Origin of the sequence: Planococcus sp. APC 3900 (assembly GCF_030407735.1) — a bacterium.
Lineage (GTDB): Bacteria > Bacillota > Bacilli > Bacillales_A > Planococcaceae > Planococcus > Planococcus notacanthi.
This window is the reverse complement of the sequence record NZ_JASDCT010000005.1, coordinates 56,597-168,716: the sequence shown is the minus strand read 5'-3', so window position 1 is coordinate 168,716 and position 112,120 is coordinate 56,597. Positions and strand designations below refer to the sequence as shown.

The following is a 112,120-nucleotide window of genomic DNA, read 5'->3' as shown; positions in this document are numbered from 1 at the left end:
TCCTTATCCCCATGTTCGGTGACTGGGTAACGGGTGTACTGATGGTCACGTACAATCTCCATCAAATCGTCATGGCTCATCTCAAGCGAAATGGTCTCCATTTGTGTCCGCGGCAGCATGATGTCTTTTGCCAGCCGTTCGTCGAATGAGAAGATGTTCTGCATATACGATAATTCCGTTTGATTGATTTCACCGCTTTGGTAACTTTGCGTCATGATGATCTTCAGCTCTTCTTCCGAATGGGCCTGTTCATGCTCTGCCGGCTCAATGCCGAAAGCACGCAGCAACAAACGGGCAGAACCGTTCATCAGCCAGATGAACGGGGACAGGATGATGCCGAACAGAAAGAGCGGGCGGGCGAAGATAAAGGCCATTTTCTCAGCGTATTGAATCGCCAGAGTTTTCGGAGCCAATTCACCGATCACCACATGCAAAAAAGTAATAACGGTAAACGCGATGATAAAGGAAAAGATCGACGCAGTGGGCTCTTCGATTCCAAAGTTTTCAAAAACCGGATGCAGGATCCGTTCGACAGTCGGCTCACCCAACCAACCAAGGCCGAGTGCCGTCACTGTAATTCCCAATTGGCAAGCGGATAAATAATAATCCAGGTTGCTGGTGATTTTCTTCGTCAAGATGGCGTTTTTATTGCCTTCTGATACAAGTTGATCGATGCGGGACATCCTGACGCGAATAATTGAAAACTCCGATCCAACAAATAAAGCGGTCAGCCCGATTAAAAGAGCGACCAAAAACAAATTGAGAATGAGTATACTGTCCAATTCGTCCCTCCGACTGGGAGGGTTCACCTCTGCTTTCTATAAGTAAAAACAGTATACCATAAATGAAAGGCATCATGCTTTACGGAAAGTTGAGTGAAAAATTCAAATCAAACGTATTGAATGCCGAGGCGAATAAACTTATGATGGGAAGAGAGAAAAGGAGTGGTTAGATGAAAGTGCTATGGCATGGGGGAACGATTTATACAATGGAAGATGAAGGCGCTACTGCAGAAGCGGTATTAGTGTCTGATGATCGCATAGAGAAAATTGGTACATACAAGGAATTGAAGCAATTTGCAGAACGGGAAGTCGATTTGGGCGAGAAGGTTATGTACCCTGGATTTGCCGATAGCCACATGCATATGATCGGACACGGAGAAAAACTAATGCGTGTCGACTTGTCGAAGATCGAAAGTTCGGAGGAAATGCGTGAACAATTGATCGAATCCACAAAAGGCTTAGGAAAAGATGAGTGGTTTATTGGAGAAGGCTGGAATGAAAATAATTTTGCTGACCGCAAAATTTTCCATCGCTCTGAGCTTGATGAAATCAGTGAATCGCCGATGCTGCTGAAGCGGGTTTGCCGCCATGCCATCCTGGCCAATTCCAGTGCGTTGGCTCTTGCAGGCATCACCAAAGACAGTCAGGATCCAGAAGGCGGTGTGATCGTCCGTGATGCAGACGGCGAACCGACGGGTTACTTGCTGGATGCAGCTCAGGACCTTGTCGCCAACCAGGTGCCGGAAGTCAGCGTCGAATACTTGACGCGTGCCCTGCAAACATCAGTTGACAATTTGCTGTCGCTTGGCTTAACAGGTGCTCATACAGAAGACATGGGGTATTACGGCCATTATTCACGTCCATTGCAGGCCTTTAAAAATGTCATCGGCAACGAAGTGAAATTCCGTGCGCATCTGCTTAGAGCCCATAGTGCTTTTGAAGAGATGATGGAAAACGCCACATACGCAGAGCCGTTTGTCGACCCAGGCCCAATGAAAATCTTTTCGGATGGTTCGATCGGCGGCCGTACGGCATTGTTGAGCAAGCCGTATAATGATGATCCATCAACGGTCGGTGTTGCAATCCAGTCGGATGAAGAGTTCAAACGCTTGGTGTCGATTGCGCGGAAACACGGTGAAGCGGTAGCCATTCATGTTATCGGAGACCTGGGCCTGGAAATGGCATTGGATGCCATCGAAGCGCATCCGGTGCCTGCAGGCAAGCGAGATCGCCTGATCCATGCAATGGTGGTGCGAGAAGATCTAGTGGAGCGCATGAAGAAAATCAATGTGGCTTTGGATCTTCAGCCAAGCTTTGTGACATCCGACTTCCCTTGGGTCGTGGAGCGTCTTGGTGAAAGCCGTTTGGAATGGGCTTATGCGTGGAAAAAGCTTCTCAATCAAGGCTTGATTTGTGCTGGTGGATCAGATGCGCCGATTGAAGAAGTGGATCCGTGTCTGGGCATCTATGCGGCAGTTACGCGCAGAAAGCCTTACGATTTGCATGAAGGCTATCAGCCGGAAGAAAAACTGTCACGTTTTGAAGCCATTCAGCTTTATACAAGCGGCAGTGCGGCAGCGATTTACAAAGAAGACGTGCGCGGAATCATCCGGGAAGGCTTCGACGCCGATTTCACCGTTTTCGATCGAGACCTGTTCTTAGGAAATGAAGAACAGATTCTGGAGGCTCAGGCAGTCATGACTGTCGTTGCAGGAGAAATCATGTTCCAAAAGGGTGAAGAGAAATAATGGCAAAAGAAGCCTATATCATTACTGGTGCATCTAAAGGAATCGGTTTTGAATGGAGCCGCCAGCTCAATGCTGCGGGTCATGTAGTTATTGGAATTGCACGCACTGAGCCGGACAATTGGCCGGGAGGACATTTTTTGCCGTTTGACCTGACAAGGCTGGACGCGATCGAAGAAATTATTGCGCAAGCGTTGAACTTGATTCCTGGAGAAACGGAAACCATTGTCTTGGTGAATAACGCTGGAACGATTGAACCGATTGGGCTCGCACATACTAACGATGCCACTCAGGTCAGCCAAAGCATCGTCCTTAATTTGACAGCGCCAATGCTGCTATGCGGTGCTTTTATCAGGCAGCTGAAAAGCAATTCAGCTGATAAGAAAATTGTCAACACGTCTTCAGGAGCGGGGCGTAAAGTCTATGAAGGCTGGAGTGCTTATTGTGCCGGAAAAGCTGGACTCGATCATTTCAGTTCTTGTCTGGATGCGGAAAATGATGATGTAAAAGTGGTGTCGGTGGCACCGGGAATCATCGATACTGCCATGCAACAGACCATTCGCCAAAGTGAAGCTGCCGACTTTCCATTGATTGACAAGTTTCTTGACTACAAGGAAAGCGGACTGCTCAGCAGTCCGGAAGAAACGGCGCGTCTCTTGATGGAAATGACCCGCCGTCCAGATTTCAACGAATTGCCGACCATTTTGGACATCCGCAATCTACCGCAACCAGGAAAGGGGAGCTTGAATTGAGCAAAACACCGGAACACATCCTGATGAAGCTGGCTGATGCCAACCAAGCGGGAATTGATATGGACAGCCCGAAAGCCGTTGTTACGTTCTTGCTGGCACAAGGGGAAAAAGAATCCATTCTCTTTTTCTACAAACCGAACAGCGTCGAATTCGATTTCGACAAATACAAGGCAGCCGTAACGGAAATGAATGACTGCAAAAATTAAACTCCTGATCTAGGGTTCTTATAGTAGAAATTAACCGGGTGCTTGCAACGTGACAAAACATGTTGCAGGCATATTTTTATGGAGCGAAATAATTGTGGGGCTCTTGAAAAGCAGTCTTTTTGAATCGCATGGATGTTGCATCATTGCTTAAGTTACAATAGACAAAAAGAAAAAAGAAATAGGGCATTAGGATGAGAGGAGATTTAAAACGATGAAAACCACACAATCATTTCCGAATACAATCCAGACGATAGAAGAACTTCGCGAAATTACGGGAAACCCGAGTGAACTGGTGAACAATAAAGTGATTTCATACTTGGATGAACATTGCAGAGATTTTATCACGAAGTCACCTTTTTTGACGATTTCAACGGCTGATGAATTTGGTTCTTGCGACGTCTCTCCAAGAGGAGACGCAGCCGGTTTTGTCTATGTGTTAAATGAAAAGCAATTGATCATTCCTGAAAGGCCCGGCAATAAGCGGATGGATTCGATGCGGAATATCTTGTCGAATCCGAATATCGGTTTGCTGTTTCTCATACCGGGACTCGGCGAAACTTTGCGCATCAATGGAAAAGCCAGTGTGATCCATGATGAAGAATTGTTAGAAAAAATGGTAGTAAACGGAAAAAGACCGCTTCTTGGAATCGGCGTCGATGTGGAAGAATGCTTTATTCATTGCGCCAAGGCGTTCAGGCGCTCAGAATTATGGAGCCCTGATACATGGAGGAACAAAGGAGAGCTGCCAAAAGGCGCGAAAATATTGGCGGCTCACGCGAAGTTGCCGAATGCGGATGAAGAGGCGATTGGAAAAATTCTGGATAAGAGCTACCGGGAAACATTGTATTAGATTTGATATGAAGAGGGATTTACCTGAAAAAGATAAATAAAACACCAAAGGAGCGTCGGAATGAGCAGAGAAAAATGTCGTTGCTGCGGAAGTCCTACATTAGAGGCGAGAGGCGATTATGAGATATGCCTGCTTTGTGATTGGGAAGATGACAATCAAAACGATTTTCAAGAAAAAGAAGTCTGGGGCGGACCCAATGGAGATTACTCTTTAGAGGAAGCCAGAATTAATTTTGCACAGAACTTAATCATGTATAGAGGGAAAAATGAAATAGATTCTCTGAGCACAAAGGTAAAGAAAACAAAGTTGCTGAAAGCTTATCAGGAATTAGAGGCAAGCAATGAAACGACTAAGAAGTGGCTGGACATTCTACTATTGGAACAGGAACTTTATATGTCTAAATAGCCGATTGGTATTCAGCTTATCTTCAGACGGCAACTCGCCAAACAGCTATTCACCAGGTTTTTCATGAGGAAGGCAGTTTAGCCAATCTCTTAACAGTTGGTTAAATTCATGCGCTTTTTGCACCGGCCAAGCATGTTGGGCGCCAGGAATCAAACGCCCTACGGAATTTGGGACTAATTCAGGAGCTAGACTTACAGCTTCCAAAATACCGGGAGATTCCTGGTCCCCTGCTGTGAACAAGCAGGGAACAGCAATATTTCCATACGACTGATCCAGCTGGAACTGCATAATTTCCTTCCAAATGGTTTCATAAGTTTTGCGTGTCAGCAGCTGATAATTCGCGCGAAATTCAGCTGCTTTATCGGGAGGCAAATGATAATAGTCACGGGCGACTCTATTGAGATAACGTTCATTTTGGATTTCTCTTTGGACGATTCGGGATTGCATTTTAAGGAGAAATTGAAAGCGCATGGGTGTGGCGGTAATGCCACTGATAAAGGCGCTGAGAATTTTGTCGGGATGCCGTTTCGCCAATTCCAAGGCGACATGGCCACCCAATGATATCCCGACTACATGAACGGTCCGGTTTTTTATGACTTCTTTTGCGATCATATCAGTAGTATCCATTAAGCTGATCCATGGGACAGAAACGCTTTTTCCATGCCCTGGCAAATCCACCAGGATGATCGGGTAATCCGAGAATGCTTTTTCTTGCTGCCACCACATCCACCGGCCCGCACCAATTCCATGGATAAAGAGAATGGGCTCGTTTTCATTAATCTCTGTTTCCGAAAAATGGAGCATTGTAATCAACTCCTCTCGTTTTCTCCAATCAAAGATCCTCTCTAACCAATGAATTAAAATCCAAAATTAACCATATATAACAAACTTTTTGACCTTTAATTGAAATAAAATGGTAGAATAATGAGAAAGTCACTAAAATGAGTAGACTTCATTTCTATAATGTCATTCATGATGATAAAAATATACCTAATAGCTCTGATGCATATCTAGGAAAAGACGGAGGATCTTCAAATGCAAAAAGAACAAACTAGATATTCTCGGTTAGCTCATATAACAAAATTAATAAATTCCAAGTTCGAATTGCGGCCTTTGATGGAGCATGTCATCACGGCGATATCGGAAGAAATTGTCCAATGTGATTCTGTCGGTATTTATTTGCCTCAAGAAGATGGTAATTTCAGAGGATATGTTGGTAAACCTGAAGTAATAAACGGAATGACCTTGGATATGCACTTGATTGATACGAAATTTGATTTATTGGCACAAGAAGTAATTGAAACTCAAAAAACAATTTACATACCTGACACAGCTAAAGACCGTCGCCCGGACCCAAGAGCAGTGGCAGGATTCGGAATAAAATCTTTGTTGGCACTTCCTATTTCCTATGAAGGAGAATTGTATGGGCTCGTTTTTTTATTTGACTATGGGATCCCAATGAATCTGTCACCTGATGAAATACAAACGGTTGAAGCCTATGTCAATATGGCAGGTGTTGCCATCCGCAACACGAACAATTTAGCGCGCAAAGAAAATCTCATTTCCGAAAAACAATTGCTGTTGGACCTGACTCGGGATTTATCTATGAGTGCCTCGATTGCGGCTGTTATGGATAAATGTTTCCATTATATCAGCGTTGTTTTAAAAAACGATAATATTGGCGTTCATTTACTGGATCCTTTGGCTGGTGCAAAAATCAAACCTACTAATTTAAGTGAAAAAAGTGATTGGGATAAAGAAGAATGGCTGGAGAAACATGATGAGCTGCGCTTTGACCCTTCAAATGACCCGGTTTTCGACGAAGTGATCCGAACGAAAAAGCCATTGCTGATTGCAGATGTGACAAAAGACGAAAGACCGAATCAGGAAGTATGCCGCTCTTTCGGTATTGAAGGGATGCTTATGATTCCTTTTGTAGCTATGGGAGAAGTTTTGGGTGCATTGGCTCTCGTGCAGTTTGAAAAGAACGCATCGGCTTATAGTGAATCAGATATACAATTGGCACAATCTATAGCCGATGCCACTGCCTCTACACTATCTAATCTGCTGTACATGGATAAACAAGAAGTAATTATTGAAGAAAGAACTTCAGAAATCCAGACAAAAAATAATGAATTAGAAAAAGTTGTTGCTGAATTGGGAAGCTTGAGCCGGGAAAAGGAATTGATATTAAATTCAGTTGGTGAAGGTATTTTGGGTTTGATCTGGAAGGAAAAATCACTTTCTGTAATGCGGCAACCGACTCTATCCTGGGTTATGAAAAAGGTGAACTGATCGGACATTCTTATAAATCAGTTTTTGACAAAGCTCAGCTATCCATGAAAAGTTCATCTTCGATAAAAGAAGGTGTAAAATTCCGTAAAAAAGACAGCACTTCTTTTTCGGTTGAATATGTACTTTCGGCAATAAAAGAAAATGGTGAAATCATAGGAGAAGTCGTTACGTTCAGGGATATAACGGAAAGAATGCGATTAGAAGAAGAAATTCGATATTTAGCTTATTATGATAAACTTACTGATTTGCCGAACCGGATTCTTTTGGAGGATCTCTTGATACAGGAAATAAGCAGAGCAGCAAAATCAAAAGGCAATATAGCAGTTTTTTATTTGGATTTAGATCGGTTCAAAATGATTAATGACAGTTTGGGCCACAGCTATGGAGATCTTCTCTTAAGGGATGTCGCAAACCGATTAAGACGTACTGTTCCTGATGAGGCTATTGTTTCTCGGCAAGGGGGAGACGAATTCACCATTCTATTGCCGGAATTCCAATACCATAACGAAGTTTTGAACCTAGTGGAACGAATAGTGAATTCTTTTGCTGAGCCTTTTTCGTTAAAAGGAAGTGATGTCTACATTAAAACCAGTATCGGAATTAGTTTGTACCCTCAAGATGGTCAGTCAGCTGAAACCTTGATTAAAAATGCAGATGCTGCCATGTACAAATCCAAGGAAAAGTCTGGAACCTACCATCATTTCTTTAGAAGTGAAATGAGCGACAGAAGCCTCGAAAATATAATGCTGGAGAATGCGTTGTACAAAGCTTTGGAAAATGAAGAGCTAGAGATTTATTATCAGCCTCAAATTGATAGTAGAAACAATCAGATTATGGGTGCAGAAGCATTGCTAAGATGGAACCATCCGATTAAAGGAATGATTTCTCCCCTTGATTTTATTCCGATAGCTGAAGAGTCAGGGTTGATTGTTCCAATTGGAAGATGGGTGTTGTTGAATGCATGCAAACAGTTGAAAATATGGCATGAGCAGGGACATACAGATATGACTGTATCTGTAAATCTATCAGGACGCCAGTTTGAAGAAGACGACTTGCTAACGATGATTGAATCCATCTTATCTGAAACAGGTTTAGCTCCTGATTTTTTGCATATCGAATTAACGGAAAATCAGATTTTTAAAAATACCCATTTTACGATAGATAAAATGAAAGAGCTGAAAATGCTTGGCGTCAAAATAGCATTGGATGATTTTGGAACAGGCTATTCATCTTTAGGCTATTTGAAGAATTTTCCGATTGATACATTAAAGGTGGATCGATCCTTTATGGCGGATATCACAAAAGACAAAGACAATGCAGCCATCACCAGCACGATTATTGCATTAGCTCAAAATCTCGGGTTGGATATCATAGCTGAAGGCGTAGAAACCGAAGAACAATTGGTTTTTCTTACGGCTAAAGATTGTTTCACTATACAAGGCTATTACTTCAGTAAACCGTTAAAAGCCGATGCGCTGACTGAAAAATATATGTGAAATCAATTATTTGCCCGCAAATAAAGCTTATTCACAGAACAAATTCTCGGAATAGACTCTGCACATGTGTCTCCCAAGATGGCTTTTATTTCCCCTTGAACTGTAAGTTGATCTCCGGTTAGAGGGGTTTCTTGGAAGTCGGTAATGACCGTTTTATCATTCACTCGAATCCACATTACGGTTTCATTTGCTGAAATTTGTTGCGATAATTCCACCAAAACTTTATCACCCTCTATTTCAGTAATGGTTCCACTGATTTCAGTTTCCGCTTGATACTGAGTGTCTTCAGAATTTTCATCTGGGCTGGCGGAGATTTGGGGTGTTGCGTCACCTTGGCAAGCGCTCAATAAAAAGACCAGCGCTAAAAACCAAATTGCCTTCATCGGATTCACTCCTTCAACTTCTAAACTATTTCAGCCCTGTAGTGTTAGACGGAAAGAACACCTTATAGTTTCAATCAAAAAAGAGCAGTGAAAGCCGCTCTTTTATTTGTTCTTTCTCCAGCCTTGAAATTCTGGAGCCTTGAAATTGTAGACGGGCTTCAGTACAGACTGAATCTCAATGGTTTCTTTCGTATTATCGATGATCTCCTGCATCGTTTTGTATGCAAAAGGCGACTCATCGATTGTATCTTGGCTGACACTTGTGGTGTAGACGTCTTTCATCGTATCCGTGAAATCGTTTAGTTCCAGCAGCTGTATCTCTGGAGAAGTTCGCCAAAACACGGTCCAGCTCTACATGCTTGATAAAGTCATGAGCGGCAGTTCGGATGGATTGGCCAGAAGGAACGAATGCCTTTACGGCTGCATCCAACTTGGCGAAATCAACATCCGGTTTCTGAACTTCCACGCATAGCATGCCGCAGCCAATGTCCACGCCGACCAGATTCGGGACCACACGATCGATTACTTTCATGGTAGTCCCGATGACGGCACCTTTTCCGGCGTGGCAATCCCGCATGATGCGGACCTGTGCATTTGCTGTCAATTCTTCATTCAAGGACCCCTCAATTTGCGACACCGTCACATCATCAATGTTGTCTGTAAATACTTTTGCTTCACTGTACTTGCCTCTTATAACTTTCAATGTCATCCCTCTTCATTCTGTTTAAGTGAAAATATGTTCACAATATATCTCTATATTATAAATTTTATTTCTATTTGTGTAAGAAATTGGATATACATTTTGGATTTTAGTGAATATACTGAAAGTGGAGGCAGGAAGATGTAAATACTATGTCTTAGTCGGGATAATGAGCCAGTCAGAAGTATATGCATTAATTACGACGCTTACCTGGAAATATGAAAGCTGTTGAAAGGAGAGACTAAATGATGGATTTCGAAACAGTAATGCAGGAACTTGAAGCGCTGGGCAAAGAGCGGATGAAGAAAATGTACGTATCCAATGGGGCACACGAGCCCGTTTTTGGTGTGGCTACGGGGGCGATGAAACCGATAGTGAAGCAAATCAAAAGAGACCAGCAATTAGCAGACCAGCTTTACGCGACCGGCAACTACGATGCCATGTATTTTGCAGGCATTATCGCGGATCCGAAAATCATGACCGCAGCAGATTTTGAGCGGTGGATCGATGGCGCATATTTTTACATGCTGTCGGATTATGTTGTAGCCGTAACGTTGTCGGAATCGGATATTGCACAGGAAGTAGCCGACAAATGGATAGACAGCGGCGAAGAGCTGAAGATGTCTGCAGGTTGGAGCTGTTACTGCTGGCTTCTGGGGAGCCGGAAGGACCAGGAATTTTCCGAAAGCAAAATCGCCTCAATGTTGGATCGAGTTAAACATACGATACACGATTCGCCTGAACGAACGAAATCTGCAATGAATAATTTTTTATACACGGTTGGTATCTCTTATAGACCGCTTACTGAAAAAGCGGTTGAAGTTTCAAAAGAAGTGGGAGTAATCGAAATGAAGAGGGACAATAAAAAGAGCAGTTTTTTGAATGCCAATGAAAGCATTCAAAAGGATCTGGATAAAGGCAGAATCGGATTTAAACGGAGATATGTAAGATGTTAATAGAAAAGGACAATCTTCTGTGGATTGTCCTTTTTGAGTTGTTTCGGACTTTCTTTATTCCTCACGCAGTTTTTTGGATGCATAGCCAATATACAAGAATGCCAATCCATTAACCAATGTAGCAACAGCAAAAATAAAGCCGAAAAAGCTGACACCGATTCCGGCCTGTACGATAGGCGCGATGACTCCCATAAAAATGGCGTAAACCAAAAAAGGGAGCAGGAAAGCTGTCATGTATCCGGAATGAATCCATCGGTGCCGCTTGTTTCCGGCAAACTTGCTTACCGAAAAGCTTAACAGAGCAATGTATATAGCCAAAATAAGGATCATCTCCAGACCTCCAATTCATTTGATTTTAAGTGAAAGATAACACACAAGTATTTCAACTATATCCACGTACTGGTAAGATAAGGGAAAGTGTTGATGTATGTAAAAGGTAATCCTAAGCAGGCAATGAATCATCTTTCACCTAGTAGTGGATATAAACCAGTAAAGGAGCATTTCAATGAACGCTAAAGACATACTGAATAAATTCGGATTCCATGCGGAAGATGAGCCGATCAGCATTTATGCTTTTTCTCCTGTGTACCGGGTCACTCAACCTGGAGGAGAATATATCATCAAAAAAACCCAAAGTCCGATGCTTAAAGCAAATCGTCTGATGGCCTACACCACAAGTTTGAAAGTGTCGGGAATTGACGTAGTCGTACCTGTTTCCATGACCACGGATAATCCGATGGCTATTGATGGCGCAATATATGTCGTGTATCCGTTTATTGAGGGAAGTACTTATTCAGGACTGGACAGTGAAATCCAGGAAGCTGGTAAACTATTCGGCCGGATCCACGCTCTTTCTTCCAATGAAAATGAATTTAATTTAAGTCCCTATGATGCATATGATTTTAATGAACAAGAAGCAGAAGAAGGCATTCAAAAAATCACCCAGAATTCATCAGCATACGATATCGAAATATCTCCCAAGCTGGAAGACCGGCTTATGCAAGCGGTCCACAATCAAGAAGACTTAAATCAAGCTGGATTGCCCCACGTTGCCACGCCTTATGATTTTAAAGCGAACAACCTGATCTATACTCCCGACCCTTATTTGATTGATCCGGATAATGCAGGTTGGGTCCCACGGATTTTCGATTTGGCGTTGGTTCTTTTACTGTTTCACAATGAACTGGAAACTGCACCAGATCAGCCATTTACTTCGCGCCAATGGAAATTGTTTTTAACAGGCTATGAAGAATCGGTGGTCCTGTCACCGAAAGAAAAATCCTATTGGCCGAAAGCCATTGAACATGTATTTCTTGATGAAGTGATGTGGCTGATGGCCGATACCCCGGAAGATTGGCACAATTCTGCGCAGCGAAAATTGTTCGAGAAGCTTGTCCAATTGCTGATGAATGTTGAAGAGTATGATTTTATATAACCCGATCAAGAAAGTATATTGAGTGCTTTGAATTAAGTAGAGGAGTTATCACTTATAATTTTCCAATAAGGAGCGTTTTTATGAAAGATCGAATCATTTTAGCAATCATCTTATTTTGTGTACTCGGAGCAGCCGCAGTGAGCAACATAGATTTTTTAAGCCAAACTGCCAAGTCCGCTTTTTATATCGTCAGCATGGGCATCCTTCTTATAATAGGGATTGTCAGTCTGTTTGCTTTAATAAAAAAAGGCAGAAATAAAGAAGGGATGTAACCTTGATGCATTCTTTGGACACTCTATTGTTTCAATGACATCACTAGCTCTTTAAAATGAACGGATACATAAGCAGGGTTGGTAATCGGTAAAAGGTGATGGCTTTTCGGGATAACCTTGATGATCGCCTCTGACTGTGAAAGACGGAAGGCCACTTTTTTCTCTGCTTCAGACTCGTCTTTTTCCTTATCAGCCAGCAACAACAAAAGAGGAACGTCAGATTCTTCCTTTAGACAATAGTTAGTTTTGGTAACGGCTTTAGACAGTGCATTCACTGCAACTGCATCGCTATGATGGACATATATTCCATCTCTGTTTACAAAGTTGCCGAGCAGATACACAGTAAATTTCTCTTTCATAAAAGATGGCATATCCATTGCCTCGACTTGTTCCTGGATGGCTTGTTGTAAATCTTCGAGCTTTTCAACGGCAGGAAGTTCAATTTCTTCATCTTCACCGCCGCTATAATCGCCTATAAAATAATGACCTCCATCCAACAAAGTGATGCTGAGGACTATTTCAGGAAATTTTTTATAGAAATGTTGGATGATCCAAGCTCCGATTGAATTGCCGATAAGATGGACTTCGGAAATTGATAATTCGGCTAAAAGTCTCTTAAGCTCTTCTATATAGGTTTCAATTGAAAAGTTTTTGCTTGCCTCATTATTATGGCCAGGCAGATCGATAGCCAACAACTGGAATTCCTTCAGATTTTCAGCTAAGGATTCATAGATTTCCTTCCGTTCTCCAAGTGCTGGGATTGCGACGATTGTGGGTTTATTGTTTCCTTGATTGTATAAAATAGACTGTGACATTCAAGTGCCTCCCAAATATTCCTAGATAAAGTACTATTTCGTTAACCACAAAATAATACCTGCAAATTCATTCGTTTTAATCGAAAAGGGGACAGGAAATGACAAAGTTAACTGCGTGGGTGATCGGCAGTTTTGTGTCGGCTACAATCTTATGTGTTTTCGGGCAAGGGATCGCATATTTTTTGAACGAGAATGTTGTTGATATCGCGCCAATTTACTACTTGACGGCTTTAACTGTTAGTGGCATTTCACTGTATGCACTAGCTGCAATCTTAATTTTTTTTCTGTTCAAAAAGAAAGAATTTGTTTCTGAAAATTGGGAAATCTATTTGATGATCTTGTGCATAACGGCTCCAAGTGCATCTGTCTGGGCATTTTTTGTTACGGTAATGTGGTGGGGATAGAAGCAAAGTTTCACAGAAAAGCGCGCTTTAAAGGATCTGATAGCTTTTGATTTCATAAGAATAGAAACAAATTTTATATTTATAGGACAGCACGTGCTATAATATAGAACTTAGGGCAAAACCAGCTTTTGCCGTAATTGAACGGATGCCAAAAAGCCTCCGCTTCCCGAAAGAATATGGAGGTGTAAGAAAATGAATAAACGATGGACCTTTAAAGAAATTAAAGCATTTGTTGAAAAAAACTCAGACAGCAAATTATTGTCTACAGAATATCATGGGTTTTCTCAGAAGCTGCTGTTTAAATGTGCATGCGGCAATAATTTCGAGAAAACATTTACAAAATTCAATACGAAAAACCAGCGTAAATGTGACGTGTGCCAGCCGCCGAAAGCGCCGCGTGGCCAAGAATAAATAGCAAAAGAACTGATTTCTGAATACAGAAATCAGTTCTTTTTTATGCTCAATACGAAAGATAATCCATCTCTTCGTTGCCCATAGGCAATTATTTGTTTCGAATGCTGATCTGGTATTGCGTGTTGGTGATGGCCAAAATACCAACAATGATGAAAATGCTGAACAGTTGTGATGAATCTGATGCAATCGAGTAGAACAGAAGCAGGACAATCGCTCCCAGCAACAGAGAATTCATGGTGATATGTGTTTTGTACAAACCGCCAAGTATGACGTGCTTTTCGCCATCATCCGAAACATTCAGCAATTTTTCAGCATATTTTTTATCACTGATGGAAGGCAATTCCCGTTCTGGATACATACTCTTCATTAGTCCTGGCAGAATGCTGGAAATGATAAAACTGAAGACAATCAGCACAAGACCGAAAATCAGCAGCCAAAGCGGCTGGGTCGTCAAAAGGCTTAAGCTCATTGATGCCAAACTGAACAAGATCGCCAACGTGGAAGCAAGGCTTGCGTCCGCATATTGTCTGTACATTCGCCCTTCAGCTGCATCTTCTTCGTCTCCGGTTAAATCCTGTTTGGCTAGATAGCGGATACTGACATAACGGTAAGCGGAAAAGACAACTAACACTGCAGCGGCTGCGAGAATGATCAAGTTTCCAGGGTAGGCGTAAGGCAATAAGTCTATACGGAAATCTCCATCCAAGACAACGAGCATACCGAAAAATCCAATCAATGCACCGATCACCAACTGACCAATTAAACTTCCGTATTTTTTCATTCCAGTTCCTCCTCTTCAAATTGAAAGATCTCTTCGACGGGTTCTTCAAAGACATGTGCGATTTTCGTGGCGATCAGCAGAGAAGGCATAAATTCTCCTCGTTCAATCAAACTTACCGTTTGCCGGGAAATCTTTGCCCGTTTTGCTAATTCTGTTTGATTGATTCCCAATCGAGCCCGTAATTCCTTTAATCTAGTTTTCATGTCTTCACCTCACTATAGTTAAAGTGTAAATGATTTGTTTCAAAATGACAAGTATATTGGTCAAATTGAAAAAGATTATTGTCTTATTACAATTAATTTTGAGGATAAAGATTAATATAAATTGACTCAGTATTGCAGTGGTGTTATATTTTATTTAATTAGAGACAACAAGAGTCTGTAATATCTATAAAAGGAATGGGAGGTCATTATGAAATATTCAAACGCGACGAACTATGCTTTGCACACGATGGTCCATCTTATCCGATTGCCGCAAAACAGTACGATAGGTGTTCAGGAACTGGCGGAATTTCAAAAACTGTCGCCAACTTATCTGTCGAAAATATTAACCAAGCTTACTAAAGCTGGCCTGATTGAATCGACTCCCGGTGCCAAAGGCGGGTACAAAATTTCCAAGTCTCCAAATGAAATTTCATTTCTGGATGTCATCATTGCCATTGAAGGAGACAGCAACCTATTCAATTGCTCGCTTCATCACAATGAAGGCTGTCTGATTGAAAAAGTCATGCGACAATCTGAAGAAAATATGAAATCTGAACTTGAAAGCCAATTGTTGATTGATATCGTGAAGAAGATGGAAAGCGGAGCCGAAAAAACCACCGGCAACTAAATTTATATAGAAGGAAGATGATGAAATGATAATGGATTGCGCAGTAATCGGCGGAGGGCCTGCCGGATTAAATGCTTCACTGGTTTTGGGCAGGGCAAGAAAGAAAACGGTTTTGTTTGATGACAATAAACCAAGGAATGCTGTCACATCAGAAGCCCATGGATTTATTACACGCGACGGGATAGATCCTCAGGAATTGAAACGAATTGCCCAAGACGAACTGGCTGAATATCCGAATATCCAAATTGAAAAACAGCGGGTGCAAAGCATAGTAAAAGAACAAGAGCTGTTCCATATTGAAACCGAGCAAGGTCATCACTTCAAAGCCCGAAAAGTGATTTTAGCGACGGGCTTTAAAGAAGTTCTTCCGGCTATCGACCGCTTGAACGAATTTTATGGAAAGAGCCTTTTCAGTTGTCCATTTTGTGATGGATGGGAGCTCAGAGACCATCCGCTCGTTGTCCTTGCAGAAATCCCAGGTGCTTTTCATATGGCCAAAGTGGCTTCCAATTGGACGGATGATTTAATTGTCTGTACGAATGGAAAACCGGTACTTTCCCTAGAAGAAAAAGAGATTTTGGAAAAGAACAGCATCAAAGTCAACGAGAAAAAGGTCAGCTCATTGAGTGGGACAAACGGTAAGTTGGAAGCCATTGAGTTTGAGGATGGCGAACGCCTTTTCCGTACAGGTGGGTTTGTAGCATCTGAATGGGTTCAGGCTTCTGGGTTTGGGACATCACTCGGCTGTGCGTTGAATGAACGAGGCGGAGTGGAGGCCGATCGTTTTCAACGGACCAATGTTGAGGGAGTCTTTGCTTGTGGAGATACGGTGATGGATGGGCCATCCCAATTGATCATCGCTGCTGCAGAAGGCAGTATGGCGGGCATTGGCGTAAATGGAGAGTTGCTTGAAGAAAAATTTAAAAACAAGGAAAGTTTGAAAACGATTCAAAATTAAAGAGAGGAGAAGTGTAAATGCCGAATAAACACCGCGAGCCGCAGGGAACAACACATGGCCATCACCACGGGAAAATCTCTTATCTGGAACACCCGGAAAGAAGAAAGGCATTTTCTCCCGAAACCTTGTTGAAAAGAATTCCATTGAAAAACACTGACTCTGTTTTAGACTTTGGTGCTGGCACCGGCTATTTCACGATTCCAGCAGCTAAACAAGTCGATGGTGTTGTCTATGCAATAGATACTGATTTGAGTATGCTGGAAATGATCAAAACAAAAGCCGCGAAAGAAGAGCTTACTAATATTGTGCCAATCCAAGGCGGTGAAGGAGAGCTTTCAATACCGAAAGAATCCATCGATGTGGTCATTGCATCATTAGTTTTACATGAAATTGATCCTTTGACAGAAACGTTAATGAAGATGAAAGAGTGGCTCAAAGCAGGTGGCCATTTGGCCGTCGTTGAGCTTGAGCCTAAGATACAGCCGGCGCAAAAAGCACCGAGAATTTCGTTGATCGGCATGGAAAAGGCAATAGAGGACGCGGGGTTGCGGATTACCGATAAGTTCTTTCCGGCTGACTCCTTGTATGTTCTCATTGCCCGGAAGCATGAATGGGCGCAAGGGGAGTGATGATTGATATATAGAAAGAGAATCCCTATGTGAGCAATCTGGTAAAAAAGAAAGTCAAAATCACAGAAGATCGGTGTTTATGAACTGCAAGTTAGTTGCAGAAATGGGAGATGGACCATGAAGTTCAAATTAGGGGCGGCTATTATAGCCATAGGGATTATCGTGTTTTTAATTCTTCAAGCGACAGTGTTTTGCGAAGCATGCGGCAGTGAAAGGGCAGATATGAAGCAAGATGCTACAAATGCGGTTTATGAGTTAGATGTTCAGATGAGTGAAGACGGGAGCTTTCAAGTTGGAGCTACAATTGAAGTGACGAATGATTCATTGGATTCCTGGTCTGAAATCGGCTTTTATCTGGTGCCGAATGCCATGAATTCGGAAGAAACAGCGAACTACGAAGATGAAGACCTTGAGATTGAAGTGTCTTCAGTCTCCATTGACGGTGTGGAAACCGACTACAAACTGGACAACAACGAACTGATGGTAGAACTGGAAGACAAGCTGGAGCCCGATTCCCAAGCAATAGTGGCCGTCGAGTATGCGATGGTTTTGCCGGAAGGCGGCATGCGATTATCCCAAGTGGATGATAATTATTACCTGGCCCATTGGTATCCGATGCTCGGCATTTACAAAGATGGCTGGGACATTATCGATTATGATTCAAAAGGGGAATCCTACGATACGGATTACGGCGACTATACCGTCAGCTACGAGTTGCCCAAAGAATACCTGGTGGCCAGTTCAGGTGAAGATGGACCAATTGAGGCAACACAGAACGGTCTGGTGAAAGGTCAAAACATCAAAGATTTTTACCTGGCAATCATGGACCCGGATGGGTGGGAAACCCGAACCGTCCAAGCCAACGACACTGAACTGCGGGTGTTCACGCCCGTTTCGGCAAACATGCTGGAGGAAACCTCGGAATTGGCTGCTGAAGCTTATGTCTATTTTGAAGAAAATATTGGAGACAATCCCTTTGGTGAGTTGGATATCATCGGGAACGACGGTTATATGGAATACCCGAACATCATAGAAGTAGCCGCAGATGAGGAATCGCAGGAGTCGGTTTTGGTACATGAAATCGCCCATCAATGGTTTTATTACTTGGTGACGAATGATCCGTATCAGGAAGCGTGGCTTGACGAAGGCTTGACGGAATTCGCGAGTTCCATTTTCATCAGCGAACGCTATGGCGATGAAGAATATGGATTTTGGAGCGCTGCAGCAGCTGAAGATTATTATCCGACAGAAACTTATGTGAACATCCCGCTCGATAAATTTGTGGATGAATCGTATTACTCAACCATTTATGGCAAGGTTCCAATGTTGCTCAAAGAATATGTTGACAGCCTGGATGGAAATGAAACAGCGCTGGAGTTCCTCGCTGCCTATTACGCAGAATTTCAATTCAAGCAAGTCGGCACCGAAGAGTTTAAAGCATTTTTTGAAATGTATTTTGAAGGGGATCAAAGCGAATTCCTGGATAGCTGGTTAAAGTAGAAAAGGATTGGGAGAAGGGGAAGGGGAACTGCAACACTACTCTTTCTTTTCCTTCTTTCAATGTAAAGCAGCAGACAAAACTCGATAAGCTGAAGCGCCAGTCTGACTCTACATCTAAAGTCTTAGTCTTAAGCACCCCTGAGCCCGATGGTTTAAATGGTAAAGCCGGTTATGCTGGTATTATTAAAGATTTACCAAAATTCAGGAGGTGCTTTATGCAGTTGAATCAAAAATTGGTTTTATCATCTATTCTTTTATTGGTTGCTCTATTGGCCGGCTCTGGATTATTCCTGAATTCATTGGAAAGGAATCAATGGGTCCACGAAACCTTGATCGAAGTGTTTCAAAACGATGCGAAAGTAAAACAGGATATGAGCAGAGGAGAAGTCACGGTTTCCGCAGATGAATTTGCGGATAATATGGTTATTTTTGTAGAAGACGTCCTAATGTATCCTTTTTACATGTTGGTCTTTGCCGTATTCCTAGGCTTGTTCGGATTTCTGATGATGGCGACCCATCCTTCGATTGCGTCAGCTTTTCTTGCGCTGGCCGGTGTATTATCCCTGTTCACTTTAGTTCCACCTGTTTTATTGTTTTTTGCTGCAAACAGTTTAGTGAAGTCGGGTGGGACTTTAACGGCGGTACCCCACAGGAACGCATTTTGATCACTGGGTAAATCGGCAGAAAAGGAGCTTTAAAAAGGCTTCTTTTTTTATGCGTATATGGCTAAAGCATAAGGGAAAAGAAGGAGTTTTCAATGAAATGGAGAATATAACCAACTAGCTTGAAATGGTGCATTCGTGAGGGAGGGACAATATGTACAAATTGCTTATGTTGTTGTATTGGCTTTCTGCATTCCTTACGCTTGCTGGTTTCTATGGAATGAATAGTTTGAGTGAACCGGTAAAAAATGATGATTTCGGAGGAGGAAATGGCAACCCGACTCTGGTTATTCCATTTTTCCTCATGCCGTTCATTTTGTATTTCTTATATGGAACGATTGAATTATCGATGAGAGCAACCAGCAGGTGGTACAGTCCTAAAGGCATTTGGACTGGAATTGCAATCAGTTTCATTTATGTGGCTGTATCCTCTGCTTATACATTGAAAAAAGCAAAAGACTTTCGGATCTATATCGTTGAGACAAAAGATGCTTTTGACAACCCCTAAGACTTTTCCTTATTCACTATTTTTTCCAATCATATTTTCTTTAACCCACTGACTTTTGGCCTGCTGGTGGTGGGGTGTTTTCTGATAGGATCGGTTTGGAGTTTAATTAGACAAGCACCTGAGAAATAAAGAGAAGATATATATTGCCGTTCGCATAAGAAAGGACATACAAGGCATGTTAACTTACGGGTATTACGTTGTATTGCTGGTTTTAATTCTGCTAGCGGCATGGAGTACGTGGGGGGAAACCCATAAAACGATCATGTATGGAATTGCCATAGCCGGACTTTTAGGTTTAGTCGTCCTAAAAGTATTAGAAAAAAGCCGATGTAAAAACTGAAAAGACTAACAACTATGTTAAACTTAACCAATAAATACTGGAGGTGTTATAGATGTCCAATGAAGTACTTGGAATCATTGCTTTGTTGTCCATAATCATCTGGATCGCGGTTTCCAAAGAAGCGGTAAAACCGACGAAAGAGATCCAATGGCCGAAGATGTTAACTTTGCTGTCTGCAGGAACTGCATCAGCATTCGTCATCACTTTGTCGCTTTTTCAAAGCCTGCCGTTCTAAAACAGACTCAGTGAGTTGAGTCTGTTTTTTTCTTTCTGTACTGAAAACGCCAAGCATAATAAACAATCCAGGCCCTTAAAAGAACCAATGAGGAAAGATATTGGTAAGCATAGTCTGCAAAAATCAGAATGGAAAATCCGATAATCGCTGTAGGGATCATGATATAAAGAGAAACTTCAATCAGTGGGGGGTTCTACATCCCCCGCTGATTGTTAGTTGATCCAATCGGACTTTTACGGTCAGTGGATCTCCCGCTTATAAAAGCGGGAGTCTTACTGCCCGTTAAAGCGGGATATATCCACATTCTTACTTCTTTGTTTTTCAAACTCAATTCGAATCGATTCGTCATGGGCATCTCCTCGTTTCTGACAAGTTAATAAACAATAGATTTGTTTAATCATACCTTTTTTTGGCAACAGGAACAAAAAAACCTTTTGTTTTCAAAATCTTTTGACTCTGCAAGCATTGTAAGCTATGATATTCCAAAACTATACAAAAATTCTGCGACGAAGAGAGTAGTTGCATATGGATACGTCAGCGAGCCGGGGACAGTGAAAGCCTAGTGATGTCTACTGCAATGAACCGCACTTCCGAGAAACTGCCTGAACCTTCCAGTAGGGCATGTCGGTGAAACCCGTTATCATGTTTAAGTTGGTCTGTTTAATTATGGACAATGAGAGTGGTACCGCGGGAAAGCCCGTCTCTGTATGAATGCATACAGAGACGGGCTTTTTTATTTTTAGTTAAAAGAGGAGGACTATGGAATGGAATTAAAACAAACGTATGCTGAGGAAATTGCTTTAGAGCTGAATGGGCTTGTGGAGCTTGATGAAATCGTGAATTTAATTGAACAGCCGAAATTCGACACACAAGGAGATCTGGCTTTTCCTTGCTTCATATTGGCCAAAGCATTAAAGAAGTCACCTGTTGAAATTGCGAAAGAGCTGGCACAGGCAATTGCCCACCCGTATTTTGAAAAGGTGGTAGCGGAAGGGCCTTATGTGAATTGTTTTTACGACAAGCTGGACGTCAGCTTAATGGTCATGAAAGAAATTTTGCATAAGCAGGAAAATTACGGCTCTTCAGAGCTTGGGCAAACCAAAACGGTAACGCTGGATTTTTCATCTCCAAACATTGCGAAGCCGTTTTCCATGGGACATCTGCGTTCAACAGTTATCGGCAATTCTTTGGCGAACATCTCTGAGAAATGTGGCTATAAAACCATTCGGATCAACCATCTTGGCGACTGGGGAACACAATTCGGCAAATTGATCACCGCTTATAAATTGTGGGGGAATGAGCAGCAAGTGAAAGAGGCCCCCATCAGTGAATTGCTGAAGCTTTATGTAAAATTCCACGATGAAGCTGAAAAGAATGCGGAATTGGCGAACGAAGCCAGATTGTGGTTCAAGAAACTTGAAGATGGAAATGAAGAAGCCCAGCACTTATGGAAATGGTTCCGTGAAGAGTCGCTCCAGGAGTTCGCCAAAATCTATCAACTATTGGATGTGGAATTTGATTCTTATAACGGAGAAGCTTTTTATAACGACAAGATGGATGAAGTGGTGGAGCTTCTGGTAGAAAAACATTTGCTGATCAAGTCGGAAGGGGCGGATGTCGTTGATTTGAGTGATTATAGCCTGCCGCCCCTATTGATCAGAAAATCGGATGGCGCCACGTTATACGGCACGCGCGATTTGGCGGCAGCTTTGTTCAGAAAAAGAAGTTACCAATTTGATCAATCATTTTACGTCGTGGGGCAAGAACAAACGCTTCATTTTAAGCAATTGTTTTTGGTGTTGGAAAAGATGGGATATGAATGGCCAAAAGATATGGTCCATGTGCCGTTCGGCTTTATCTTGAAAGACGGCAAAAAGATGTCGACTCGTAAAGGCGGCGTGATTTTGCTGGAACAAGTCATCAAAGAAGCGATCGCTCTTGCGGAAAATAACATTGCAGAAAAAAATCCAGCGTTGCCGGATAAAGAAGAAGTAGCCAAAATGGTGGGCGTAGGGGCGATCATTTTCCATGATTTAAAAAATGACCGCCAAAGCAATATAGAATTCTCCCTTTCGGACATGCTGAAGTTTGAAGGCGCTACAGGTCCTTACGTCCAGTATACCCATGCGAGAGCCCGTTCCATTTTATCGAAGTCTGCAATCGATCTTACACTGCTCAATCCGGCAGGACTGAATGATCCTTACAGTTGGCCGATTATAAAAAGATTGCTGGCGTTCCCAGAAGTGATTTCCAAAAGTTTTGATTATGCAGAGCCGTCTCAAATTGCCAAATACCTGATTTCGTTGGCTCAGGAATTCAATACCTATTATGCGCACGTGAAAATATTGAGCGAAGATATCGAACTGGAATGAAGACTAGCCCTGGTTCAGTCCGTGTCGATCGTATTAAAGGAAGGATTAAGGTTACTTGGAATCAAAGCGCCTGAAAGAATGTAAAGAAATTTTGGATACCATGCAAGCCTAAACCAGGATAGAAAATAGCCAGATTCACAGATCTTTAACATATTCAAACTGAAATTTTCGACTAATTATTACTTATTATGGAATATTATAATGCTATACTTTAAATATATCGGAGAAGATATAATAATCTGTCAGTTAGTATGGATGGTTCTAAGTTAAGGAGGATTTGTGGTGAAACAGCATTTGAACGAATGGAAAACGCCTTCCATCCTGCTTGGTTCTTTGGGCATCGCCAGTCTGGGAGATTTCATCTACCTGGTGGCGATCAACATCATCGTATACCAAATGACCGGTTCGGCAGCTGCTGTGGCAGGGCTTTGGGTGATCGGTCCGTTGACCAATATCGTGACGAAATTCTGGACAGGCAGCTTTATTGATTACCGAAGCAAGAAGAACATCGTGATGGTGACTTTGGTCGCACGGGCATTGTTTATCGCTTTCATCCCTTTGGCGCCGAATCTTCTGGCGGTGTACGCGATTCTCGTTGTTCTCAGCATTGCCAAGTCCTTTTTCGGTCCCGCTTCAATGACTTATATCACCATGCTGGTATCTCCGCATAAGAGAAAGCGATTTAACTCGCTTCGGTCATTCAGCTCATCGAGTGCATTCATCATTGGTCCAGCTATTGGTGGAACGCTTATCCTCACAACCAATATTTCGGTCACTTTGTGGCTGACGGCTGTGTTCTATCTGCTGGCCTCGTTGTTGCTGGCTCTGTTGACTGAAACCGAAAAAATCGAACCAACAGAAATTCCTGCTCTGACGTTTGCTCAAGTCGCAAGAGATTTTACAGTCGTCTATGCTTTTATGACTGAAAGAAAATATGTATCTGCGATTTACCTGGGTTTTCTTGCGGTGATGTTGTTTTCTTTTGCCATGGATGCCCAGGAAGTGGTCTTTACCCAGCAGGTGATTGGTCTGACGGAAGTGGAGTACAGCCTCCTGATCAGCATCACGGGCATCGGTTCAGTGAGCGGGGCGATGTTGCTGTCCATCTTTTCGAATAAAGTATCTATCCGTTATATGATTGTCATCGGTTTGCTGATGATGACTTTCGGCTATGTCATATACGCATTTTCCTGGTCTTTTGCATCGGTTACTGTCGGCTTTATCATACTTGGATTCTTTAATGTCTTTTTGAATGCGGGAATTGCGACTTTTTATCAAAACAATGTACCGGTGTCTGTCATGGGGAGAGTGACAAGCATCTTCCAATTGATCCAAAGTGTATTTCAAATCTTTTTCATTTTAGGTATTGGTTTACTGGCCGATCTAGTTTCACTAAAGCTGACGATTGGGGCTCTTGCAGTGATTATGTTAGTGGCCGCTTTCTTGTATGCAATAGCGGTGCTGAATCCGAAGTATTCCGGCTGGTATGAGGAAGCGGAAGAAGAACTGGAAGAAGAGCTGGCTTAAAAAATATAAATGCCAGACAGACGGGAGTAAATATAGATGTTGATCGACCAGAAAAACTTTTCTTCAAGTAATGTAATTTTTAGCATACGGACGGCATCTGAAGAAGATGCCAGTCATTTATCTGAACTAAGGCTGAAAATAGATGGCGAAACCGAAAACTTAGACAGGGAAAAAGGAGAAGCCTACATAGATGAAGCCGGGTTCAGAAAAATAATTGAAGAAGATAAACTTAGTGGAAATAGCTTGTTTCTAGTAGCCGAAACAAATGGAAAACTTGTAGCATTTTCAAGGTGTGCAGGGAATGGACTGAAAAGAACTTATCACCAGACAGAATTTGGTATCGGCGTCTTGCGTGAGTATTGGGGATATGGCATTGGGAAAAACATGCTGAATGAATCAATCCAATGGGCAGACGCGAATGGCATCCAAAAACTAACCTTAAAAGTGTTGGAAACCAATAGCAAGGCCATTGCTTTGTATAAGAAATTTGATTTTGAAGTAGAAGGCATATTAAGGAAAGACAAACTTCTTTCGGATGGGGATTATTATAATACGGTCTTGATGGGCAGGTTCAACATACATGATTAATTTAACGCAGAAACACCCTCGCACGAGACATCATGTCTTGTCTTATGCGGGGGTATTTGTGTGAATGGATTCTGTGCAACTTCAGGATTTGTATGATACCACCCTTTTGGCACTGCAAAAGGAGATCCGGAAACGAGATCTTTGATTACGACGCAGTCAAGGTCAAAATGGCTTTGGCCGATGGACTGTTGTCACCTCGAATGGCGGTCTTTCAGTTCGAATAAAACGATTAAAATCAATAAACTCAAATGATCAGACTGATCATCATCACTTAGTAAAATTATTGGTTATTTTAGTGCGATTTCAACAAATACTTTTGGACTTTTTTCAGTTCTCTGTTATGCATATATATAAAAAGGTGAAAACATGTATTTTTTTTGTAAAGAATTAACGAGATAAGCTTGCGTAATTTAACTAAAGTTAGGAGAATTAATAATTGCGTTCGTTATTACTGCAGAGAAGGCAGATTACCTTTTTCAAACCTATTCTGGCTTCTAATGATTACGGACATATCCGGCAAGGTATTTATAAGCTTTTATGCAGTTCAACAGATCTAAATTGGCACTTTAAACGTTAATTCAATAAAGCAGCTGCATGCAAAAGAAAAGAGGAAGTTCAATTGAAAGACAATAGAGAGAAAGGGGATTCCGATAAAATCCCCAAAAAGACGCTAGGCAGAAATACATATAAAACAATATGGAGATGGCATTTGTATGCAGGTGTTCTTTTTGCACCGCTCCTTTTACTTTTAGCAGTAACAGGCTCTGTTTATTTGTTTAAAAGTGAAATTGAAAGTGTACTTTACCAGGAATATTATCAAGTTGATCCACAGAAAGAAAAAGTGGCTGTTTCTGAACAGCTGGAAGAAGTGAAACGGTTATATCCCGAAGCCATAGTCACGCAATATCGGCCAGGTGAAGACAATGAGCGTTCGAGTGAAGTAACCATAAGTACAAACGAAGAATCTCTGACGCTTTTTATAGATCCTTATACAGGGAAGTCCGTTGGAGAACTGAATAATGAAGATCGGATTATGGATAAAATTGAAGAAATACACGGCGAACTTATGGCTGGAACGCTGGGTGATCGGATTGTCGAATTGGCTGCTTGCTGGGCCATTGTACTATTGGTGACGGGTTTCTTTTTATGGTTTCCCAAGAAACCAAAAGGTATGGGAGGGGTTTTGTTTCCCCGATTGAAAAAAGGCGGAAAGATTTTAAGGCGCGATTTGCACGCAGTTCCTGCTTTTTGGGTTTCTGGAGGGTTATTATTTTTAATCCTGACAGGTTTGCCGTGGTCAGGATTGTGGGGAGCAAATTTTCAAGCAATCACAACAAATACTGGGGAAGGTTATCCGCCTTCGGTATGGATAGGTGAGGCACCTGTTTCAGGAGTTGAAACACAGGATATTGCAGAAGTTCCCTGGGCTGCTGAAACCTTGGATGTTCCCATATCGAGTTTGCAGGGTCTGGTACCGCAAACACTGGATCAAGTGGTTAAAATTGCAGAGCAAACAGGCATTTACCCAACCTACTCCATTATCATTCCTCAGGAACCGGAAGGCGTCTATACACTTTCCGTGTTCCCGCCTAAAGCCCAGGATGAAGCGACTATTCATATTGATCAATATTCGGGTGCGGTTCTGGCGGATTACCGTTACGATAATTACGGAATAATCGGTAAGGTGGTAGCGTGGGGGATTACGTTGCACAAAGGAACTCAATTTGGTTTGGCCAACCAACTTGCTAGCCTGATCATTTGCTTAGGCGTTATATTGACAGCGATAAGCGGCGTTTATTTATGGTGGAAGCGAAAACCAAAAAAAGGGATGGGTGGACCAACTGCACCAGCTCTTTTTAAAACGAAAATGTTTCTTTGGCTGATGATCGGATTGGGGATTCTATTTCCACTGGTCGGTTTGTCGATATTGGTTGTCTGGTTATTTGATTGGCTGATCATCCAGCGCATCCCAGTTGTTAAGCGGTGGTTTAACGCCTAAACGAAGAAAGGCGGACAGAAAAATGAAAAGGAAATATTTATTGGTTCTATTCATCGGTGGTATGCTTCTCCTTAGCGCTTGCTCCCTTCGAAACGATGCGGCGGATTTGTACAAGAAAGAGAACGCTCTTGAAGTTAAAGTAGCTGTCCCCGATGTTATTGCTGCTGATGAGCCATTTAAAGTGCAAGCAATTTTGTCGCGAGATGGTGAGAAGCTTGAAAAAGCTGATTTTGTTCATTTTGAAATTTTAAAACATGACGGTTCGTTTCGTTTGCCGATGGAAGAAGCAGCATTCATAAAAGAGGGGCTGTATGAAATGGAGCTTTATCTTGAAGAAGATGGACTTTATTATTTGGATGTCCACGCCGGATTTAAAGGTTCCATCGTCAATCCCCGCCAGCAATTCATCGTCGGTGAGCTGTCAGAGGCAGAGTTGGATGCGCTAAAAAAAGGGAAAGTTGCAGATCAAGAAATGCCTAGTAAACACCATTAGTATTTAGTAAATGAATAGGAGCAACGAAAATGAAAAGCGAAACTGCACGATTAATACTGCTTCCATGTGACAGCCAGTCAGCTCAAGTCATAGAAGCTCAACACTATGAGAACGGTCCTCAAATCGCCGATCACGTCAAAGAATTGAAAAACGATCCGGCATTGTATGGTTGGGGAAGCTGGCTGGTGCTGCGGAAATCCGATGGGTTGATCATTGGTGATGCGGGATTTAAAGGGAAACCGGATGCCAATCAACAAGTGGAAGTGGGATATGGTTTTCTCGAATCTGAGTGGGGCAAAGGATATGCTACAGAAGCTGTCGAATGCCTTTTGGATTGGGCGTTTCATAAAAAGGATGTTATAAAAGTAATCGCAGAAACGGATTTGGACAATATCGGATCAATCCGCGTCCTCGAAAAGCTGGGGATGAAGAGAACTCAGGCCACATACGATATGATTTACTGGGAAAAGAATAAAGAAAACATCTAGAACGATAAAGTTGGAGACCAAAATCTTTTGGCTTTAGTTTTTAATCAGTTTTTCAAGCACGACGTCTACATGGTCCCACTCATAGATCAATTCATTTAAAACGGTCCCGGATATTTTTATCTCTACAGACTTTGTAAGCCTAGCCCCGTAGTATTCATAAAAATACCGGGTTTTATTCTCCTCGAGTACTTCCACAAATACGCTTTTGTAACCCGATTGCTTGAAATGAAGAAACAATTCCGCCAGCAGTAATTTTCCGATTCCTTGCGATTGATAGTCCTTCAGCAAATAGATGGACGTCAAATCAGCCGCCCCTTCAACGGTGTTGGTTCTTCTTTTCGCTGCAGTACCGAAGCCGATGATGGTGCCATCAGCATTCTCAGCTACCACGATATAATTTGTTTGATCTGAAATATTGCAATCCCATAATGTTGTTCGCTGCTCATAGGATAAGTTTTTCAGAAATTCATCTGGCAGTATGTTCTTGTACGTCGTTCTCCAGCTGTCTACATGCACTTTTGCGATGCCGGCTGCATCTTTTGCTTGTGCTTGCCTGATCTGCATTATTATCCCCCTTCTATTATGTCATTGTAGTATGAAAGCTATTCGTCTAAACAAACATAACATAGCCAAAGACGATTCTGTACTACATACAGCAGGCATTGCTTGATTTTAAAAATTGCTAACTGCCAATTGGATGAAAGCGGAAGGTCATCAAAAGCAAAGCGAGTCCGCTTTGGAAATTCGAGGGGAGATTTCTTTACGCAACTCAAGAATGGCAATAAACTTTAAGTAATGAGGAAGCTGATATTAAAATTCAAGCTATAAGGGACAAGTATTTTAGACCATAGAGCTGGCAAAAACGCCAAAATGAATGCGTTATTCTTTTGGCGTTACTTTGTGGATAAATGAAGTTTGAGTCCTTTCAAAAAAATGTAAAATGAAAAAGCAGGCTTACTTGAATAAATCAAGTAGGCCTGCCTTGTGTTTCTTTATATATTCTTTTCTTCCATTCACGGCACCACACGGCATCAAGAAATTTCAACGGGTTTGCTGGTTTCTTTTCCTTGTCCCAGCGAAGGGCTTTTCCATACATACGTTAAGGCGATGCCGACTCCAAGTACGATGGTCGCAAAATAGAACGGGTAGTTCAAATCGATATCGAACAGGATCCCGCCGATAATCGGACCAAAAATATTGCCGATGCTCGTAAACATCGAGTTCATTCCCCCAGCAAATCCTTGCTCGTTTCCGGCAATCCGGGACAGATATGTAGTGACGGCAGGGCGCATCAGGTCAAAACCGACAAACACCACCATCGTCACCAGCAGGATTGACCAATAGCTGTTGACGAAAGTCATAATGAACACCAAGATGGTCGACACCAATAGGCTGTAGCGGATCAACCGGATTTCGCCGAGCCATTGAGTCAGCCGATTGAACAAGCCAACCTGGAAAACTACGCCGACTATAGCGCCGAGTGAAATGATGATGGCGATGTCCATCGCGGTAAAGCCGAACTTATGGTCGACAAACAGCGCAAACAGCGATTCGAATGCGGCCAGACCAAATGACGAAATGAGGATGACCATGAACGCAATGAAGTACATGGGTGAAAAGATCTTTTTAAATCCTGATTTCGGAATCGCCTGATGTTTTTCCTCCACTTCGTATATCCGTTCCGGCTCTTTTAATGTAATCAACGATAGAATGGTCGCAAATAAACCGAAGCCAGCTGCAAAGAAGAAAGGAAGCCGTGTACTGATATCAGCCAGGAAGCCGCCGATCCCCGGGCCGATGATGAAGCCGGTGGAAATGGCCGCAGACATATAGCCTAAAGCTTTCGGGCGCGTACTGCTGGTAGTGATGTCTGCAATGAAGGCGGTCACAGCCGGCATGATGAATGCGGCACTGACGCCTCCGAGAATCCGGGAAAGAAACAGGACTTCAACTGTTTCACCGATGCCGAACAGAAATTCCGAAATGCTGAAGATAAGCAATCCGATAATAATCATGGGCTTGCGTCCGATATTATCGACCCATCGTCCAGCGATCGGCGAAACAATCAGCTGGGCTAAAGCAAAAGCAGAAACCATGTAACCGACGACGGTTCCTGAAATGTCCAATTCGTTCATAATGGTCGGTGTAACCGGGATGACCAGGCCAATTCCTAAAAATGCGATAAATAGATTAAGCAATAATGTGGATAAAACTAATTTATTTGTTTTCATGTGGTGATCTCCTTAGTATATTCGTGCCTGATGAGTCGTAATGGTTTGGATTAGAAGGAAACCACTCAGTTTAATGAATGAAAGATTCAAATCAAGAGTCTGCATGACGAGAATCTGGTGATTTACTTGCGCAAGCCGCGCCAAAAGATCGGCCAAACAGCCTGTAGGCGGCTTTCATAGCGGTCCATGCCGCTATAGACCAATTCAGTCATCGTTCCTTCTGTTACCGTCAAATAGGCTAATGCCGCATTTGAAAAATCCTCTGAATGTAAAACTTTTTCTTGTCGGTCCCGCTCACGCAATAGACGGGTTAAGTGGCGATGCATGCTGTCAAAGAAAGGGTTGAAAAATTCGCCAACTTCTTTTTCCAGTCTGAGTGGCGGGAAATAAGCAACTCGCAAGATGAAGTTCATTCGTTCGTTGTCCTGGCTTTCTTTGGCGAACCAATTGAAATAACCATAAAGGATGGATTCCAACGGTTCATCTCTTACGGAATTAAAATAGGCTGCCAAGTGGCTTTTTTGTGTATTTAACGAATACTGAAGTGCAGAAAGGAATAAATCGTCTTTTCCTTTGTAATGAGCATAAATCGATGGCTTCTTGATGCCAACTTCCTCGGCAATTTTGCTGAGCGAAGCGCCTTCAAAGCCTTCTTTTGCAAAATGGCCGACGGCAGTTTGAAGAATATGGTCAGCTTTCATTTTTTCACCTTCCTAACGGTCGTTAGGATATAATCTCATGTGCTCTTTCTTTTGTCAAACCTTCTTTCTTGGCACTTTTATGTCCATTCCATCTTCCTTGAGAAGCTTGATGGGGGTCAAGGCGAAGAAACTGCCCTAGAGCTATGCTGAAGGGAGAGGTGAGTTTATGAAAAAGATACTGTGCTTGGTGTTTCTTCTGGCAATGATGACAGCCTGTGGCAGAGAACCGTTGATGAAGACATTGGCCGATCCGTCTCCTGATCAACTGCTGCATTCGAGTGAGGCGGGATTATCCATGCATCTTGAAAAGGCGCGATACCAAAAATCGTCCATTGTTATTGGAATGGAACTCGAAAACGACAGTGGACAGGATTTTGGGTATGGTGACTATGTATATATCGAGTTGAAACAGCAGGACGGCTGGCATCTCCTGACCCATTCAGACGCTGTATTCATCAACAATCCCGACTTCAATGATTTTGGCCATGTACTGCAGGCGGGAACTAAAACGGAGATGGAATTTTCGATAGAAGGATTGGGGATTGAACTGGCTCCTGGTGAGTACCGGATCGTTAAAACGTTCTTATCGCAAGATGTACCTTATTTCGAGATTTCCCTGGCGTCACCATTTCGTGTCGAATAGTTCCTCGCAATAAAACGTCTATTCAGCGCCTGCAAAGGCATAGAATAGACGTTTTCTATGATGTGCTGCGACCGAACACCGTGTCATCAATACAGAAGATGGCCTGTTCCTGCATTGCCGCCTTTGGTGATGTCATGCGGCCGTAGATGTGTTTTTTCAGAATGCCGATAAAAACTAGTGTCGACGGCAGCTTTGACTTTCCAAATCATCCAGATTCCGAACAGTACCTGCAGAATGACCAGTACCAGGTAAAGCGGATTGGATAAGGTTTCTGTGATGACAAAGAAGAGGGCCAGCAGGACAGCCTGAGCAATAACGAATCTTCCCGCCCTTAACACCACCGAGACAAAGAGGATCAGAAGCCCGATAATCAAAATTGCTTGATGTTCCTGCATTAGAGAGCTGAAGGTGAAGTCTGTAGAGAAAGGTGAAATCCACTGAACTGCATTCATTTTATGTCTCCTCCTTGTTCGGATATTTCAACTGGCTGGACTGAAGGGGTGGGCTGGTATTTTTCTTTCAGCTTCAGATGAGCTTGCGTATACTTTGGATCGACTGTGCCTCCGCTTAATCCTTCGTCAATCATACGATCTATTTCCTGGATGCAATCACAATTTACGGGGTGTTGAGTTTTCATTTTTACTTCCTCCTCATATTATCTAAATTGACTTTCCTTAAGTAGTTCCATAAATCAAAAATTCCCGGCTTTTCTGGTTGCGGCGGAATTTGTTGTCAGATCCTGAAACTCCTCAGCCAGTTTTTTGATGGATTGCAGATCTTCTTCATCGGGTGACAGGTCCACTTTGACGGAATGCTGGATGACCCGGGCGTTCTGCTGTTTAAATTCCGCTTTCATCAAGTCAACCGCTGCACAGAATTCGTCATAAGCCGTATCTCCTGAACCGAAAACCCCAACGACTTTCCCGGTAAGGTCGACAGTCCGCAGAGTATCGCAAAAGATATCCGTTTCAAAGGGAAGGTCCCCGTCATCATACGTATAGGTGCCGAAAAGAATGCCGTCATACTGAAGAAGGCGCTGGGGATCCATGTCTCCCATTTCGATATTTTCCATGGTCGTTTCACAGACTGTCGGGTCCAGGTACTTTTCTATTAAATCGGCTATTTCTTCTGTATTCCCGGTAGAACTAGCATAAAGGATAAGAACTTGAATCATAGCGAACACTCCTGTTCTTAACTTTCTTTCTACATTCAGCTTACCGGAAAACCCGATAAAAAAACTTGATGCACATCAAGTCGATTGATTTGTCTGGCGTTTTTTTCAAAAATCAACCAAATAAAAAAGCCAAGAAAAATGATTGCTGTTTCTTGGCTTTTGTTCTGCTGTTTCTTAGTGAAGGATGAAGAAAACTCTATAGGTGGATGCGTCTCTTTAACGGAATGCCAGCTGTTAAGCGACAACTGGGTAGCCTAGTTTCTCAATGACTGCCTTCAAGTCTTCCGGTGCTACTTTGTCTTCGTCATAAACGGCTTTTACTTTACTGGAATTGAACAACACCTTCACTTCCTCAACGCCATTTATTTTCCCTACTTTTCCTTCGATTTTTTTGATGCAGGAAGGGCAAGTCAGCGGTTCTAATTGGAATTTAACTGTGGTCATTTCAATCACTCCTTTGTTTTTCTAATTTCAGTATAATGTCTCCAGTCAGTTCATTCCTTGACCTGCATCAAGATGTGAAATGAAAAACGGGTTAAAGAGCCGTTGAGAATAATAGGTGGAAAAGCCCTTGTTCGAATCGTTGCAGTCTATTCTCTATTGAATGTGATTTCATTTACCAAACCCCATTTCTATAGAAGATCCACTCACCAAATGTATGAGAAAACAAAAAAGGCATTAATTTTCAATCGTAAACTGCAATTGCTTGACGGGGGTCAAGTACTAAAAAAATAATCCGGTTTATTATAGAAGTATAAAGAAAAGCATCACGCACGAGGAATATATTTGTAATTTCGAAACTAATGAAAGAGGAGTTGAAGAGCGATGTTTGCATTTATTCACAAGCACAAAAAAACGATGACATTCGGAGCCGGTTTCTTGCTGATGCTCGCCTTGGCTTTGAATAGTGGAGGTTTTCATGAGTTGCGCCAGCTCACATTGATCCTCGCGACGGTCATTGCGGGAATTCCAATTGCCATCAAAGCGTTTCAGGCATTAAGGATGAAAGCCTTCAGCATCGAGCTGCTGGTGACAATCGCTGTTATCGGGGCGTTGTTTATCGGGGAATACGTGGAATCCGCAGTTGTGACATTCCTGTTCCTGTTCGGAGATTATCTGGAAGCCCGTACATTGGAAAAAACGCGGTCTTCTTTAAAAGGTTTAGTGGATATGGCACCACAGGAAGCGAATATCATCCGGAATGGCGTCAATGTAACTGTGCCGGTAGAAGAAGTGGCCAAAGGAGATCATGTCATCATCCGGACCGGCGGCAAAGTGCCGGTGGACGGCAAAATCCTCACTGGACATGCGTTATTGAATGAAGCGGCCATTACAGGAGAATCAGTCCCGGCATCCAAAAAAATAGGGGACAAAGTGTTCAGCAGTACAGTCATCGATACTGGCTACATCGAAATTATCGCCGAAAAAGTGGGAGATGACACCACATTCGCGAAAATCATCGAATTGGTGGAAGAAGCGCAGGAATCAAAATCGAAAACCGAAAAATTCCTGAACAAATTTGCGAATATCTATACACCTGCAGTAGTGCTGTTATCGATAGTTGTTTATATACTGACCAGAGATCTTCATCTCGCCATTACGTTTCTCGTCATTGCCTGTCCCGGTGCATTGATCATCGGCGCACCGGTCTCCAGTGTAGCGGGCATCGGCAACGGAGCGAAGAACGGTGTTTTGGTCAAAGGCGGGGAAGTGATGGATCGGTTTTCAAAAGTTGATGCACTGGTCTTCGATAAAACCGGTACATTGACGAAAGGGAAACCGGAAGTGACAGAGATCAAAGTCTTTCATTCTTATAATGAACAGGAATTGCTTCAATGGGTGGCGCAGGCGGAAATGGTGTCTGAACACCATCTTGGCCAAACAATTGTCAAAGAAGCGAAAGCACGGAATATGGACCTTGGCCAAGAACCGGAAAACGTAGAAGTCATCAAAGGCAACGGGTTGGTGGCTAAAGTAGGAGAGCGGGTTTTGGCGATTGGGAACCGGAAACTGATGAAAGCGAAAAACATCTCCATCCCGGCGGAAACAGAAAGTTATGCGGTAGGGCGTGAAAAATCCGGAAATACTGCCATCTTTGCAGCAGTAGATGGGAAAGTGGCCGGCATCTTTTCGATCGCCGACCAAATCCGCGAAGACGCAGCGCCAGCGCTCGCTCAAATGAGAAAAAACGGCGTCAAGAAAATCGTCATGCTGACGGGTGATAATCAGCATACGGCCGAGCTGGTCGCCACAGCTTTAGGGCTGGATGAATTCCATGCCGAGTTGCTTCCGGAAGACAAAGTGGCTTTCGTAAACCAATTAAAAAAACAAGGTTATGTAGTCGCAATGGCAGGAGATGGGGTCAACGATGCCCCGGCGATCGCTACAGCGGATATCGGACTGGCGATGGGAGAAGGCGGCACCGATATTTCAATGGAAACCGCGGATGTCGTGTTGATGGCTGACAAACTGATGCAGTTCTCGCATGCCTATTCATTGTCAAAAGCAACGATCCGCAACATGAAACAAAATACTTTCTTTGCAGTCGGCATTGTGGCGGTCCTGTTGGCCGGTGTGCTGACGGGATCCATCCACTTGGCTTCCGGCATGTTCATCCATGAAGCGAGCGTTCTCATCGTCATCTTGAACGCCATGAGACTGATGGGCTTTAACTACAAAAAAATAAAAACTGGGAAATATTTGAAACCGGCCAATGCCGGGATTTAAAACACAGATTCACCGGTAGGAAAGCCTATGGCAAATTGAATTTTAGACAGGAAAAAGCCGACTGTTTTCAATTGGACAGTCGGCTTTGAATTAGTATGATTATCTTCCGCCCAACAAATCGAACAACCCGCCTGCAGCACTGCCTTCACCTTGCGAGCGGCCGGCAGGATTTTGAGGAGCGGCTGCGAATACGCGGCTGGCCAAACGGCTGAATGGCATCGATTGGATCCAGACGCTGCCCGGTCCGCGAAGCGTAGCGAAGAACAAACCTTCGCCGCCGAACAAAGCAGTTTTGATGCCGGGAACGGTTTCGATATTATAGTCGACGTCGCCCGTCATCGCGACCAGGCAGCCGGTATCGACGCGCAGCACTTCGCCTTTTTGGAGATTTTTTCGGTAAATGGTGCCGCCTGCATGGACGAACGCTAAGCCGTCGCCTTCAAGTTTTTGCATGATGAATCCTTCTCCGCCAAAAAAGCCGGCACCGAGTTTGCGCTGAAATTCAACGCCGATGGACACGCCTTTTGCCGCTGCCAGGAAGGAATCTTTTTGGCAGATGATTTTGCCGTTCAGTACGCTCAAGTCCATCGGAATGATTTTGCCGGGATAAGGGGCCGCAAAAGACACATGGCGTTTTCCGGTCCCGTTATTGGTGAAGGCCGTCATAAAAAGGCTCTCACCGGTGATGATGCGTTTTCCTGCACCCATCAGTTTGCCCATCAAGCCGCTGCCGCCGGAACTTTTGGAGCCGTCCCCAAAAATCGTTTCCATGGCGATACCATCTTCCATCATCATCAAGGCACCCGCTTCTGCAATGACGGTTTCGGATGGATCCAGTTCCACTTCTACGAACTGCATATCGTCCCCATGAAGCTTAAAATCGATTTCATGATTATTCATTTTTTATTCCTCCTCGGTTTATTATATAAGTTGAACTAAGAATCATCGCCTGCTGATATTCCTCAAACCAGCTCCGCTTTCCTACGGGCTTGCGCCGAACTAACTCGGGCTAAACGCCCGAGTGGATTTCGGCACTTCGCTATCCCGCGGGAGTCTCCGCTGGTTTGCTCCACACCTTTTATGTATACAGTGGTAATTTGAAAGCTGGTTTCTATCGTTCAACTTATATGGATATGTTATATAATGAATACGTCTAAAGAGCTGGAAAGTTTCATTAATTTGGGGCAGGAAAAAATAATAAGGAATGGAGCTGGATATGATGAATGCAGAGGATTGGATCACCCATTTGGATATGGCTGCGCACCCGGAGGGCGGATATTTCAAACAGTCTTTCGTCTCGCCTGAAAAAATCAGCCTGGATACGCATCCCGCCGAACGGAATTTGTATACCAGCATTTACTTTCTGCTAAGGTCGCAGGATGTTTCCCATTTCCACCGGCTGAAGTCTGATGAACTGTGGTATTTCCACGCGGGGCAGACCACTACGGTGCATATTCTCGATGTTCAAGGGAATTACCGGGCAGAAAAATTAGGCTTGGATATAGCAGCGGGGGAACGGCCGCAGGTTTTAGTCGAGAAGGGCAGTATTTTCGGTTCGACTGTGGAGGCGGATGAGGCTTTTTCACTGGTAGGCTGCATGGTTTCGCCTGGATTTGACTTTGCGGACTTTGAATTGTTGCTGCAGGCGGAGCTGCTTGAACAGTTTCCGGATCAGGAACCCATCATCCGGAAATTGGCATATAAAAAATTGCCAGACACTCTATCAGGTCGGTAGGATAAATGCTAGACTTGTGGAAGACAAAGCAAAAGGGTGAGGGAGAACAATGGGGAGTAGTTTATTGATTTTAATTATTGCAGTGGCGATTTTTGTGGGCATCGCCTCCAAGAAATTCTATGACCGGCCGTATATTGTGAACTTCGGCATCGCGGTCATGATGGCACTTCTGGTCATCCAGACTTTCCAAATGACACCGATCGGCGGGCTTGGCTATGCCGCGATCATTCTCTGTTCGATCGCGTTTGTGTTCCAGCTGGTAATGGGGATTAAGAATTTAAAAACAGTCTCGCAATAGCAAAAAATACGTGTGTAATTAATTGGTTTAGTTTGGAGTCGCTAAATACGAAATGTCTTTTGAATGTATATTATTGAGCACCGCTTTTAGCGGTGTTTTTTTGATGCTATCTATTAGGGATTCACGGTGTACTGTAAACTGGCTGAAGTAATAAGGTCCTGAAATAAATTTGATATGTAACTTTTGGGATTAATAGCCGACTAAATGATATAGAGATAGTCAGTTATGCAATTGAAGTCGAGACTAAGTCTTTCTCCCATTAAATCTGTTGTTTATAGTTGACTGTCTAGGTACTGAAAAAAGGAGGGATTCTTTGAAGAAATTAATCTTTATTCTATTTATTATCTCTCTAATCTTAATGCCTAAACCCGGTTTTACTTTATCGTGTGTGGAGCCTTCTCCGCCAGATATTGCTTTCGATGAATACGATGCAGTGATAATAGGAATAGTAGTAAACATCAAAGAGAACCACAATGAAAAAATTTTAACAATAGCTGTTGATACAAGCTTTAAAGGTGTAGACGAAAACTTTATTACAGTAAAAGAAGATATCACTTGGGGGTCAAGTAAACTGAATAAAGGTTACTTGTATTATCTTAATAAAGAAGGAGAGAACTGGATACATCCACTTTGTTCTCCGACAACAGATCATACCTATATAGCAGAGGAATTTTTTGCTGATAAAGAAACAATCACTTTACAGAATGTCGAGGTTGACGAAAATGGGTCGGAATATGGGATCTTTGTTGCTCTTTTGGCAGTAATAGTTGTGATTGTATTAACACTTCTTTTGATAAAAAAAAGAAAAAAGAAATAATTTATTGAGTTGCTGCTTTAATTGGAAACCAGAATTTTGATTTCTAAATAAGAAAGAGAAATACAGAAAAAGCTAATTTATAAATAGAGATGCACAATCAAAAGTTTGATTGTGCATCTCTTTCAGGGTGACACTGCGTTTTTGTAAACCAAAAGCAAATGATTATGAATGTGTTATTCAAATGGTTCTTCATTAGAGAAAGGGTAACTCATAACCGGTTTAATGCATCCTCGATGTCCTGCTCTCCAGAAATGATTTCAAATGTTTTATTGTAAGTATGTTCATTCGCCAAAGCATGCAAGAGGACACTGGCGACATCTTCCCGGGGAATTTCACCGGAATCCAAGTTCTCAGTCGCTAGAATTTTGCCGGTTCCCGGATCGTTTGTCAAAAGGCCGGGACGGATGATGGTATAGACCAACCCGCTGGCGCGCAGAATGTTATCCGCGTGGTGTTTGGCTACATAATAATGGGCCATATCTTCTTTCCACATTTCCCGTTTATCAGCATTGATGGCGCTGATCATCAGAAATCGCTCTGTGCCTGTTTGTTCAGCAGCTTCAATTGTTTTTGCAGCGCCGTCCAAATCGATCAGCAAAGTTTTGTCCGCGCCGGTTCCGCCGCCGCTGCCGGCAGTGAATACGACAGCGTCGCAATCTTTCATAGCGTCTGCAATCTCCTCAACACTGCCTTCTAAGCTCGTTAATACGGATTCAACACCGAGACTATTGAAAAAACTGATTTGCTCTTCTTTGCGGATCATTGCTTTGGGCGTGTGTTCTTCACTGTCCGCCAGCATTTTTACAAAATGCCTACCGATTTGTCCGTTTGCCCCGACTACCAACACTTTCATCCTGATCAACCCCTCTGCAATTTTCGTGTCTTTTCTATCATATATACCCTGGCAGATCTATTTCAAGCAAATGGGGCTCTTGTTAAGTCTGAAAAATGCCAATATGAAGAAAAGGGGACTTTCTTCTCAAGTTAAGTTTAGTATAATGGGAGATATCTCAATGATTTTACTGCTACTGATTTTAGGAGGAAGACAATGAACCCGACCACAGAATCAAAGACGATAAAGATGAAGGAGACTGCTCGCAAAAGAGAAACACCACCGGATTTCTCCCAGTTTAAAGGGGAGAGATTGGACAAAGAACCGAGCCGTTTTCTCGAAATAATGGGACATGCGGTATGGTTTTGCGTAGGTGCTGCTGTTTTAATGGCAATGATTTTTTCCTTGTTTTATTTCGTTTAACTTGAAAAGGGGGACTATTGGATGATTCGTTATCCTGCTACTACTTTCAAAACAATCGGCATTACAGCACCATCATCAGGGGTGGGGAAAGAACAGCATCATCTGCTGGAGCAGGCCATTGCCCGCCAACAACAAAATGGCTTCGATATAAAAACCGGGAAGACGGCCTGGACACAAGAGTTTGCCAAATCGGCTCCTGCCAAAAAGCGGGCGGCTGAATTCATGGACATGATGAATGATCCGGGAATCGATTTCATTTTCCCGCCATGGGGCGGTGAATTGCTGATTGAAATGCTGGAGTATGTAGACTTCTCCCAAATCCAGCCGAAATGGGTGCTCGGGTACTCGGATCTCAGTGTCTTGCTGCTGGCCATTACTTTAAAAACGGGAATAGCCACAGCGCACGGAACGAACATCGTGGATCTGCGGGGCGAAAAAAGTGACGAAACGACGCGGCAGTGGCTGACAGTTCTTCAAACCGAGGCGGGGAAATCCGTTTCTCAGCATTCTTCGGCGCTTTATCAGAAGGAATGGAATCATTCGAATCCATCGCCAGTCGTCTATCACCTGACGGAACCGACCGAATGGAAAACGGTTTCCGGCAACGAGGAAAACTTTGCAGGCCGCCTGTTGGGCGGGTGTATCGATGTCGTCCGGCACATCATCGGCACGCCATACGGGGGAGTACAAGCTTTTCGGGAACAGCATATTCCGGGAGAACAGGTTGTCTGGTTCCTGGAGAATTGTGAAATGTCCGTTGCGGACTTGAAACGTTCGCTGACACAAATGAAATATGCCGGCTGGTTCGACAATTGTGCGGGCATTTTATTTGGAAGAAGTGCAGCGAATGAGCGGGTCGAAGGCTATACCGCCGAAAAAATGTACCAGGATCTTGCAGAAGGCCTCAATCTGCCGATTGCCTATGATATCGATTTAGGCCATATGCCCCCGCAAATCACTTTTGTTAACGGCGCTTATGCAGAAATCCGAGTCGCCGACGGCAAAGGAACAGTGGAGCAGGAATTCAGGTGAAAAGGATGTCTGTACATGGAGATAAGAAAGCTCAATGCCAATGACGCACAACTTTATTACGATTTACGGATTGAAGCATTAACAAACAGCCCGGATGTTTTCGCTACTAGGCTGGAAGATGCTGTCAAGAGGCCGGTGGCACAAACGGCGGAAAGCTTGGCCTTGGCGCATGCCGTCACTTTTGGTGCATTTGCAGATGGGGATTTATGCGGTAACGTCACTTTGCTGCGCCATACCACACCTAAGATGAGCCACCGGGCATCGGTCGTGGCGGTCTATGTAACGCCTTCAGCAAGAGGCAAAGGCATAGCGCGGCGATTGATGCAGCAACTCCTTGATTATGCGGCTGGTTGGCAAGGGCTGGAGCGGCTGGACCTGATGGTTGCTAGTGAAAATCTGCAGGCGATCGAATTGTACGAAAGGCTTGGCTTTGAAAAATACGGAACAGAAATCCGTGCCATGAAAATCGGCGAGAAGTACATCGATGAAGACATGATGGTTAAGTTTATCTGATTTTGTGATAAATCCAGCTGTATTTAAAGAATCCATTCGAAATAGAGCTGCTGGACGCAAATCAGCACCGCCATTAAGTTCTGGAGAGATGAAAAAAAGGGTATCGGCACAACGCCGATACCCTTCTTGCTATTCATTCAATTTATAAAGCTTGTCATCGCCGTCTGCCGGTGTGCCGCGTCCGTCGGTGTTATTGGAAATGAAATAAAGCGAGTCTCCGTCCGAATAGACATCCCGCACACGCCCGAAGCCTTCAATCGAATCTGTCACTTCGGCACTTTCCGGATCCAACACTTTAATGGCGGTTCCGCGGAGGGCTGCTACATACAGAGAGCCGTTGTGGATATCCATGCCGCTCGGAGCCCATGTCTCATCGGAACCGGTTGTGAAGAACGGCGACACCATGCCTTCTTCAGACTCGTCGCCTTCAATGGTCGGCCATCCGTAATTCAGGCCTTCTTCAATGATATTGATTTCATCATTCGCTGATTGGCCATGTTCAGAAGCATACATGGTATCTCCGTCCCAAGTGATTCCCTGCGGATTGCGATGGCCGTGCGAATAAATCTCGAATTCATCAGAGTTGTTCAATTTTAATAATTTGCCGTTGACAGAAGCAAGGTCCTGGGCCAGTTCTGGCGTGGAAGCATCACCGACCGTTGCGAAAAGAGTGCCTTTTTCATCCAGCTCAAGTCTGCCGCCGTGATGGACATTGCCTGTCGGAATTCCTTCCAAAAGCACTTCGTTTTCCCGCCACTGTCCATTGTCCAACTGCATGGAGACGATTTTATTGTAGTCATTGCCATCGCGTTCATAGACATAATAACCGTACGCTTCTTGGCTTTCATCAAAGTCCTGTTTTAACACAAAGCCCAGAAATCCGGCTTCGGCTGCGCTGGAAAGAGAGTCCGAAAAGCTGACTTTCTGCCGTGTAAGTGCGCCTTCTTCATCTATATAGGCAACAGTGCCTGCACGTTCTGAAATATAAAATTCATCACCGGTTTTATTGATTGCCCAAGGTGCCTCAAGTCCTGTCGCTATTTCATCGAAAGGAGCTGTCGCTTCTTCCGGATTGGGTGCAGCATTGTTGCAGCCTGCCAGCAGCAAGAGGATAATTGAGGGAGCCCATATTTTTTTCACAAAGAAAACCTCCTTTCTTTCATCATAATTGAATAGCGAACTGATAGGAAATAATTAAGCAAAGAAGGTGAGTCCATGCCGTTGTTGAAAGACGTCAAAGAACAAGAAGAAATCCGAAAGAAACAAAACCTGATCCGCATCATCACCTGGGTCATCGTCGCCATCGTTTTGGTGCTGGTCTGGTATTTCACGAAATAGTTTTCCACCATAACAAATCAAGCGTATTTCTAAAGATTTTTTAAACAAAAAACCTTAAACAGCTTAAGGCTGTTCAAGGTCAGTGCCAGCTTAGGCTGGCTTTTTTTTCGTCTGCAGCAATTCGATGATCACCAATCCGAGTGCAACACCCAATAGGATGTTGATGATTAACGGATCCAAATACTGGTCACGGAAAATCGTTGCCACAGTCAGTATGTAAAAAGCCGCTTGTGTGATTTTGGCAATGGGTGGAATGGCATCTTTCGGATAGCGGATGCGCGCCAGTTGGAACACAAGAAATGCCACCAGCAGCACCAAATAATACGGCCACGATAAGATTTCAACCACGTTGTTGATCACCGCGAAAATCAGCAGCGGAATAAAATAAAACAAAACCGATTTCACCATTCAAGCCTCTTTTCCACTTATTTTTTCGTGTTGTCCTGTTGTTTGCGTGCCACAAGCAAGTACAGGTTGTAGATGGAGAATATCACGGCAACCGTGACGATCAACACCGAAATCATCGGATAGACAGAGACTCCGTTTTGCATCATTTCAATGATTCGTGTATAGACGATCCATGGACCGATGACCAAAATGAAAATATCGAGTGCAGTGCCAAGTTTAGTTCTCATAAAGTTCCTCCAATAAAAGATGATAGGTTAATCTTATCAGACTTTGCCGGCTGAGTATGCATAGAAACCAAAGCAGCCGCCCTCAAAAATGAGAACGGCCGCCACAAGATGGACAGATTATTTATGAGCGCGAAGTTCCGTACGGGCAAGGGCGTCCGCTGCCCGGTTCTGTGAGTCCGGAATCCACTTGATAAAGCAGAAATCGAAGTAGTCGCCGATTTCCAATGCTTGTGCCAACAAAGGCTTGAACTTCGGATTTTTGATCGAGCCTCTTTCAAAAGCATCCACCGTCACCTGCGAGTCGGACTTGATGGAGACCATGCCCGAAGTCAGGCCCTTCGCCAGTTCCAATCCTTTTACCAGTGCAGTGAATTCTGCCGTATGATTGTCCATTTCACCCACATATTCGCTCCAGTGGATCAAATGGCCTTCACCTCTAATGAAAACACCAACTGCGCTGACTTGCGGAGAACCTGCAGTCGCCGCATCCACAAAAACTTCCAGCATAGAATCACCTACTTTTCATCAATGGGTTTGATTGCTTTCGCAAGGTAGCCGAACGGCGTTGACATAATAGAGACGACAAATTTAAGGACGTACGTCGAAATGAAAATTTGAAGCCAGACATCGAACGGGAACACGCCCCAGAAAGCAATGGAAGTGAAAATTAAGGTATCCAGCAACTGACTGGTCAAAGTCGATCCATTGTTGCGGATCCAAAATTGGCTGTCTTTCGGGAACATTCTGCGCAGCGCGCTGAAAATGATGACATCCAAATGCTGGCTGGTGAGATAGGCCACCATGCTGCCGATGGCAATTTGCGGAATCAGTCCGAATACGGTTTCCAGTGAACCTTGTGCAAAATCACTTTCAGCCGGTATGAACTTGATGCCGAATTGCATGACAAGCACCATGATAAGCAGGGAAGAAAAGCCGAGCCACACTGCTTTTTTGGCTTCTTTCTTGCCGTACTTTTCGTTCAGGATATCGGTTGCCAGGAAAGTCGAAGCATACAAGCTGTTGCCCAATGTAGCCGTCAAACCGATGATTTCAATGGTTTTGGTCACTTGGATATTGGCCAGCACCGTGGAAATAGCCACCCAGGCGAACAATCCTGTCTTTCCGAAAAATTTATACATGATCAATAAAAGTACAAAGTTGAACAAGGCAAAGCCCAGTCCCCAAAATTCATTAAACAAAAAAACTTCCTCCTTAGTTTTGGTAAAGCGGGAATTTGCGAACCGCTTGGTACCGTAAAAAATGTCCTCAGTCAGTATAACTATTGTTGGAATAAAAGACAAATGCGTAGTAGAATGAGGAAATGACGATTTTCTAAGAGGTGACAAAGTGAAAAAAGTTTCGATTATCAATGAAATTGACGAAATGCTGACTACATATTGTGAAGGCTGCTTTGTGAAAACCCAACTTCGCAAAGATGAAGGGAAGACTGCTGCCCACCGTTTTTGCATCAGCAATTGCACGGTCGGAACGCAGCTGCAGTTTCTCGGAAACGAACTCAACAAAGTCGGTACCGGCGATAAATAAAAATAGGGGATTCGATTCTTTCCCAAAAATAAAAAGCAGGGACGGAATTTTCCGTCCCTGCTTTTGTTTATTTTTATTCTGATTCGATTTGAATAACATTTGCAGCCTGTGGTCCGCGGTTGCCGTCAATAATTTCAAATGACACGGGCTTGCCTTCCGTCAATGTCCGAAACCCATCGCCCTGAATGCCTGTAAAATGGACAAATACATCATCACCATCATTATACTCAATAAAACCGTAACCTTTTTCTGAGTTAAACCATTTCACTGTACCCTGGTGCATGCGAGTTCCCCCTATTATTGAGTATGCCATGGACCCATAGACGCCATGTTATGGATGGCTATACTATACATGAAGCCTATGGAAACGTCAATAATCGTTGGGAATACAGGCATTTTGAGGAGCTTTCAGGTTATAATAGAAGAAACAAGCGATTGGAGCGGAAGCATGGAACTGGAAAAAATAGAGCGATGCCAGAACGAAGTAAAGAAAATCTATGATTTGTTTGATGCGAGCCATGACTGGCAGCATATTGAGCGCGTCATGAAAAACGCCAAAACGATTCTGGAACAGGAGTCAGCAGATGCCTTCATTGTTGAACTGGCAGTGCTGCTGCACGATGTATCGGATCCGAAATACAAAAAACCTGAGGAAGATTTGGAAAGTGATATCCTGGATCGTCTGGAACTTCGGGACGATCAGCGCCATCACATTCAGGAAGTGATCGGTTCGGTGTCCTTTAAAGGCGGCAACGGCAAGCCGGCATCGAGCATTGAAGCGAAAATCGTCCAGGATGCGGACCGTTTGGATGCCATTGGGGCAATCGGCATTGCGCGTGCGTTTGCCTACGGCGGCGCAAAAGGACGGAAGTTGTACGATTGGCACGAAAAAGCACGCACCGAAATGACGGAACAGGAATACCGGAATGCACCAACCAGCAGCGTCACGCATTTCTATGAAAAGCTATTGCTGCTGAAAGATCAAATGACTACGGAAACTGGTAAGCAGATGGCTGAAGAACGCCATGAATTTATGCTATCCTTTTTAAAGCAACTTCAAACAGAAACGGATGGGAATAAATGAGCCACTTAAATATTTCGAAATTAACCAAAACAGTAGGAGCCAAAACATTATTCAAGGACGTCGAATTTTCATTGTATCCAGGAGAACGTGCCGGCTTGATCGGCGTCAACGGAACAGGGAAATCGACTTTGATGTCCATTTTGGCAGGAACGATGGATGCCGATAACGTTGTCATGGACCATCCGAAAAAATACCGGATCACGTATTTGATGCAGGAGCCTGAATTCGATGAGTCGTTGACGGTACTCGAAACAGTGTTCTCGGGCGATTCGCCGTTATTGGCGTTAAACCGCGCTTATGAGAATGCCTTGAAAAATATGATGATTGATTCAAGTTCTACGCAATTGCAGGATGAATTGATGGAGATCCAGGAAAAAATGGAACAGGACAACGCATGGGATATCAACGCCTTGGCAAAAACAGCCTTGTCGAAACTGGGGATCGACATGTACGACCAAGTCGTCAGCGAACTGTCAGGCGGACAGCGGAAACGTGTAGCGCTTGCTAAAGCGTTGATCGAACCGGCTGACTTGATCCTGCTGGACGAGCCGACCAACCATTTGGACGCCGTTTCAACGGAATGGCTGCAGGAAACATTGCTGCGCATGGATTCAGCGATGCTTTTCGTTACGCATGACCGCTACTTCCTGGATGCAGTCTCGACCCATATATTCGAGATTGCTGACCAAACTATGTATACACATAAAGGGAACTACGGCGATTACCTGGAAAACAAAGCCATACGCGACGAAATGAACGCATCGTCCCAGCAAAAACTCGAAAACCGTTTCCGTTCAGAATTGAAATGGATTCGCCGCGGAGCGAAAGCGCGTTCCACCAAGCAAAAGGCGCGTATTCAGCGTTTTGATGAAATCAAAGAAAGCGTCCAAAAAGAAAACGACAATACGTCTCTTGAACTGTCGATGCAAAGCCAACGCCTCGGCAAGAAAATCATTGAAGGCAAGAATATGGGCGTCGCTTATGGCGACAAGCAGATTTTCAGCGGCTTTGATTTCCTTCTGCAGGGTGGAGACCGCATCGGAATCGTCGGGCCAAACGGCGCCGGCAAATCCACTTTGATGAAAATGCTGGCTGGAGAATTGGAACCGACTACTGGCCAGATGGAATACGGCAGCACCGTTAAAATTGCTCACTTTACGCAGCATTTGCCTGAAATGGACGAATCGCAGCGGATGATTGAATACATTCAGGAGACATCAAGTGATTTTGAAGCGGAAAAAGGAGTCCGCCTGTCCGCAACTCAAATGCTTGAACGCTTCTTGTTCCCGTCGAACGGCCATGGCACGCAAATCGGCAAATTGTCCGGGGGCGAGCGCAAACGCTTGTACTTATTGAAGCTATTGATGGAACAACCAAATATCCTGTTCCTCGATGAGCCGACTAACGACCTGGACATCCAGACGCTTTCTGTTCTGGAAGATTTCCTCGAAAACTTCCCGGGTGTCGTCATCACCATTTCGCATGATCGCTTTTTCCTTGACCGCATTGCGCGGAAACTATGGACGACTGGCACTGGCCAAATAGAAGAATACCAAGGTTTGTATTCCGAATTCATTAAAGAAAAAAACAATCCGGTGGCTCTGGCTGAGCAGGAGCTTGTTGAAAAGATTGCGGCTGACCCTGTAGAGCCGGCGAAGCCGAAAAAGAAGATGAGCTACAAAGAACAACAGGAGTACGATGGCATCCTGGACAAGATAGCAGAAGCGGAAGAAAAAATCGAAAAACGCGAAGAAGAAATGGCGGCGGCAGGAGCAGATTACGACAAATTGGCGAAACTGACTCAGGAAGTCAATGAACTGACAGCCGAATGCGACACATTGATTGAACGCTGGACCTATCTTCAGGAAATTGCGGAAGCATGATCTACTAATTGCAGGAGGGATTTTTTGTGAAAATCATTACCATTGAACCGACACCAAGCCCGAATACGATGAAAGTGATCATCGATCAGGAATTGCCGTTTGGCAAAAGCCATAATTACCATAAAGACAATCTGGAAGGCGCTCCAAAAGAAGTTCAGGAGCTGCTGAAGATTGATGGGGTAAAAGGCGTTTATCACGTGGCCGACTTTTTGGCAGTCGAACGCATTTCAAAGTTTGACTGGGAATCGATTTTGGCACAAGTCCGCAATGTCTTCGGTGAAGATCGAGAACATTCGAGCGAAGAAATCGAGTTGGATGAGCATTACGGCGAGGTTTATGTACATGTTCAGGAATTCAAAGGAATTCCCCTTCAAGTAAAAGTCTTTGATAACAGCTCTGAAGAACGCTTTGGCATGCCTGAGCGCTTTATCACTGGGATGAAGCTGGTTATGGACCCCACAGAGGAAAATTACCTGCTGCAGCGCAAATGGGCTGATTACGGCGTCCGTTACGGCGATAAAGGCGAAATCGGCAAAAGCATGGTCGAAGAAATCGAAGCTGCTTATCCACAAGAACGTTTGGATGCACTCACTGCAAAAGAAGACACCGAACAGGCCGACTCGGCACCGCGTGGACGGAGAATTACAGTTGACGAATTCAATGCACCTGACTGGGAGACCCGTTTCCAGCTGCTTGATCAGATGATTGAAGCGGATATCGACGACCTGCCATTGCTGTCTTTGGCATTGGATGATGAAAAAATGTCCATTCGCCGCCAGGCTGCCATCTTCCTTGGCGATATCGATGATAAAGCTGTAGTGCCTTACGTTGAACGCGCCATGAAAGACAAGAGCTGGGCTGTCCGCAGAACGGCCGGCGACACCATCAGTGATCTGGGCTTTGAGGAATTTGAGCCGATCATGATGGAAACATTAGGCGATAAAAACAAATTGGTTCGTTGGAGAGCTGCCATGTTCCTTTACGAAACCGGCACAGAAGCCGCGTTGCCGGCCCTGAAACAGGCAGAGGACGACCCTGAGTTTGAAGTGAAGCTTCAGATCAAGATGGCCATTGCACGAATCGAACAAGGCGAAGATGCCAAAGGTTCAGTTTGGAAACAAATGACTGAAGCCAGACAGGCAATGAAAGAAGAATAAAGTGAATGGCCGGTGACTGAAAAGTCGCCGGCCTTTTTTTGATTTTCAGCTTGCTGGATAAAATTAATGTTTCCAAGAGTCCATTAAGAGGTAAAGTGCTGTTAACCGACAGAAAAAAGGGAGTCATCATTTACTAGGAGGAATTGAAAATGGAAAACAGCGTCTATTCAATGGAGATTTTATATAGCGGAAAGTATGAATCGTGGGAGTTTGAAGACCGCCATAAACGCGATGAATTTTATCGGAAAGTGGTCAAGCAATTCGATGGCCAGAAAGTGAAAGGACAGGAAGAGGATGTGGAAGATACGCAAATTGTCCAGTTGTCTTCCAACAACGTGGAAATCAAAGAAGATGGAAAATACGATCAGGATACATCCTATGAATGGTTTGAGTACGATATCTTCAGCCAGATGCTTGATTTCATCAATAAGGAATATGACAAGCTAGATAAGTTGAAGAAATAATGCAATATAGTCGATATTCCGCAAAACAGCTGCGCTTGCCGGGGGCTCGCGCTGAACTAACTCGGGCTAAATGCCCGAGTGGATTTCAGCACTTCGCTTGATCCCCAAGGCGTCTTCGCTGTTTTGCTCCATATTTTTAGAGATTTCTCTCCAGGCAGGCGCGGCTCCTGAATGGACGGGAGCTTTGTTCATAGTGCCAGAGATTTTATATGCTATCTCTCTAGTTCGACTTATATAGGATAAATTTTAAAAAAGAGGGAAGGTGGAAGAGCATGAGACTGAACAAAGAACAACTGGAAATAATTGCGAAAACATTAAATGACAAAGGTGTCAGCAAGGTTTGTTCTGCTTGCGGAACAAAAGATCCGGTCATCGTCGATGAATTGCTGTTTCTGGGTAAATCAACGTCCGGAAAATTTCCGGTGATCGTCACAGGATGCGGCCATTGCGGAATGACGCAGAACTTCGCAGTCAATAGGTTGGTGCCAGAGCTATTCAACAATATTCTTCCTGAACAGCAAAATTGAACAGGAAACTGAATGCTGCCTGAGAAGGCAGTATTTTTATGTTAAGCACACCTCATATAGGTGTCTTGACTATTATTCTCTTACTTGTTAATGGGCATTTAAAACTACTTTCTATGACTTAATAGATAAAATCGGTACTTTAAGCAAAAAATATTAATAAATATTAGGTCCATGTATACGTTTAATGATGATAAGTTTATGATATCTTTTAAGTATACATAGGAGGGTTTCAGTTGAATCTTACAGTCAATGGCATTGTATTAAATGAAAAAAGAAGCTCGTTGATCATTAAAGAGCTTTTGCGAGAGACGAGTGCAGAGCATCCGGAGGATGTGGAAGAATATTTAAAAGAATATACGGTAGAAGAAAACGGGACTACCCTTACTCTTCGCCCACCAACTGCTGAAGGCATTCAAATCTCATTATTCAAGTCATCCTGAGGGATGGCTCTTTAATTTGACCAATATAGAGTAAATAGAAAATAAAGGAACCGCCGTTTTAAAGGTTCTTTTCAAAGTTTCTGAAATGCTGTATATTGATTAGAGAAAAGAGTGATGATATGGGCAGTGCAGTATTTCCAGCGAAAAAGAAAAAAATAGAAGCGATGATAAAAAAATATGGTGAAGACATGACGTGGCATGTGTTCAAAACGAATTTTAAAGAAGATTATCCAGAAGATTGGGCACTGATTAATGCCGCTTTTGAAAGCTACCAAAAAAACACCAAACGTGGCAAGAACCACCCCATGCCGCATCCGGATAAATACTTGAAGAATTTGTATACCAGTTTTTCAACCAAATAATGTCTCAAAAGAGCGTCCTTATGGGCGCTCTTTTTCTTTTAAAAAGGAGTTGGTGAGGTGAGAAAAAATGGTATAGTTGGGGTAATAAGTAACGGAGTCAGGAGGAGAACTGGTAGGCAAATGAAACGATATCAAATCTGGGAGGATTAGCCATGGCCATCAACGCTGCTGAATCAAAAACACAACGATTTTTGAAAGATTGGAGTTTATTCGAAAAGAGTTGGCTCCTCATTTTCACTGCCATTAATATCTATTTGTTTTTTGCTTGGGACGACACGCTCCTCGGCCTTATCAGTTCTCTAAGCGGCATGTTATGCGTCTTGCTGGTTGCAAAAGGGAAAATCAGCAACTATTACTTTGGAATTATCCAGACCTCTACCTACGCGTACATTTCTTTCACTTACGGATTATACGGGGAAGCGATGCTCAACGGACTTTTCTATTTCCCGATCCAATTTATCGGGCTCTATTTATGGCATCGCAACACCATCAGGAACAAAGACAGTGTGCAGGGTGAAGACGTCATCGTCAAAACCATGAAAATGAGTTCTTGGCTTTATACCGTAATTGCCATCATCATAGGAACAGTTTTATATGCAATTTTACTCCAGACAATCGGCGGACGGTCTGTCGGATTGGATTCTGCAACGAATGTGTTGTCTGTTACAGCGCAGATTCTGATGCTGAAACGATTTGCTGAGCAATGGCTGTTCTGGATTTTGGTCAATATTCTTTCCATCGCGCTGTGGGTCATTACGCTTGATTCAACAGGAGGCAACGATTATACATTGGTGGTAATGTGGACTGCCTTCTTGTTTAATTCCATGTACGGCTATTACAATTGGAGAAAGATGGCCAAAAAGCAAGGGCTGGAAGAAGGAGCTGTTTAACAAATGATAGGAAAAGTTGGAATGTATGGCGGCAAGTTTTTGATTATCCATCAAGGGCATGTCAGTGCCATGATCCGTGCCAGTACGATGGTCGAGGAATTGCATATCATCCTGACGCATGACGAGAACTATGAGCGGGAATTTTATTTCAAGGGGACGACCATGGAGCCCATTCCCTTTCATCAGCGGCTTCGCTGGTGGAACGAACTCACAAAAGACCTGCCGCATGTTAAAGTGCATGCTGTTGCAGAAAAACAGACAGGCGAATTCTACGACTGGGAGAAGGGTGCTGTCGGCATCAAAGCGGCAATTGGAAAAGAAATCGATGTGGTCTTTAGTTCTGAACATGCCTATGGCGACCATTTCGAAAAGCTTTATCCAAGTGCGAAGCACGTCGTCCTGGATGCGGAGCGCCGGACCTATCCGATCTCGGCCACGCAAATACGCGAAGAAGGCGCCATGAAACATTGGGCGATTATTCCTCACGTAGTCCAGCCTTACTTTGTCCGGACCGTTGTCGTGGTGGGAACCGAAAGCGCCGGGAAGTCGACCTTGGTCAAGAACCTGGCAAACCTGTACAATACCAGCTATGTGGAAGAATACGGGCGCAAATTCTATGACCATATCGGTGCCGAAATCGCGATAGAATCCGATTTCCCGAAAATCGCCTTCGAGCATAAATACCATGAAACAGAACAGGCCAAACGCGCCAACAAGCTGCTCTTTATCGACACAGAAGCGAACGTCACCCAGTATTTCTCCTGGGCCTATCTGGGCTATGAGCAACCGGTCTTAGACCAAATCGCAGCCCTGCAGAACTATGACCTGTGGCTTTTCCTTGAACCGGATGTGAAATGGGTGGATGACGGCACCCGGTTGTTCGGCGAACAGACGATTCGGGAGCGCAACAACGATTATTTGAAAGCCATACTGGACCGCCAGAACATCACCTACCATTCCATTAGCGGGAATTATCACGAACGTCTCGAACAGGCGATCGAGCTGGTTGATGAAATTTTGGAGGAGAAGCTTTATGGGGAAACAAATGAATAAAGTCTATTGGATACAGGTTGAAGGTGAGAGCTCTTGGCTTGTGTCTTTTTTTGTGGAGAGGGATATGGAGGCCATACAAAAGATATATAAGAAAAAAAGGCCAAAATAGTTCAACGTGTATGAAGTTGAGCTGAAAATCATTATTTAGGTAAACTCAAATACTGGTGTACATACGATAAATTCATCTTGGTATGGCCATCAAAGTATTCCATATTGCTAGAAATGCAGCTTCAACAATAATTAGAAGGCCAATTTCCTTAACCAAGCCTATAAAGCAATTTTCTTTTCTCTGCTTTTTCATCTCATAATCGACCTCTTATTCTTAAGGATTTTTTAAGTAGAGTTTCCAAACTTTTTTTAAAAAAAGAAAACAAAAAACCTCCCGATTAAGAGAAGTCAATTATCATCAAGCACATGAATTTTTTCATTAATAAATTCAGCTGCTTCGTCAATGGAGGTAAAGTGCTTTGTTATTTCCTGTTCATTGGAAGTGATTTCAAGAATGAATGTTTCTTGAATGCAGATAACTGTTAGCGTCTCATCGCTTCCTTTAACTGCAAAGGTATGAGTGATGTTGGAGTTGTTGAAATTACAAATGATCTGCAACAGTTCTTTGATGTTTTCTAACTTCATGAAAATCAGGCTCTTCCTTTTCAGACGTAGTTTTAGACGGAGGAAATGAATCTCGTTGCCCGGGTCCACTTCTTGGTATGCCCAATACTGAGCAAAAGAAAACCCCTGAAAAAATCAGGAGCTGACTGGAAGTAGGTTAGCACTAAGATAGTTGTCGATAAACAAAGCAGTCTCGTCCATAGATGCATTTTCCCACAATTGATTTGTTGCAGCATCGGTAACAGAAAACATTTGAATTGCTGCTATGAATTGAACTGATAAGCTTCTTGTTTTGTCCTCAGAAGCAAAAGTCTGAGTGATATTAACCGATGAATAGTCGTGCATCGTTTGTAGAAAACTTTTGATGCTATTGAGTCTCAAATAGACCACGCCTTTCCTAATGGAAAGTGACTAAGAAAAGTCTTAAGAATCCATAAAATCATACAAGTAACTATAACACAGGATGGAAACTTACGTCCTTGATGTTCAATGCTGTTGTTGTATTGCTTTGGATTACCATTCCTATTTTATTTCTGAGCGGCTACCGTGTTTTTTGAAAAAGAAACGCGTACAGGCTTCTGGAGTTGTGCGGAAGTTCAATACAATGCAGAAAACAAAATTTGGATAGGCCATATATCTAACAAACGTGCACAATTGACGAGCGCCGCTATAAATTTGAATCCATGCAGGCCGGCAGTGATAGAAAAAGTCCGAAATCGAAAAACTAAATTGCGATGATGACGAAGGTCCAATCTGATCATGGTCGATAGGTCGGTCGCTGAGGGTAATTATCCTGAAAGAAGTCGATCCTCATTTCAAGGATTTTTTGTTCGGCTAAAATCAAAATTTTCAGTTCCTGGTAGGTGGTTGCGGCAACTCGAAAAGAATCCAGATTAAATCTCGAAACTTCACGGCATAAAAGCCTGGTTTTCTTATTAAGAAAACTCAGGTGAGTCTACAAAAAAAACCTCCAAAACCCCACACTATGAAATCCCAAGCCATCTGGGTTACACTAAAGATATAATCCAAATGAAATGAGGCGAAAGCATGAACGCATATGATGAGTACATGAAAGGCATAGTTGTGCCTATGCGCCAGGAATTGACGGGTGCAGGATTTAAAGAGTTACTGACAGCAGAAGAGGTAAACGAACACATGAGCAGTTCTGAAGGAACAAGTCTTGTTGTGATCAACTCGGTTTGTGGTTGTGCAGCAGGATTGGCGCGTCCAGCGGTTCTGGAAGCATTGAATACGGCAGAAGCGAAACCGGATCACTTGGTGACGGTATTTGCCGGACAGGATAAGGAAGCAACTGCGCAAATGCGCAATTATTTCGAGGAAGTTCCTCCGTCATCTCCATCGATTGCGGTGCTGAAAGACGGCCAATTGGCATATTTCATTCCGCGTGAACAGATTGAGGGTTATCCAATGGAACAGATCCGCGACCATTTGGCGCAGGTTCTTGAACAGGTGGCTGCCCAGTGAAGACGGTAGTCACAACCGCGTACCGGCCGACCACAGCCACGCTGGAGTGGGCCGAACGTGTTTCGGCAGACCTTTCGCTTTTGCAGGTCCCGCGCAATAAACGTTCCATCGACAGAATGCATGCGGATGAAAAAGCGGATCTTGTGGTCTGTTTGAAGGAGCGGCTCGAGTTTTACCCGAGAGGTAAAAGCGAGCCGTTCTTTTTTCATCCGAATTCGGCAGCGTTCCGGACAAAGCGTCCGCTTGAACAGGATCCGTTGATCGACGTATCCGGCCTTCAGAGTGGTGATTCTTTTTTGGATTGCACTTTGGGCCTGGCGTCTGATTCAATTGTGGCTTCCCAGCGTGTCGGAGAGGAAGGTAAGGTGTATGGCTGCGAAAGCCATCCAATCTTCGCTTACGTCGTTCGGCAAGGGCTCGGGCAATACAATGGTGTGCCGCATCTGGATGAGGCGATGAAGCGGATCGAGGTGATTTCTTCTGATGCTGTATCGTTCTTGCAGACGCTTGACTCTGACTCCATTGATGTGATTTACATGGACCCGATGTTCACAGAGGAAATTACGGAAGCGTCCAACTTCACCCCATTGCGTGGACCGGCTGACCAAGGGCAGTTGACGGAACAATGGCTCACAGAAGCAAAGCGTGTAGCGCGTAAATCCGTTGTGCTGAAAGCACATTTCCGTTCGGAGGATTTTGAACGCTTCGGCTTTACCCGTCGCGTACGACCCAATACGAAATTCCATTACGGCGTAATCCTGTGCCAAACACAAAAATAAGCAACAAAAAAACTTCCTGGCTTTCAGGAAGTTTTTTTGTTGCTTATTAATCCGTAATTGAAAGTGAAGTCAAGTATATAAGCATGAATAGAAGACCTAATCCGATCAATAATGATGCATCCACAAAAATTCCTCCTTTTCAAAAAAACAAGGCATTGTATATAACTTTATTGTACAATGAATCTCAAGAAGATGAAACCTTTACACAGGAAATTCGTATAAATAAGCAAACGCGTTACTAAAATGTTCATAAATGAAAAGGTGATGTTGATGAAAAATTGGTGGAAAAAGTCGCTGATGATTACAGTTGCCGTATTGACATTGGGCGCAATCTCCCCGAACCACTTGATCTGGGAGTCCCTTTTGGACGAAAAAGGCCAACCGAAATCACATGCAGCGCAAAGCGATAACAAACAATATGTCTATGATTGGATTGACCCGAGCGAATTTTACGATACCGGCGACTCCTTCATCCACTCCGTGCACCAGTCTGCCGAAGAACAGTCCTACATAAAATTTGGTTCACGCATTGGGCCAGTCATTCAGGGTGAATTCCAAACATCTGTGCTGCCGAACATCCAACGGGCCATCGATCTTCATTTGGCGAACTTGGACTCAGGCAAACTGAAAAAATTGGCGATTTCCGAAAAACCGTCAGGCGATTACTCCGAAAAGATTTTCCATGTCTACGATACCGAAACCAATAAAGACGAAATCCGTTTCCATGTAAGAACCGAGAAAAAACCGCAAGTCGGCTATTCCTTCAATTTTCATTATCATTTGGCCGAGGATAACTTCCAAAAACACATAACTTTGGGCGACATTTACTGGTCTAAAAATACTCCGCCGAAATGGCTTTCCTAAACCGTTCACTTTGTGACGGTTTTTTGTTTGGATTTTTATAGTTTCATAATTATTTGTATGAAAAGTGTCTTGATACGCAGTTTTTGTTATGATTAGACTTAACAATGGAGGCGATTTACATGAAACAATATTTAGATTTATGCGAACATATTTTACATAACGGAGCACAAAAAGAAGATCGGACCGGAACCGGCACGTTGAGTGTTTTCGGTCATCAGATGAGATTTGATTTAAATGAAGGATTCCCATTAATGACTACAAAGAAAACAGCATTCCGCTTGATAGTCTCAGAGCTTCTTTGGTTCATCAAAGGCGACACCAATGTTCGGGCGTTGCTTGAAGACAATAACCACATTTGGGACGAGTGGGCGTTTGCGCAATGGGTGGCAAGCGATGAATACGCCGGCCCCGATATGACCGACTTCGGCCGCCGTGCCCAAAAAGATCCTGAGTTTGCAGAACTGTATAAGATCGAGATGCAGGGCTTTCAGCGTAAAGTAATCGAAAATCCAGTGTTTGCAGGAAAATACGGCGACTTAGGTCCGGTTTACGGCAAGCAATGGAGATCGTGGGCCACCACAGAAGGAGGCACCATTGACCAATTGAAGAACGTCATCGAATCCATCAAGAAAAACCCGGATTCCCGCCGTCACCTGGTCACTGCCTGGAACCCGGAATTCATTGATGACATGGCTTTGCCGCCATGCCACATCATGTTCCAGTTTTACGTAGCGGACGGAAAACTGTCTTGCCAGCTTTATCAGCGAAGTGCAGATGTCTTTTTAGGCGTGCCGTTCAATATCGCTTCTTATGCATTACTGACGCATCTGATAGCCCGTGAATGCAATTTAGAAGTCGGTGACTTTGTCCATACAACAGGCGACACGCATCTGTACTCTAACCACTTGGAACAAGTGAAGGAACAGCTGACGCGCGAACCAAAACCGCTGCCGACTTTAAAAATCAATGAAGAAGTCGAATCGATTTTCGACCTGACCTTATCGGACATTACAATAGAAGGCTACGATCCACACCCACGGATCAAAGCGCCGGTTGCTGTCTAACATTCTATCAAGTATGTTTGGACATATGGACATTATTGATTGTGTATAAACCATGTATAAATTATGTCAAATAGTTATTTATACATTGATATGGAGCAAACTTGCGTAGACTCCAGCGAGACAGCCGAGACCCCAAAGGGAGCTCAGCGACCGAGGAGGCTTGGCGCTCGCCCGAAGGAAAGCGGAGCAGGTTTGCGGAATATCTTTAAACGATACAAAGTTCAACACCCGCCACGAGCGGTTTAGGAGGAAAAATAAATGATTTCATTGATGGTAGCGCATGATCCGAACCGGGTCATCGGTATAGATAACGAATTGCCTTGGCATATCCCGGCCGATTTGGCTTATTTTAAAGAACACACAATTGGTAAAGGAATCGTCATGGGCCGCAATACGTTCGAATCTATTGGCAGACCGCTTCCGAAACGCCGCAACATTGTCGTGACACGGAGCGACGATTACCAGGCAGAAGGTGTGGATGTGGTCCATAACCTGCAGGATGCCGTGAAATTGGCAAGAGAAACCCATGAAGAAGTGATGATCATCGGAGGCGAGCAGATTTTCAACTCGATTTTGGATGAAGCAGACCGCCTGTATATCACATTGGTCCATCAGGAATTTGAAGGCGATACCTACTTCCCTGAATACGGCCGTGAATGGAAACTCGTTTCCGAGTCGGAACAGCAAATTTCGAATGATGTGCCTTTTTCGTACCAGGTGTACGAACGGCGCAAAAAGAAAAAGAACTATGCTTAATTCCATTCGCACATTCTCATTTCTTTTCGGCTATTTGCCTCTCAGTACAGTGAATTTGAAGAAATTCATCAAACAGAAGCCGCAGTTGAGTGTACAGGAATACGATGAATTGATTCACACAGAACCTCAAAAATGGGCAACGGGCATCATGAAACGGACACAGAGCAACATTACGATCACAGGATTGGAAAAGTTGCCTGAAGGGCCTGTCCTGTTTGTCAGCAATCACGAAGGAAATTTCGACATTCCGGTCCTGCTGTCAAAGATTCCGAAGCCCTTCGGTTTTATTTCCAAAAAAGAAGTCAAGAAACTGCCGATCATCCCTTTGTATATGGAACAGATGAATTGTGTCTTTTTGGATCGCACCGATCGCCGGAGCGCCTTAAAATCAATCACCGATACCGTGGGGAAGCTGAAGGAAGGCCACTCGATTTTGATTTTTCCTGAAGGCACCAGAAGCAAAGGTGAAGGGATGGGCGAATTCAAGTCCGGCTTTATGCGTATCGCGAAAGATGCCGGTGTACCGATTCAGCCGATTGCGATTCTCGGAACTTCCGAGATCATGGAGAAAAACAACAATAAAGTGTTGCCGGCAGATGTAGCAGTACAGCTTCTGAACCCTATTCCAGCTGACGTCATCGAACAGTTGAATGCAAAAGAAGCAATCCATCTGGTTCGATCAAAAATTGAAGAAGCCATTGCCGGGCTGTCTCGTCAAAAAACCAATAAATGACGGCAAATAGAACTGCGCAAGACATCCTATCAGTTGTGTAAGGCCCGGCAATTCCTTAAACTAAGTGAATAAGAAGGAAGTGATTTCATGTCAAAGATTCATATCGTCACGGATTCGACCGCTGATCTAAAACCAGAGGTCATTGAAAAATATAATTTGCATGTGGTCCCGCTGACCATCCAAATCGGGGGCAAAACCTATTTGGACCGCGTTGACCTTGAACCGGAATCTTTCCTCGAATTGATGAAGAATTCCGATGAAATGCCAAAAAGCTCACAGCCGGCTCCGGGTGTATTCAAAGAGCTATACGATAAATTGGGAGAAGATGGCGACCAGATTCTGTCCATCCATATGACTGGGGGGATGAGCGGTACAGTGGAGTCGGCAAAAACAGCGGCACAGCTGACCGACTCGGATGTGACCGTAATCGATTCGCGTTACATTTCTCATGCGTTGACATTCCAGGTATTCGAGGCTGCCGATATGGCAAAAGCCGGCAGGTCAATGGAAGAGATTGTGGAGCGGATAGAAAAAATCCGTCTGAATACAAAATTATTCGTAGTCGTTGATACTCTTGATAATCTCGTCAAAGGGGGACGCATCGGTAAAGGGCGTGCCTTGCTCGGTTCATTGATGAAGATCAAACCGATTGCTTCATTGGACGATGGTTCTTATACACCGGTGGCGAAAGTCAGAAGCCACAAACAGGTGGTCGAGTATCTATTCAACGATTTTAAAGAGCGGACTGCCGGGAAAATCGTAAAAGGTGTCGGGCTTGCCCACGCTGGTGGACTTGCCATGGCTGAACCGTTGCGTGAAAAAATTAAAGAAACGGGTTTTACGGATATTAAATTCGATTTTACAACACCGGTCATCTCGACCCATACAGGAGTCGGAGCCATTGGTTTTATGTACTACACGGATTAAAGAAAGCTGTAAGGCCATTTTCAAAAAGGAGAGACGAATTTGAAGCGCATCCTGTTGATTATCGTCGTTTTGTCTTTAGTTATAGTAGCGGGATGCAGTCCAACTTTTATCTTCAATAACGAAGAAGCGGAACCGCGCAACGAACCGTCTATCGGCCGGTATACGGTACCGCCGAATTTCATCCCCCAGGCATTGGTCATCACTGCACTTGGGGATTCCTTGTCTCAAGGTGTGGGAGATGAAGAAAATCTGGGTGGCTACACGGGAAGAGTAGCCGCTGAAATCCGGACATGGCCGGGCGTTGAAGGAGTCGCAGTTGAAAATACGGCAAAACGTGGACGCCGCAGCGACCAATTGCTGGCGATGTTCCAGCAGGGAGAACTGACCGGCCCGGTAGCCGAAGCGGATTACCTGTCTCTGACCATCGGCGGCAATGATGTGATGCGGATCGTCAAACGCGATTTGTTTTCACTGAATATGCAAGCTTTTGAAGATGAACTCATTTTGTATGAAAACCGGTTTGAAAATATCTTTACCGCTATCCGCAGCATTAACCCGACTGTTCCCATCATTGTCATGGGCATCTATAATCCTTTCTCGCTCATAACCGATGAAGTGGAGGAATTCGATCAAATAATCGCTTCCTACAACGAGGCCATGCAGGACAGCGCTGAAGCAGATCCACAGGCCTGTTTTGTGCCTGTAAGTGATTTGTTTGAAGGGAATAAAAACCTGGTTTACCATACTGATTTCTTTCATCCGAACAGCAAAGGCTATGATTTGATGAGTGAGCGCATCCTGGAACGGATGGAAGAATGCGGGTTGAGCTACAAAGAGTAAGGGGTAATGAAAATGAAAAAATGGCGTTTTGCGTTTTTTATTTTGCTGGCAGTGAATGTACTGGCGCTGGTGGGCGTTGTTCTCTATATGACGACGCCTCCGAAGGACTATACGTCCTATCAGGCATTGAAAAATGCACCGGCAGCCGGCAATACGGTAGTCGTCAATACGACAAAAGCTGACTTTGAAGGAATTGCCAACACATATATACAGGATGCGATGAAAGACCAGCCGATTCCGTTGGCGTTGTCCGTTAACGACGATGTCAGCTTATCGACGGAGTTGACTATTTTTTCGGTGACATTGCCGATTTTGATGAAATTCGAGCCGCTTGTTCAAGAAGATGGCAATTTATTGCTCGAACAGAAATCTGTGGAAGTCGGTATGCTGGATATTCCGCCTGAATCTGCGTTAAAGTTGCTAAGAGACTCAGTTGAACTTCCGGATTTCATGGAAGTGATGCCTGCTGAAGAGGAAGTGCTGCTGAAGCTGACGGAAATTCCGTTGGATGACGGCATCTCGGTCCGGGCGGCATCGTTCAACCTGCAAGAGGATGATATCCGCTTGTTGGTGACAATTGAACCATAAGGAACGGAGTGAGCACATGAAGACAGAAAAAGCGACATTTGCAGGGGGCTGTTTTTGGTGTATGGTCAAGCCCTTTGATTCATTGGACGGCATTGAAGAAGTAGGGAGTGGCTATACGGGCGGCAAATTGCCGAATCCGACGTATGAACAAGTATGCTCCAACGCAACCGGACATGTGGAAGCCGTACAAATTACGTTCCAGCCGGACATTTTCCCATATGAAAAGTTATTGGAAGTGTTCTGGACGCAAATTGATCCGACAGATGCAGGCGGCCAATTTTTTGACCGCGGCGAATCCTACCAAACAGCGATTTTCTATCATTCTGAAGAACAGCGGATCGCTGCAGAAAAATCCAAGCAGGAGCTGGACAATTCAGGCAGATTCGAAAAACCTGTAGCCACGCCTATTTTGGAAGCGAAACCGTTTTATTTGGCAGAAGCATACCATCAGGATTATTATAAGAAAAACCCTGCCCATTACAACCGTTATTCAGTTGGTTCGGGTCGGACAGCGTTTATTGAAAAGAACTGGGGTGGACAAGCATGAAAGATGAACTAAAAGCGAAATTAACACCGATGCAATATCATGTAACCCAGGAAAGCGGCACTGAGCCTCCTTTCCAGGGAGAATACGATCAGCATTTCGAAGACGGCATCTACGTGGATATCGTTTCCGGCAAACCGCTGTTCAGCTCTAAAGACAAGTTTGACGCCCATTGCGGTTGGCCGAGTTTTGCTAAGCCGCTTGAAGACACAGAAGTGAAAGAAAACCTGGATACCAGCCATGGCATGAGAAGAACGGAAGTTCGTTCAGCTACAGCTGATTCACATTTGGGCCACTTGTTCCCGGATGGCCCTTCGTCTCTTGGCGGATTGCGCTACTGCATCAACTCTGCAGCTCTCCGTTTTGTTCCGAAAGAACAATTGGATGCTGAAGGCTTATCCGAATACAAGAAACTGTTTGAATAACTGGTTGCCCGGACAACTGTCCGGGTTTTTTTTGCCCTAAATAAGGAAGGAGACCTTCATGGACCGTTCATTCTATCAATTTGCATTAAAATACCGCGGAAAACTGGTGGCTGATGATTTTTCGCGTTTTGCGGAGTCGATGTTCTTGGATCATTCGTTTCCTAAGAATTCCAGAGACTTTGACCACTTGTCAAAGTACATTGAAGAAAAAGCGCATCCGGTCATGAAAGCATCCACCTTCGATGAAATGTGGGAAGAATATACAGCGAGTTAAGGCTCGTCATTGCACTATAAGGAAAAAAACAGTATGATTAAATCGACTATATTAAAGTGAGGTTTTTTAGATGAGTGTTCATATTAACGCAAAAAAAGGCGATATTGCCGATACGATTTTACTGCCGGGTGACCCGCTTCGCGCAAAATACATAGCGGAAACGTTTTTGGAAGATGTAACTTTATACAATGAAGTCCGTAATATGTTCGGCTATACAGGAACATACAAAGGCAAACGCATCTCTGTTCAAGGAACAGGAATGGGTGTACCATCGATTTCAATCTACGTGACTGAATTGATGCAGGAATATGACGTACAGAAATTGATCCGCGTTGGTACATGTGGGTCTATCCATAAAGACGTTAAAGTACGCGACGTTATTTTGGCTCAAAGTGCCTCAACTGACTCAAAAATGAACGAAATCATTTTCAAAGGCGTCAACTATGCACCAACAGCAAATTTCGATCTATTGCTGAAAGCATATAATGCAGGTCAGGAAAAAGGATTGAACTTACGTGTCGGGAACGTCTTTACTGAAGATGTTTTCTACAACGAATTTGCAGAACATGAAAAATGGGCTCAATACGGTGTACTTGCACTAGAAATGGAATCTTCAGCTCTTTATACATTGGCAGCGAAATTCGGCCGCCAGGCGCTATCGATCCTGACAGTGAGCGATCACTTGTTAACAGGTGAAGTGACAACTTCTGAGGAACGCCAAACGACGTTCAACGACATGATCGTTGTCGCTTTGGATGCTGCAATTCAGGAGTAGTATATAAGAAAAGCGCAAGCGCCCGTTTAGCTCTGCCGGGCATAAGACAGACCAGCAGAGTGGCGTTCTTTGCCGCGGCAGCTGGGTTGGCTTATGACCCAAAGAGCTGGGTGCTGGAGTCTGGACAAAGAAAAGCGCAAGCGCCTTTATAAAAGGAAAAAGACTGTCTTGACAGTCTTTTTCTTTACATTTCCTCCTGTTCTAAAGGCAATTATGAAAGTGGTGAAATATAGATGGATGACAAACGTCCGGGGGAAGAGCAGGAACAAATTCCGCCAACAGAGGAATCGCCGTCACACGTTATTAAAATGAAGACATTCAGCTTTATTATGCTGGTATTCCTGTTAATCATTGCAACGGCAGGCTTGACCGTTTTTGCGTTGACCTTTGGTGACGATAAAGCCGTAGAAGTCAATTCACCGGAGCGTCGTGAATTTGACAAGCTCTATACAGCCTATGATGAAATACAGAATAATTATTTCGAAGATGTGGATAGAAATGTCCTGATTAACGGGGCAATCAACGGAATGGTTGATTCGCTTGAAGATCCTTACTCCGATTACATGAATGAAGAAGAAGCTTCACAGTTCCTGGAAGGGATTTCGTCCAGTTTCCAGGGCATTGGTGCAGAAGTACAAGAGCGAGGCGGCTATGTAACAGTCGTATCACCGATTAAAAACTCACCTGCTGAAAAAGCAGGCATTCTGCCGAATGACCAGATTTTAGCGGTTGATGGAGAAAGCATTCAAGGCTTCACTACCACTGAAGCTGTTATGTTGATCCGTGGTGAAAAAGGAACGGAAGTTACATTGACCATTCAACGTGGTGAAAACACAGAGCCGATTGAAATTACAATCGTCCGTGATGAAATACCGATTGAAACCGTTTATGCGGAAATGGTCGGCGATAACGTGGCCCATATCCAAATCACGAGTTTCTCTGAAAATACGTACCAGGAGTTGCTTGATGCCATTGATGAAATGGAAGCTGAAGGAATGGAAGCGGCCGTAATGGACGTTCGCCAGAACCCGGGCGGCTTATTGGATGTAGCGCTTAAAATATCCGATTTGTTTGTTGAAGACGGGAAACCGTTGTTCGAAGTCCAGGCAAAAGGTGCTGAACCTGAAGTTTATATGTCTTCACCGGGTACGAAACTCGAAGTGCCTGTCACTTTATTGATTGATGGCGGCAGCGCCTCGGCATCTGAAATTTTGGCCGGAGCGATGAACGAGTCGGCTGATATCAAATTGGTTGGTGAGAAGACATTCGGCAAAGGAACGGTCCAAACAGCCAATGACCTTCAAGATGGCTCGAACCTGAAATTTACGACGGCTAAATGGCTGACACCTGACGGCAACTGGATTCATGAAAAAGGAATCGAACCGGATGTGAAAGTTGCTTATCCGGCATATGCCTCTCTTCCGGTCCTGGATACTTCTCAGGAGCTAAAAGACGGTGTGATTTCAGAACAAGTGAAAACTGCTGAGCAGATGCTCGAAGCACTTGGCTACGAAGTTGGAGATGTGGATGGTGTATTTGAAGAGCAGATGACGGAAGCTGTTGAAACTTTCCAGGAAGAAAACGAACTGGAAGTGAACGGTATTCTTACTGGAGACAGTACATTTGCGGTGATGGATGCGTTGCGCAAGAAAATCGAAAGCGATGATCCGCAATTGCAGGAAGCCAAAAAGATTCTGATGGAAGAAGCGGGAATTGAAGCTTCTGCAGCAGAAGAAACTGAAGAGTAATTCTCGAGGTCCGCTTAGGCGGGCCTTTTCTTAATCAGTAACCGAAAGGATGAGACGATGAAAGACGTATATTTGTTTAGTGGATTTTTGGGAAGCGGAAAGACGACGCTTTTGAAAGGCATGATCACCCAAATGAAAGATAAAGGACTGAAACCTGCAGTCTTCATGAATGAACTCGGCAAAATGAACATGGATTCTGATTCAGTGGAAGACGGCGTGCCGCTGAAGGAAATTCTCGACGGCTGTATCTGCTGCTCGGGTTCCGAAAAATCAGAAGCGCAGATCCAGACGCTATTGGCAGAAGAAGATTTTGATGTCTTGTTGATTGAAACGACAGGGGCGGCGCACCCGGTGGAAGCGCTTGACGCTATTTTTTCTCCGTTATTTGCCGACCAATTGAATTTCAAAGGCATCGTTACGGTAGCGGACAGCAAACGCTGGATGGACCGCAACAGCTTGTCGCCGCAGATCCGTTCGCTGTTTTTGGAACAAATCCGCCATGCCGACTTGATTTTGGCCAATAAAATGGATTTATTGACGGTTGGCGAACAGGGAACGGTCGTCTACGAAATCCAGTCATTGAATCCGACAGCGCAGATCATTCAGACCGTGCATGCCAAAGTGCCGTTTTCTGCACTGGACAAAATGACGCCTTCAAGATCAGAAGACGTCACCAAAACCCCTGTTTCAAAGTTAAACCTAAACGCCAAAGTGCTGCAGTTTGATGCACCTGTGCAACGGGAGAAATTTGAAGATTGGCTGCGCGCGTTGCCGGATACGGTATTCCGCATCAAAGGCTATGTGCCGTTGGAAGGCGATAAGTATCCGCATGCGTTTCAGTTTGCTTATGGGATGGCCCAATGGCTTCCTGAGTACATCAAGATGCAGAATCAGATTGTTGTGATCGGTGAAGGATTGGAAGGAGTCGAGCTTCCATGATTGGATCGTACCGGAAACTGTGGCCGCAGCGTGCATCTGCTGAAAACATCACGACGCAGGCAGAGCTTGAAAAGTACATCATGATCGAACTCAACGACGAATTGACGCATCCGCGTGTCCGGAAATCCAAACAGCAGAAATTGGAACTGGCGTTGGAACGGATCGGACAGTCGGATCTGTCGGAATCAGAAAAAAACGGCTTGGCTGCTTTGTACAAAAGGCTGGCCGCCGAAAAAGAGTAAAGCCGTTTTGGAAAAGGACAAAACGAAAGCAGGAAGAGAAAATCTTTAATTTTCTCTTCCTGCTTTTTTGATGTGTATTCATAAGGTTCATCGATTTTGAATCATCGGCGACCGGGCGGCGATTTTTTTCTGGATCAACAGCAGACGGATGGACAACGTGATGGCACCTGCTGTGAGGCCGGCAATCAGGCCGATCCAATAACCGAAAGCACCGAAATCAGTGAAATTGGCAAGCAGGTATCCGACAGGCAAGCCGATTACCCAATAAGAGACCAATGCCATAACGAACGTGATGTTGACGTCTTTGTAGCCGCGAAGAGCTCCTTGCACCGGAGCCTGTATGGCATCTGATAATTGGAACAGTGCGGCAAACAACAAGAATTGGACAGCCAGTTCGACAACTACTGGGTCTGAGGAATACAAGGCCGCAATGTCGCTGCGCAAGAAAAACAGAAGACAGGCGGACACGAAACTTAAGGTGACGGCAGTGCCGACGCTCAGCCAACTGTACTGTTTGGCATCATGGAAACGCTTGGCTCCGACTTCGTAGCCAACCAATATGGTGGCGCCCATGGAAATGCTGAGCGGCAGCATATATAACAGGGAAGCAAAATTCAAGGCGATTTGGTGGGCTGCAATGGTGACGGTGCCGTAAACGGCCAGCATGAACGTCACCGCAGAGAAAATACTGGTTTCCACAAAAATTGAAATACCGATCGGGACACCGATGCGGCTGATTTCATTCCAGCGGCTAAAGGATAATTTGGGCCATTTGCGGAAAATGCCATAAGAGTTGAATGGATTTCGTGTATGGATAATCCATATCGCAATCGCTAAAATCAGCCAGTAGGTGATAGCCGATGCCAGTCCGGCACCAGCTCCACCAAGCTCCGGAAAGCCGAACTTGCCGAAAATCAGCAAATAGTTGAAGAAAATATTGATGGGTGCGGACAATAGTGAAATGACCATTGTGACTCGAGTAGCTCCAAGTGCATCGATATACGAACGCAATGCATTGTAGACGAATAACGGGATCAGCCCTATAGACATCGCAAAAATATAGCGGCTCGCCACATCAGCAACAACCGGTTCAAGGTCCATAAATGTCAACAAGTAGTCGAGTCCGAAATAAAAGAAGGCGAAGACGATCACAGCCAGCAGAATGGCCAAATAAATCCCTTGCTGCACGGCTTCTTTTACCTGTTCTTTTTTCTTAGCGCCCATCAATTGTGCTACAATTGGAGTGATGGACATCAGGATTCCTGCAAGCCCGATATAGACGGGCACCCAAAAGGAAGACCCGATGGACACGCCGGCAAGATCTTCTGTACCATAGCGGGCAGTCATGTAAATATCGAAAAAAGTCACCATATACATCGCAATTTGAGTCACGAGAATCGGAAAAACAATTTTCACTAACAATAATAATTTCTCTTTCATGGTTCTGGTTTGGTGCATATTTCTTTCCTCCCGCAATCAACTTCTGTAAATAAAAAAATGAACGATTACATTTAATGCCGATTAAGCATTGTTTGGTTATCGGCATTGATGGCCAATTCAAGAACAAGTTAATCTACCCGATTACAATTTAGCAAATAAAATCCAGTATAGCATAAATGGGTCTTCTAAAAAGCCTTACCTGCTATACCAAATTATATAGATGAGAGTAGGACACGCAATGGACAACAAAACGATTTTATTGACCGGGGGCGGAACAGCAGGACACGTCTCCCTAAACCAGGCATTGATTCCGGAACTGAAGAATTTAGGCTTCAACGTCGAATACATCGGTTCCAAAGATGGGATTGAAAATGAACTCATCCGCGATTCGTTTCCATCAGTTCCCTACCATGCCATTTCCAGCGGCAAGTTAAGACGCTATTTTTCAACGAAAAATTTCTCGGATCCATTCCGTGTGGGTGCAGGCTTGACACAAGCACTCAATATCATCCGCAAAACCAAACCGGTCGCCATTTTTTCAAAAGGCGGATTCGTATCGGTTCCTGTGGTTATGGCAGGCCGCATGATGTCGGTGCCGGTCATCATCCATGAGTCCGATGTGACTCCCGGACTTGCCAATAAATTGGCATTGCCTTTTGCCGACCACATTTTCACGGTCTTTAAAGAAACGTTGGCGCACGTGCCAAGCACTAAATCGACATGTACAGGATCTGTGATCCGCAGTGAATTGATGGAAGGTTCTGCTGAAAAAGGGCAGGAAATCTGCCCATTCAATAATGATTTGCCCGTATTGATGGTTATGGGCGGAAGCCAAGGCTCAGCCATGATCAACTCGGCTGTCCGCAATAACCTGGAGCGACTGCTGGAGCAATTCAACATCATCCATTTGTGCGGAAAAGGCAACAGCATGCCCGAACTGGATGTTCATTTGAATTACCGCCAATTTGAATACGTTACCCATGAATTGCCGCATCTATTGCATATGACCGATTTTGTTGTGTCCCGGGCAGGATCCAATTCCATATTCGAATTCCTGGCATTGAAAAAGCCGATGCTGCTTGTGCCGCTGTCTATCCAAAAAAGCCGCGGCGATCAGATACTGAATGCCAATCTATTCGAAAAACAGGGCTTTGCCCATGTTGTGGAAGAAGAAGAGCTTTCTGCCGACCGTTTTATGGAAGAACTGGAGCGCCTGCAACAAGATAAAGACCAGCTGATCGAAACGATGACACAAACTGAATCTCCAATTACCGCTGCTGAAATGGCCAAATTGGTCACTTCGTACGCTAAATAATCCCCATTACTTTCAAGAGGTGACGAAAATGGAAATGACATTGATAAAAGTTCATGGTTCAATGAATACCTTCTATATGTTTGAAACGGCTGAGCGTGAAGATTTTGCGCAAATAGCTGTCCAGCTGTCGGAATTAGATCCGGAAATCGACGGAATTCTGGTGATTTTGCCTTCTTCTGTTGCGCATGCGAAAATGCGCGTCTTTAATAATGATGGTTCAGAAGCTTCCATGTGCGGCAATGGCCTTCGCTGTGTCGCCCGTTATGTTTGTGAACGCGACGGGGTGCAGGAGGCGGTCGTAGAGACGATGAAAGCTTCACTGCGCGTGAAAAAAGAAGAAACTTTGAACGAAGGCATCGAAACCTATGCCGTGGAAATATCACCCGTTTCTTTTTCATTGAGCAGTCTGCCGATGAAGCTGGCTAACCATACCGAGTGGATAGCGAAACCTTTGCCATTCGTATCAGAAGAGATTCCATTTTCTGCAGTAGCGGTACCTAATCCGCATCTGATCGGCATCGTGCCGCCTGAATTGCAGAAAGATACCAGCCACCAGCAGAAGTGGGCGCAGTATTTCAACGGCACCAATGATTATTTTTCTGATGGCGTCAACGTCAGTTACGTAACGCCTATGGATGATGGTATTTTTGTCCGGACCTATGAACGCGGAGTCGGCTTCACCAATGCCTGCGGAACAGCGATGACAGCTTCGGCGATGATCAGCTGCATGGCAGGCCTGGTGCCGTATGGCGATGTGGCTGTTTACAATCCTGGAGGAATGGTCAAATGTGCGGTGGCTGTCGAAGGAGATGACATCCGCCTTCAATTGACAGGCAATGCGACTTATTTGTCGACAGCCAAATTCGACTGGCAAGGAGCCGGAACTGACAGTCGAATCCTTTCAAGCGAATCTTTAGAAGAACAGCGACGTTATAATGAATTTATTGAAGAGGTATCAACTGTCTCTAAACAATTCGTATGATGGAAAGCGGTGAAACGGATGCCTAACCCTTTTGCAATAGAACAGCTGGATCTGCTCTACAGAAAATCAAAAGATCCGGTCTATTTTATGAAACAGATCGATGAGACGTTTGAGTATGTCTACGTCAATCCGGTATGTTTCAATATTTTCAAGAAAGAATTGGTGGGCACGACGCTGGAAGACAGCATGCCGCCTGAGCTGACAAGGGAGATCAAAAAACAGTACCTGATTGCATTGAAAGCGGGCAAGAACCATATATACCGCGATTACAGTTTATTCAGCGACCGTGAGACCGCGATGGAAACCGAATTGACGCCCATTGATTTCAAAGGGCAGCGATTTGTGCTGGCGGTAACGAAAAATGTAGCAGCGCAGAAGAAAATAGAAGAAGATTATTTATTCTACGAGTCACTGGTTCAAAACTCTGTGGATCCCATGATTATGATATCGGCCGAGTATATGGTCATTGACTTGAATCCGGCTTATGAAAAAGCGTTCGGAGTGAAGAAGGATGAATGGGTCAACCGTTATTACGATGAGCTCTCTGATGACCATAAGGAGCTGTTCAGACCCGGCAAACTTCTGCTGGAACAGTTTAAACCGGGCGCAAAAAGCACTTCGCTGATTATGAAACGACGAAAGCAGGATGGTACGGTAGCGAAGTTTTCAGCCAGCTATTCACCCATCAATGAAAATGGCATCATTCGGGCATTTCATGTCGTATTAAGGGAATTGACCAGTGAACTGCTTTTGAGGAATGAACTCAAAAAAACCGAGAATATTCTGGAGAGCTACAAGGATGCACTTAATTACGCAGCACTTGTCGCGATGTGGAGTGTATCTGGTAACATAGAATTCGTTAATGAAAATTTTAGTGAACTCACAGGATACCAGCCGGAAGAATTGATCGGCGTCAACATCTCTACCATAGGAAAAGCGGTCATATCGACGGAAGAATATGAAAAAATCCGCGCGGTTGTCTGGAAAGGGAAAATTTGGCGCGGGCAGATCCGCAGCTTGAAGAAAAATGGCGTTCTGTTCTGGGTAGATGCCACAATCATTCCGTTGATTGATGTGGAAGGACAAATTTATCAAGTCTTGTCGATTCTTTTTGACGTGACGGAACGCAAACAGTTGGAAGAGCAACTCCGTTATATGGCCTATCATGACGGCTTGACGAAATTGCCGAACCGGCGAATGATGGTTCAGCAATTTGAAAAGCTGAAACAAGAAGCGGCTGAAAAAGGAGAATACATTGCCCTTCTGTACATTGATGGAGACGATTTTAAATCCATCAATGACCAATATGGCCATGACGTCGGCGACGATTTCATCTACCATTTCGGCCAGGCGATAAAAAACAGCATCCGCAAAGAAGATTTGGTTGCACGTGTCGGAGGCGATGAATTTCTGGTCGCACTGTTCGGCCTGGCACCGGAAGAAAGCCAAGTGCTGATTGAAAAAGTCATCAGCCGCATCAATCACGCACTTTCAGAAGGCTGGAAAATCAATGGCCATTGGTTCACCCCGACTTCATCGGCCGGCATTTCCATTTTTCCGATGCACGGCAATAATTTTGAAGAATTGGTCAAAAAAGCAGATGCCGCCCTCTACTTAGCTAAAAGCAGCGGAAAAGGGAGTTTCTTCCTGTACTCATCCCTTTAACGGCAAGGTTCGGATGCAAAAAGGAACCTATAAAATGGATAAAAACGATTTAAATCAGACTGTGTGAAAATTTTCACGAAAAGCCTTGTTTTTTATTGGGGAAGTAGTAAGATTGATAGGGAATTTTAAACTTTTCTTGCTAAAACGCCTTCTGCTTTATGTCTAGTGGGATGCGTGATAATATAGACAAGACATATACAAATTAAGTGACTGCCGTCAAACAAATAGTTGGAGGTTTTTTTAATGTCTAGCAATTATTCAGATGCAAAATCCCCATGGAGTTCCATTACTGGTCCTAACTTAGGGTACATAATGGAAATGTATGACCTGTATCAAGAATCACCGGAATTACTTGATCCAGAATACGTTGAGCTTTTCAAACAGTATGGGCCACCTGTTGAAGCAACCACAGGTCAACAAACTGCAGTTGCAGAAACTGTTGAACCTAATAATTTCCAAAAAGTCTTGGCTGCTGTTCAATTGGCTGAAGCAATCCGCGCTCATGGCCATCTGGCATCGGATATCTATCCGCTGAAAGATCAGCCCAAAGATACTTCACGTCTGGAGCCTTCTACATACGGCTTGACTGAACAGGATTTAAAAGAAGTACCGGTATCATTACTTCTGACTAATGCACCAAACGGCATTGCAAACGGTCTGGAAGCGGTTAATTATTTGAAATCGCTTTATACGGATAAAGTCGCTTTTGAATTTTCCCATGTAATCCAGCCGCAGGAACGCAGCTGGCTGCAAGAAAAAATTGAAGCTGGGGAAGTCAAACCCAAGTTGGATGCAGACAAAAAGAAACAAGTCTTGGACTTGTTGACGCGTGTAGAAGGCTTCGAGAAGTTTGTACATCGCACGTTTGTCGGCCAAAAACGCTTTTCTATTGAGGGCGTGGATTCACTTGTTGTGTTGATGGATGAACTGGTCCGACTTTCTGAGTCTGCGGGCACTCAAGACATCATGATCGGAATGGCGCATCGCGGCCGTTTAAATGTGCTTACGCATATCTTGAACAAACCGTATGAAATGATGTTTGCCGGTTTTGCGCATGTTGGAGATGACGCATTCCTTCCAGAAGACGGCTCACTTCAAATCACCAAAGGCTGGTTCGGGGATGTAAAATACCATATGGGCGCAGCCTTTAAATCGGAAAAAGGGACAAGTATCAAACTTGCCTATAATCCCTCACACCTTGAAATCGTCAGCCCGATCGTTGCAGGACAGACACGTGCGGCGCAAGAGCTTACGGATAAACCTGGTGTAGCAGCTATGGATCCTAATAAATCCTACTCGATTCTTGTTCACGGGGATGCGGCATTCCCTGGCCAAGGCATCGTGACTGAAACGTTGAACTTCAGCCGTGTTAAAGGCTACCAGACAGGTGGATCAATCCACATCATCGCCAATAACCTGATCGGCTTTACGACAGAGCAGTTTGATTCAAGATCGACGCATTATTCTTCAGATCCTGCAAAAGGCTATGAAGTTCCTGTTATCCACGTCAATGCAGATGAGCCAGAAGCGGTTGTCGCTGTGGCACGGTTGGCGTTTGAATACCGTGAGAAATTCGGCAAAGACATTCTGATTGATTTGATCGGTTACCGCCGTTATGGCCATAACGAAATGGATGAGCCGTTGGTGACAAACCCAACGATGTACCATGGCATCCACCAGCACGATACAGTCCGTGAAATTTACGGAAAACAGCTGTCAGCAGAAAACGTATTAGCTGAAGACGATGTTAAACAGCTTGATGCAGATATACAGAAAGAAATGCAGGAAGCTTACGATAGAGTCAAAGAAAATAAATCTGCGGATTTCCCGAAAGTCGAGATTCCTGACGGCGTCTTGAATGGCTATCCTGAAGTTCCGACAGGCATCGACAAAGATGTTCTGACGAAGATGAACGAAGAATTGCTGTCTTGGCCAAGTGATTTCTCTGCATTCGGCAAGTTGGCGCGCATTCTGAAACGCCGTGAAGATCCGTTCAACGGCAAAGGCAAGATTGACTGGGCACATGCTGAAACGCTTGCATTCGGTACGATCCTGCAAGAAGGCAATCCGATTCGTTTGACTGGCCAGGATGCGCAGCGCGGAACATTCGCTCATCGCCATCTTGTACTGCATGATGAAAAGAACGGCAATGAACTTGTGCCGTTGCATCACATCTCAGATGCTAAAGCATCGTTTGTCGTCTACAACAGCCCGCTTAGTGAAGCATCTGTACTTGGCTTCGAATATGGCTACAATGTTGAAAACGACAAAGCGCTTGTCATCTGGGAAGCCCAATACGGCGATTTCGCCAACATGGCACAGATGATGTTCGATCAGTTCATTTCAGCGGGACGCGCAAAATGGGGACAAAAATCCGGATTGGTCATGCTATTGCCGCACGGCTATGAAGGACAAGGACCTGAGCACTCGAGTGCCCGCTTGGAAAGACACCTTCAAATGGCTGCTGAAAACAACTGGACGGTTGCAAACCTTTCAAGTGCAGCAAACTATTTCCACATTTTACGCCGTCAGGCTAAAATGCTTGGAGAAGAGTCGATTCGCCCATTAATCATCGTTTCACCGAAATCGTTGCTTCGTCACCCTCTAGTTGGTGCGGATGTAGCTGATTTGACAGAAGGCAACTTCCAGACAATCATCGAACAACCGAACATGGGCAAAGATGCTAAAAAAGTGAAACGCATTCTGTTTGCGAGCGGGAAAATGGCGATTGATTTAGCAGAACGGGTAAAAGATGGAAAAGGCTACGAGTGGGCGCATATTGTCCGCGTCGAGCAGCTGTATCCATTCCCATCCGAAAAAATCAAAGCCATCGTTGACCGTTACCCGAATGCCAAGGAATTGGCTTGGGTACAGGAAGAGCCTCAAAACATGGGTTCATGGACATTTGCGGATCCATACCTGCGTGAAGCGGCAGACGGCAAAGAAGTGAAATATTACGGACGTATTCAGCGCCAAAGCCCTGCAGAAGGCGATGGAGAAGCGCATAAAGTTGAACAAGCACGCATCATTGATGAAGCATTAGCTAAATTGTAAGGATAATCTAAGGAGGAATTTTTTGTGGCAGAGATCAAAGTACCAGAATTAGCAGAATCGATTACAGAAGGAACAATCGCTCAGTGGCTTAAACAGCCAGGCGAAACAGTTGAAAAAGGAGAATTCATCGTTGAATTGGAAACGGATAAAGTTAACGTTGAAGTTATTTCCGAAGAAGCTGGAGTCGTTCAAGAACATTTAGCGCAAGAAGGCGATACAGTTGAAGTTGGACAAGTAATCGCAATCGTCGGCGAAGGTTCTGGCGAAGCTGCAGCACCTAAAGCTGAAGAAGCTCCACAAAAATCCGAAGAACCAGCTAAAACAGAAGCTCCTGCAACTCAAGAGCCTGTTGAAAAAGATCCAGCGGCTGAAGAGCAATCTTCTTCTGACCGGACAATCGCAAGCCCTGCTGCACGCAAATTAGCACGCGAAAAAGGAATCGACTTGGCTGCTATCACGCCAGTTGACCCAATGGGCCGTGTACGCGTTCAGGACGTAGAAGCTCACGGATCAAAACCGGCTGCAAGCGCTCCTGCTGCAAAAGCGGAAGCACCAAAAGCTGCAGCTCCTTCTTCTGATGAAGAAAATGGCCGCATCATCCGTGAAAAAATGACAAGACGCCGTCAAACGATTGCAAAACGTCTGCTTGAAGTAAGACAATCAACTGCCATGTTGACTACATTCAACGAAATTGACATGACAAACGTGATGGCATTGCGCAGCCGCAAAAAAGACCAATTCCTTAAAAATAACGACGTGAAACTTGGCTTCATGTCATTCTTCACTAAAGCTGTTACAGCTGCATTGAAAAAATACCCATATGTCAACGCTGAATTGGACGGGACAGATGTCCTTCTGAAACAGTTCTATGATGTCGGGATTGCTGTTTCAACTGAAGAAGGCCTTGTTGTACCGATCGTTCGCGACACGGACAAAAAGAACTTCGCTGAAATTGAAGCAACTATCGGTGAACTTGCGACTAAAGCACGCGATAAAAAGCTTTCAATTGCTGATATGTCAGGTGGTTCATTCACGATCACTAATGGTGGGGTATTCGGATCATTGATGTCTACACCGATTTTGAACGGAACACAGGTTGGTATTCTTGGAATGCACACAATCCAAAAACGTCCTGTTGCTATCGGCGACGAAGTCCAAATCCGTCCGATGATGTACGTTGCACTTTCTTATGATCACCGTGTCATTGACGGAAGCGATTCTGTAGGCTTCTTGAAAATGGTTAAAGATATGATCGAAAACCCTGAAGATTTGTTGCTTGAATCTTAAGAATTGATCACTCTGATAGTCCTGCATTGCAGGACTATCTTTTTTTTGTCATCATAAGGATAAGAACAGCCTAAAGGCGGTAGAAATCCATGGATATCTCATTTTTTATTGAATTAGTGAAGGAATACGGTTATTTCAGCATGTTCGTCTTTAATTGGCTGTTGCTGTTCGGACTGCCGATTCCCAATGAAGTGGCTGCGGCATTTTCAGGCGTGTTGACGGAAATCAGTTATTTTAAGCCGGTCTATGCTTTTCTTTCCGCTTATTTGGGTTTGGTCACCAGTAATACGTTTGCCTACTTTATCGGCCGCAGTTTGGGGCACCGGCTGTTGAACCGATTGAACAAGACGCGCCTGCATGGCCCAATCAGCCGCTTTAGTGCTTTTCTTGAAAAGCATGGGGAATGGGCGATCGCTTTCAGTTTTTTCCTGCCGGGAATCCGTTGGGCTATGCCATATGTCGTCGGAGCCAACCGCTTTCCATTTATGCGCTATTTGATGTTTGCTTATACAGCCGGCTTTGTCTGGATGTTCATCTACTTTAATATTGGCAGGATGTTCCCTTATGCTTATCAGACCATTCTTGAACACCTGCAGGGTTTTTTGGTCTTGGTGTCGGTCCTTATTGTAGTAGCGGCCCTGCTGCGCTATTTGTATAGCGCAAAGTTTACGAAAAAGTGAAACGTCTCGAAAATTAAGGTGTTTTATCTTTTAGGTATATCGGTGGTGCAGGAACAATAGATTTTCAGGAGCCGGTTTGAAATTAACCGGGGTTTTCCTTATACTGAAGGATAGACAGATAGAAAAGGATGAGGACGATGATTCACAACGAATGGCTGGAAAAAGAAACAATCAAAACGGTCACATGCAAACATACCGACGCAGCTAAGTTTTTGGTTTCCAATGTGCTGACTGTAGGCAAAGAATACGAAGTGAAAAACGAAACCGAAGAATTCATTTTTGTCGTGGATAACACGGGCAAAATTGGCGGATTCTACAAAACGTATTTCGAGTGATCAAAAGAAATCTTCAGCAATAGAGAGAATTTTTTCCATTGCTGCCCGTTAATGCGGGACAACCGAATAGCGGCGACTTTTGCCGGTACAATTGGCTGCTGCCAGCCATAAAGAATGTCAAAAAGCCGATGGATTCACATCGGCTTTTTCTGTGGAAAGAAGGAATAAGAATGTCATTGATTGAACAGGATATCACGAAGCGTAAAGAACGGAGACATGAAGATTACACTAAATTAATCGGAAAGCCGGGTTATATTGCTCCCGATAACCATCTCTGGCAGGATATTCTGTCAGCAGTGGTATTGCGCAAGCCTGTATTGCTGAAAGGGCCGACCGGAGCAGGCAAGACCAAGCTGGCTGAAAGCATATCGGCTCTTTTCGGACAGCCGATGCAAAGCATCAACTGCTCGGTTGACCTCGATGCTGAAGCGCTATTGGGCTTTAAGACTTTGGTGCAGCGGGATGGCCAAAGCGTTATCGAGTTTGTAGAAGGGCCTGTCGTAACTGCCATGAAAAAAGGCCATTTCCTATATATTGATGAAATCAATATGGCCAAAGCCGAAACGCTGCCGATTCTGCACAGCGCGCTGGATCATCGCCGCATGATGACCAATCCGTTTACCGGAGAAGTGATTGAAGCCCATCCGGATTTCGGCGTCATTTCAGCGATCAATGAAGGCTATATCGGCACGGCACCGATGAATGAAGCGTTGAAGAACCGCTTTATTGCGTATCCGATTCCTTATTTGACCGGCCAGCAGCTTGCAGAGCTTTGGAACCGTGAATTTCCGGATGCAGACGCAACTCTGAAGTCGTTTATGCTGAATCTGGCGGAAGACTTGATGAAGCAAGTGAAGAATGGTTTGTTGTCGGAAGAAGCCGCTTCGATCCGCAGTTTGCTGGATGCTACGGCACTGGCCCAATACATGGATCCGCTGCGCGCCGTGCGATACGCGATTGCCGAAAAGTTGGAAGATGAAAGTGAACGCGATTTGTTCATGGACTTGGCTCATACTTGGAAAAAGTAGGTGGAAAAGATGGCATCAGTCAATCGCTTTATCCAATTCAATAACGAAACCATCGATACGAAAATGCTTCATCAAATGGAGTTGCTTGCCGGTGCGTTGGCGGATGCCCCTTATTTGAAGTTGACGACACGCAAATTGGTGGAACTGCGGCCATCTGAATCCGCCATGTCCATCAGTGTGTTTTGGCGGCACCGCACAAAACGGATCGAGCGCAACGGTTACTTGTCGGATATCTATTTGATGGCAGCAGGCTATTGGCGCGATTTCAGCTTCGGTGCATGGCGCCGTTTCAAACAAGTGGATACCGCTTTGCCGAGTTTAAGGGAACAATTATTATTGTGTGCAGAAGAGTTTCGGCTGTCCGAGAAGATAAAAGCGGCACGTCCCGGAACGGCTGCAGCTTTCGATACGAGGGAAGCTGTTTACACCGATTATCACGAAGATCAATTCCAGCAGAATCTGAAAAAAGGCTTTACAAGCGATTTGTTGATCAATGCGGCTTATTTGAGTTTGCGCGGTGTCGAAGTGAATGCTGGAGAGCGTTTCAATGCTTTATCATTCATCTGGACCGAGTTATTTGATGCAAGAACGACGATGGACTCCGTAAAAGTAGTGAATCGGATTATGGACCGGGTTGAATTTCTGCTGGAGTCGGATGCTTTGCATACGTACTACACATTTGGCGAGGCAGCAGATAAAGCTCCGCCGTTTCATTATCACGAAGGCATTGATGCCGAAGAGTCAGAAGAACCTGAAGAAATTGAGACCATTGAGGAATGGTTCCAAGCCTGGCACAGGGAGACTGAAAAGAGCGAAGCGCCAGCAATGGAGTTTGAGCTCGAACGTGGAGATTCCCAATTGGCAGAAGGCGGCAGGGAAGAAGAAGGCACAGCAGACGTCCAACAGACCGCCAAAGGAGATTCAAGCGGAGAACATTTGGAAGACAGTGATGCAGAAGATCGGCAGATGGCAAGCAAGCCGAAAAAAGCGGAAGGTCGATTCGGATCTGCCAATGATCAGGTCGTATACCACGAGTCCAGGTTGCTGGCAGAAAGAGACCATCGCCTGGAGATCGAAGCCTGGCGAAACAAACAAGCACCGTATGTGCGGGCTTTGCTGAAAGAATTGAAAAAGCGCATGACGCAAAGGCAGGAAGGAGTCCGCAGCAATTTGAACGCAGGCAGGCTGTCGAAAAAACTGATGCCGTTGGTGATTGAAGAACGGCCTAAACCTTTCTACCGGAAAACAGCGCCTTCCAAAGAACTGGATGCGGTCTTCTGTCTGTTGATTGATGGCTCGGCTTCCATGATCGACAAGCTGGATGAGACCAAGCAGGCTGTCCTGCTTTTCCACGATGTGTTAAGAGGCTTGGATGTGCCTCATGAAATCGTCCTGTTCTATGAAGATGCGTACGAGGCAAGTGATGCCGAACAGCCGAATTATTTTCAGTGGATGCATAAATTCGAAGACCGGGGCAGAGACCATGCACAGGAAATTGCCTCACTGGATGCGCATGAAGACAATCGGGATGGTTTTGCCATACGCTGGATGAACAGCCGGCTGAAACGGCGGACCGAAAAACACCGCTTTTTACTGGTCTTTTCCGATGGGGAGCCATCTGCCTACAATTACGCTGAAAACGGCGTAGTGGATACGGCAAACGCTGTTTCGGAGGCGAAAAAGCAAGGCATTGAAGTGCTGCATCTGTTTTTGAGCGGCGATTCCATTACAGAAGAACAAGCGGCGTTTTACCGGATGATGTATGGCAATAAATCCGTCAGTGCCGATTCTCTCGAACAATTTGTCGAACAGACGCTGCGCCTGCTGAAAAGGAGTTTGCATCTGGTGATCCAGGCGGGATGATTTTTCATTGTTTCCGGCTAATACGGGCCTTTTCGAAGATTGACTTCCAATATAAGGATTTACTTTCCGACAAGCATAAAATACTTTCCAAAATAGCCGGAATACTTTCCGTTGGCACTCAAATACTTGCTGAATCTGTTGAAATACTTTCCATACAAATAAAACACAGAAAAAAATCCCCGGAAGCGATGGAGCTTCCGGGGATTTGCTGTTATTGGTTGTTTTCATTGCCATCGTGGATCGCCAGAAGGCGCTGTTTCAAGTCTTCTTCCATGCGGCCGATTTCGAGCTCGGCGGCTTTGCGGTTTCTGCGGCCTTCCGCTTGGATCTTCAATGTTTCTTCGATGGTTTCGAGCAGGTTTTCCTGCGTTTTCTTCAACGTATCGATTTCAACGATGCCACGCTCATTTTCACGGGCAGTTTCAATCGAATTCATCTTCAGCATCTCAGAGTTTTTCAAAAGCAGGTCATTGGTGGTAGACGTAACTTGTTTTTGCGCTTCGACAGCTTTCATCTGTTTATTCAAGGTCAACGCAATGGCGATTTGGTTTTTCCATAATGGAATCGACGTCATGATGGATGACTGGATCTTTTCCGCCAAGGTTTGGTTGGTCTGTTGAATCATTCGGATCTGCGGTGCGCTTTGGATGGTGATTTGGCGCGACAGCTGCAGGTCATACAGCCGTTTTTCCAGACGGTCGACATATTGCATCATGTCGTTGACTTCCTGATAAACCATTTGATCCTGAGAACTCTCTGCTTTTTTGCGGAGGGCAGGGATCGTTTCGCTCATGATTTCATCGCGCTTCAATTCAGCAGCAGCGATATAGACATTCAATGCCTGGAAATACGTTTTGTTCTGGTCATAGAGTTGCTCAAGCATCTGGACATCATCAAGCAGTCCGCGTTTGGAATGGTCGAGCTGGATGCTGATGCGGTCGACTTGTGTGCTGAGCTTCTGGTATTTGGTCATCATTTCCTGAACTGAATACTTGGCTTTCGAAAAAAGCTTGCGGATGCCTGATTTTTTCCCTTGCGTCAATTCTTCAGGATTCAGTTCTTCCAGTTTCTTCATTAGATCGTGGAGCACGTCACCGACAGGGCCGATGTCTTTGCGCTGCACATGATCGAGCATTTTATGCGAAAACTGGCTCAGCTGATTTTGGGCATTGGCACCGTATGTGAGAATCGCTTCGTTATTGCCGACGGGAATTTGCTTGGCGAGCTCCCGTGCTTTCGCTTGCTCTTCTTTCGTTAAGCGATCCATTAAAGCGACAGGGCGCCCTTCTGCCTGTTCAGCTACCGACTGCTCCTGCTTTTCCAATTGCATGCCAAAAGGCGATTCCAATAAATCATCCAATTCACTTCGAGTTGATGGTTTCTCTGTCATCTTCCACGTCTCCCTCGTGTTCAGGCTCTGGCTGAACGAGTAATTTCTGTTGCTTGTTATTGTGCTTATCGACAGCCAATTGGGCGTAATCCAATTCCATACGGAGTCTTTCGACATCGCTGGATAGAACTTGCTTCAGATCTTGTTCCATCACTTTATTGAGCGACAACAGCATTTCCCGGGTGTCCTGCAAAGCGACGCGCATGTCGCGGTCTTTGACAGGCTGCCCAACCAATAAAGTGTATTTCTCCGTCAATTCAATCGCTGAATCCAGATGGGAATAGAAGAACGGCTCAGCCAAGTAGAATTTTCTGGGGTTTTGTTGGACCACTGTAATGATTTTATTCGCAATCTTTGTCATATCCATCAATTGCTTGAAAGATGAAATGGAACGGACTTTATAATAATTGCTTTGAAGCTGTTTGATTTTATCTTTGCCTTCTTTTATCTGGTTTCTGACATTTTTAAATTCACTGCGGGTCATCCCGAGATTTTTGGAGTCTGATGAGAGTTGAACTTGCTTGATGGTCGTGTTGCTGGCAAGATAGGTTCCAGCTGCCACGGCTCCAGATGCGATCAATCCGATCTCTGCACCCAAATAAAGGACCGGAAACATCACAGTCATGAGAGGCAGGCTGACGGATTGCCTTTTGATGAAATTTTCAATCGGCTTTAAGGGCTTCATGCAATGGACCTCCTTTATTGCTACTTAACTATACGTCCTGGACACCGAAAAGTTTCGTTTCGGTGCTTGCTCTACCTTATATTTTACGTGAAACTGCATGTCAATACAAACTTTCGAATCTCTTGAAAATATCATGCAAAACGCTTTACAAGCTGTAAAATATTTGGCAAAATGCTAATTAGGAAGAAATGGGGCTGGAACTATGCATGAAATTGTCTACACTCGAGCAGATTATGAACCTTGGTGGATGTTTGATGACTGGAAAGAAAAAATCGTCTCTCTTCAACAATTCTCTTCTGACGAGGAAGCACAGCGTTATTTGGAAGAACAGAAGCAGGCTTTCAGTCTGCAATTTGCCAATCATGAAAAACGGGATTTAGCTTTTGATGCTTACTGGAATGAGGAAGAAATGGAATATTGCGAAAAGTGCGAAGAAGATCTGCAGATTTTTCATAGTCTTATATGGCTAGTGGATGGGGTTCCAAAGATAAGTTTTTAGATTTATTTGACTTTTGTAGTCAATTTGCTATACTGATAGTAACAACATGAAATCTTGACCAATTACCGCTATTCACGCATTCCCAAAAGTGATCAGCAAGTGATGGTACTTTTGGGAATATGTGAATTTTTTTATTTGAAAAGATTCCATATTGAAAATTTTTTTACCACAGGAGGTAATTTACATGCAAGAAGGAACAGTAAAATGGTTTAACTCAGAAAAAGGCTTCGGGTTTATCGAAGTTGAAGGCGGAGACGATGTATTCGTACACTTCTCAGCTATCCAAGGCGAAGGCTTTAAAACACTTGACGAAGGACAACGCGTTGAATTCGAAGTTGAAGAAGGAAACCGCGGACCACAAGCTACTAACGTAACTAAAGTCTAATGTCCAAGAACCACTCTCTCCAGAGTGGTTCTTTTTTTGCATCAATTCAGCGAAAATCCTGTATGCTTTTCCTGCTCCGGGTTCTTTATTTCATTCTACTCCTTTCTTTAAAGAAGTGAAGGAAGTCCATTTGTTCCCGGTTCTTGCCGTGAAGGTTTTTATTCAGACTTGTCAGGGTATAAATAAAAGACTGGATAACGAGAATATGGGAGGTTTTAAGTATGGAAGGCAAAGTAAAATCGTTTGATGAAACCAAAGGTGTAGGCATGATTACTGGAGACAACGGCGAAGATTTCTTTTTCGAAGAGATCAATATCAATGTAGATGGCCTCCGGAAACTGAATCCTGGACAACCGGTGAAATTCACCGTCTATCAAGGCGTAGCCGATAAAGAGCGTGTAGCGACAAATGTAACATTGGTATTCTGATGGTCAAGCCAAAAGTGATAGTTGCACAGAAGTAAGATGGAGGGGGGACATTCAAATGACGAATGAATACTTAAAAAAACCGATGCCAAGCGAAGAAAAACAACAGGATTTCTACCAGAAGCTCCGGGCGAAAGTCCAGAAATGGGTAGACAATAAACCCGGAGTGGTTGGAACAGTCAGCGGATATGTTCTTTTCGCTCCAGACCTTTTTCACTTGCTGACGAAGATGATGCTGGACGGACGGATTGATGCGAAGAGCAAAGCGGCAGTTGGTGCCGGTATTATGTATTTTATCGCACCGATTGATTTTATGCCGGAAATTCTTGTAGGGCCAGGCGGATTTCTCGACGATGTTGTCGTGGCCGTATTTGTCATCAATACGCTTTTAAATAAATTCCCGACAGAAGTCATCACCGAGCATTGGGCAGGAGATGAAGATTTATTGGCGCTTGTCAAAAAAGTCTCCAACTCAGGAAATAAATACGTTTCCAAATTGCCTGCAGGCCGTTTAGTGAAACGTTTCACCAAATAAAACCAACAGGCAAAGCCAAGGATGTGAAGACATCCGCGGTTTTGCCTGTTTTTCTGTATTAAAAAAGCAACAGCCCTGCTCGTTTAACCGAGCGGGCTGTTGCGGGTAGTTGGATTAGTTGGTGATGCCTTGTGTATCTTTCCATTCCAAAAATTCATCATAAGTCAATTGCTTGTCGAGGATCGTTCCGTCTTCACGGATTTCAATCACGCGGTTTGCAACTGTCTGGATAAACTGATGGTCATGGGAAGTGAAGACCATAGCGCCTTTGAAGGCGATCATGCCATTGTTCAAAGCCTGGATCGATTCAAGATCCAAGTGGTTGGTCGGTTCATCCAATAACAGGACGTTAGCGTGCGACAGCATCATTTTTGAAAGCATGCAGCGTACTTTTTCGCCACCGGATAAAACAGAAGGTTTCTTTTTCACTTCTTCGCCGGAGAACAGCATTCTGCCGAGGAAGCCGCGAAGGAAGGTTTCGCTTTCGTCTTCTGGTGAGTACTGGCGAAGCCAGTCGACCAATGACGTTTCGCTTCCTTCAAAATAGGAAGTGTTGTCGATCGGCAAGTAAGCGCGTGAAGTCGTAACTCCCCAGCGAGCCGAACCGGATTCCGGTTGGTCTTCTTCTGCGAGAATACGCAGAAGCGCTGATTTTGCAAGCGGATCACCGATCAAGACGATTTTGTCGTCTTTGTTTAAGTTAAAGCTGATATTGTTCAATAATTTATTGCCGTCAACAGTTTGGCTGACATCTTTGACAGTCAACACATCGTTGCCGATTTCCCGGCCGATGGTGAAGTTGACGAACGGATACTTACGTGAAGAAGGGCGGATATCATCCAGCTCGATTTTATCAAGCATTTTCTTCCGTGACGTCGCTTGCTTCGATTTCGAAGCGTTTGCGGAGAAGCGGGCGATAAAGGCTTGAAGCTCTTTGATCTTCTCCTCTTTCTTCGAGTTTTGATCCGATGCCAAACGTGTTGCCAATTGGCTTGATTCGTACCAGAAGTCGTAGTTTCCTACATACAATTGAATTTTTCCGAAGTCAAGGTCGGCAATATGCGTACATACTTTGTTGAGGAAGTGACGGTCATGCGAGACAACGATGACGGTGTTGTCAAAGTTGATCAGGAATTCTTCAAGCCATTGGATGGCTTTCAAGTCCAGATGGTTGGTAGGCTCATCCAGCAAGAGAACATCAGGTTTGCCGAACAAAGCTTGTGCCAAAAGCACTTTCACTTTATCGGAACCGGAAAGTTCGGACATTTTCTTGTCATGGAGGTCTTCAGAAATGCCAAGGCCCTGCAACAAAATAGCCGCTTCAGATTCAGCTTCCCAACCGTTCAATTCAGCGAATTCGCCTTCGAGCTCGGCTGCACGCATCCCATCTTCATCAGAGAAATCCTCTTTCATGTAGATGGCATTTTTCTCGGACATGACTTCATATAATTTCTTATGTCCCATAATGACGGTTTCCAGAACCGCGTACTCTTCGTATTCGAAATGGTTTTGCTTTAGAACAGCAAGGCGTTCGCCTGATCCCATGTAGACATTTCCGGATTGCGCTTCAAGATCACCTGACAGAATTTTGATGAACGTCGATTTGCCGGCACCATTGGCACCAATCAATCCGTAGCAATTGCCGGGGTTGAATTGAATATTTACATCTTCGAATAGTTTGCGGTCACCAAAGCGAAGACTCACATCATTTACAGCTATCATTTATACGTACCTCCTAAATTTCACAATAAGAAGAGTATACCACGAAATCCACGGAAATCGATAGCAATCGCCCGTGGTCTCGGATAAACTAAAAATATAAGCTTATTTTACCTCGTTTTGCGTTCCAAATAAGCTTCCAACAATCCAAGTTCCTTGTTAAGCAAATACTCCATCCGAACATATTCGCGCCGCCCGGGAATATGTTCGGGGGTTAGGCCTTTCATCGAATAGATAAAGTAGTAGCCGCCGATTTGGCGGAACAAGACAACGACATGCGGAAACTCATCGAAAATCGCTTTTATGTTATAGCGTTTTGCGTAACTCCAGTTTACGAGCTTCATTGACTACCCGCCTTTCACACCTCCATTTTAAATGATGCAAGGGTGAGAACACAAGTTTGGCGTAAGGCATTAATTTGAAAACCATTTAAACAGTAATATGCCCGTTTAGTATAGGTAGTTGAGCTAAAGGAATAATATTTGAGACACCGCCTCGCGCTGAGAAAAAACGCTAGAGATACAGAGCCAAACAGCGGAGACTCCTTAGACAAAGCTAGCGCTGCGATGCAGGAGCACCGGTTTTTACGTAGCAGGCGAGAGGATTGGGCGCGAGCCCGCTGGGGGAAGAAGGAGTGGAAGGCAGCGGCCTGCTCCATGGAACAAGCTATACATATTTGAGTTAGTTAACAGGAGGAAAAAACGTGGTTGAAAAGCAAAAGAAATCAACATTGGGATTGATGATAGTGGCCATATTGTTCGTTGCCTTGAACCTGCGGCCAGCCATTTCGTCCATCGGCCCGATGCTCGAGCCTATACGTGCAGATTTAAATCTAAGCAATAGCGAAGTCAGTTTGCTGACGGCGATTCCGGTTTTTTGCATGGGGTTATTTGCGCCACTGGCTGTATGGTTTGGTCGGAAGTTCGGCTTAAAGCGTTCAATCGCATTATTATTAATGGCAATCGGACTGTTTACGCTAGTCAGAGGCTTTTGGCCAACTTATCCGGTTCTGCTTGGCACCGCTTTTATCATTGGTTTGGCGATCGCTATTATTGGACCTTTGCTGTCTGCCATGATTAAACGTGATTTTCCATTGCGTACTGCTGCATTGATTGGAGTCTATTCGTTCGGAATGGGACTCGGGGCGACTTTGTCCGCGGGTTTGACCGGTGTCTTTTACACGATTGCTGATTGGCCGCTGGCAATTGCAAGTTGGAGCCTTTTGTCGATAGCTGCTATCATCGTTTGGCTGCAAGTGAAACAGCCGATTGAAGTGAAAGTGGAGAGTATAGCAGGGGACAGCGCTGTCGCTTTATCGCCATGGAAAAATAAACGGGCTTGGTATATGCTGATCTTTTTCGGCTGCCAATCGGCATTATTCTTTTCTATGCTGACCTGGCTAGCGCCGATCGCCATTGAAAAAGGAATGTCGGTCTTGGCAGCCGGTGGTGTGCTGACATTAATGACTGCCGTCCAGATTGCAGGCAGCATCAGCATTCCGCAATTTTTCAATCGATTTCCTAATCGTTTCATGTGGACGGTAATTATATTGGCTTCCGGCACAATCGGGATACTGCTGCTGATGTTCGGAAGTCTCGCCACGATTTGGATCGCAGCTGCTTTTATCGGTGTTGCGCTGGGGGGGCTATTCCCGATTGCCTTATTGATGCCTCTTGATGAGACCGTTTCTGCTGATGAAGCCAATCGTTGGACGGCTATGACGCAATCAGGCGGCTATATCATTTCGGCTTTCATGCCGTTGACGATTGGCATCGTTTATGACCAGACAGGCAATCACACGATTACGTTGTTGATGCTGCTTAGTTTTATTGTGCTGATGTTCATTTTTGCTTTCCTGCTCACTAATAAGAAAGAGGCTATTTCTTGATATCCGGGAGGAAGAACTCTTTGATCGCTTTCGGCTGCAGGATAAAAAGCCAGGAAAGATACAGCGAGATCAACGGGAAAATGATGCACCAGGAAGAAACCATAGTGAATGACAGTTTTGAATTCGGAAAAAATGAAGAGAAATACCAAAAATTATAACTTAAGGTCAATAACATCGTAGTAATTGGACCGACATAAATTCTTTTGGTCAAGATAGCGAGCAGAATGCCGATTCCTATAACTATTGTCGGTAAAATCACTAATTGCATCACAATCGGGTCGATGGATTCTATAAGCTTCAATCGAGTTCCTCCCTAATTCGAATGTAAATGGGCGATTTGACGGAATAATCCGTCAATAAATGAGAGGAAAAAAAGTTGACGCTTCAAGCGTCAACTTTTTCCCAGGCATTGGACAGAAATGCATCCCGTCCGGATTCTTCACGGTCTTTTTTGTAATGCTCGGCATTTTTCTTATAAAAATCCTGATGGTACTCTTCCGCTCTGTAGAAAGTGACGGCATCCAAGATTTCTGTCACCACAGGTTTATCGAAACGCCCACTGGCATCAAGGTCCTGCTTTGTTTTTTTAGCCAGCGCCCGCTGCTGATCGTTGTGGACAAAAATAGCAGCCCGGTAGGAGGAGCCGCGATCCTGGAATTGGCCCTCGTTGTCAGTCGGATCGATCTGCTGCCAAAAAATATCCAGCAATTGTTCATACGGGAAGATATCCGGTTGGAACGTGATTTCCACGGCTTCCATATGTCCGGTAGTACCCGATTTCACCTGTTCGTATGTAGGGTTTTCGATATGCCCGCCGATATAGCCGGAAACTACCTGTTCAATGCCGTCAAACTGATCGAACGGTTTGACCATGCACCAAAAGCAGCCGCCTGCGAATGTCGCTTTTTCTGTCATAATTATGTCTCCTCTCGAATTAGTGATAACCTGTTTTATACTTTGCGGATGAGATTTTGGGCTTTTCGGCATCTTGCTGTTTATATAGGAAGAAAAGCTAATTTCTACATCATCTTTTAGTAGGTAAGAAAAATCTTACCACTCCGCTTGATTCACGACAATTAAAATGTTTTATTTACAATGAATTTACCATTGGAAATCAAAAGGTGGGCTTTCAAACGACAATGGGCATTAGTTTTTTTATGAATCCAATGGTTTCGTATGAGAAAAAGCCTATATTCCTGATTCTTTTCATTTATTTAAAGAAAATCTTGAAACTTAATGCATACCCGCGCGTCATATTGACGTAAAAGTTTAGAAAGGAGTAGATCTGTTATGGAAGAAGAATTACAACCTGTCAGAAGAAAAAGACGCAGAAAAAGAAGAGTACGGCTGCGCGGCATCATCTTCCTGCTAATGGTCGCTCTTATTGCAGTTGGTGCTTATGCATTCATACAATTTAAAAGTGGAGTAAGTTTAGCAGAAGACAATACCGAGCAAGAACCAGTAACATTTGATGGAGATGAAGCAAACGGTGATTACGAGAATATCCTGGTATTGGGTGTCGATTCCCGTGGAGAAGAATTTTCACGCACAGATACAATGATGCTCGCTACACATGATAAAGTAAATGGGGAAATCAAGCTGACGTCATTCATGCGCGACATATATGCGGATATTCCCGGTTACCAATCCTATAAATTAAATACGGCCTATTATTTAGGAGAAAAACACGGTGAAGGCGGTGTGGATCTGCTGGCGGATACGCTGAGAAACATGTTCGGTGTGGAAATTCATCATTACGCAGTAATTGATTTTGAAAGCTTTGAAAGTCTGGTTGATGTGGCAGCTCCAAACGGCGTAGAAATCGATGTGGAAAAAGCGATGTCGAAACGGATTGGGGTCTCATTGGAGCCAGGTGTCCAGAACCTGAACGGCAAAGAGCTTTTAGGGTATGCGCGTTTCCGCGCAGACGATGAAGGCGACTTTGGCCGCGTGCGGCGCCAACAACAAGTGATTGCGGGCATGAAAGACGAATTGATCAGCATTTCTGCGATTCCGAAATACCCGAAAATGGCAGGAGCTTTGCAAGGCTATGTCCAAACGGATATGCCTCTGACCGATCAAGTGAAATTGGCGACACAGTTGGCAACCGGCGGAAGCGGGGAAGTGGGCCGTCTGACTTTGCCTGTTGAAAACAGCTATAGTTACGGAAATTACTCCCATGCAGGATCGGTTCTCGATATTGACGTAGAACAGAACAAACAGGCTTTAAGTGAATATTTGTCACAACCCTTAGACTAAATTATCAGATGATATGATAATATGAAAGTAGATAGTCTATTAAGAAAAGGGGAAGCTTATGCAGCCAGAGGACAAGCCATCGTTTTTTGCTACAAATTACATTCGCTTTTTAGGCGGAAGAAATACCATATTCACGCTGATTACGCTATTGCTGCTTGGCTTGGTGGTTTTCACTTTCAAAGAGGTTTCGTTTATTTTCCACCCGCTTAGCGTATTCATGAAAACCGTAGTCTTACCGATTGTGTTGGCATTGATCCTCTTCTACTTGCTGCGGCCGGTGTTGCGCATGTTGGAGAATTTTAAAATTCCGCGCATTTGGGGGATCCTCATCATCTTTCTTGGCGTGGTCGGACTGATTACATTATTGATCGTCTTGGTATTTCCATTTTTAAAATCACAATTCCAAACACTCATTGAAGAGTTTCCGACGTATTTTATGCAATTGCTGACGGATGTGGATGCCTTTTTAAGAACCTCGTATATCGGTGATTATTACAGTGAATCCAACTTTACAATCGACACCTTGCTTGCAACATTGCCTGGCAATATTGCAGATACCCTGCAAAATACCGTGACCAGCATCATTACAGGGGTGACTGGTTTAATTTCCACGATTACTGGCGTTATTTTATCGGTGGTCATCGTTCCGTTTATCCTGTTTTACCTGTTGAAGGACGGCGAGAAATTGCCGGAGTATTTCCTCAAACTCTTGCCGCCCAGATTCCGCGACGATACGCGTGAAGTATTCACGGAAGCGGATAAGCAATTGGGGGCTTACATACAAGGGCAGCTGATTGTAGCGTTTTGCATTGGTGTCATGGTTTATATCGGATTCCTGATCATTGGCATGGATTATGCCTTGCTGCTGGGGGTTTTAGCCATGGTGACCAGCATTGTGCCCTATATAGGGCCTGCTATTGCCATCACTCCTGCCGCCATTATTGCACTTGTTACATCCCCTTTCATGCTGGTTAAGCTGGCAATTGTCTGGACGGTTGTGCAGTTGGTGGAAGGAAATTTGATTTCTCCACAAGTTATGGGAAAAACATTATTTATCCATCCGGTGACGATCATCTTTGTGCTTTTGACAGCGGGGTCGCTATTCGGTGTTGTCGGCGTCATTTTAGGGATTCCGATGTATGCGTTGCTTCGGGTCTTGATTTCCCATTTTTATAGGCTCTTTAAACGCCGTTACAACAAACATGAAACCAATTTGGAAAATCAATACGATTATACAGAACTATAAGATTGTTTTAAAACAGCATAATAGTGGTATATAAGGATTAACAAAAGTTGGGGGTTTCTACGTTATGAAGTTCAAAGATTTTTTATCATCAATCGGCATCGGGTCTTTAAAAGTCGAAACGGTAGTCGAAATGCCGCATCTCGAAGAAGGCGAAACATTGAACGGCACAGTGTATCTGGACGGTGGAGACGGCGATCAAACAATCGATTTCATAGAGTTGAACGTCATCAAACTAGTCGAAGATACACGGGACGACAGCGATTTCGATTTTTACGAAACGGTCATCGGAAAACAATCGATGGAGTTTGCGGGATCGGTCAAATCAAAAGAAACGGTCATGCAGCAATTTGAAATCATGCCGGATGAACGCTGGATAGTGGATCATCCAAAAGCAAAATTGATTTTGCGTACTGTCGTCCATGTAAAAAATGGCGTCAATGCACAAGATGAAGACGAAATCACATATGGAACATTTGAGAGCTGATTTTCAGCTCTCTTTTTTTATGATGAAATATGTCGCAAAATGTTCAACCTTATTATTTCTCTTTTAGGGATTTCATTGCGTTAAGTAAAATTATCCGATAAACTAATTAAAGGATGATAATGAGAATCATTTTCAATTATAAGGAGGAGTCATGTTAAGCAAACTAAAGACCTTTTCTGTACTCGCCAGATGCGGATCCTATACGGAAGCTGCTAAAATGTTATTTTGTTCACAGCCTGCAGTCACACAGCATATCAAATTTTTGGAGAATTATTATCAGGACAAGCTGGTGATCCGCAAAAACCATCAAGTTGTCCTGACAGAGCGGGGGACCATTTTGAAGAAATATGCAGATCAGCTTATCGGTCTGTTTGAAGAGATGGACGACAGAATGTCTTCAGCCGCTGTGATTCAGGAGCCGGTCTCTTTGTACATGAGCCAGTACATAGCTGAAAATTACTTTTGTGAACTGTTTGATGCAGAGCATTCGTGTTGCCGGAAATGTCCATGTGAAATCAACGGCTTCTGCTATAAGGAGTTAAGGGAAAAGCTGTTCGAGAAGAAAGCTAAGTTTGCGGTCATGCCTATATACCGTTCTGACCTGCAGATTCAGCAATCCTATACGATCCAGCCGCTTTTTGAAGAAGAACTTTACCTGGTATTGTCGGCTGCACATCCATTGGCACAACGAAAAGTAATTTATGCAAAAGACTTGAAAGACATGCCGGTTTTATTGACGCAAAGCGTTTATCTGCAGGAATTGGTGAAACAGGCATTGAGCGGGAAAGAAGTTCCGGTATTTTATATGCAGATGACTGATTTCAAAATCATCAAGAAGGCACTGGAACAGAATGCCGCGGTCTCTTTTATGCCGAAAAAAGTAGTGTCTCCAAAAGATTCAACGCTGGTATGCCGCAGTGTTAAAGGAATGCGGATTAAGCGGGAAAATGGTCTGGTCATCGACCCGACTCAATTGCTAACTGAAGCCGAAGAGGCTTACTGCCGCCACATAACCGAACAGCTTTCCTCCTGAATAGGGGGAAGGTTTTTTTATTTATTTTAAGGCAGCCGCTATGTTTTAAACCCTTTAACCAAGTATTCGGCCGTTAAAAGGTGCACTTTTTTAGATGACCGGCACCCTTTATAAGCAATCGTTATAATGCCATAAGCAAAATTGATAAAGAGCCGCTAAACGCTTGTGTCTGCTGCAAAAAGGCAAGTATCGGATGCTTTGTTGATATTGATAATCATTCTCACTGATGATAAGTTAAGTGAGAAAGTAACCGAGAGAGTATAAAGAAAGCAGGGGAATTTAGAGATGAAAAAGAGAGGTTTGTGTTTGCTGGCAGGAACAATGCTGATGTTGGGAGCCTGCGGCGAAGAAAAAGCAGTAACAGGAGAAGAGGCGGCGACTTCGGCCGATCGAGTGGACAACCTGACAATTGGACTCCATACCGATGTCGGACCGCTTAATATCTACACAGGCAATCTGGACTGGATGACGGATCTGGTCTATGACAAATTATTTTCGCCATCGCCTTATGTAGATGAACCAATTCCGTGGCTTGCAGAAAGTGCCGAGCAGCTGGATGACAAAACGTGGACCGTGAAACTCCGTTCCGGCATCAAATGGCATGATGGGGAGGATTTTACGGCTGAAGACGTTAAATTCACTTACGAGTATTTCCGCGATGGCCCGGCAAACCGCCATACGCACCACGTCAGTGAAGTGCCGAAAATCGACGCGATTGAAATAGAAGAAAGCGGAGACAGCGTCCGATTCGAATGTGCCTATGCCTGCCCGTCACTGGCATCGATCACTTTTGCCGATTTGCCGATCTTGCCTGAACATATTTGGAGTGAAGTGAAGAATCCGCGCAAATTTACGGATCTGGCAGTAGGGACCGGCCCTTATGAGCTGACCGATTACCAATCTGATCAATCTTATCAATTTGAAGCAAACGATGAATATTTCATGGGCACGCCGACCGTCGGTTCATTGACCATGCCGGTCATCAAAGATTCAACCGCTATGTTCAACGCGCTGCGTTCCGGTGAAATCGATGCATCTTCACGGACTGTTCCGGCTGAACTGGTTTCTTCCTTCGCTGCTGAAAAGAGCTTGAAGTTGGCAGAAACCTCCGCTTTGTCCATCGTTCAGTTCGGCGTCAATTACGAGATGGCGCCATTCAATGAAGGCGAATTCCGCAATGCGCTGTCGCTTGCTGTCGATGGCCAGTCGATTGTCGATACGATCTTGCTCGGGCAAGGCAAAGCGGGAGACAAGGGCTATCCGCATCCGGCTTCTCCTTGGACAAATCCGGAATTGTCAACGCCATTTGATTTGACCAAAGCTTCTAAGGCTTTCGATAAACTGGGCTATAAAGATGTAGACGGCGACAGCTACCGTGAGACACCAGAAGGCAAAGAGATGTCTTTTGCCATCAAAGTGTCTGCAGGAGAACCGATTTATGTCCGAGCTGCCGAGCTGCTGGTGGAACAGATGAAGCAAGTGGGTCTCCACTTTGAAGTGAAAGCGGTGGATGCTACTACTTTTGCTGCGGATATTGCAGAAGACAATTTCGAATCCTATGTCAGCCTGATCGGGCCGCACGGAGTTGCCGATCCTGACCAGTTCATCATGTCCCATAAATCCGGCTATCTCTGGTCCAAAGAGCTTGAATATCCTGAAATGGATAAATTGACATCTGATTGGATGGCGGCTTCAACAATTGAAGCACGCAAAGAGATCTCGTTTGAAATACAAGAGCTGTATAACAGCCAACCGACTGCCATCGCTTTGTATTACCCGCAGGAAATCTTTGCTTATAATTCAGCTGTCTTCGATCAATACGTGGAATCGCTGGGGTATGGCATCATCAATAAATATTCGTTCCTGCCGGAAGAAACACAGCAGGCGGTATCGGCAACACAACCTGAACTGATCGACTGAGGAGAAGAGCAGCATGAATCCAAAATATACAGCTTTCGGAAAAAAACTGCTGCAATACGGCCTGGTGCTGTTCGTGGCGATTACCATCAATTTTTTGTTGCCGCGTTTAGCGCCGGGGGACCCGTTATTGTACTTTTTCGATGAAGGAACGTTAAAGGAATTGACAGCAGCACAAAAGCAGATGGCCCTGGATTCAATGGGCCTCGGCGGTTCGCTGTTTGAGCAATATTTTATTTACCTGAAAGGAATCGTCAGTTTTGATTTCGGCGTTTCCATCAAATACGGCTTGCCGGCGATAGACGTGATTCTGGAACGGCTGCCGTGGACACTCGTTTTGATCGGTCCAGCCATGCTGTTGAGTGCAGTCATCGGCGTTGCAGTCGGCGCCTATTCGGCTTGGAACCGCGGGAAATCAAGAGACGTGTCGTTGCTGACGGTCATGCTGACTTTCCAGGCTGTGCCTGGGTTTTGGGTCGGCATGCTGTTCATTGCCATTTTCGCGGTGCAGTTCGGCTGGTTTCCGACTTACGGAGCGGTATCAATCGTCCAGGATGGAACCACGATCGGCTGGTTGAAGGACGTCGCTTTGCACTTGGTGCTGCCGATTGCCACACTCAGCATTGCCACGGTCGGCTCGAATTACCTGCTGACACGTTCGTCGATGCTGGAATCGCTGGGACAGGATTATGTGGTGATGGCGGAAGCCAAAGGCGTCACGAAACCCCGCCTGATATTCAACCATGGGTTGCGCAACGCCTTACTTCCGGTCTATACCCACTTCATGATGAACCTCGGCACGTTGATCGGCGGTTCGGTGGTGGTGGAGACGGTGTTTTCCTATCCTGGAATCGGCCGTCTGCTGTACGAAAGTGTCGTGGCACGCGACTTCCCGATGATGCAGGCCGTGTTCCTGATGATCACCATCGGCGTGATTGGCGCGAATATTTTGGCGGATCTGACTTATCCAATGATCGATCCGCGCGCTAAATCAACGCGCCGTGTGAAGGGGGAATCTTGATGCGCAAATCGACAAAAATCATCGGCTGGACCGGTGCTGCAATGGCTGGAGCCATGCTGTTATTTGCCTTGCTTGGGCCGATGCTGATCCCACACGATGCCTATCAGCAAACCGGTGCTTCGTTTCAGGGACCAAACGCCGAACATTGGCTTGGAACCAACGACATGGGCCAGGACATTCTGGCAGAGCTCGCAGTAGGCGCCCGGACTTCCTTGTTTATCGGAATTGCCACAGCGGTGATCGCCACTTTTATCGGCGGCATCATTGGTGTGTTGTCCGGTTATTTCGGCGGCTGGTTTGAAACGCTTATGCTGCGTCTCATCGACGTCGTATTGACTTTGCCGTTTCTGCCGCTGATGATCGTCATCGCGGTCTATATCGGCCCGGGAGCATTCACTCAAATTTTTGTCATCACTTTGGTCATGTGGGCAGGCAAGGCACGGCAGATTCGTGCCCAAACCTTATCCATCAAAAAAGCAGGGCCGGTGCTGGCAGCCAAATCGATGGGTGCAGGACATTTTTATCTGTTCCGAAAACACATCCTGCCCGGCGTATTTCCGTTATTCATCCCACAATTTGTAGCAGCGGTCAATGCGGCCATCCTGCTGGAATCGTCTCTCAGCTTTCTGGGCATGAGCGATCCCTTGATGAAGAGTTGGGGCAGTATTCTGTATTACGCCAATAACCGCAGCGCCTTTTTGACAGAGGCATGGGTTTGGTGGATCATTCCGCCGGGCGTCTGCATCGTGCTGGTGGTTCTGGCCTTTTCCTTTATCGGCTATTACTTGGAGGAAAAAGTCAATCCGCGCCTGAGTGCGTATGTGCCGTCCCCGAAACGGCCGAAACAGTCCATCCTTTTGAAACAAGAGCTGTTGGACGAAGATATCGTGTTGAGCATCAACAATATGACAGTCGAATATCCGAAAAAAGGAGTTTTCACGCCAGTTGTTTCCGGTGTGTCGCTCCGGGTACATAAAGGCGAAGTACTGGGAATCGTCGGAGAATCGGGCAGCGGCAAAACGACCGTTGCCTCCGCCATTATCCAGCAATTGAAAGAACCTGCCCGTTTGTCGGTGGAAGGGATCTATTTTGAAGGAAAAGACCTTCAAAAATTCAGTGACGAAGAAATCCGGTCAATCCGCGGCAATAAAATCGGCTATATCGCACAAGCAGCCATGAACGCGTTGAATCCGGTCATTTCAGTCGAAAAGCAATTGGCGGAAGCCATCCTGGCCCATCATAAAATGCCGGCGGCTGAGCTGAACCAGCGCATAGATGAATCGCTGCTGCAAGTGGGCCTCGATTTGAAATGGCGCCATGCATTCCCTCATGAATTGTCGGGCGGCATGCGCCAGCGCGTCATCATTGCCATGGCGCTGATCAACCGGCCCGAGTTTGTCATTGCCGATGAACCGACGACCGGGCTGGATGTCATGGTGCAAGTGGAAATTCTGGAATTGCTGCAGAGGCTGCAACAGGAATTAAACTTATCGATGATCTTCATCTCGCATGATCTGCCGGCCGTACTGAAAATCACCGACCGGCTGGCCATCATGAAATATGGCTATATCGTCGACGGCGGCCCATCGGCAGAATTGGCGGAATCATCGACGCATCCATATACGCGCCGTCTGATTGACGCTATGCCTTTATTGACGCAAACAAAACGGAAAGAGGTGTTGAGCAAATGAGCCTGTTATTGAATGTGGACAGTCTGCGAAAAGTCTACGGCCATGCCAAGCATGAAGAAACAGCCATCTTAAAAGACGTTTCCTTCAGTTTGCAGCGGGGTGAAATCGTCGGCTTGATCGGCGCGTCCGGTGCCGGAAAAAGCACAGTCGGCCGCATTCTGGCAAGCCTCGAACAGCAAAACGGCGGCACCATCTGGTTTGATGGCAGTGACTTGACGGAACTGACGGGCAAAAGGCGGCGGGCATTCGCCAAAGACATCCAAATGATCTTTCAAGATCCCTATGACTCGCTGTCCGGCCGCATGTGCATCCAAGATCTCGTCGAAGAGCCGCTGATCATCCAAAAATATGAAAAAGATTCCGCCAAACGGCGGCAGCTCGTCAATGAAGCTTTGTCATTGGTGTCGTTGGATCCAAAAAAATACGGAGCGCGTTTTCCCCATGAATTATCAGGCGGGGAACGCCAGCGAGTAGGCGTTGCGCGTGCGCTCGTCTGCCGGCCGAAGCTCATCATCTGCGACGAACCGACGTCAATGCTCGATACTTCGCTTCGGCTGGAACTGATTGGGCTGTTGAAAAAGCTCAACGAACAATTCGGCATCGCTTATTTATTCATCACCCATGACATTGCGTTGACCAAAGGCTTTTGCCACCGGCTGCTCGTACTTTACGAAGGCAGCATTGTCGACCAGGGTGATACCGAAACCGTTATCGAATACCCCGAACATCCATTTACCATCAAGCTGATCCAGGCTTTAAGGAGTCTGGAAAATACAAAAGGAGAATCAGTATGACTGCAAATTTCATCGTTTTAGATGCCGGCACTATTTTTGCCCAGAACCGTTCGCAAGGCGTTGCGGACCAGAAGGATTTTAACTTCATCGACATTTACTCGTTGGGGAAGGTCGACTTGACTCCCTATAAATGCCTGGTTATCACCGGCTTTTCAGATCAGGACTTCCTCTACAAAGAGCGCCACGCCATCCGGGAATTCCTGGAAGATCGGAAAGTCGTGGTGTTCTGCGGCAATCTGGTGACCAATTGGCTGCCAGGAGGCAAACCGTTCATCGCCAAAGACATCAAGCGCTTTTCTGATTACCGTGTCCGCAAAGTGATCGACCATCCGATTTTTAGAGGGGTTGAAGAAGACGATATGACCTTGAAAAAAGGCGTCGCTGGATTTTTCGCACGTGGCCATCACCCGCTGCCTAAAGATGCGGAAGTGCTGCTGATGTTGAATGAAGGCGAACCGATCACGTATATCGACCGCAACAGTACCGCAGGAACCATTTTGGCGCATGTCGGGTTTGACTTATTCGGCTATATGCAGACGGATGAGAAAAAGACCACAGACCGCATCAGTGCACAGCTCCGGAGCTGGGTGCTTGAGGAATGTGCAGCGCTTCAGGAAGGAATGGTGAAAGCATGAGAAAAATCGGCGTTCTTTATGGCGGCAGTTCCCAGCATAGCCGCACTTATAAAACAGGTGAATTCGCCAAACACATCCATCAGCTTCTGCCGGTGCAGGAATTTGCGGAAGCAAATCTGGAGACGCTGGATGTATTATTGATTCCGTCGCAGACCCATATGAAACTGCTGGAGGCCAATGTCGAAAAAATTAAGGATTTCGCGGATTCCGGCCGCATCGTCGTGACGTTCGGTCCTCAGGGATTTGACTGGCTGCCGGCACATAATTGGGAATTCCGCCCGACCAACTTTTGGTGGTGGCTTGAAAAAAATGCGAAAAGCGGACTTACGTTGCCGGGAGAAAAACATGATTTGTTCCAGCGCTACCTAAGTCTTGACGATGCCACCTGGCACCAGCACGGTGTCTACTGGCCAACTGCAGGATGTGAGACCTTGGTGGCGACAGAAGATGGCGGTTCTGTCCTGTATATCGATAAAGTCAATTCCGGCGGCACCTGGGTCAACACGACTCTGGATCCTGATTATCATTACGGTTCTTATTTTATGCCGGCGACAGAACGGTTCTTACGGGGATTCCTGCCGTGGCTTGCTGAAGGGAAGATCTGACCATGATCCAGGTGTCGCAAGTCACCAAACGCTATGGCGGCGAAACCGTCCTGCACAATGTCGACTTCCATCTGGAAACAGGTGATTTTGCCATGCTGCAAGGCCGTTCGGGTTCAGGGAAAAGCAGTCTTTTAAAACTGCTTTACCGGGAAATAGATGCGGATGAAGGAACGATCCGGTTTCGGCAGATTCCGATCGGGCAGACGCTGAAACATGTATTAAGAAGGGAAATCGGCATTGTCTTCCAATCTTTTCAATTGATCGAACAAAAGACGGTCTTCGAAAACATCGCCTTGGCGGGCAAAGCAGTCGGCCGCCCCATGGCAGAAATAGAAACCGAAGCGATGCGCTTGCTTGACCGTGTCGGATTGCGCAACAAGAAAGATGCTTTTCCCGGTACTTTGTCTGGAGGCCAGCAGCAGCGCGCTGCGATTGTCCGGGCGTTATTGAATAAGCCAAGCCTGTTGCTGGCGGATGAACCGACGGGCAACCTGGACAAAGAAACAGCTGCGGATATTCTGCAGCTGCTGAAGGAATTGCACGAAGAAGAAGAGATGACGATGCTGATCGTCACGCACGATGATTTACTGCTGACACAGCAGCAGGCGAAAATATGGACGGTAGAGGATGGCAAGGTGCATGAACAGGCAATTACTTAATTACATGGCAGCAGACTCCTGGCAGGGGCTGAAGCGCAATCCGGGAAGCACCATCGCTTCCATCCTTTTGATTGTGCTGGCGCTGCTGCTGATCGGGGCACTGCTGTCGGTCCGGCTGTTCACGGATGACGCCACCGAGTATATCGAGTCCCAGCTGTCGATGAAGGTCTATATCGAAAAAGGGCTGGAGGCGGAAGACATAGCCGCAGTGCTGTCGGACAAGGCGTTCGTCGAACAGGTTGCCGTCGAATCAGGCGACAAAGCACTGGACAAACTGGCGTTTTTCTTCAATGGCAAGGAACACTTGCTGGAAGCGTTTGAAAGCGACGTGATGCTGGATGCTGTGAAGCTGCAGGTATCCGATAAAGGAGACATGGACCGGATTGCAAAAGAGCTCGAGTCCATCAGCGGTATTGAACAGGTGGTGTATCCGCAGAAACTGGCCGTGACCCTGGATCTGTGGATCACCCGTTTGGACCGTTATGGAACCGCCGGGACAATCGTCTTTTTCGCCATAGCATTCGGAATGGTTTATCAAACCTTTCACCTGGCCGTCTACAGGCGGCAGCAGGAACTGGCCGTGAAATTATTCGTCGGCATGAATCCGAAAGCGGTGCACGCGCAATTCCTGCTCGAAGGGGCTCTGCTCAGCATCTTTGGGGCAGGAATTGCGATGGCATTGACGGCAGTTTTCCAGCTGGCGGTCCTGAAGCCGTTTCAGCAAGCGCTGCCGTTTGCCGGACAATTGGAAACAAAAGACCTCTTCACCATACTAGCGCTGCAGCTGTTGTCAGCGCTGGTGATCGGTGTAGCGGCAAGTTTCCTGTCCACCCGAAAGCGGATTGCCCATGGGTAAGCGGATTGTTGTGGGGATGCTCATTGCCTTTTCGTTCATGCTGCCCGTATACGGCCATTTGAGCGGAGCATTCGCAGATTTTCTGGCGATTGTCCATGACCGCTCGACTCTTGATCAATTGACTGGCGAAATGGAAGAGACGCGGCGGCAAATCGAGGAATTGCAGCCGGAAGTGGACGATCTGGAAGTGCGCTTTAAAGACCAGCAGCACACAGCCGTCGAACAGCTGCAGCTTTATGCGGATTCGGGGCTGGATGTCTGGTTGTCGATGATGCAAGACGGAGACGATGCGGCAGATCTTCTTGGCAGCCAGTGGCTGATGGAGCGCGGTATCAACTCCTATCTGGAAGGCCTTAACGGGCTCTATCTTCAGTACCAGCAGCTCAACGCACAAAAAGAATCGCTGGAAGGCCACGAAGAGCTGCTGTCCGTCATCGAATTTAATCTGCAGGCACGTGACCAATACCTGTCGGACAATGCCGGACTGCCGCTGGAGCAAATCGCCAATTACCTAGATATTGACTGGGTGTCTGAAGTGGAATATCCGTTGATCGATGAGCTGAAGAGGGATCGACAGCTCATCGATTCCCGTTTGGAAGACTGGTTCGGTTCTTCCCAGGAAAATCTTTTAGAGGAAGCCTGGCTGAACAAACAAAGCGAATTGCGGTATTTTTTCCGCAAGGACCATATTTATGTGGAATATAAAATCGAAGAAGGCCACGTGATTTTGCTGGGCCAGCTGCTTCAGGACCAGGACGGCAAATCGGCCGGGCTGGTCTTTGAGGCGGGCTTCTATAACGGATTTTATTTGCCGGAAGAGCTGTTGGAGGAATTGGATGGGTTCAGAATCGATTACAGCGCCGCCGGAAAACTGAACGGCACGGAACACCCGTATTTTACTCAAAAAGACGGTACGCTCGAACTGCACCGGAAATAGGAGTGGAGGCAAATGAAGAAAACGATGCTGTTGCTGTGCTTGAGCCTGTTTGCGACCAGTCAGGCCCTGGCCCACGTAACGAATGAAGAAACGGCGTACAGCGATATTGCGCTAAGGCAAGCGGCACCCGATATTCTGTTGCTCGATACCGTGGGCATCATTTCAACTGTGGAAGGCTCACGGGATTTCCGTCCCCAAGAGCCGCTGCTGGCAGCTGAATTTGCAGAATGGATGGATCATTTCCCGTCTGAATATCAGGCGGTGGATTCAGAAGTAGACAGCGAAGTCCGTTATGAAGACATTAACCGGGTTTTGTTTGATGGGCAGCTGGAGCCGGAAGTTCCGGGCAAAGAAGTAACACGTGAAGAATTTGCGGTATTTGTGGCTGCTCATGCAGAAACGGAAATCGATGGCGAGACTTTGCTGTCGCGTGCAGGATTTGAAAAAGGGCCGGCGGGAGAGATTACCGGCGTGGAACAGGACGGGGAAGGTTATCAGTTGACGATTGGCGGTAAACCTTATCATGTGGGCGCGCATCCGCGAATTCAAAGCGACAGCGCGGATCCAGAAGTTTGGGCAGGTATGACCGTAGCAGAATCGTTGATGGGTCCGGATCGTCCGGATGGACAATCAGAAGCCGGCAAAACGCAGCAGAATCAAGCCATTCAATTTGCGGTCATTGAACGGGACATTGCTGAAGCACTGACTGCGGAAACGAAAGATACCGCCATCAAGGCGGATGTGGACCCGGAAGCGGGACGCATCAACTGGGTGACGGCAGTCACTATTTTAGGTGTCGCATTGTTTGTTTATTTGATTTACAGAAGAAATCGGAAAGACATTGAATAACAGCGCAATAGGAGGATTTACTATGACAGGAATAAAAATTTACGATCACGGGGAATTGCTGGAAATCGGCTTTCAGGATATCCGCAAATTCCATGGCATCCGGGCCTATATGGCGATTGGTGTTGCTTATCGAATAATGGAGGCGGCGTTTGATGCATTATATGGCAATGAAGTGCCGAGCCGCGAGGACATTTCCATTGTATCAGGACACGGCGGCCCCGGTTTCTGCGACGCGTTTGAGTTTGTGACGCGGGCAGATACCCGCGGCGAATACCTAGTGGATGTCAGTTATCCACAGGCACAATACGATCCGCACCGGCCGACTTCATATGCTTATGTGTTCAAGCGGCAAACAGGAGAGCAAGTGGAAGTCAGTTTGAAGGAAGATTTCCTGCCGGCAGTATTTTACGAGTATCTGAAAAAAGGGCGGGAAAACAGTTTTACAGCTGAAGAGTTTGAAGCATGTGAGAAGTTGAAGAAAGAGTTGTGCATGCGCGCATTGAAGATGCCTTTAGAAAGTTTATTGGAAGTTCGGCATGTATAGATACGATTAAGAGCAGGAAAACTGGTAGATCCAGTGTCCTGCTTTTTTCGTTGATTCCGTTAAAAAGCAGTTACTTCTCTAAAGACAGGGCTATGTCCATGGAATCTCATAAATCATTTTGGCACCAAGTGCTTTTATTTCAATTTCGGGGGAAGAAGATTTCAAGTCAGCCATTTGAATGGCAGCAGCTTTTTGAGCATCTTCAAAGTTCATGTGATTTTCGATTGTTTGGAGCGGTTGCAGTTCAAAAGGAGCAGAAGGCGATTCTTTTATAAATAATAATATTATGTAACCTTCTTGTATAGAAGTTTCCATAAACGTATTAGGCTCGATTAATAATTCATTGTCAGGGAAGTAGCTGATTTTATCTTCACAGATGATCGCAATTTTTTTCAAAATCCATATTTTCGAGTAGCCGGAAGAAATGGTGGATTCGACTCGCTCAAGTACAGTTTCCAGATGCTGTTCAAACAACGGAAACAAATGCGGATGGTGAGGGACAAAGGTAAAGTAAATCCGGCTGTCTTGTTCATCGAGCAGTTGAAAGCGATTCACAGTAATTCCTCCCCGTCGATTCGAAATATGTAACTGCTTTCATTATAATCGATAGTAGCCTCGGGAACAAATGGCTGTTATTCGTAATACATGTAAAAAACTACATAAGGTTATATAGAAAAGTTCAAAACACGCAATAAGAAGAAAAAATAAAAAGCGAATAAAAGACAGAAGCAAAAACAAAAAGACGATTCTCGAATTAGCAATCGTCTTTTTATCAATCAGCTCATTATACAGGAGGATTTTCCACACCAAGCTTAATCCAATCTTCTTTCGGGGGACCATAGACACCAAAAGGTTTGAGGCCGGCTTGGCGAATCAGTACAGTCATCTGGCCACGATGATGGACCAAATGTTTGATGAATCCCATCAGAATTTGAGCGTTCGTTTCCTGGCGGCCAAAAGCGTTTTGCACTTGCTTTAAGGTTTCGTCCGTCCATTGCTCTTGGAGTGCTTTTGATGCTTGCTGGCTGAGGTGTTTGAATGTCTCAGCAATTTCCTTAGCAGATGACGGAACGGTTTCATTGTTGTCGACCTGTTCGATCTCTAAACCGAAATGAGCCAAGTAGTCGGGAATGCCAGTCGTGATGTGCCAGGCGATTCGGCCCAAAGACCGTCCTTCAGGATAGACTTTTTGTTCCAGCGATTGATCTGTTAAACCTTCCAGGACCTGTTGAGTCAATTCGGCTTCTTTTTGCCATTCATTGATGAAATCCGTTAATGTCACGTACATGCTGAATCCCTCCATTAGCGATAAATTAGCAATCACTGCTTCCACTTAAATTAACATAGCCGGCAGCATAATGGAAATACGTTGCCGGCAAAGTGCTAGCAGTCAATCACCATTTTGAAGGATGGATTTTATCAAAGATGTTCAATGATACTGAAAACAGCTTGAACATTTCAGCTCAGCCAGCTGCCGCCAATGCAACTGGCGAGCAGAATGACCAAAAAAACTCCGGACATCCATATATCGGTGCGACCGACCCTGACCGGCCGATAATAGGCACTTCTTGGCTCTCCGGTGAAGCCTCTTGCTTCCATGGCAAATGCAGAACGTTCCGCTTTTCGGACAGCGCCTGCAAGCATTGGAATCAAGATGCGGCGCATCTCGAGCAAACGCTGCCAACTGTATTTTTTCATTTCGGCACCACGCAGTCGTTGTGCCTGCTGAATCTGGGTAAATTCGTCTTTCATGACCGGCAGAAACTGATAGCCGACCATGATGCCATATGCCATTTTAGGCGACAGCTTTAGCTGCTGCATCAGGCTCATGATGAATTTCACGGGATCGGTGGTGAAGGCGAACAGCAACGACAAAGTGGAAAACGCCATGACACGTAAAGCCAATGACAGCGCACGAGCCCATTGTTCATCCGTCACGTCAATTCCGGCAAATGACCAGATGACAGTCCCGCCTGTGTCTGCACCGAATACCACAGTGGTCCATAAATAGCCGAAAGCGCCGATTGAAAAGGGCAGCATGAACAACAGCCAGAGTTTCCATTTTGTGCGGCTCATCGTCAGCTGCAGGAGGAGAATACCTAACCAAAACAGCAGCGGCGTCCAAGGGTTAAAGAAGAATGCCAGTGCGAGCATCGACACGGTAACAAGGACAAACTTGACGGACGGATTCATGTCATGCAAAAGATTCCGCAAGACGGGACACTCCTTTCGGCGCCAGCAAATGATGCTGTTCCAGCAGCTTATCATTTTGCCAAACATCTTTTGCAGCAAATTTGCCGGTCATTTTGCCGTCTTTAATAAGCAGCACCGAATCAGCCAAGCTCGCTGCAAATTCCATATCATGCGTGATGATCAAAAAAGTTGCCCCTTCTTTTGAGCGCTGGTCAATCAAAGCAAATAGCTCAAGCAACGCAGCTGTATCCTGTCCGGAGGTCGGTTCATCCATCAACAGCACTGGCCGTTTATCCGCGAGCATGGCAGCTATCGCTACGCGCCGTTTTTGCCCATGGCTGATGGCAAATGGATGGGCTTTCTGTATTTCCTCAAGACGCAGACTATCCATCAATTGGGTTAACTCGAACGGAGTGGAGGCCCCAGAAAAAGCGACTTCCTGTTGGACGCTTTGCGTCAGAAACAGGTATTCCGGCGATTGCGGCACATAGCCGATGCCATCCGATTCTACCTTTCCGCTCGTCCGTTTATAGATGCCGCACAGCGATTTTGCCAAAGTCGACTTGCCGCTGCCGTTCGGTCCGGCAATCACCACCACTTCGCCACGGCTGACGGAAAAAGACAGCGGTGCAAGCAGTTGCCGATCTTTGATTGTGACAGAAAGCTTTTCTGTCTGTAAGGCCACTTCCGACTGGCAACTGGACTGCCGTTCAGGAAATGAAACCGGCTGCCGCGGGATGAATGGGAGGTCTGCGTCGATAGCGCCATTACAGCTCAATTGAATTTCTCGCCCGAAAAACGTGCCCCAGCTATCGAGACGATGTTCGACCGCAACAATAGTCAGGTTGGACTGCTGCTGAAGTTCTTCCAGCCACTCGACAAATTGTTTGGCAGTATAAGGATCAAGATGAGACAAAGGCTCATCTAGCAATAGAACTTCAGGGTCCATAATCAATGCACAAGCGGTTGCCACACGCTGTTTCATTCCTCCGGATAGAGATTGGATAACGGAATGGCGCAGGTGTGAAAGTCCAGTGACTTCCAAAACGGTGGTGATACGCGGTTCCATTTCATTAAACGATGCATGCAGGTTTTCCAGCGTGAATGCCAGTTCTTCTTCAACGGTCGGCATGCAGAACTGGGAATCAGGATCCTGGAAAACCGTCGCAATGCGGTGATTAATTTCACCTGGCGCATATTCATCCGCAGATTTCCCGAACAAACGGATTTCTCCGCCTACTAAACCATCGCAGTTATCGGGATAGAGGCGATTGAGCAAATACAGCAATGTGCTTTTGCCACAGCCGCTTGGACCGGTTAGGACCAGCCGTTCGCCCTGCTCAACTGAAAAGGAGATGGCGGTTAAGATTTTTTCGTCATCTTCCGGAAATTGGAAAGAAAGGTCCGTTAAAGAAAAAATTTCTTCAGGCATTCACATCACCTTTTTTCGTTCGTGCAATGGCATAGCCGCGGAGCGAACCGGTCGCAAGCAAAGCGTCGCCGATATACTTGCCGCCGATTCCGGCGATAATAGCCCCGCTGAGGACACGGATGGTGAACATCAACGCGACGAATGATGGATCCAGTGCCGCATAGCCCGATACGAAATAACCGTAGACAAAGCTGAAGACAGCTGATCCGATGCCTGCAAGCATAAGGATAAGGGTGTTAAAATGCTTATAGCCGGTCAATGCAAACGCGGCCTCAGCCCCAAGCCCTTGGATAACGCCTGATAAGATCAGACGGGGACCAACGGCATTGCCGATCAGCACTTCAATGGCAGCAGCCATGGTTTCGGACAAAACTGCAGCACCGGGTTTCCGGATGATGTACATGCAGATGATCGAGACGATGAACCAGATGCCAAACATCCATTCATAGGCAATCGGCCCAATCAGTGCGGCCCAAATGTTTGCGGCGTGGAGAAACAGTAAGTAAACGATGCCGAAGACTACTGCAAACAGGGACATCAAGACCACTTCTTTTAATTTCCATGATTTCAGCATATTAAGCGCCTCCATGGGACGGGCTGTTGATGCTCATTGATACCGTCATCACCAAATGGCGATGTTCGTCTGAACGGGCATTGGTGAATGCTTCTTCGTAAAAAGCGAAGACATCATGGATATCGCCGTGTATGCCGCTTGCGTAATGCATGGAATCGTTGAAGACCCCTTGCTTTTTGGCACGGTCGACTTCCCGGTAGATGACGGCCATATAATCCGGATTGTTCATCGGATAAAGCGCAAACTGGGAAGACACGTATTGCTTGGTGGGATCGGTATTCAACAATTCATCTTCTTTTTCCAAGTAGACGTCCCCTGATGAATCGCCGGGGCAGCCAATCGAGAAGGTGCCGGACAATGCGACATGCTCACCGGTTTTTGCAGTATGCAAAGTTAACGCTTTCGCAACATTGAATACGTGATTCTGTTTGCCGCGAATGACTGTCGAAACGTCATCCGTGTGCATCCAGACGTTTGAAGTGTCCGTTTCGTTCAATGCTCCTTTAATGACTTTGATGAAATTACCGGTCATCGGATGAAGCGAAAAGCGAAATCCGACAATCGGGCTGGTACCGCATTGCAATGGTTCCATATCAACATTCCTCCTAAAAATTTGCACAAAAAAGACCGCATCCGTGAAGATGCAGCCATAATCTACAAATAACCAAAAGGAATTATTTCAGAAATGCGCCGCACTTCCTCACGCAGGTATTATCCTGATCGAGTTATAAGGGATCGAAGCTTGCGCTTGCATCTCAGCCATAATGGGCACCCCTAGTGCAGTAAACGGTATGCGGTTTTTGTGTTCGGGTTGTTCCCGATGGGTTTAGTGTAGAGGAAGTGGTGGAGGTTGTAAAGGGGGAGTTGGAAAGAAGTATGAGGTAAAAGATTTAGTAGAGGTTCTAGATTCGCTTCGGTCGCTTTGGGCATGTCTAACGCGTTGAACCAGGAAGAGCACCTGTTTCATCGCTCCGCCCAGCCCATGGACGCGCCTGCGCTTGGAGAGTTGGTGCAATTGAACGTCTTACAGATTTTGGGGGATTTGTTTCATAGCTTCCGAGTTTAAGTGATAAGTAGATTTGAACTATATAAGTTGAACTAATGATTTGGAGTAGTCGATATTCCGCAAAACAGCTACGCTTTCCAGCGGGCTCGCGCCCAATCCTCCTCGTCCGCTGCGCTCCCTGCGGTGTATCGGTCGTCTCGCTGAGCCGCAGGAGTCTCCGCTGTTTTGCTCCATATCTTTAGCGTTTTCTCTCAGAGTCGAAGTGGTATATAAAATGCTATTTCTTTAGTTCAACTTATATAGAGTCTTTTTTGAGAATTCCATTTCCAATATTTTCTTTTTAAGTTTGTGGATTTTCGTTATACTGAAAACAGTATGACTAGAGGAGGCCAATTGATGAGTACGATTTCCCTTAAAAAGAAAACAGCGAGCATTGTGCTGGAGAAAAAACAATTGACCGGTGTTGTGGCGAAAGTCGGCATTGTCTTGGACATTACAGGATCGATGCGGAAGCTGTATCGTGACGGTATTGTGCAGGAAGTTGTGGAGCGGGTGCTGGCAGTAGCGAGCCAGTTTGATGATGACGGCGAGCTGGATGTCTGGGTGTATGACAACGAATTTTCCCGTTTGCCGGCAGCGACAGAAGAGATTTTCATGGGCTACGTAGAAAAAAACATCCTGTCCAATGACAGTGTCCACAAGTTCGGGCGAAACGATGAACCGAAAGTCATGAAAGATGTGATTCAGAAATACACGAAAGAAGAGCCAAGCGATGTGCCGGTTTTTCTGGTCTTCATCAACGATGGCGGATGCAAAGCCGGCATTAAGAAATTCATTGTGGAATCGTCCACTCAGCCGATCTTTTGGCAATTTATCGGAATCGGGGATTCGAACTTCGATGTGTTGAGAAAACTGGATACGATGGAAGGCCGCTTCGTGGATAACGCGAATTTTTTCCATGTCCCGGACATCGACCAAGTGACGGATGAAGAACTGTACAATCAAATGCTGAATGAATTTCCCGAGTGGCTGAAAGAAGCGAAGGAGAAAGGCATCTTGCGCAAAAAGCGAAAATCGCCTTTGGACTTTATTTTCCCGAATCGAAACAAATGAGTGAAGCCAAAAAAAAACCCGATGAAATCTATTGATTTCATCGGAGATTTTAATTGTCTGTGTTAATTTTGCTCATAACCGGCATTGAGTTTCCGGTTGTCAGCTTTTTGAACATCGCGGTTGATTGCCGGGCGCGTCAGCGAAAAGACGGCGCAGGCAAGGGCAATCAAGACGATTACAGCGCCAACCCAAGCGGTGCTTGAGACGGAGCCGGTTTGCGTCAAGGTGAAGCCGCCGATGGCAGAACCCAGCGCAATTCCGATCTGTAAGGCGGAGTTATTGAAGCTTTGCTGAATATCTGATGTGGCAGGGTCGGTTTCAATCAAATAGCTTTGTTGAGGCGGAGCCAAACTCCAGCTCAGTGCTGCCCAAATGACCATCACCGGCAGGAAAATGATCAGTGAGAACGTTGTCAGCGGAAGCAGGAATAAGACAACCGCAAACGCTGAAATAACGATGATGATGCTTTTCTTTGAGCCTATCGAATCGGACATGGTACCACCGATCGCACCGCCGCTCACAGCTGCTATTCCAAACAGCAGGTAACACATGCTGACCCAGAACGAGCTGAGCTGCAGGTTGGTCTCCAAAAACGGTGTGAAGTAGGCATAAACGGTATAATGTCCGGCAAGCATGAACATTGTTGCCAGATGGGCAGAGCCGATTTTGGCGCTTGCCACTGCTTTTAACTGCTGTTTGAGCGGAATGGCTGTGCCGCCGGGAATTGGCTGGATGTACCGGGCGATAAGCACCATCGAACCGACGGACAATGCCGCGATGCCAAGGAAAATCACACGCCAGCCGAAGGCATCTGAAACGAGGATGCCGAGCGGAACTCCAAGAACGAGCGAAGAGCTGATGCCCATGAAAATCAGGCCGATTGCTTTTGCGCGGTAAGGCGGTTCAACGATTTTAGCCGCAATGGTCAACGACAAGACGACAATGAGTGCCGTACTTGCAGCGGTCAACACGCGCGCAATCATCATCCACGTAAAGTCTGGACTGAAAAACGTCAGGATGTTGCCAAGGAAAAACATGAACAAGGAAATCAAATAAACTTTCTTCCGTTCGAACCGGCTGGTCGCCACCAGCAAGACGGGACCGGCAATGGCATAGATTAATGCAAATAAGGTAATCAACTGTCCGGCTGAACTCAGCGAGACGCCGAACTCTTCAGCGATTGTCGGCAAGATGCCTCCGACAATCAGTTCCACGAGTCCGACTGCAACTGTGGATAATGCTAGGATGTATACTTTCAAATTCATGGGTTCGTACGCTTCCTTTCAAAAATAAAATAGAATAAAAAAATGGCTTAAAGGTCCCATTCAGAAAACACAAAAAAATCCTGATTACAAAAAACGAACAGATCGTTTTCTGTAATCAGGATTTTGCGGTTCCTGGTAGAGACCCTTAAGCCATATTCTTAAGGTTATACAGACGCTTATGAAGTATTTACTTTGAAAATCTTACTACAGACTCCAAAATTCTGCAAGCTATCAGGATAGAAAATCAAATCACAGACAAAAAATACAAACGAAAATCGGTTCTGGCTTTCTGCAAATTTCAGCCAGTCGCTGGTCATTGAATGCAAAAGCGAGTATCAACGATTCGGAAGATTAGATGGCAATTTTACCAAAGAAATAAATTAGATAATTAATAAAATTCGTCGACTATAATTGGGTACGATGTGCTATTATATGTAAGATATTCCAAAATGAGAGGGAGTAAATGATGGACAAGAGCATGATTCAATCGAAAAGGGAAAACGTCTATTTTTTCATCAGTTTATTATTGAGCATTTTTATCTACGCGGCAGCCATTGTGTCCATTATCGGGATTGCAATTGCCATTACGATTTTCATCATCCTGCTTTTCACCAATGCCATCATGCTCGGTTCAATCCGCGGCAATGGCGTCCGGATTCACGAGCGGCAGTTTCCGGATGTCTATGAACGCGTTCAGGTGTTGGCAAAGGAAATGGAACTGAAGAAAGTACCGGATGTCTTTGTCATCCAATCTGAAGGGGCGCTGAATGCGTTCGCCACCCGTTTCTTCGGCCGCGATATGGTCGTTTTGTATTCGGAAGTGTTTGAAATGGCGCGCGAGCAGGGACAGGAAGAACTGGACTTTATCATTGCCCACGAACTGGCTCATGTGAAGCGCCGCCATATCTGGAAAAACCTTTTGATCTTGCCTGCTGGGTTTATTCCGTTTCTCAGCGAAGCATACAGCCGGTCGTGTGAATACACATGTGACCGCCACGCGGCCTACACGATTCAAAATGCACCAGCCGCAAAACGCGCATTGACGCTTCTTGGAATCGGCAAGAAGACGTATTTGGAAGTGAACGAAGATGCATACCGCGAACAGATCGCCACGGAAACCAACGCCGTTGTCTGGTTGAGTGAAGTACTGTCGACGCATCCGCGTCTGCCAAAACGCATCCAATCCATCGAACAATTCGCTCAAGGGGATTCGAAGTTTTACGAACCGGACCACGGGAAAATCGTGCTTGGCGCGACATTGATGGTCGGAGTTATAGGAGCTGCCTACTTCCTGACCGTTGCTCTTTTTGCAGGAGGGGCATTGGCGTTTTCTCAGTTCCTGCCGGATGTAAATGAAACCTTTATTGAAGACGATTATTCGATTCAAGATGACTTTTCAATTGAAGGCGAGACGCCATTGATGGCTGCGGCATCGATGGGCGACCTCGCGGGTGTCCAAGAAGCGCTTGCGGATGGGGAAGATGTACTCGCCAAGGACTCTGAAGGCACAGATGCTTTGATGTACGCCGTCTATTCAGGTGACACGGCCATCATCAACGCTTTGATCGATGCAGGGGCTGATGTGAACTCGTCCGATAATTACTCAACGGCATTAGGTTCAGCCGTGATGTACGGAGAACATGAATCGGCCTTGCTGTTGCTTGAAAAAGGAGCGGATCCTGCCTTGCCGGGTCCCGATGGTCTGAGTGCAATGGATCATATGGGAGCAGAAAGTGAAGCGGAGTTAGTGGAGATGCTGGAATAAAGAAACCCGCCTTTGCGTGTCTCACGAAAAAGCGTCGATTACTTTAGTGAATCGACGCTTTTTAGCTGAATCCAACTAGATCAAAGGAGTGTTCCGATGTTCACAGTTCAAAATCTATTCATCGCTGTTTGGGTGATCGGGGGCATC

General features: G+C 45.0%; 127 protein-coding genes, 2 pseudogenes, 2 riboswitches and 1 other annotated feature (2 of these 132 cut by a window edge). Of the genes and pseudogenes, 91 read left to right on the top strand and 38 right to left on the bottom strand.

What is annotated here, in order from left to right; translation table 11 throughout:
- Positions 1-782: the 5' portion of a hemolysin family protein gene (locus QMA04_RS12075; RefSeq protein WP_290186031.1), read on the bottom strand. The gene continues 529 nt to the left of window position 1, outside the view; only the first 782 of its 1,311 coding nucleotides appear in the window; the start codon lies at positions 780-782; the stop codon falls past the left edge of the window.
- A 170-nt stretch (positions 783-952) separates the two neighbouring features.
- Between QMA04_RS12075 and QMA04_RS12070 the strand changes: the two genes are divergently transcribed.
- The 5 genes from QMA04_RS12070 (at position 953) to QMA04_RS12050 (ending at position 4,740) form a co-directional block, all read left to right on the top strand.
- Complete coding sequence (locus QMA04_RS12070; RefSeq protein WP_290186029.1) at positions 953-2,530, top strand: amidohydrolase; 1,578 nt, start codon at positions 953-955, stop codon at positions 2,528-2,530.
- Positions 2,530-3,279, top strand: coding sequence for an SDR family NAD(P)-dependent oxidoreductase (locus tag QMA04_RS12065; protein ID WP_191714278.1), 750 nt, complete (start codon positions 2,530-2,532; stop codon positions 3,277-3,279). Before QMA04_RS12070 ends, QMA04_RS12065 begins: the two co-directional genes overlap by 1 nt.
- Positions 3,276-3,485, top strand: coding sequence for a hypothetical protein (locus QMA04_RS12060; RefSeq protein WP_191714279.1), 210 nt, complete (start codon positions 3,276-3,278; stop codon positions 3,483-3,485). The genes QMA04_RS12065 and QMA04_RS12060 overlap by 4 nt, the downstream gene beginning before the upstream one ends.
- A gap of 211 nt (positions 3,486-3,696) precedes the next feature.
- A complete protein-coding gene (locus tag QMA04_RS12055) occupies positions 3,697-4,335 on the top strand; it encodes a pyridoxamine 5'-phosphate oxidase family protein (RefSeq protein ID WP_290186026.1) in 639 nt (212 codons plus the stop codon).
- Between the two features lie 60 nt (positions 4,336-4,395).
- On the top strand, positions 4,396-4,740 hold the full coding sequence (locus tag QMA04_RS12050) for a CPCC family cysteine-rich protein (protein WP_290186024.1): 345 nt from the start codon (positions 4,396-4,398) through the stop codon (positions 4,738-4,740).
- A 45-nt stretch (positions 4,741-4,785) separates the two neighbouring features.
- Here the strand turns inward: QMA04_RS12050 and QMA04_RS12045 are convergent, their stop codons facing one another.
- Positions 4,786-5,544, bottom strand: a complete 759-nt coding sequence (locus QMA04_RS12045; protein ID WP_290186022.1) for an alpha/beta fold hydrolase — start codon at positions 5,542-5,544, stop codon at positions 4,786-4,788.
- Positions 5,545-5,775: 231 nt separating this feature from the next.
- Between QMA04_RS12045 and QMA04_RS12040 the strand changes: the two are divergent.
- Positions 5,776-8,531: pseudogene (locus QMA04_RS12040) on the top strand (sensor domain-containing phosphodiesterase).
- Positions 8,532-8,533: 2 nt separating this feature from the next.
- On the opposite strand, the gene QMA04_RS12035 reads toward QMA04_RS12040, so the two are convergent.
- Positions 8,534-8,914 carry a hypothetical protein gene (locus tag QMA04_RS12035; protein WP_290186020.1) on the bottom strand — a complete coding sequence of 127 codons (381 nt, stop codon included), beginning with the start codon at positions 8,912-8,914 and terminating at the stop codon, positions 8,534-8,536.
- Positions 8,915-9,149: 235 nt separating this feature from the next.
- A complete protein-coding gene (locus QMA04_RS12030) occupies positions 9,150-9,617 on the bottom strand; it encodes an RtcB family protein (protein WP_290186019.1) in 468 nt (155 codons plus the stop codon).
- A gap of 245 nt (positions 9,618-9,862) precedes the next feature.
- On the opposite strand from QMA04_RS12030, the gene QMA04_RS12025 reads away from it, so the two are divergent.
- Positions 9,863-10,570, top strand: coding sequence for a DNA alkylation repair protein (locus tag QMA04_RS12025; RefSeq protein WP_290186143.1), 708 nt, complete (start codon positions 9,863-9,865; stop codon positions 10,568-10,570).
- 54 nt (positions 10,571-10,624) lie between these two features.
- Here QMA04_RS12025 and QMA04_RS12020 read toward each other — a convergent pair whose 3' ends face one another.
- A complete protein-coding gene (locus QMA04_RS12020; protein WP_191714286.1) occupies positions 10,625-10,900 on the bottom strand; it encodes a hypothetical protein in 276 nt (91 codons plus the stop codon).
- Positions 10,901-11,075: 175 nt separating this feature from the next.
- On the opposite strand from QMA04_RS12020, the gene QMA04_RS12015 reads away from it, so the two are divergent.
- Both QMA04_RS12015 and QMA04_RS12010 read left to right on the top strand, forming a co-directional pair.
- The gene (locus QMA04_RS12015; protein WP_290186017.1) at positions 11,076-12,005 is read left to right on the top strand and encodes a phosphotransferase enzyme family protein; all 930 of its coding nucleotides are present in this window, start codon (positions 11,076-11,078) and stop codon (positions 12,003-12,005) included.
- Between the two features lie 80 nt (positions 12,006-12,085).
- Positions 12,086-12,277 carry a hypothetical protein gene (locus QMA04_RS12010; RefSeq protein WP_191714288.1) on the top strand — a complete coding sequence of 64 codons (192 nt, stop codon included), beginning with the start codon at positions 12,086-12,088 and terminating at the stop codon, positions 12,275-12,277.
- A gap of 23 nt (positions 12,278-12,300) precedes the next feature.
- Here the strand turns inward: QMA04_RS12010 and QMA04_RS12005 are convergent, their stop codons facing one another.
- Positions 12,301-13,092 (bottom strand): alpha/beta hydrolase, encoded by a 792-nt coding sequence (locus QMA04_RS12005; RefSeq protein WP_290186014.1) that lies wholly within the window; start codon positions 13,090-13,092, stop codon positions 12,301-12,303.
- A gap of 98 nt (positions 13,093-13,190) precedes the next feature.
- Between QMA04_RS12005 and QMA04_RS12000 the strand changes: the two genes are divergently transcribed.
- Positions 13,191-13,496: a hypothetical protein gene (locus QMA04_RS12000; protein WP_290186012.1), complete on the top strand. Its 306-nt coding sequence runs from the start codon at positions 13,191-13,193 to the stop codon at positions 13,494-13,496.
- A 192-nt stretch (positions 13,497-13,688) separates the two neighbouring features.
- Complete coding sequence (locus QMA04_RS11995; RefSeq protein WP_191714291.1) at positions 13,689-13,907, top strand: hypothetical protein; 219 nt, start codon at positions 13,689-13,691, stop codon at positions 13,905-13,907.
- A 91-nt stretch (positions 13,908-13,998) separates the two neighbouring features.
- On the opposite strand, the gene QMA04_RS11990 is transcribed toward QMA04_RS11995, so the two are convergent.
- Together QMA04_RS11990 and QMA04_RS11985 are read right to left on the bottom strand one after the other, a co-directional pair.
- Positions 13,999-14,691 (bottom strand): DUF3169 family protein, encoded by a 693-nt coding sequence (locus QMA04_RS11990; RefSeq protein WP_290186010.1) that lies wholly within the window; start codon positions 14,689-14,691, stop codon positions 13,999-14,001.
- A complete protein-coding gene (locus QMA04_RS11985) occupies positions 14,688-14,894 on the bottom strand; it encodes a helix-turn-helix transcriptional regulator (RefSeq protein ID WP_290186008.1) in 207 nt (68 codons plus the stop codon). The genes QMA04_RS11990 and QMA04_RS11985 overlap by 4 nt, the downstream gene beginning before the upstream one ends.
- A gap of 208 nt (positions 14,895-15,102) precedes the next feature.
- On the opposite strand from QMA04_RS11985, the gene QMA04_RS11980 reads away from it, so the two are divergent.
- The 13 genes and pseudogenes from QMA04_RS11980 to QMA04_RS11920 all read left to right on the top strand — a co-directional run bounded on the left by QMA04_RS11980 (position 15,103) and on the right by QMA04_RS11920 (position 27,821).
- Positions 15,103-15,522, top strand: coding sequence for an Rrf2 family transcriptional regulator (locus tag QMA04_RS11980; protein ID WP_290186006.1), 420 nt, complete (start codon positions 15,103-15,105; stop codon positions 15,520-15,522).
- A gap of 25 nt (positions 15,523-15,547) precedes the next feature.
- On the top strand, positions 15,548-16,480 hold the full coding sequence (locus QMA04_RS11975) for an NAD(P)/FAD-dependent oxidoreductase (protein ID WP_290186004.1): 933 nt from the start codon (positions 15,548-15,550) through the stop codon (positions 16,478-16,480).
- A gap of 17 nt (positions 16,481-16,497) precedes the next feature.
- On the top strand, positions 16,498-17,109 hold the full coding sequence (locus tag QMA04_RS11970) for a class I SAM-dependent methyltransferase (protein WP_290186002.1): 612 nt from the start codon (positions 16,498-16,500) through the stop codon (positions 17,107-17,109).
- A 117-nt stretch (positions 17,110-17,226) separates the two neighbouring features.
- Complete coding sequence (locus QMA04_RS11965; RefSeq protein ID WP_290186000.1) at positions 17,227-18,609, top strand: M1 family metallopeptidase; 1,383 nt, start codon at positions 17,227-17,229, stop codon at positions 18,607-18,609.
- Positions 18,610-18,824: 215 nt separating this feature from the next.
- Complete coding sequence (locus tag QMA04_RS11960) at positions 18,825-19,274, top strand: hypothetical protein (protein ID WP_290185998.1); 450 nt, start codon at positions 18,825-18,827, stop codon at positions 19,272-19,274.
- Between the two features lie 151 nt (positions 19,275-19,425).
- On the top strand, positions 19,426-19,779 hold the full coding sequence (locus tag QMA04_RS11955) for a hypothetical protein (RefSeq protein WP_290185996.1): 354 nt from the start codon (positions 19,426-19,428) through the stop codon (positions 19,777-19,779).
- A gap of 392 nt (positions 19,780-20,171) precedes the next feature.
- Positions 20,172-20,354, top strand: coding sequence for a hypothetical protein (locus QMA04_RS11950; RefSeq protein WP_191714301.1), 183 nt, complete (start codon positions 20,172-20,174; stop codon positions 20,352-20,354).
- 494 nt (positions 20,355-20,848) lie between these two features.
- Positions 20,849-21,062: a binding site (T-box leader), on the top strand.
- Positions 21,063-21,118: 56 nt separating this feature from the next.
- Positions 21,119-22,810 (top strand): annotated as a pseudogene (argS, locus tag QMA04_RS11945) (arginine--tRNA ligase).
- A gap of 198 nt (positions 22,811-23,008) precedes the next feature.
- The gene (locus tag QMA04_RS11940) at positions 23,009-24,253 is read left to right on the top strand and encodes an MFS transporter (protein WP_290185994.1); all 1,245 of its coding nucleotides are present in this window, start codon (positions 23,009-23,011) and stop codon (positions 24,251-24,253) included.
- Between the two features lie 36 nt (positions 24,254-24,289).
- Entirely contained in the window at positions 24,290-24,841 is a 552-nt protein-coding gene (locus QMA04_RS11935) for a GNAT family N-acetyltransferase (RefSeq protein ID WP_203339538.1), read from the top strand.
- 619 nt (positions 24,842-25,460) lie between these two features.
- Complete coding sequence (locus QMA04_RS11930) at positions 25,461-26,840, top strand: PepSY-associated TM helix domain-containing protein (RefSeq protein WP_483313720.1); 1,380 nt, start codon at positions 25,461-25,463, stop codon at positions 26,838-26,840.
- 22 nt (positions 26,841-26,862) lie between these two features.
- Positions 26,863-27,333 carry a FixH family protein gene (locus QMA04_RS11925; protein WP_290185991.1) on the top strand — a complete coding sequence of 157 codons (471 nt, stop codon included), beginning with the start codon at positions 26,863-26,865 and terminating at the stop codon, positions 27,331-27,333.
- A 29-nt stretch (positions 27,334-27,362) separates the two neighbouring features.
- Complete coding sequence (locus QMA04_RS11920) at positions 27,363-27,821, top strand: GNAT family N-acetyltransferase (protein WP_290185989.1); 459 nt, start codon at positions 27,363-27,365, stop codon at positions 27,819-27,821.
- A gap of 33 nt (positions 27,822-27,854) precedes the next feature.
- On the opposite strand, the gene QMA04_RS11915 is transcribed toward QMA04_RS11920, so the two are convergent.
- The 3 genes from QMA04_RS11915 to QMA04_RS11905 form a co-directional block, all read right to left on the bottom strand.
- A complete protein-coding gene (locus QMA04_RS11915; protein ID WP_290185988.1) occupies positions 27,855-28,385 on the bottom strand; it encodes a GNAT family N-acetyltransferase in 531 nt (176 codons plus the stop codon).
- Between the two features lie 467 nt (positions 28,386-28,852).
- A complete protein-coding gene (locus tag QMA04_RS11910) occupies positions 28,853-30,052 on the bottom strand; it encodes an MFS transporter (RefSeq protein WP_290185987.1) in 1,200 nt (399 codons plus the stop codon).
- A 122-nt stretch (positions 30,053-30,174) separates the two neighbouring features.
- Positions 30,175-30,753, bottom strand: a complete 579-nt coding sequence (locus QMA04_RS11905; protein WP_191714310.1) for a TetR/AcrR family transcriptional regulator — start codon at positions 30,751-30,753, stop codon at positions 30,175-30,177.
- A gap of 166 nt (positions 30,754-30,919) precedes the next feature.
- Here QMA04_RS11905 and QMA04_RS11900 point away from each other — a divergent pair, with 166 nt between their 5' ends.
- A complete protein-coding gene (locus QMA04_RS11900; protein ID WP_191714311.1) occupies positions 30,920-31,396 on the top strand; it encodes an immunoglobulin-like domain-containing protein in 477 nt (158 codons plus the stop codon).
- Positions 31,397-31,482: 86 nt separating this feature from the next.
- On the opposite strand, the gene QMA04_RS11895 is transcribed toward QMA04_RS11900, so the two are convergent.
- From QMA04_RS11895 to QMA04_RS11880, 4 genes are all read right to left on the bottom strand, one after another.
- Entirely contained in the window at positions 31,483-31,848 is a 366-nt protein-coding gene (locus QMA04_RS11895) for a hypothetical protein (RefSeq protein ID WP_191714312.1), read from the bottom strand.
- Complete coding sequence (locus QMA04_RS11890) at positions 31,845-32,033, bottom strand: hypothetical protein (RefSeq protein ID WP_290185985.1); 189 nt, start codon at positions 32,031-32,033, stop codon at positions 31,845-31,847. Before QMA04_RS11890 ends, QMA04_RS11895 begins: the two co-directional genes overlap by 4 nt.
- Positions 32,034-32,087: 54 nt before the next feature.
- Positions 32,088-32,570, bottom strand: a complete 483-nt coding sequence (locus tag QMA04_RS11885) for a flavodoxin (protein ID WP_290185983.1) — start codon at positions 32,568-32,570, stop codon at positions 32,088-32,090.
- A gap of 234 nt (positions 32,571-32,804) precedes the next feature.
- A complete protein-coding gene (locus QMA04_RS11880) occupies positions 32,805-33,014 on the bottom strand; it encodes a heavy-metal-associated domain-containing protein (RefSeq protein ID WP_191714315.1) in 210 nt (69 codons plus the stop codon).
- 381 nt (positions 33,015-33,395) lie between these two features.
- Between QMA04_RS11880 and QMA04_RS11875 the strand changes: the two genes are divergently transcribed.
- Complete coding sequence (locus QMA04_RS11875) at positions 33,396-35,297, top strand: heavy metal translocating P-type ATPase (protein ID WP_290185980.1); 1,902 nt, start codon at positions 33,396-33,398, stop codon at positions 35,295-35,297.
- 99 nt (positions 35,298-35,396) lie between these two features.
- Here the strand turns inward: QMA04_RS11875 and QMA04_RS11870 are convergent, their stop codons facing one another.
- Positions 35,397-36,197 (bottom strand): TIGR00266 family protein, encoded by an 801-nt coding sequence (locus QMA04_RS11870; RefSeq protein ID WP_191714317.1) that lies wholly within the window; start codon positions 36,195-36,197, stop codon positions 35,397-35,399.
- Between the two features lie 319 nt (positions 36,198-36,516).
- On the opposite strand from QMA04_RS11870, the gene QMA04_RS11865 reads away from it, so the two are divergent.
- From QMA04_RS11865 to QMA04_RS11855, 3 genes are all read left to right on the top strand, one after another.
- Positions 36,517-37,032, top strand: coding sequence for a cupin domain-containing protein (locus QMA04_RS11865; protein ID WP_191714513.1), 516 nt, complete (start codon positions 36,517-36,519; stop codon positions 37,030-37,032).
- A gap of 49 nt (positions 37,033-37,081) precedes the next feature.
- On the top strand, positions 37,082-37,330 hold the full coding sequence (locus QMA04_RS11860; RefSeq protein WP_191714318.1) for a hypothetical protein: 249 nt from the start codon (positions 37,082-37,084) through the stop codon (positions 37,328-37,330).
- 313 nt (positions 37,331-37,643) lie between these two features.
- Complete coding sequence (locus tag QMA04_RS11855; protein WP_191714319.1) at positions 37,644-38,147, top strand: hypothetical protein; 504 nt, start codon at positions 37,644-37,646, stop codon at positions 38,145-38,147.
- A gap of 208 nt (positions 38,148-38,355) precedes the next feature.
- Here the strand turns inward: QMA04_RS11855 and QMA04_RS11850 are convergent, their stop codons facing one another.
- Positions 38,356-39,000, bottom strand: coding sequence for an SDR family oxidoreductase (locus QMA04_RS11850; RefSeq protein WP_191714320.1), 645 nt, complete (start codon positions 38,998-39,000; stop codon positions 38,356-38,358).
- 195 nt (positions 39,001-39,195) lie between these two features.
- Here QMA04_RS11850 and QMA04_RS11845 point away from each other — a divergent pair, with 195 nt between their 5' ends.
- From QMA04_RS11845 to QMA04_RS11835, 3 genes are read left to right on the top strand one after another with little or no spacing between them, the layout of a single operon-like run.
- A complete protein-coding gene (locus QMA04_RS11845; RefSeq protein ID WP_191714321.1) occupies positions 39,196-39,402 on the top strand; it encodes a hypothetical protein in 207 nt (68 codons plus the stop codon).
- Between the two features lie 21 nt (positions 39,403-39,423).
- On the top strand, positions 39,424-40,434 hold the full coding sequence (locus QMA04_RS11840; RefSeq protein ID WP_290185976.1) for a S66 family peptidase: 1,011 nt from the start codon (positions 39,424-39,426) through the stop codon (positions 40,432-40,434).
- A gap of 15 nt (positions 40,435-40,449) precedes the next feature.
- On the top strand, positions 40,450-40,947 hold the full coding sequence (locus QMA04_RS11835) for a GNAT family N-acetyltransferase (RefSeq protein ID WP_290185974.1): 498 nt from the start codon (positions 40,450-40,452) through the stop codon (positions 40,945-40,947).
- Between the two features lie 129 nt (positions 40,948-41,076).
- Here QMA04_RS11835 and QMA04_RS11830 read toward each other — a convergent pair whose 3' ends face one another.
- On the bottom strand, positions 41,077-42,087 hold the full coding sequence (locus tag QMA04_RS11830) for a PQQ-dependent sugar dehydrogenase (protein ID WP_290185972.1): 1,011 nt from the start codon (positions 42,085-42,087) through the stop codon (positions 41,077-41,079).
- 75 nt (positions 42,088-42,162) lie between these two features.
- Between QMA04_RS11830 and QMA04_RS11825 the strand changes: the two genes are divergently transcribed.
- Positions 42,163-42,285 (top strand): hypothetical protein, encoded by a 123-nt coding sequence (locus QMA04_RS11825; RefSeq protein ID WP_263615926.1) that lies wholly within the window; start codon positions 42,163-42,165, stop codon positions 42,283-42,285.
- A 90-nt stretch (positions 42,286-42,375) separates the two neighbouring features.
- Here the strand turns inward: QMA04_RS11825 and QMA04_RS11820 are convergent, their stop codons facing one another.
- The 4 genes from QMA04_RS11820 to QMA04_RS11805 all read right to left on the bottom strand — a co-directional run bounded on the left by QMA04_RS11820 (position 42,376) and on the right by QMA04_RS11805 (position 44,119).
- Positions 42,376-42,693, bottom strand: coding sequence for a hypothetical protein (locus tag QMA04_RS11820; protein ID WP_290185970.1), 318 nt, complete (start codon positions 42,691-42,693; stop codon positions 42,376-42,378).
- Between the two features lie 17 nt (positions 42,694-42,710).
- Positions 42,711-42,920, bottom strand: coding sequence for a hypothetical protein (locus QMA04_RS11815; protein WP_191714325.1), 210 nt, complete (start codon positions 42,918-42,920; stop codon positions 42,711-42,713).
- A gap of 117 nt (positions 42,921-43,037) precedes the next feature.
- Positions 43,038-43,427 carry a ribonuclease HI family protein gene (locus QMA04_RS11810; RefSeq protein ID WP_191714326.1) on the bottom strand — a complete coding sequence of 130 codons (390 nt, stop codon included), beginning with the start codon at positions 43,425-43,427 and terminating at the stop codon, positions 43,038-43,040.
- Positions 43,428-43,435: 8 nt separating this feature from the next.
- Positions 43,436-44,119 carry a queuosine precursor transporter gene (locus QMA04_RS11805; RefSeq protein ID WP_191714327.1) on the bottom strand — a complete coding sequence of 228 codons (684 nt, stop codon included), beginning with the start codon at positions 44,117-44,119 and terminating at the stop codon, positions 43,436-43,438.
- Between the two features lie 148 nt (positions 44,120-44,267).
- On the opposite strand from QMA04_RS11805, the gene QMA04_RS11800 reads away from it, so the two are divergent.
- A complete protein-coding gene (locus QMA04_RS11800) occupies positions 44,268-44,465 on the top strand; it encodes a zinc-finger domain-containing protein (RefSeq protein ID WP_006829962.1) in 198 nt (65 codons plus the stop codon).
- Positions 44,466-44,538: 73 nt separating this feature from the next.
- Here QMA04_RS11800 and QMA04_RS11795 read toward each other — a convergent pair whose 3' ends face one another.
- The gene (locus QMA04_RS11795) at positions 44,539-44,748 is read right to left on the bottom strand and encodes a cold-shock protein (RefSeq protein ID WP_191714328.1); all 210 of its coding nucleotides are present in this window, start codon (positions 44,746-44,748) and stop codon (positions 44,539-44,541) included.
- A 165-nt stretch (positions 44,749-44,913) separates the two neighbouring features.
- On the opposite strand from QMA04_RS11795, the gene QMA04_RS11790 reads away from it, so the two are divergent.
- From QMA04_RS11790 to nadR, 9 genes are all read left to right on the top strand, one after another.
- Positions 44,914-45,549, top strand: a complete 636-nt coding sequence (locus QMA04_RS11790; RefSeq protein ID WP_191714329.1) for an HD domain-containing protein — start codon at positions 44,914-44,916, stop codon at positions 45,547-45,549.
- Positions 45,546-47,432: an ABC-F family ATP-binding cassette domain-containing protein gene (locus QMA04_RS11785; RefSeq protein WP_290185968.1), complete on the top strand. Its 1,887-nt coding sequence runs from the start codon at positions 45,546-45,548 to the stop codon at positions 47,430-47,432. Before QMA04_RS11790 ends, QMA04_RS11785 begins: the two co-directional genes overlap by 4 nt.
- Positions 47,433-47,458: 26 nt before the next feature.
- The gene (locus QMA04_RS11780; protein WP_290185967.1) at positions 47,459-48,589 is read left to right on the top strand and encodes a conserved virulence factor C family protein; all 1,131 of its coding nucleotides are present in this window, start codon (positions 47,459-47,461) and stop codon (positions 48,587-48,589) included.
- Between the two features lie 149 nt (positions 48,590-48,738).
- The gene (locus QMA04_RS11775; protein ID WP_191714332.1) at positions 48,739-49,053 is read left to right on the top strand and encodes a hypothetical protein; all 315 of its coding nucleotides are present in this window, start codon (positions 48,739-48,741) and stop codon (positions 49,051-49,053) included.
- A 272-nt stretch (positions 49,054-49,325) separates the two neighbouring features.
- Positions 49,326-49,580, top strand: coding sequence for a hypothetical protein (locus QMA04_RS11770; protein ID WP_191714333.1), 255 nt, complete (start codon positions 49,326-49,328; stop codon positions 49,578-49,580).
- 233 nt (positions 49,581-49,813) lie between these two features.
- Positions 49,814-50,020, top strand: a complete 207-nt coding sequence (locus tag QMA04_RS11765; RefSeq protein ID WP_290185965.1) for a hypothetical protein — start codon at positions 49,814-49,816, stop codon at positions 50,018-50,020.
- Positions 50,021-50,139: 119 nt separating this feature from the next.
- Positions 50,140-50,382, top strand: a complete 243-nt coding sequence (locus QMA04_RS11760) for a hypothetical protein (RefSeq protein WP_290185964.1) — start codon at positions 50,140-50,142, stop codon at positions 50,380-50,382.
- Positions 50,383-50,534: 152 nt separating this feature from the next.
- Positions 50,535-51,272 (top strand): nicotinamide riboside transporter PnuC, encoded by a 738-nt coding sequence (gene pnuC / locus QMA04_RS11755; protein WP_290185962.1) that lies wholly within the window; start codon positions 50,535-50,537, stop codon positions 51,270-51,272.
- Positions 51,273-51,275: 3 nt separating this feature from the next.
- Positions 51,276-52,325, top strand: a complete 1,050-nt coding sequence (nadR, locus tag QMA04_RS11750) for a multifunctional transcriptional regulator/nicotinamide-nucleotide adenylyltransferase/ribosylnicotinamide kinase NadR (RefSeq protein ID WP_356781385.1) — start codon at positions 51,276-51,278, stop codon at positions 52,323-52,325.
- Between the two features lie 396 nt (positions 52,326-52,721).
- Here the strand turns inward: nadR and QMA04_RS11745 are convergent, their stop codons facing one another.
- A complete protein-coding gene (locus QMA04_RS11745) occupies positions 52,722-52,958 on the bottom strand; it encodes a hypothetical protein (protein WP_191714337.1) in 237 nt (78 codons plus the stop codon).
- Between the two features lie 1,026 nt (positions 52,959-53,984).
- On the opposite strand from QMA04_RS11745, the gene QMA04_RS11740 reads away from it, so the two are divergent.
- The 16 genes from QMA04_RS11740 to QMA04_RS11665 all read left to right on the top strand — a co-directional run bounded on the left by QMA04_RS11740 (position 53,985) and on the right by QMA04_RS11665 (position 65,920).
- A complete protein-coding gene (locus tag QMA04_RS11740) occupies positions 53,985-54,422 on the top strand; it encodes a BrxA/BrxB family bacilliredoxin (protein ID WP_203339560.1) in 438 nt (145 codons plus the stop codon).
- Complete coding sequence (locus QMA04_RS11735; protein WP_290185960.1) at positions 54,419-55,201, top strand: class I SAM-dependent methyltransferase; 783 nt, start codon at positions 54,419-54,421, stop codon at positions 55,199-55,201. Before QMA04_RS11740 ends, QMA04_RS11735 begins: the two co-directional genes overlap by 4 nt.
- Positions 55,202-55,471: 270 nt before the next feature.
- The gene (locus QMA04_RS11730; RefSeq protein ID WP_191714340.1) at positions 55,472-56,065 is read left to right on the top strand and encodes a YpjP family protein; all 594 of its coding nucleotides are present in this window, start codon (positions 55,472-55,474) and stop codon (positions 56,063-56,065) included.
- 119 nt (positions 56,066-56,184) lie between these two features.
- A complete protein-coding gene (locus QMA04_RS11725) occupies positions 56,185-57,129 on the top strand; it encodes a thymidylate synthase (protein ID WP_191714341.1) in 945 nt (314 codons plus the stop codon).
- A 258-nt stretch (positions 57,130-57,387) separates the two neighbouring features.
- The gene (locus QMA04_RS11720; protein WP_191714342.1) at positions 57,388-57,885 is read left to right on the top strand and encodes a dihydrofolate reductase; all 498 of its coding nucleotides are present in this window, start codon (positions 57,388-57,390) and stop codon (positions 57,883-57,885) included.
- Positions 57,878-58,618, top strand: a complete 741-nt coding sequence (locus QMA04_RS11715) for a lysophospholipid acyltransferase family protein (protein ID WP_290185956.1) — start codon at positions 57,878-57,880, stop codon at positions 58,616-58,618. Before QMA04_RS11720 ends, QMA04_RS11715 begins: the two co-directional genes overlap by 8 nt.
- An 87-nt stretch (positions 58,619-58,705) precedes the next feature.
- A complete protein-coding gene (locus tag QMA04_RS11710) occupies positions 58,706-59,545 on the top strand; it encodes a DegV family protein (protein WP_191714344.1) in 840 nt (279 codons plus the stop codon).
- A gap of 39 nt (positions 59,546-59,584) precedes the next feature.
- Positions 59,585-60,385: a GDSL-type esterase/lipase family protein gene (locus QMA04_RS11705; RefSeq protein ID WP_290185954.1), complete on the top strand. Its 801-nt coding sequence runs from the start codon at positions 59,585-59,587 to the stop codon at positions 60,383-60,385.
- 12 nt (positions 60,386-60,397) lie between these two features.
- The gene (locus QMA04_RS11700) at positions 60,398-60,973 is read left to right on the top strand and encodes a YpmS family protein (RefSeq protein WP_191714346.1); all 576 of its coding nucleotides are present in this window, start codon (positions 60,398-60,400) and stop codon (positions 60,971-60,973) included.
- A 16-nt stretch (positions 60,974-60,989) separates the two neighbouring features.
- Entirely contained in the window at positions 60,990-61,520 is a 531-nt protein-coding gene (gene msrA, locus QMA04_RS11695; protein WP_290185952.1) for a peptide-methionine (S)-S-oxide reductase MsrA, read from the top strand.
- Positions 61,517-61,942 carry a peptide-methionine (R)-S-oxide reductase MsrB gene (gene msrB / locus QMA04_RS11690; RefSeq protein WP_290185950.1) on the top strand — a complete coding sequence of 142 codons (426 nt, stop codon included), beginning with the start codon at positions 61,517-61,519 and terminating at the stop codon, positions 61,940-61,942. Before msrA (QMA04_RS11695) ends, msrB begins: the two co-directional genes overlap by 4 nt.
- Positions 61,943-62,000: 58 nt before the next feature.
- Entirely contained in the window at positions 62,001-62,216 is a 216-nt protein-coding gene (locus QMA04_RS11685; protein ID WP_203339568.1) for a YozE family protein, read from the top strand.
- A gap of 70 nt (positions 62,217-62,286) precedes the next feature.
- Positions 62,287-62,991: a purine-nucleoside phosphorylase gene (gene deoD / locus QMA04_RS11680; RefSeq protein WP_191714350.1), complete on the top strand. Its 705-nt coding sequence runs from the start codon at positions 62,287-62,289 to the stop codon at positions 62,989-62,991.
- Between the two features lie 233 nt (positions 62,992-63,224).
- Positions 63,225-64,739, top strand: a complete 1,515-nt coding sequence (locus QMA04_RS11675; RefSeq protein ID WP_290185948.1) for a lmo1851 family serine protease — start codon at positions 63,225-63,227, stop codon at positions 64,737-64,739.
- A 57-nt stretch (positions 64,740-64,796) separates the two neighbouring features.
- The gene (locus QMA04_RS11670) at positions 64,797-65,678 is read left to right on the top strand and encodes a CobW family GTP-binding protein (protein WP_290185946.1); all 882 of its coding nucleotides are present in this window, start codon (positions 64,797-64,799) and stop codon (positions 65,676-65,678) included.
- On the top strand, positions 65,675-65,920 hold the full coding sequence (locus QMA04_RS11665; RefSeq protein ID WP_290185944.1) for a hypothetical protein: 246 nt from the start codon (positions 65,675-65,677) through the stop codon (positions 65,918-65,920). The genes QMA04_RS11670 and QMA04_RS11665 overlap by 4 nt, the downstream gene beginning before the upstream one ends.
- Before the next feature lie 87 nt (positions 65,921-66,007).
- Here the strand turns inward: QMA04_RS11665 and QMA04_RS11660 are convergent, their stop codons facing one another.
- The gene (locus QMA04_RS11660; protein WP_191714354.1) at positions 66,008-67,378 is read right to left on the bottom strand and encodes an MATE family efflux transporter; all 1,371 of its coding nucleotides are present in this window, start codon (positions 67,376-67,378) and stop codon (positions 66,008-66,010) included.
- 220 nt (positions 67,379-67,598) lie between these two features.
- On the opposite strand from QMA04_RS11660, the gene QMA04_RS11655 reads away from it, so the two are divergent.
- From QMA04_RS11655 to QMA04_RS11615, 9 genes are all read left to right on the top strand, one after another.
- Positions 67,599-68,675, top strand: coding sequence for an undecaprenyldiphospho-muramoylpentapeptide beta-N-acetylglucosaminyltransferase (locus tag QMA04_RS11655; protein ID WP_191714355.1), 1,077 nt, complete (start codon positions 67,599-67,601; stop codon positions 68,673-68,675).
- 28 nt (positions 68,676-68,703) lie between these two features.
- Positions 68,704-69,657, top strand: a complete 954-nt coding sequence (dapF, locus tag QMA04_RS11650; protein ID WP_290185942.1) for a diaminopimelate epimerase — start codon at positions 68,704-68,706, stop codon at positions 69,655-69,657.
- Positions 69,658-69,675: 18 nt separating this feature from the next.
- Positions 69,676-71,322: a sensor domain-containing diguanylate cyclase gene (locus tag QMA04_RS11645; protein ID WP_290185940.1), complete on the top strand. Its 1,647-nt coding sequence runs from the start codon at positions 69,676-69,678 to the stop codon at positions 71,320-71,322.
- Positions 71,323-71,565: 243 nt separating this feature from the next.
- Positions 71,566-74,376 (top strand): 2-oxoglutarate dehydrogenase E1 component, encoded by a 2,811-nt coding sequence (locus tag QMA04_RS11640; RefSeq protein WP_290185939.1) that lies wholly within the window; start codon positions 71,566-71,568, stop codon positions 74,374-74,376.
- Positions 74,377-74,400: 24 nt separating this feature from the next.
- The gene (gene odhB, locus QMA04_RS11635; RefSeq protein ID WP_191714359.1) at positions 74,401-75,663 is read left to right on the top strand and encodes a 2-oxoglutarate dehydrogenase complex dihydrolipoyllysine-residue succinyltransferase; all 1,263 of its coding nucleotides are present in this window, start codon (positions 74,401-74,403) and stop codon (positions 75,661-75,663) included.
- A gap of 89 nt (positions 75,664-75,752) precedes the next feature.
- A complete protein-coding gene (locus tag QMA04_RS11630; protein WP_290185937.1) occupies positions 75,753-76,343 on the top strand; it encodes a DedA family protein in 591 nt (196 codons plus the stop codon).
- Positions 76,344-76,480: 137 nt separating this feature from the next.
- Positions 76,481-76,678, top strand: coding sequence for a DUF6501 family protein (locus QMA04_RS11625; protein WP_203339575.1), 198 nt, complete (start codon positions 76,481-76,483; stop codon positions 76,676-76,678).
- 170 nt (positions 76,679-76,848) lie between these two features.
- Positions 76,849-77,706, top strand: a complete 858-nt coding sequence (locus tag QMA04_RS11620; RefSeq protein WP_290185933.1) for an AAA family ATPase — start codon at positions 76,849-76,851, stop codon at positions 77,704-77,706.
- Between the two features lie 9 nt (positions 77,707-77,715).
- Complete coding sequence (locus tag QMA04_RS11615) at positions 77,716-79,569, top strand: vWA domain-containing protein (protein ID WP_290185932.1); 1,854 nt, start codon at positions 77,716-77,718, stop codon at positions 79,567-79,569.
- Between the two features lie 211 nt (positions 79,570-79,780).
- On the opposite strand, the gene QMA04_RS11610 is transcribed toward QMA04_RS11615, so the two are convergent.
- Positions 79,781-80,959, bottom strand: coding sequence for a toxic anion resistance protein (locus QMA04_RS11610; RefSeq protein ID WP_191714364.1), 1,179 nt, complete (start codon positions 80,957-80,959; stop codon positions 79,781-79,783).
- Complete coding sequence (locus tag QMA04_RS11605; RefSeq protein ID WP_191714365.1) at positions 80,931-81,644, bottom strand: 5-bromo-4-chloroindolyl phosphate hydrolysis family protein; 714 nt, start codon at positions 81,642-81,644, stop codon at positions 80,931-80,933. The genes QMA04_RS11610 and QMA04_RS11605 overlap by 29 nt, the downstream gene beginning before the upstream one ends.
- Positions 81,645-81,846: 202 nt before the next feature.
- Here QMA04_RS11605 and QMA04_RS11600 point away from each other — a divergent pair, with 202 nt between their 5' ends.
- From QMA04_RS11600 to QMA04_RS11585, 4 genes are all read left to right on the top strand, one after another.
- Entirely contained in the window at positions 81,847-82,143 is a 297-nt protein-coding gene (locus QMA04_RS11600; protein ID WP_191714366.1) for a DUF1033 family protein, read from the top strand.
- Between the two features lie 184 nt (positions 82,144-82,327).
- The gene (locus tag QMA04_RS11595; protein ID WP_008428384.1) at positions 82,328-82,528 is read left to right on the top strand and encodes a cold-shock protein; all 201 of its coding nucleotides are present in this window, start codon (positions 82,328-82,330) and stop codon (positions 82,526-82,528) included.
- Between the two features lie 221 nt (positions 82,529-82,749).
- Positions 82,750-82,956 carry a cold-shock protein gene (locus tag QMA04_RS11590; RefSeq protein WP_191714367.1) on the top strand — a complete coding sequence of 69 codons (207 nt, stop codon included), beginning with the start codon at positions 82,750-82,752 and terminating at the stop codon, positions 82,954-82,956.
- A 55-nt stretch (positions 82,957-83,011) separates the two neighbouring features.
- Positions 83,012-83,488, top strand: a complete 477-nt coding sequence (locus QMA04_RS11585) for a YkvA family protein (RefSeq protein ID WP_191714368.1) — start codon at positions 83,012-83,014, stop codon at positions 83,486-83,488.
- A gap of 114 nt (positions 83,489-83,602) precedes the next feature.
- Here QMA04_RS11585 and QMA04_RS11580 read toward each other — a convergent pair whose 3' ends face one another.
- Positions 83,603-85,210 (bottom strand): ABC-F family ATP-binding cassette domain-containing protein, encoded by a 1,608-nt coding sequence (locus QMA04_RS11580; RefSeq protein ID WP_191714369.1) that lies wholly within the window; start codon positions 85,208-85,210, stop codon positions 83,603-83,605.
- 107 nt (positions 85,211-85,317) lie between these two features.
- A complete protein-coding gene (locus QMA04_RS11575; protein WP_191714370.1) occupies positions 85,318-85,551 on the bottom strand; it encodes a hypothetical protein in 234 nt (77 codons plus the stop codon).
- 359 nt (positions 85,552-85,910) lie between these two features.
- On the opposite strand from QMA04_RS11575, the gene QMA04_RS11570 reads away from it, so the two are divergent.
- Entirely contained in the window at positions 85,911-87,095 is a 1,185-nt protein-coding gene (locus tag QMA04_RS11570; protein ID WP_191714371.1) for an MFS transporter, read from the top strand.
- On the opposite strand, the gene QMA04_RS11565 is transcribed toward QMA04_RS11570, so the two are convergent.
- Both QMA04_RS11565 and msrA (QMA04_RS11560) read right to left on the bottom strand, forming a co-directional pair.
- Positions 87,085-87,396, bottom strand: coding sequence for a hypothetical protein (locus tag QMA04_RS11565; protein ID WP_290185923.1), 312 nt, complete (start codon positions 87,394-87,396; stop codon positions 87,085-87,087). The two genes, QMA04_RS11570 and QMA04_RS11565, sit on opposite strands and share 11 nt — an antisense overlap.
- 83 nt (positions 87,397-87,479) lie before the next feature.
- Complete coding sequence (gene msrA, locus QMA04_RS11560) at positions 87,480-88,010, bottom strand: peptide-methionine (S)-S-oxide reductase MsrA (RefSeq protein WP_290185922.1); 531 nt, start codon at positions 88,008-88,010, stop codon at positions 87,480-87,482.
- 375 nt (positions 88,011-88,385) lie between these two features.
- Between msrA (QMA04_RS11560) and QMA04_RS11555 the strand changes: the two genes are divergently transcribed.
- The 15 genes from QMA04_RS11555 (at position 88,386) to QMA04_RS11485 (ending at position 102,625) form a co-directional block, all read left to right on the top strand.
- Positions 88,386-89,354: an LCP family protein gene (locus QMA04_RS11555; RefSeq protein ID WP_290185921.1), complete on the top strand. Its 969-nt coding sequence runs from the start codon at positions 88,386-88,388 to the stop codon at positions 89,352-89,354.
- Between the two features lie 58 nt (positions 89,355-89,412).
- Complete coding sequence (locus tag QMA04_RS11550) at positions 89,413-90,600, top strand: AI-2E family transporter (RefSeq protein ID WP_191714375.1); 1,188 nt, start codon at positions 89,413-89,415, stop codon at positions 90,598-90,600.
- 64 nt (positions 90,601-90,664) lie between these two features.
- Positions 90,665-91,084, top strand: coding sequence for a sporulation protein (locus QMA04_RS11545; protein WP_290185920.1), 420 nt, complete (start codon positions 90,665-90,667; stop codon positions 91,082-91,084).
- A 151-nt stretch (positions 91,085-91,235) separates the two neighbouring features.
- Positions 91,236-92,117, top strand: a complete 882-nt coding sequence (locus QMA04_RS11540; protein ID WP_290185918.1) for a LysR family transcriptional regulator — start codon at positions 91,236-91,238, stop codon at positions 92,115-92,117.
- Positions 92,118-92,402: 285 nt separating this feature from the next.
- A complete protein-coding gene (locus QMA04_RS11535) occupies positions 92,403-94,037 on the top strand; it encodes an ABC transporter substrate-binding protein (RefSeq protein WP_290185916.1) in 1,635 nt (544 codons plus the stop codon).
- Between the two features lie 13 nt (positions 94,038-94,050).
- On the top strand, positions 94,051-95,055 hold the full coding sequence (locus QMA04_RS11530) for an ABC transporter permease (protein WP_290185914.1): 1,005 nt from the start codon (positions 94,051-94,053) through the stop codon (positions 95,053-95,055).
- On the top strand, positions 95,055-96,746 hold the full coding sequence (locus QMA04_RS11525; RefSeq protein WP_290185912.1) for a dipeptide/oligopeptide/nickel ABC transporter permease/ATP-binding protein: 1,692 nt from the start codon (positions 95,055-95,057) through the stop codon (positions 96,744-96,746). Before QMA04_RS11530 ends, QMA04_RS11525 begins: the two co-directional genes overlap by 1 nt.
- Positions 96,743-97,540, top strand: a complete 798-nt coding sequence (locus QMA04_RS11520; protein ID WP_290185910.1) for an ABC transporter ATP-binding protein — start codon at positions 96,743-96,745, stop codon at positions 97,538-97,540. Before QMA04_RS11525 ends, QMA04_RS11520 begins: the two co-directional genes overlap by 4 nt.
- Positions 97,537-98,175, top strand: a complete 639-nt coding sequence (locus QMA04_RS11515) for a phosphate starvation-inducible protein PhoH (RefSeq protein WP_290185908.1) — start codon at positions 97,537-97,539, stop codon at positions 98,173-98,175. The genes QMA04_RS11520 and QMA04_RS11515 overlap by 4 nt, the downstream gene beginning before the upstream one ends.
- Positions 98,172-98,780, top strand: coding sequence for a hypothetical protein (locus QMA04_RS11510; RefSeq protein ID WP_290185906.1), 609 nt, complete (start codon positions 98,172-98,174; stop codon positions 98,778-98,780). The genes QMA04_RS11515 and QMA04_RS11510 overlap by 4 nt, the downstream gene beginning before the upstream one ends.
- A 2-nt stretch (positions 98,781-98,782) precedes the next feature.
- Positions 98,783-99,439, top strand: coding sequence for a cell division ATP-binding protein FtsE (locus QMA04_RS11505; protein ID WP_290185904.1), 657 nt, complete (start codon positions 98,783-98,785; stop codon positions 99,437-99,439).
- Positions 99,420-100,295: a cell division protein FtsX gene (locus QMA04_RS11500; protein WP_290185902.1), complete on the top strand. Its 876-nt coding sequence runs from the start codon at positions 99,420-99,422 to the stop codon at positions 100,293-100,295. The genes QMA04_RS11505 and QMA04_RS11500 overlap by 20 nt, the downstream gene beginning before the upstream one ends.
- Positions 100,288-101,232 (top strand): coiled-coil domain-containing protein, encoded by a 945-nt coding sequence (locus QMA04_RS11495; RefSeq protein WP_290185900.1) that lies wholly within the window; start codon positions 100,288-100,290, stop codon positions 101,230-101,232. The genes QMA04_RS11500 and QMA04_RS11495 overlap by 8 nt, the downstream gene beginning before the upstream one ends.
- Positions 101,233-101,244: 12 nt before the next feature.
- Positions 101,245-102,081 carry a hypothetical protein gene (locus tag QMA04_RS11490; RefSeq protein ID WP_290185898.1) on the top strand — a complete coding sequence of 279 codons (837 nt, stop codon included), beginning with the start codon at positions 101,245-101,247 and terminating at the stop codon, positions 102,079-102,081.
- Between the two features lie 22 nt (positions 102,082-102,103).
- Positions 102,104-102,625: an FmdE family protein gene (locus QMA04_RS11485; RefSeq protein ID WP_290185896.1), complete on the top strand. Its 522-nt coding sequence runs from the start codon at positions 102,104-102,106 to the stop codon at positions 102,623-102,625.
- Positions 102,626-102,715: 90 nt separating this feature from the next.
- Here the strand turns inward: QMA04_RS11485 and QMA04_RS11480 are convergent, their stop codons facing one another.
- The 6 genes from QMA04_RS11480 to QMA04_RS11455 form a co-directional block, all read right to left on the bottom strand.
- Complete coding sequence (locus tag QMA04_RS11480) at positions 102,716-103,180, bottom strand: hypothetical protein (protein WP_290185894.1); 465 nt, start codon at positions 103,178-103,180, stop codon at positions 102,716-102,718.
- Between the two features lie 229 nt (positions 103,181-103,409).
- On the bottom strand, positions 103,410-103,913 hold the full coding sequence (locus QMA04_RS11475; RefSeq protein ID WP_290185892.1) for a DinB family protein: 504 nt from the start codon (positions 103,911-103,913) through the stop codon (positions 103,410-103,412).
- A gap of 170 nt (positions 103,914-104,083) precedes the next feature.
- The gene (locus tag QMA04_RS11470) at positions 104,084-104,839 is read right to left on the bottom strand and encodes an energy-coupling factor transporter transmembrane component T family protein (protein WP_203339589.1); all 756 of its coding nucleotides are present in this window, start codon (positions 104,837-104,839) and stop codon (positions 104,084-104,086) included.
- Positions 104,820-106,250, bottom strand: coding sequence for an ABC transporter ATP-binding protein (locus QMA04_RS11465; protein ID WP_290185890.1), 1,431 nt, complete (start codon positions 106,248-106,250; stop codon positions 104,820-104,822). Before QMA04_RS11465 ends, QMA04_RS11470 begins: the two co-directional genes overlap by 20 nt.
- Positions 106,243-106,824 carry an ECF transporter S component gene (locus QMA04_RS11460; protein WP_290185889.1) on the bottom strand — a complete coding sequence of 194 codons (582 nt, stop codon included), beginning with the start codon at positions 106,822-106,824 and terminating at the stop codon, positions 106,243-106,245. The genes QMA04_RS11465 and QMA04_RS11460 overlap by 8 nt, the downstream gene beginning before the upstream one ends.
- A 1-nt stretch (position 106,825) precedes the next feature.
- Positions 106,826-107,416, bottom strand: a complete 591-nt coding sequence (locus QMA04_RS11455) for a YkoF family thiamine/hydroxymethylpyrimidine-binding protein (protein WP_290185887.1) — start codon at positions 107,414-107,416, stop codon at positions 106,826-106,828.
- Between the two features lie 88 nt (positions 107,417-107,504).
- Positions 107,505-107,610: riboswitch (TPP riboswitch) on the bottom strand.
- A gap of 616 nt (positions 107,611-108,226) precedes the next feature.
- Between QMA04_RS11455 and QMA04_RS11450 the strand changes: the two genes are divergently transcribed.
- On the top strand, positions 108,227-108,943 hold the full coding sequence (locus QMA04_RS11450) for a vWA domain-containing protein (RefSeq protein ID WP_290185885.1): 717 nt from the start codon (positions 108,227-108,229) through the stop codon (positions 108,941-108,943).
- 62 nt (positions 108,944-109,005) lie between these two features.
- On the opposite strand, the gene QMA04_RS11445 is transcribed toward QMA04_RS11450, so the two are convergent.
- The gene (locus tag QMA04_RS11445) at positions 109,006-110,208 is read right to left on the bottom strand and encodes an MFS transporter (protein WP_290185883.1); all 1,203 of its coding nucleotides are present in this window, start codon (positions 110,206-110,208) and stop codon (positions 109,006-109,008) included.
- Between the two features lie 92 nt (positions 110,209-110,300).
- Positions 110,301-110,400: riboswitch (purine riboswitch) on the bottom strand.
- A 271-nt stretch (positions 110,401-110,671) separates the two neighbouring features.
- Here QMA04_RS11445 and QMA04_RS11440 point away from each other — a divergent pair.
- Both QMA04_RS11440 and QMA04_RS11435 read left to right on the top strand, forming a co-directional pair.
- Entirely contained in the window at positions 110,672-111,973 is a 1,302-nt protein-coding gene (locus tag QMA04_RS11440; protein WP_301610405.1) for a M48 family metallopeptidase, read from the top strand.
- Positions 111,974-112,069: 96 nt separating this feature from the next.
- Positions 112,070-112,120, top strand: the 5' portion of a protein-coding gene (locus QMA04_RS11435; protein ID WP_290185881.1) for a hypothetical protein. The gene runs 309 nt beyond the window's last position; only the first 51 of its 360 coding nucleotides appear in the window; its start codon is at positions 112,070-112,072; its stop codon lies off the right edge, out of view.

Excerpts from the sequence above, each read along its gene's own strand:
- QMA04_RS12070 (WP_290186029.1), top strand. The coding sequence starts at position 953 with ATGAAAGTGCTATGGCATGGGGGAACGATTTATACAATGGAAGATGAA.
- QMA04_RS12065 (WP_191714278.1), top strand. The coding sequence starts at position 2,530 with ATGGCAAAAGAAGCCTATATCATTACTGGTGCATCTAAAGGAATCGGT.
- QMA04_RS12055 (WP_290186026.1), top strand. The coding sequence starts at position 3,697 with ATGAAAACCACACAATCATTTCCGAATACAATCCAGACGATAGAAGAA.
- QMA04_RS12050 (WP_290186024.1), top strand. The coding sequence starts at position 4,396 with ATGAGCAGAGAAAAATGTCGTTGCTGCGGAAGTCCTACATTAGAGGCG.
- QMA04_RS12045 (WP_290186022.1), bottom strand. The coding sequence starts at position 5,544 with ATGCTCCATTTTTCGGAAACAGAGATTAATGAAAACGAGCCCATTCTC.
- QMA04_RS12035 (WP_290186020.1), bottom strand. The coding sequence starts at position 8,914 with ATGAAGGCAATTTGGTTTTTAGCGCTGGTCTTTTTATTGAGCGCTTGC.
- QMA04_RS12025 (WP_290186143.1), top strand. The coding sequence starts at position 9,863 with ATGGATTTCGAAACAGTAATGCAGGAACTTGAAGCGCTGGGCAAAGAG.
- QMA04_RS12020 (WP_191714286.1), bottom strand. The coding sequence starts at position 10,900 with ATGATCCTTATTTTGGCTATATACATTGCTCTGTTAAGCTTTTCGGTA.
- QMA04_RS12015 (WP_290186017.1), top strand. The coding sequence starts at position 11,076 with ATGAACGCTAAAGACATACTGAATAAATTCGGATTCCATGCGGAAGAT.
- QMA04_RS12010 (WP_191714288.1), top strand. The coding sequence starts at position 12,086 with ATGAAAGATCGAATCATTTTAGCAATCATCTTATTTTGTGTACTCGGA.
- QMA04_RS12005 (WP_290186014.1), bottom strand. The coding sequence starts at position 13,092 with ATGTCACAGTCTATTTTATACAATCAAGGAAACAATAAACCCACAATC.
- QMA04_RS12000 (WP_290186012.1), top strand. The coding sequence starts at position 13,191 with ATGACAAAGTTAACTGCGTGGGTGATCGGCAGTTTTGTGTCGGCTACA.
- QMA04_RS11995 (WP_191714291.1), top strand. The coding sequence starts at position 13,689 with ATGAATAAACGATGGACCTTTAAAGAAATTAAAGCATTTGTTGAAAAA.
- QMA04_RS11990 (WP_290186010.1), bottom strand. The coding sequence starts at position 14,691 with ATGAAAAAATACGGAAGTTTAATTGGTCAGTTGGTGATCGGTGCATTG.
- QMA04_RS11985 (WP_290186008.1), bottom strand. The coding sequence starts at position 14,894 with ATGAAAACTAGATTAAAGGAATTACGGGCTCGATTGGGAATCAATCAA.
- QMA04_RS11980 (WP_290186006.1), top strand. The coding sequence starts at position 15,103 with ATGAAATATTCAAACGCGACGAACTATGCTTTGCACACGATGGTCCAT.
- QMA04_RS11975 (WP_290186004.1), top strand. The coding sequence starts at position 15,548 with ATGATAATGGATTGCGCAGTAATCGGCGGAGGGCCTGCCGGATTAAAT.
- QMA04_RS11970 (WP_290186002.1), top strand. The coding sequence starts at position 16,498 with ATGCCGAATAAACACCGCGAGCCGCAGGGAACAACACATGGCCATCAC.
- QMA04_RS11965 (WP_290186000.1), top strand. The coding sequence starts at position 17,227 with ATGAAGTTCAAATTAGGGGCGGCTATTATAGCCATAGGGATTATCGTG.
- QMA04_RS11960 (WP_290185998.1), top strand. The coding sequence starts at position 18,825 with ATGCAGTTGAATCAAAAATTGGTTTTATCATCTATTCTTTTATTGGTT.
- QMA04_RS11955 (WP_290185996.1), top strand. The coding sequence starts at position 19,426 with ATGTACAAATTGCTTATGTTGTTGTATTGGCTTTCTGCATTCCTTACG.
- QMA04_RS11950 (WP_191714301.1), top strand. The coding sequence starts at position 20,172 with ATGTCCAATGAAGTACTTGGAATCATTGCTTTGTTGTCCATAATCATC.
- QMA04_RS11935 (WP_203339538.1), top strand. The coding sequence starts at position 24,290 with ATGTTGATCGACCAGAAAAACTTTTCTTCAAGTAATGTAATTTTTAGC.
- QMA04_RS11925 (WP_290185991.1), top strand. The coding sequence starts at position 26,863 with ATGAAAAGGAAATATTTATTGGTTCTATTCATCGGTGGTATGCTTCTC.
- QMA04_RS11920 (WP_290185989.1), top strand. The coding sequence starts at position 27,363 with ATGAAAAGCGAAACTGCACGATTAATACTGCTTCCATGTGACAGCCAG.
- QMA04_RS11915 (WP_290185988.1), bottom strand. The coding sequence starts at position 28,385 with ATGCAGATCAGGCAAGCACAAGCAAAAGATGCAGCCGGCATCGCAAAA.
- QMA04_RS11910 (WP_290185987.1), bottom strand. The coding sequence starts at position 30,052 with ATGAAAACAAATAAATTAGTTTTATCCACATTATTGCTTAATCTATTT.
- QMA04_RS11905 (WP_191714310.1), bottom strand. The coding sequence starts at position 30,753 with ATGAAAGCTGACCATATTCTTCAAACTGCCGTCGGCCATTTTGCAAAA.
- QMA04_RS11900 (WP_191714311.1), top strand. The coding sequence starts at position 30,920 with ATGAAAAAGATACTGTGCTTGGTGTTTCTTCTGGCAATGATGACAGCC.
- QMA04_RS11895 (WP_191714312.1), bottom strand. The coding sequence starts at position 31,848 with ATGAATGCAGTTCAGTGGATTTCACCTTTCTCTACAGACTTCACCTTC.
- QMA04_RS11890 (WP_290185985.1), bottom strand. The coding sequence starts at position 32,033 with ATGAAAACTCAACACCCCGTAAATTGTGATTGCATCCAGGAAATAGAT.
- QMA04_RS11885 (WP_290185983.1), bottom strand. The coding sequence starts at position 32,570 with ATGATTCAAGTTCTTATCCTTTATGCTAGTTCTACCGGGAATACAGAA.
- QMA04_RS11880 (WP_191714315.1), bottom strand. The coding sequence starts at position 33,014 with ATGACCACAGTTAAATTCCAATTAGAACCGCTGACTTGCCCTTCCTGC.
- QMA04_RS11875 (WP_290185980.1), top strand. The coding sequence starts at position 33,396 with ATGTTTGCATTTATTCACAAGCACAAAAAAACGATGACATTCGGAGCC.
- QMA04_RS11870 (WP_191714317.1), bottom strand. The coding sequence starts at position 36,197 with ATGAATAATCATGAAATCGATTTTAAGCTTCATGGGGACGATATGCAG.
- QMA04_RS11865 (WP_191714513.1), top strand. The coding sequence starts at position 36,517 with ATGAATGCAGAGGATTGGATCACCCATTTGGATATGGCTGCGCACCCG.
- QMA04_RS11860 (WP_191714318.1), top strand. The coding sequence starts at position 37,082 with ATGGGGAGTAGTTTATTGATTTTAATTATTGCAGTGGCGATTTTTGTG.
- QMA04_RS11850 (WP_191714320.1), bottom strand. The coding sequence starts at position 39,000 with ATGAAAGTGTTGGTAGTCGGGGCAAACGGACAAATCGGTAGGCATTTT.
- QMA04_RS11845 (WP_191714321.1), top strand. The coding sequence starts at position 39,196 with ATGAACCCGACCACAGAATCAAAGACGATAAAGATGAAGGAGACTGCT.
- QMA04_RS11840 (WP_290185976.1), top strand. The coding sequence starts at position 39,424 with ATGATTCGTTATCCTGCTACTACTTTCAAAACAATCGGCATTACAGCA.
- QMA04_RS11835 (WP_290185974.1), top strand. The coding sequence starts at position 40,450 with ATGGAGATAAGAAAGCTCAATGCCAATGACGCACAACTTTATTACGAT.
- QMA04_RS11825 (WP_263615926.1), top strand. The coding sequence starts at position 42,163 with ATGCCGTTGTTGAAAGACGTCAAAGAACAAGAAGAAATCCGAAAGAAA.
- QMA04_RS11820 (WP_290185970.1), bottom strand. The coding sequence starts at position 42,693 with ATGGTGAAATCGGTTTTGTTTTATTTTATTCCGCTGCTGATTTTCGCG.
- QMA04_RS11815 (WP_191714325.1), bottom strand. The coding sequence starts at position 42,920 with ATGAGAACTAAACTTGGCACTGCACTCGATATTTTCATTTTGGTCATC.
- QMA04_RS11810 (WP_191714326.1), bottom strand. The coding sequence starts at position 43,427 with ATGCTGGAAGTTTTTGTGGATGCGGCGACTGCAGGTTCTCCGCAAGTC.
- QMA04_RS11795 (WP_191714328.1), bottom strand. The coding sequence starts at position 44,748 with ATGCACCAGGGTACAGTGAAATGGTTTAACTCAGAAAAAGGTTACGGT.
- QMA04_RS11790 (WP_191714329.1), top strand. The coding sequence starts at position 44,914 with ATGGAACTGGAAAAAATAGAGCGATGCCAGAACGAAGTAAAGAAAATC.
- QMA04_RS11785 (WP_290185968.1), top strand. The coding sequence starts at position 45,546 with ATGAGCCACTTAAATATTTCGAAATTAACCAAAACAGTAGGAGCCAAA.
- QMA04_RS11775 (WP_191714332.1), top strand. The coding sequence starts at position 48,739 with ATGGAAAACAGCGTCTATTCAATGGAGATTTTATATAGCGGAAAGTAT.
- QMA04_RS11770 (WP_191714333.1), top strand. The coding sequence starts at position 49,326 with ATGAGACTGAACAAAGAACAACTGGAAATAATTGCGAAAACATTAAAT.
- QMA04_RS11760 (WP_290185964.1), top strand. The coding sequence starts at position 50,140 with ATGGGCAGTGCAGTATTTCCAGCGAAAAAGAAAAAAATAGAAGCGATG.
- pnuC (WP_290185962.1), top strand. The coding sequence starts at position 50,535 with ATGGCCATCAACGCTGCTGAATCAAAAACACAACGATTTTTGAAAGAT.
- nadR (WP_356781385.1), top strand. The coding sequence starts at position 51,276 with ATGATAGGAAAAGTTGGAATGTATGGCGGCAAGTTTTTGATTATCCAT.
- QMA04_RS11745 (WP_191714337.1), bottom strand. The coding sequence starts at position 52,958 with ATGAAGTTAGAAAACATCAAAGAACTGTTGCAGATCATTTGTAATTTC.
- QMA04_RS11740 (WP_203339560.1), top strand. The coding sequence starts at position 53,985 with ATGAACGCATATGATGAGTACATGAAAGGCATAGTTGTGCCTATGCGC.
- QMA04_RS11730 (WP_191714340.1), top strand. The coding sequence starts at position 55,472 with ATGAAAAATTGGTGGAAAAAGTCGCTGATGATTACAGTTGCCGTATTG.
- QMA04_RS11725 (WP_191714341.1), top strand. The coding sequence starts at position 56,185 with ATGAAACAATATTTAGATTTATGCGAACATATTTTACATAACGGAGCA.
- QMA04_RS11720 (WP_191714342.1), top strand. The coding sequence starts at position 57,388 with ATGATTTCATTGATGGTAGCGCATGATCCGAACCGGGTCATCGGTATA.
- QMA04_RS11715 (WP_290185956.1), top strand. The coding sequence starts at position 57,878 with ATGCTTAATTCCATTCGCACATTCTCATTTCTTTTCGGCTATTTGCCT.
- QMA04_RS11710 (WP_191714344.1), top strand. The coding sequence starts at position 58,706 with ATGTCAAAGATTCATATCGTCACGGATTCGACCGCTGATCTAAAACCA.
- QMA04_RS11700 (WP_191714346.1), top strand. The coding sequence starts at position 60,398 with ATGAAAAAATGGCGTTTTGCGTTTTTTATTTTGCTGGCAGTGAATGTA.
- msrA (WP_290185952.1), top strand. The coding sequence starts at position 60,990 with ATGAAGACAGAAAAAGCGACATTTGCAGGGGGCTGTTTTTGGTGTATG.
- msrB (WP_290185950.1), top strand. The coding sequence starts at position 61,517 with ATGAAAGATGAACTAAAAGCGAAATTAACACCGATGCAATATCATGTA.
- QMA04_RS11685 (WP_203339568.1), top strand. The coding sequence starts at position 62,001 with ATGGACCGTTCATTCTATCAATTTGCATTAAAATACCGCGGAAAACTG.
- deoD (WP_191714350.1), top strand. The coding sequence starts at position 62,287 with ATGAGTGTTCATATTAACGCAAAAAAAGGCGATATTGCCGATACGATT.
- QMA04_RS11675 (WP_290185948.1), top strand. The coding sequence starts at position 63,225 with ATGGATGACAAACGTCCGGGGGAAGAGCAGGAACAAATTCCGCCAACA.
- QMA04_RS11670 (WP_290185946.1), top strand. The coding sequence starts at position 64,797 with ATGAAAGACGTATATTTGTTTAGTGGATTTTTGGGAAGCGGAAAGACG.
- QMA04_RS11665 (WP_290185944.1), top strand. The coding sequence starts at position 65,675 with ATGATTGGATCGTACCGGAAACTGTGGCCGCAGCGTGCATCTGCTGAA.
- QMA04_RS11660 (WP_191714354.1), bottom strand. The coding sequence starts at position 67,378 with ATGCACCAAACCAGAACCATGAAAGAGAAATTATTATTGTTAGTGAAA.
- QMA04_RS11655 (WP_191714355.1), top strand. The coding sequence starts at position 67,599 with ATGGACAACAAAACGATTTTATTGACCGGGGGCGGAACAGCAGGACAC.
- dapF (WP_290185942.1), top strand. The coding sequence starts at position 68,704 with ATGGAAATGACATTGATAAAAGTTCATGGTTCAATGAATACCTTCTAT.
- QMA04_RS11645 (WP_290185940.1), top strand. The coding sequence starts at position 69,676 with ATGCCTAACCCTTTTGCAATAGAACAGCTGGATCTGCTCTACAGAAAA.
- QMA04_RS11640 (WP_290185939.1), top strand. The coding sequence starts at position 71,566 with ATGTCTAGCAATTATTCAGATGCAAAATCCCCATGGAGTTCCATTACT.
- QMA04_RS11630 (WP_290185937.1), top strand. The coding sequence starts at position 75,753 with ATGGATATCTCATTTTTTATTGAATTAGTGAAGGAATACGGTTATTTC.
- QMA04_RS11625 (WP_203339575.1), top strand. The coding sequence starts at position 76,481 with ATGATTCACAACGAATGGCTGGAAAAAGAAACAATCAAAACGGTCACA.
- QMA04_RS11620 (WP_290185933.1), top strand. The coding sequence starts at position 76,849 with ATGTCATTGATTGAACAGGATATCACGAAGCGTAAAGAACGGAGACAT.
- QMA04_RS11615 (WP_290185932.1), top strand. The coding sequence starts at position 77,716 with ATGGCATCAGTCAATCGCTTTATCCAATTCAATAACGAAACCATCGAT.
- QMA04_RS11610 (WP_191714364.1), bottom strand. The coding sequence starts at position 80,959 with ATGACAGAGAAACCATCAACTCGAAGTGAATTGGATGATTTATTGGAA.
- QMA04_RS11605 (WP_191714365.1), bottom strand. The coding sequence starts at position 81,644 with ATGAAGCCCTTAAAGCCGATTGAAAATTTCATCAAAAGGCAATCCGTC.
- QMA04_RS11600 (WP_191714366.1), top strand. The coding sequence starts at position 81,847 with ATGCATGAAATTGTCTACACTCGAGCAGATTATGAACCTTGGTGGATG.
- QMA04_RS11595 (WP_008428384.1), top strand. The coding sequence starts at position 82,328 with ATGCAAGAAGGAACAGTAAAATGGTTTAACTCAGAAAAAGGCTTCGGG.
- QMA04_RS11590 (WP_191714367.1), top strand. The coding sequence starts at position 82,750 with ATGGAAGGCAAAGTAAAATCGTTTGATGAAACCAAAGGTGTAGGCATG.
- QMA04_RS11585 (WP_191714368.1), top strand. The coding sequence starts at position 83,012 with ATGACGAATGAATACTTAAAAAAACCGATGCCAAGCGAAGAAAAACAA.
- QMA04_RS11580 (WP_191714369.1), bottom strand. The coding sequence starts at position 85,210 with ATGATAGCTGTAAATGATGTGAGTCTTCGCTTTGGTGACCGCAAACTA.
- QMA04_RS11575 (WP_191714370.1), bottom strand. The coding sequence starts at position 85,551 with ATGAAGCTCGTAAACTGGAGTTACGCAAAACGCTATAACATAAAAGCG.
- msrA (WP_290185922.1), bottom strand. The coding sequence starts at position 88,010 with ATGACAGAAAAAGCGACATTCGCAGGCGGCTGCTTTTGGTGCATGGTC.
- QMA04_RS11555 (WP_290185921.1), top strand. The coding sequence starts at position 88,386 with ATGGAAGAAGAATTACAACCTGTCAGAAGAAAAAGACGCAGAAAAAGA.
- QMA04_RS11550 (WP_191714375.1), top strand. The coding sequence starts at position 89,413 with ATGCAGCCAGAGGACAAGCCATCGTTTTTTGCTACAAATTACATTCGC.
- QMA04_RS11545 (WP_290185920.1), top strand. The coding sequence starts at position 90,665 with ATGAAGTTCAAAGATTTTTTATCATCAATCGGCATCGGGTCTTTAAAA.
- QMA04_RS11540 (WP_290185918.1), top strand. The coding sequence starts at position 91,236 with ATGTTAAGCAAACTAAAGACCTTTTCTGTACTCGCCAGATGCGGATCC.
- QMA04_RS11535 (WP_290185916.1), top strand. The coding sequence starts at position 92,403 with ATGAAAAAGAGAGGTTTGTGTTTGCTGGCAGGAACAATGCTGATGTTG.
- QMA04_RS11530 (WP_290185914.1), top strand. The coding sequence starts at position 94,051 with ATGAATCCAAAATATACAGCTTTCGGAAAAAAACTGCTGCAATACGGC.
- QMA04_RS11525 (WP_290185912.1), top strand. The coding sequence starts at position 95,055 with ATGCGCAAATCGACAAAAATCATCGGCTGGACCGGTGCTGCAATGGCT.
- QMA04_RS11520 (WP_290185910.1), top strand. The coding sequence starts at position 96,743 with ATGAGCCTGTTATTGAATGTGGACAGTCTGCGAAAAGTCTACGGCCAT.
- QMA04_RS11515 (WP_290185908.1), top strand. The coding sequence starts at position 97,537 with ATGACTGCAAATTTCATCGTTTTAGATGCCGGCACTATTTTTGCCCAG.
- QMA04_RS11510 (WP_290185906.1), top strand. The coding sequence starts at position 98,172 with ATGAGAAAAATCGGCGTTCTTTATGGCGGCAGTTCCCAGCATAGCCGC.
- QMA04_RS11505 (WP_290185904.1), top strand. The coding sequence starts at position 98,783 with ATGATCCAGGTGTCGCAAGTCACCAAACGCTATGGCGGCGAAACCGTC.
- QMA04_RS11500 (WP_290185902.1), top strand. The coding sequence starts at position 99,420 with ATGAACAGGCAATTACTTAATTACATGGCAGCAGACTCCTGGCAGGGG.
- QMA04_RS11495 (WP_290185900.1), top strand. The coding sequence starts at position 100,288 with ATGGGTAAGCGGATTGTTGTGGGGATGCTCATTGCCTTTTCGTTCATG.
- QMA04_RS11490 (WP_290185898.1), top strand. The coding sequence starts at position 101,245 with ATGAAGAAAACGATGCTGTTGCTGTGCTTGAGCCTGTTTGCGACCAGT.
- QMA04_RS11485 (WP_290185896.1), top strand. The coding sequence starts at position 102,104 with ATGACAGGAATAAAAATTTACGATCACGGGGAATTGCTGGAAATCGGC.
- QMA04_RS11475 (WP_290185892.1), bottom strand. The coding sequence starts at position 103,913 with ATGTACGTGACATTAACGGATTTCATCAATGAATGGCAAAAAGAAGCC.
- QMA04_RS11465 (WP_290185890.1), bottom strand. The coding sequence starts at position 106,250 with ATGCCTGAAGAAATTTTTTCTTTAACGGACCTTTCTTTCCAATTTCCG.
- QMA04_RS11460 (WP_290185889.1), bottom strand. The coding sequence starts at position 106,824 with ATGCTGAAATCATGGAAATTAAAAGAAGTGGTCTTGATGTCCCTGTTT.
- QMA04_RS11455 (WP_290185887.1), bottom strand. The coding sequence starts at position 107,416 with ATGGAACCATTGCAATGCGGTACCAGCCCGATTGTCGGATTTCGCTTT.
- QMA04_RS11450 (WP_290185885.1), top strand. The coding sequence starts at position 108,227 with ATGAGTACGATTTCCCTTAAAAAGAAAACAGCGAGCATTGTGCTGGAG.
- QMA04_RS11445 (WP_290185883.1), bottom strand. The coding sequence starts at position 110,208 with ATGAATTTGAAAGTATACATCCTAGCATTATCCACAGTTGCAGTCGGA.
- QMA04_RS11440 (WP_301610405.1), top strand. The coding sequence starts at position 110,672 with ATGATGGACAAGAGCATGATTCAATCGAAAAGGGAAAACGTCTATTTT.